Genomic DNA, 112470 nt, shown 5'->3' on the forward strand with positions numbered 1-112470 from the left:
CACGAGTTGGTGCCGCATTTCGACGAGACCGCGATCCTGCTCGACATCGACGGCACGCTGCTCGATCTGATGCCGACGCCACGCGAGGTGTGGGTGCCGCCGGGCCTGTCCGAGACGCTCAACCGGCTGGCGGAGCGTACGTCCGGCGCGCTGGCGCTGGTCAGCGGTCGTTCGCTCAATGACATCGACCTGATCTTCGCGCCCGATGTGTTTCGTGCCGTCGGCGGACACGGCGCGGAAATGCGCCTGGCCATCGACAGTGAAGCGGACGACGTGCACGCGCCGCCGATGGACAAGGAGTTGAAGCGCCGGCTCGCCGCGATCGCAAAGCTCAGTCCGGGCATTCTGCTCGAGGACAAGGGCTATTCACTGGCGCTGCATTATCGCCTGGCGCCGCACGCGGAGAAGGCGATCTTCGAGGCGGTGTCGCTGATCCGCGCCGACCTTCCCAATGCGCCGATCGAGGTGCTGCCGGGCAAGTTCGTTTGCGAGATCAAGCATTCCGGATTCACCAAGGCGAGCGGCGTGCGCGAGCTGATGCAGCACGAGCCTTTCAGGGGGCGCCGTCCGATCTTCATCGGCGACGACGTCACCGATGAAACCGTGTTTGCGATCATGCCCGACATGAACGGGCTCGCCTTCTCGGTTGGCCGCCGCGCCATCGGCGTCAACGGCCATTTCGATGCGCCGAGCGACGTGCGTGCGTTCCTCGCGCGACTGGTCGAGCCAAGGTAAAACAAAGGCGGCGCCACATCGCAGACGCAATGTGGCTCCCGCGGTTCCATTGCGCTGCAATTCATGCTGCGCACAACGCCCGCAAAAACTGTCTTTGCAGCACAATTTCGCGGTTCCGCGAGCGAAACCTGTTCCAACGCGCGCGCCCGATTTTGGTTTCAATTCGTTGAAACGATGATCAGGAACCATATTGATGAACATCAGTTAAACAGGGTGGAATGAACAGGAGGGGACGACCTGTGAATTTAGTCGTCGTTTCAAATCGTGTTGCGCGTGGCAAACCCAACGAGCCCATGACGGGTGGCCTCGCGGCGGCCTTGCTTCCCGTGGTGGAACACTCCGGCGCGATCTGGGTGGGGTCCTCCGGCCGCGTGCGCGATGGCCATCAGAACCATCAGAAAGAGCCTTTTGCCGAAATCGAGGCGCTTGGCGCCGGTGCGATTGCGACGCTGGATCTGCCGGCGGCGCATTATGGCGGTTACTACGAAGGCTTTGCCAATTCGGCGCTGTGGCCGGCATTGCATTCGCGCAGCGATCTGATCCGCGTGTCGCGCGACGACTATGTCAGCTATCGCGAGGTCAACGCCTTCATGGCGCGCGCCCTGCTGCGCTTCCGAAAGGATCGGACCGCGTTCTGGGTGCAGGACTATCACTTCCTCGCCCTCGGCGCGGAGTTGCGCGATCTCGGCGTCGACGACCCGATCGGCTTCTTCCTGCACACGCCATGGCCGGTGGTCTCGGTGATGCTGGGCGTGCCCAATCACCGCGAGCTGATCACGGCGATGCTGGCCTTTGATCTTCTCGGTTTCCAGACCGAGGAGGATCGCCAGAATTTCCTCGGCTACGCCGGCGGCGAGCTTGGCCTCACCATCGAGGACGGTACTGTCATCTCGCAGCATGGCCGCACGCGATGTGAGGTGTTTCCGATTGGCATCGATGCCGAAAGGTTCGCGCAATATGCCGCGAAATCGGTCTCGCATCCCGACGTGTCGCGGCTGCGCCGCAGCCTCAACGGCGAGCGGCTTGCGATCGGCGTCGACCGGCTCGATTACTCCAAGGGCCTCGTCAATCGCATCAGTGCGTTCGACCGGCTCTGGACCGAGCAGCCGCAGTTTTCGCGCAGCATCTCGCTGCTTCAGATCGCCAACCCCTCGCGCGGCGCCATTGAGGCCTATGGCAACCTCCAGAACGAGGTCGCGCGCCTCGTCACCGACGTCAACGGCCGCCATGGCGAGGTCGACTGGACGCCGATCCGCTATCTCAACAAGGGCTTTAGCCAGGCGGTGCTCGCGGGCCTCTACCGCACGGCGCAGGTCGGCGTGGTGACGCCGCTGCATGACGGCATGAATCTCGTCGCCAAGGAATATGTCGCCGCCCAAAACCCGGCTGATCCCGGCGTGCTGGTGCTGTCGAAATTTGCAGGCGCCGCCAACGAGCTGGATACGGCGCTGCTCGTCAATCCGCACGACATCGACGGCATGGCGCGCGCGATTGCGATCGCAGCCGCAATGCCGCTTGTCGAGCGCAGGATGCGCTGGGAGGCGATGATGACCAAGCTGCGTGGCCACACCATCCAGCAATGGTCGGCCGATTTCGTCGCGGAGCTGGAAAAGTGCCGGGTCGAGAAGGTGGCGGCCGCGCCGCTCGCAGCCCAGCCGCCGCAAGCCTTGCGCTGGCTGAAGTCGGCGATCTCAGGCGTGCGGCTGATCTGAGATCCGGTGTCATGGCCGGGCTTGTCCCGGCCATCTACGTCTTACGCTTCTGCCCGATGAACATGGATGCCCGGGACAAGCCCGGGCATGACGGTGTACGGCGCGAGCGCGGCCAGCAGCTTCAATAGCAATACGACACGCTATCGAGTATCGCGCATTGCCGCTTGTTCGGCGCGTTGGGATCATCCATCGGCACCATGCCCTTGCCCTGGCCGACGAACACGCCGGGGCCGACATGCACCGAGCTCTTGTTGCCGATGATCACGCTCTGATGCGGCGTTGAGCTCGAGCGCGTGCCATCCGGCCAGAGGATGGAATCGCCCGACAGCACCCCGCGCCGGCCGTCGTCGCAGCTCACATCGACCCCCTGACGGGTGCAGGCTTGCGCCTTGGCAGGTCCGGCGAGGGCGGCGCCAAGGGCCGAAATCAGGCTCAGCGCGATGATGGTTTTACGGATGGTCATGGCGTCCCCGGGGATGGTTGGCGGTCTTGAGTGAATCGTCGCGCCAAACCGGCTGCGGGTTCAGCCGGAAGCGGGTTCCCAAGGCGCGCCGCGCCGTTGAATATTCATTTGAAAATACAATAACTTACGGAAAATTCAGCCGATTTCCCCGCGATCCCTTGCAAAATCACCGGCGCCCCTTCAAGAGAGGGCGCTCCGGAGAGATGGCCGAGTGGCTTAAGGCGCACGCTTGGAAAGCGTGTGTGCGGGAAACCGTACCGTGGGTTCGAATCCCACTCTCTCCGCCATATCACTCAGAAATTGAAGGTACCGCGTACGGATCCATTGGGTACAGGTCGACCACGCTTGCGTCGTAGATTTGGATATTGGTGCGAGCAGATCGGACAATCCGCGCGATCAGAGTGGTCGCCATTTTGGAAGCGAACTGGCAGAACTCGAGCTTGCGACCGCGGGTCGATTTAGAAGACAGAAATGGAAAGCGTTGGCGCGCCGGTCGTCCGGCGATTGATCGTTGAAGAACAACAAACTCGCTGAAGCTCGGACCGCATGGTGCCCATAACACGAGCCAGGTCACCTTGCGGCTAGCACCTCCACTTCAACCTTGAACTCCGGACGCGTGAAGCCATTGACGATCATCAGGGTCGAGGCCGGCGCCGGCATCGCCACATAACGGTCGCGCACGGCCATATAGGGCGCCATGCATGCGCGCTCCGTGACATAAGCGTTGATGCGGACCAGATCGCGAAAACCCATGCCGGCCTCCGTCAGACACGCGCCGATCGCCTCGAAGCAGAGCACCGACTGTTCTTCAGCGCTCTCCGGGATGCGGTCATCCGCCGAAATGCCGAGTTGGCCCGAGCAGAAAAGCAGCCGCGCGCCGGCCTGGACTTCGACCGCGTGGCTGTACTTGGCGAAAGGTTTGCGGATTGCCGCGGGTATGAAGTGGCTCAGCACCGCTCTTACTCCGACTCGACGTGGCTCTGCGCAATGGCCTCGCGCAGCGCCTCTGAAGCGCGTCGGCAGTAGTCGTTGTAGACCGGCGAGACGCGGAAGTCTTCGCTGCGCGGGTAAGGCGCCGATATCGCGATCTCGGTGCTCACGCGACCGGGGTGTGCGCTCATCACCACGATGCGCGACGACAGGTAAACCGACTCGTAGACGCTGTGGGTGACGAAGATCACCGTTAGGCTCTTCTTCGCAAACAGCTCCAGAAGATCCTTGTTGAGCTTCGTGCGTGTGATCTCGTCGAGGGCGGCGAAGGGTTCGTCCATCAGCAAAATGCGCGGGTTGGTCACCATGGCGCGAGCCACCGAGACACGCATGCGCATGCCGCCCGAGAGCTCGCGCGGATAGGCATCGGCGAAGCGCGTGAGGCCGACCTGCGCCAGCACTTCCATGATACGCTCGCGCACATCGCGGCGGCGCGCGCCGCCGAGCATCAGCGGCAGATAGACATTGTCGAACACCGTCCGCCAGGGCAGCAGCGTCGGCTCCTGGAACACGAAACCGAGCGATCGGTCGGGCTCGCCGAGCGCATCGTAGCTCGAGGCCGGCCAGTCGATGGTGCCGGTGGTGGGCGTACTGAGGCCTGCGATCATTTTCAGAAGGGTGGATTTTCCGCAGCCCGACGGCCCGAGCAAGGTCAGGAACTCGCCGGGCCGGACGGTAAGGTCGACTCCCTCCAGCGCCAATGTCATGTTGGTGAACGTCTTGGAGACGCCCGCAAGCCGCAGCAATGCGCGCGACGGCGCCGGCGCTTCGACCGGCTCGGGGGGCTTCGCCTCGAACGTGGGCAAGACATTCATTGCAGCGCCCCCGGCGAGCGCGGAACGAAGCTGCGCATCTTCCCCGGATTGAGCAAGCCGAGCGGATCCACCTCATGCTTGAAGGCGAGCTGGTCGGCGTCGACGCGCTTGTAGCGGCTGCCGTCCTCCAGCGTGAGCACATGCGGATTTGCGATCATGATCCCGCGCGCCTCATAGGCCGCCATGATCTCGTAGAGGCGCTCCGGCGTCGAAAAGCGGATCACGGGGATTCCACTCGCGGTCATCAGGCCGTTGATGCGGATGAACTCGAGGTGCTGCATCACTTCGCCCTCGAACCGGGCGCCGATCTCGGCGGCCGATTCGACGACGCGATCGTGCGGGTAGAGCACCTGCAAATAGGTGATGTTGCGATCGACCTTGAACGTCTGCAGCGTACAGTGATTCCAGGTATGCTCGTAGAGCGGCACTTTGGTGAGCACGTCCTCGCTCGGCGCCTTGTACGTCAAGGTGCCGCCGAAGGCTTCGAGCAAAGTCTCGAAGCTCTCGATCGACATTGATCCGATCATGCCGAGCAGCACTGCCTTGCCGTCCGGGCAATATTGGCGAAGGCCGGCGAAGTTCTGCGGCAGCGGCCACTCGATCGGCGCCAGCAGCTTCTTGACGACACCGTCGGCCATTGCGATGGCACGACCGAAGCGAATCGACTCCGCGAAATCGTCAAACGCAACGATGACGTCGATCCAGGGTAGCGCTGGCGCCAGCGGCATTTCCAGCGCCGTGATGATGCCGGTCGTGCCATAGGCACGACTGATCTTCTGCGCCGCGTCGCCGCGAAGTTCGATCACGCGCGGTCTCTCCTCCACGGTGACGATGCGCGCGGCGAGGATGTTGCCGGGCTCGCGCATTCCGCCAAAGGTGACGCTGCCGATGCCGCCGGATCCTCCCGCGACAAAACCGCCGATCTGCGCCATGCGCTTGGTGGACGGATGCATGCGCAGCTCCCAGCCGAGCGGCCGGGTCTGCGCGTCGATGTCGAACAGCTTGGCGCCGGCCTGGACGCGGACGATGCCCGGCTGCTGCCATTCGATGCGGTTCATGGCGGCCATGTCGAGCAGGACGCCGCCTTCGAGCGGCACGCATTGGCCGTAGTTTCCGGTCGCACCGCCCCGCACGGTGAGCGGGACGCGATGGCGGTAGCAGGCGGCGGCGACACGGATCACGTCGGCCTCGTCGCGCGGCGTGACGATGACGTCGGCAACCTTGTCCTTCAGCCGGGTGGCGAGGATCGGCGAGTACCAGTAGTAGTCGCGCGACTTCCGCCGCAGATCGGCCGGATCGAGACTCGTCGCGATATCGCCGATGTCCGCAAGCAGGGCCTCGATCGGGTAGCGCGAGGAGGGACGAATATCTGGAGCGGAAAGGGTGGCGTCGGACATGAGCGGTGGCCCGTGATCTCTGGTTTAAGCGGCGCGATAGACCTCCGCCTCGCCGTGGTCTTCGAGGAGCTTCATCAGCCGCTTGCGCATGATCATGCCGGGGCGGTCCGATACCATGTTTGCTTCGGTGCGTCGAGCGACGTCGACGGGTGTGTCGTAGTCGGTGGACTCGATGATGTCCTTGTCCTCGCGTGTGATCTTGTAGTCCCAGTCGTTCAGGAGCTGCGCCGGGCAGTCCTCTTCCGTGTCGTTGCGGTAAAGCCACTGCACCAGCTGGATGTGGCTGTCGTCGATCGGCGTTGCGCAGTTGAAGATGATGTGGCGAAGACCCGACGGATATTCGATATCGAGCCGGCGGCAGAACGGCATGTACCATTTGTTGCGCATGTGACGCGTGGTGGTGGCGGCGTCGGTGCCGGAAATGCGATGCTGGATCGGCGGATTGACGACGGTGATCAGCGTCTCGGCCTCGAAGCCATAGTCGGTTTCCGTGATCTCGTACTTGTCCGGGAGCGGCTGGTCTGCCTGGCCGAACGTACCCTGGTGCACAAAGGCGAAGTGGGCGTTGTCGAAGGAGTTCTCCATCATCCGCAAGGCGGAGGTGTTCCACACTTCGTAGAACTGCGGCACGTAGCGGAAGGACGGGTCGCTGTCTTCGGGCACGTCGAAGATCGGTGCCAGCGGCTCATCGAGCGCCACCCAGGCATAGCCATAGCGCGCCCGGCAGTAATAGGCGGGCGTCGACAGGTTCGGCACTTCCTGCTGCACCGGAAATTGCGGGACGTGCACGAGCTTGCCGGCGGCGTCGTAAGTCCAGCCGTGATAGCCGCACACGATCTGCCCATCCTTGCACCAGCCTCGCGAGAGCTTGGCGGTGCGATGGCAGCAGCGGTCCCTGAGCGCGGCCGGGCTGCCATCGGGGCCCAGGAACAACACGATGTCTTCATCGAGCAGACGGTACGGCTTCGGCCCATCCGCGAGATCGGAGAGCGGCATCACCGCATACCAGAAACGGCGCAGAACCTTCTGCTTGGTGGTCAGCATGCGAACCTCGTCAGGACATATCGTATTGCGGGCAACTCGTGGGACATCAAGATTCTTGTTCGACCTCGCTGTCGTGCCAGCGGCCGAGCGCCAGCCTCGACAGGGCGGCCATGGCCAGAAACAGGGCGATGCCGGTGGCGGTGATCAGGAACAGCGCGGCGAACATGCGGGGGATATCGAGCTGGAAGCCGGACTGCAGGATCTCGTAGGCGAGGCCCGCGCTGCGGCCGCCCGTGCCGGCCACGAATTCGGCCACTACCGCGCCGATCAGCGCGAGGCCGCTGGCGATACGCAGGCCGGCGAAGAAGAACGGCAGGGCGCTCGGGATGCGCAGATAGATGAGGCTCTGCAGGCGCGTGGCACGGTTGATGGCGAAGAGGTTCTGGTGACCGCTCTCGATGCTGCGAAGGCCGATGGTCGTGTTGGCGATGATCGGGAAGACGGCGATGATGGTGGCGCAGATGATCAGCGCGACCTGCGTGTTCTTGACCAGGATGATGATCAGCGGGGCGATGGCCACGATCGGTGTCACCTGCATGATGACGGCGTACGGGAAGAAGCTGCGCTCGATCAGCCTGTTCTGCACGAACAGGAAGGCGAGTGCCGAGCCGATCGCGGTCGCAAGACCGAGCGCGATCAGCGCCACTTTCAAGGTGCTCCAAAGCGCGCGCATCAGCCCCGGCGTGTCGTTGACGATCGCCTGTGCGATCGCGCTTGGCGCCGGAAACAGGTAGGCGGGAATGACAAAGATGCGGCAGGCGGCCTCCCAGGCCGCGACGATGATCACGCCCACCACCAGGGGCGGCAGCACTTCGGTAAGAGCGGAACTGGCCTTGGGTCGTCGCATGGCCGGCACTCGTCTGTCGCATTCGGGTGGGCGTAACGGGCGTGCGCCGCGCTGCGTGTCAGTTCATCGGAATCTTCATGCCATCGATGAACTGCGTTGTGAACGCCTTCTTGTAGTCGACGCTCTTGTCGAGCAGGCCGCCAGCGACCATGAAGTCATAGGTTGCCTTCCAGCGTGCGTCGGTCATCACGCCGATGCCCATGGCCTGCGCGTCGCCGCCATCGACGACCTTCAATTCCTTCATGCGTTTGATGCCGAAGGCGATCTGATCGTCGGTCATCTTCGGGTTGTCCGCCTTGATCAATGCGTTGGCAGCGGCGGGGTCGTCGGTGAGATAGCTCTTCCAGCCTTCCATCGACGCGCGCACGAAACGCTTCAGCACATCGGACTTCTCCGCGACCAGCTTGGTCGTGGTCACCATCGTCGTGCCGTAGGGCGGATAGCCGTCGTCGGCGAACAGGAAGAAGTTGACCGGGACGCCCTTCTGGATCGCTTGGAACGGCTCGGACGAAGGGTACGCCTGCTGGGCAACGTTCGCATCGGCAAAGAATGGCTGAAGGTTGAACGTGTAGGCCTTGGCCTGGGTCTCGGCAAAGCCATATTTGGCTTTCAGCCACGGCCAAAAGGTGGTGTGGCTCGAGCTGGCGATCAGGATGTCTTTGCCGTTGAGGCCCGCGAGGCTCTTGACGTCGTCATGCGTCATCATGCCCTGCAAATCCTTCTGGAACGATGCGCCGATGGTGACCACGGGCAGGCCTTTTGCCACCGATTGCAGCACCTGGATGTCGTAGCCCATGATCACATCGGCTTCGCCGCCGAGCAAAAGCTGCATGCCGTTCACCTGCGGCCCGCCCATCTTGATGGTGACGTCGAGGCCGACCTTGTCGTACAGGCCCGTCGCCTTGGCCTGATAGAAGCCGCCATGCTCGGCCTGTGCGAACCAGCTCGACAGCAGCGTGATCTTGTCCGCGGCAGCCGCAAAGGATGGGGCGAGGGCGGTGCCAAGGAGCATGGCGCCAGCGAAGCCAAGTCGGGAAATCCGTGCGAGCGTGGTCATTTGGGACATCCGTTGGGTGTGATCCGGCTTGTCAAGGATGTCAGCAAATGCGAATGATGAGAAAGCATCAATTTTAGTGCGTTGTGATGCCTTCACGGCATCGGTGATGAGTTCTTGGGCGATCAGCTTCGGCACTAAGCAACGGCCCGCCATCACGAACTCAGCGCACGAAGACTCGCGTGACCGGAGGCTCATCGCCCATGCTCCATGCCCGAATCTTGACCTATCTTGATGAGGTGGCGCGGCTCGGCTCGATCCGCAAAGCCGCGGCGCGGCTGAACGTGGCGTCCTCCGCGATCAATCGGCAGATCCTGGCGCTGGAGACGGAGCTCGGGGCGCCGATTTTCGAGCGCATGCCGCGCCGCCTGCGGCTGACCTCCGCCGGCGAGATCCTGATCATGCATGTCCGGGAGACGCTGAAATCGAGCCAGCGTGTCGCGGCGCAGATCGAGGCACTCAAGGGGCTTCAGCGCGGTGAAGCGACCATCGCGACAATGAACGGCCTCGCCGGCGGTCCTTTGCCGGGGTTCCTTGCCGGAGTGATGGGTGCGCATCCGCGCATGCATATTCGACTGCGCGTGCTGCCGCTCGATCAGATCCCCAACGCGGTGCTCACGGGCGAGGCCGATATTGCACTGGGCTATAATTTCCCCACGGGGCCGGGCTTGCGCGTCGTCGCGAGCCACGATCTCCATCTCGGTGCGGTGGTCGCGCCGGGACATCCCCTGACGCGCCGCAATGCGGCCTGGCTCGTCGACTGTCTCGAATTCCCGCTGGTGCTGTCCGACGCATCCATGACCATCCGGCCGGTCGTCGATCTCGCGTTCACGCGCGCCGGCATCCCCTTGCATCCCACCATCGAGAGCAATTCGATCGAATTCATGATGCGCATCGTGCGCGAGGGCAATGCCGTCACCTTCCTCAACCCGGTGGATATCGGTGTCGATGTCGCGCGCGGGGATCTTGTCTTCATCCCGTTCCAGGATCTCAAGGTCGATCCAATCACCATCAAGCTTGCGGTGCGTGCCCGTGGCACACTTGATGCATTTCCGAGTGTGCTGGTCGAGGAGATGCGCGTTGCCATGCCAGGCTTGCGGCTGACATGAACGATGACGAATAGGCATCGCCGCGGACGCAAAATGATGCTTGCTACGTTCTCCTGACACGATTGTATATACCGCCTATGAAAATTCACTTCGCCGATATCGCGTGGTCCGACGCGCCGCGCTTTTGGCTAGCCAATGCGCGCATTCCGGTTTGCTTGCTGGCAAATCCCGCCATGTCGGCGGACGTCGATCCTGAAGGTGTCTTGCGCGTCGACGTGCTGGTCGAGGACGGCAAGATTGCGCGCATCGTGCCCGCGCTGGATGCTCGCGACGATGCCATCGCGCGCGTCGACCTCGGCGGCCGCCAGGTATGGCCGACGCTGATTGACGTCCATACGCATCTCGACAAGGGCCATTCGATCGAGCGCAATCCGAATATCGACGGAACCTTCAACAACGCGCGGCTTGCCGCAGCGGCCGACCGTCAGAACTGGAAAGCGCCGGATTTGCGCCGGCGCATGGGCTTCGGATTGCGCTGCGCCCACGCACACGGTGTCTCGGCAATCCGCACGCACATCGACACCTATCATGACAACGCCGAGCGAAGCTGGCCGGTGCTGCGCGAGATGCGTGAGGAATGGGCCGGCCGGGTGGATCTGCAGGCGGTCTCGCTTTGCCCGATCGAACTGCTGATGGAGTCCTTCGGTGACCGCGTCGCCGCAATCGTGAAGGAATCCGGAGGGCTGCTTGGCGGCGTCACGCGTCCGGCGATCGGCACACACGGCGCTCCGCAGGCCAACATCGACGAACAGCTCGATCGGCTGTTCGCGCTGGCGATACGCCATGACCTCGATATTGACCTGCATGTCGACGAAACGGACGATCCGGCAGCCGCGACGCTGCCCATCATCGCGCACTCGGCGCTCCGGCACGGCTACAAGGGCCGCGTCGTCTGCGGCCATTGCTGCAGCCTTGCCGTGCAGAGCGAGAGCGAAATCGACCGGACGCTCGACCTGCTGGCTGAAGCGGACATCTCCATCGTGACACTGCCGACGGTCAACATGTATCTCCAGGACCGGCGCAGCGGCCGAACTCCGCGCTGGCGCGGGGTCACCGTGGTGCACGAGATGATCAAGCGTGGAATCCCCGTGGCCGCTGCCGGCGACAATTGCCGCGACAGCTTCTATGCCTACGGCGACCACGACATGGTCGACACGTTCCGGCAGGCCGTCCGCATCCTGCATTTCGATCATCCGCTTTCGGAAGCGCCGTCGCTGGTGGCCAGCGTGCCGTCGCGCATCGCGAAATTCGAGGGCCACGGACTGATCGGGGAGGGTGCGCCGGCGCGGCTCATCGTATTCAACGCGCGCAGCCTCAACGAGATCGTCAGCCGGCCGCAGGCCGACCGTGTCGTCCTCGAGGGCGGCCGGCGGCTTGCCGCGAAGCTGCCGGATTATTCGGAGCTTTGGGCAGACGATGATTTGCCGGGCACAACGGCTGCCGCAGAATAGCTCATGCGAGTCCTCTACATCTACTGCCATCCGTTGCCTGAGAGCTTCCATGCCGGCATCCGCGCCGAGGCACTCGAGGCCCTGGAAGCAGCCGGGCACGAGGTCGATCTGCTCGATCTCTACGCCGAGAGGTTCGATCCCGTGCTGTCGGAAGATGCGCGGCGGCACTATCACGACATGTCGCGCAACCAGGTCGGGCTGGAAAGCTACGTCGCGAGGCTGAAGCGCGCCGAGGTGCTGGTGGTGCAGTTTCCCACCTGGTGCTTTGGCATGCCGGCGATGCTCAAGGGATTTCTCGACCGCATGATCATGCCGGGTGTTGCCTTCGACATCAGCGATCCGGCCAAGGTCAAGCCGACACTCGGCAACATCACGCGCATCGTCGGCATCGTCACCTACGGCCGGCCGCGCCACATGGCGCTGTGGATGGGCGATCCGCCGCGCAGGATCGTCAAGCGCTATTTGCGCTGGTTTACCGGCGGCCATGCGCGCGTGGATTACCATGCGCTCTATCATCTCAACATTGCAACGGAAGCCAGGCGCATCGCCTTCATCGGACGCGTGGCGAAGGCGCTGGAGCGGCTCGGCCGATAGGTGCCGTTTGATGACCGCTGAAACATCATGCTACTGTGGCATCCGCACAGCGGCGATATCGTCGTCGCCGATTGTTGGCCCTTCGCATCATTTTGCGGAGACGCGGCAATCGAGAGCCTCCGTTCCGATTCCATCGGAACGGAAATGGCTCTCGTGGTGAGGACCGCAGGTTCCCATCCGCCTGAATGAAAAACGGCAATTGCGTCAACGGGATTGACTGACACTCTCTCCGTCCGACGCCCATGCCAGCCTGCTGAAGCTGCCACCCCCTCAAATTATTTTTTGTGCCGCGACCCCGGCGGCGGGTTTGCGCCCTCTTGTCTGGGTGAATGCGCCATAGCGGCGCGTCACGAACCGGAGCACAGAACCATGTGGTATAGGAAGAACGTTGGCCGGTGGGAGCGCGCGGCCAGGCTGATCGGCGGGGGCTTGATGCTCATCTGCGGCGTGGTTGCGTTGCACGCTTCGCCGCTCGGGCTACTGCTCAGCGGCGCGGGTGTCGTGACGCTGGTCACCGGCGTGTTCGGCTATTGCCCTGCCTGCGCCATCGGCGGGCGCGAGCCACTGAAGGGGTGACTGCCTTGGCGCGCGTATCAGACGATCTCCTGCTCGCGGCACAGTCGGGTGACCGGCACGCGCTGACACAGCTGTTGGTGGCGCTGCAGCCGGACATTCGACGCTACGCCCGGCGCCTTTGCTACCGCACCTCGGTGATCGAAGACGTGGTGCAGGAAGCCCTCATCGTCGTGTACCGGCGCGTGGGCACGATCCGCAGTCCAGCCGCACTCGCCGGCTGGCTGCTGACCGTCATCGCGCGCCTTTGCATGCTGCCGGCGCTGATGCTGATGCGCGGAGTCGAGGAGCTCGCCAGCCTGGAAGAGTCACGCGCGCTCGCAAAGGTCCCCCCGGACGAGTTACGCATCGACTTGGTCAATGCGATCGAGTCGCTTTCGCCGTCCCATCGCGAAGTGCTGCTGCTGCGAGATCTCGAAGATCTGACGATTGGGGAAATCGCCGGGCGGCTCGGCGTGACGCGCGAAGCGGCCAAAAGCCGCCTGCGCCGCGCCCGCGCATTGGTGCGCGAATACCTGCTTGGCACAAAGGACGGCGGACGAGAGAGCACATGACTTACTTTCGTGGAGTCGGCATATTCGGGAGCGCCTTCCTGGGCGCACACCTGATGCGCGGCGCAGCTGCGGCGGCGCTGCTCGCTTGGGCCATCGTCCACCAGACCGCGCACCCTTGGCTATCCCTGGGTGCGGGCGTCGCCGCCCTCGTCGCGCTGCGCGGATGCCCGATGTGCTGGACAGTGGGCCTGGTCGAGACGCTTTCGCAAGGCCTTCGCGATTCAACGATCAGATAGTTGTTGGCGTGCGTGACAGGACGGGAAGGATGTGCCATGCCGAAAATGATCGCGGTCTTGGGCTCTGCACTCTTCTTTGCGGTCGCGCCCAGCTCGGTGGCGGGGCTCGTTCCATGGTGGATTACGCGTTGGGAGTTTCGGCCGCCCTTCTTCGATCTCGACGCGACGCGCGCCCTCGGGATCCTGTTGATCGTCGCCGGTCTACCCGGGCTTGTCGACTCGTTTGCACGCTTTGCGCTGCAAGGATTGGGCACGCCCGCGCCGATCGCACCGACGCAGAACCTCGTGGTGACGGGTCTCTATCGCTACGTGCGCAATCCTATTTACGTTGCCCTTGTCGCCGTCATTCTGGGCCAAGCGGCCCTGTTCGGCGACCAGCGCCTTCTTGCGTACGGTGTGTTGGTGTGGCTCGCCTTCCACGCGTTCGTCGTGGGGTACGAGGAGCCGGCGCTCGTTCGTACGTTCGGAATGGAATACGAGGATTTCCGGGCCAACGTCCCGCGCTGGATTCCGCGGCTCACGCCCTGGCGAGCCGCACGACGCCGGAATCATTCGTGACGCGGACGCCGCCGCGGGAGGGGCGTGGTATCGTGCCCGTCGTGAAATGGCGCGCCACGGCCGATGAAGATGGGCACCATAGTTTCGCCGTGGCGCTATGAGGCCGCAGCCCGCTACGCGCTCCAATTCGCAATCATGCGACGGCTTTCGATCCGGCACTGCGCCTTCTAGCTAGATCCCCGTACTGCCCTCCTCAGACATTCTTGCTCGCGGCCGCCTGCGATCCCCCTCAAACGTTTCCCGGTCGTGCTAAGAGTAGCAACATAGGCGTTGCGATTTCGGGGGGAGCTGGATGTCGGACACACAATTCGATCAGAACGCCTGGCTGGCGCGCATTGGATATTCGGGACCAGTCACTCCAACTCTCGGCACCCTCAATCGACTGATCTTCGCGCACTCGCATTCAATAGCTTACGAAACGCTGGATATCATGCTCGGGCGTACGCCCAAGCTCGATGTGCCGACACTTCAGCGAAAGATGATCGCTAACAAGCGAGGCGGATATTGCTTCGAACAGAACATGCTGTTTCGAGCCGGACTGCGGTCGCTCGGATTCAGAATCACAAGCCTACAAGGACGCGTTGTACGCGGCCTAGCCATCGACGCGCCACGCCCGGCGATCCACATGCTGTTGAAAGTAGAGTTGCCGGAAGGAACTTATCTCGCCGACGTCGGCTTCGGAAATCTCGCGCCGACCTCCGCGCTCCTACTTGCGCCGCATATCGAACAAGAGACGCCACACGAACTGATGCGGTTTATCGATGTTGATGGCGAACTGACACTCCAGGCGCTGCTCAAAGATGGCTGGCACCACATTTATCGCGTAATCCCCTACCCGCGCTTCGATGGCGAATACGAAATCACCAATTGGTACACCGCAACGCACCCGGAGACTCCATATCAAAGCAATATTATCGCGGCGAAACCGGGACCGAACCGGAGTCGCATCACCATGTACAACGCGCGCGTCACGATGCGCGACGCAGACGGGCATTCGGAGAAGCGCTGGCTGGCAGACGAGCGGGAATTCAAGGATGTGCTGCGTGGCGAATTCGGACTAAACATGTCCGATCAGGAGATCGACAACTGCGTGTCGGTTATGAAGACCAAAGGCACGGGAGATGCTCCGCATCCCTTCTTTGCGTAAAATTTAGGTCCTGCTCTAACGTCACTGCGTGGCCCCCCGCCCAAAACGTGACCAGCCTAAAAATGGCGCGCCACGACCGATGAAGATGGGCACTACTATTTCGCCGTGGCGCTGTGATGCCGCAGCCTGCCACGCGCTCCAATCGGCAAGTCTGCGACGCTCCGCGATCTTGCACTACGCGGGTGTGATACGCTAGGTTTTGTCCCGCAAACGCGCGATGATCCCATGAAGTTGTTTTATGCACCCGGCTCATCGTCTCTGCTTCCGCACATTGTTCTTCGCGAAGCGGAGCTTCCATTCGAGCCCGTCAAAATCGATGAACATACGAAAGCCATTTCGGGTGGCGGTGACTTCAGAAGCGTGAACCCTCTCGGGTACGTGCCGGCTCTTGTGCTTGATGACGGGACCCTGCTCACGGAAGGAGCCGCGATCGTCCAACACATTGCCGATCTCGTTCCAGAAAAGAAGCTTGCACCTCCCAATGGCACGATCGAAAGGGTCAAACTGCAGGCCTGGCTGAATTTCCTCGCCAGCGAGATGCACAAGGGAGGTTTCTCGCCGCTCTTCTACAAAGGCATACCTGAGGAAGGTCGAGCAGTGTTCCGTGCGCGTCTCAGGAGCCGCCTCGCCCATCTCGACAGCCATCTCGCGTCGAACGAGTACCTGATGGGGAGCGAATACTCCGTAGCAGATGTTCGTCTCTACGTCGTGTCGAACTGGGCAAGCTGGGTGGACTTTGACCTGTCGCCCTATCGCGCTGTGCTGGCTTACCGCGGGCGGCTAGGCTCCCGTCCTGCTGTTATTGCTGCGCTCAAGACCGAGGGGCTGGTGCCGTGGCCAACCTCTCAGCCTCATTGACGGCGCACATACGGTTTATCCCATGCATCATCAGATAGTGCACTCAACTCGAAGATTCGGCTGAATTTGGGTATTACGGTGACAGTGCACTAAACTCGACAACTGAACCGGGTTGATCGCAGAGCCGGCCGATTTTGGCGGGCACTCCTCCCTCGCGATTCCCCTATGATGCTGCAGCCCGCGATGCGCTCCAATTGGCAAGTCTGCGATGCTCTGCCATTCAGCACTACGCGTCGTGGATCCCCCGATGTTGCGACCGATGTTGCGGGGTGGACCGCATACCCCCTCAATAGCGGTAATCTCGATCAGCCTCCCAGATAGACGCGAAAGGCCAACAGGCGACATCGCGCCGCTTTATTTTCCGAGCGTGGCGACAAACTGGCGGTGCCGCTCAAGCCACTCCGGCTTTTGCAAACCGATGAGCTGCACACACAGTTCAACGCATTCATTGCAAATCGCACCGGCTGTCTGCTGACCTTTTGCGCTCACGGATACCGCGTTGACTATCAAAACAACTTCTTCCGGCTCCTTTCCACAAAAGGAGCAAATCAAGCCTGAGGTCGTCATCCTCTGATCCTTCCGCCTCACTTGAGGACGTGCGGAAAGTATTTTTCCTCCCACTCGTCAGTCCTCAGGTAAACCTTGCCCCACTCATGCACCCGATCGCCTTCGCGATAGGCCTTGCGGGGCCTAGATGAAAGTGCTCGTTCTCCGAGAGCCTGCCATCATCTCTCAAGCCCGGCTCTCCAGATTTCCATCAGCAGCCTGATTGGGCCGCAACACGTGTACGCCGCCGGCGCGAGCAAGGAATTTCTGACATTGCATCGCATCAATCTCAATCATCGCGCTGGCTTATTGGCCCTGGGGGGCCGGCGATCGCCGCAAAGCGCCCGAGCAGGGTCGCCTCGGCCTTGGGAGTCAGACGGTAGCCTTCCGCCATCTCGACGATGTCTCCGCCGGCGACGCACGCGTCCCACCAGGCATGATGACATCATGCGCCTGTTTTGCCCGACGGGTCAACTCGATTTCGTAAAAATCGAAGATTTGGAAAAGCGCAATGCCGGCGGGCGGTCGGCTACTGTGCATGGGGTTGTTTTCGACTTTTTTCTTGTCGACCCGGCCCCCGATGCGGCGTCGCCAGGCGTCGGCCGACATTCCATGACATGTCGATGTCGCTTCCGCCCGAGCGCGAGGCGCTGTGCAGCTGCACGCTTCGCTGGAGAATATGCTGGCGAAGTGTGGGGGCACTCTGTAAAGAACGATCAGCTTCAGTCTGACGGCGGGGGGCATCCCGATGCAGGTGCTGGAATCGGAACGTGACGACGTCATTGTCGGTCCGAGCAATCGCAGCTTCGGGCTGACGATGGCTGTGGTCTTTGCCTTGATCGGCGGTCTCGGCCTCTACAAGGCCTCATCGCATGCGCCGATCTGGCTTGGCGCCGCGCTCGTGTTCGCGGTACTGGCGCTGCTGTGGCCGCGCTCTCTCGCACTTGCCAACCGCGTCTGGCTGAAGCTCGGCCTGTTGATGTACCGCGTGGTCAACCCGGTCATCATGGCCATCCTGTTCTTCGGCGCGATCCTGCCGATCGGATGGATCATGCGGCTGTCCGGCATGGATTTCCTGCGGCTGTCGCGCGACCGCGCGGCGCCGAGCTATTGGCTGCCTCGTTCCGACCCGAGACCCATCTCCGAATCGATGCGCCAGCAATTTTAGGCGGACCCGATGTCATTCTTGCGTGAGTTGTTTGCGTTCATCCGGTCTCGCCGAAAGTTCTGGCTGATACCGATCTTTGCCGTGATGCTGGTGCTCGGGGGGCTTCTGGTCCTGACCAAGGGCTCGGCGCTGGCGCCGTTCATCTACACGCTGTTCTGAGCAGGCCCGGATGCGCATCCTCGGGATTTCGGCTTTCTACCACGACAGTGCCGCAGCGCTCGTGATCGACGGCAAGATCGTCGCGGCCGCGCAGGAGGAGCGCTTCACGCGCAGGAAGCATGATTCCGGCTTTCCCGCATCCGCCGTCCGCTACTGCCTCGCCGAGGCGGGCATCGACGCCAGCGCGCTCGACCACGTCGTGTTCTACGAAAAGCCGTTCCTCAAATTCGAGCGCCTGCTCGAGACGTATCTGGCCTTTGCGCCGCGCGGCTTCCAGTCGTTCCGCAAGGCGATACCGGTCTGGCTCAAGGAAAAGCTGTTCCAGAAGAGCGTGCTTCGCGACCACCTTCGCGAGATCGATGACGCCGTCGATTGGGAGGCGAAGCTGCTGTTTGCCGATCATCATCAGAGCCACGCAGCCTCGGCGTTCTTTGCCTCGCCCTTCACCGAATCCGCGATCCTAACGCTCGACGGTGTCGGCGAATGGACCACGACGTCGGCCGGCTATGGCCGCGGCAACACGCTCGACATCCGGCGCGAGATCAACTTTCCGCACTCGATCGGGCTGCTCTACTCCGCCTTCACCTATTACACCGGCTTCAAGGTCAATTCCGGCGAGTACAAGGTGATGGGCCTCGCACCCTATGGCGAGCCGAAATATGCCGGGCTGATCTTCGAGCATCTCGTCGATCTCAAGGACGACGGCAGCTTCAAGCTCGATCTCGGCTATTTCGACTATTGCACCGGCCTCACCATGACCAATGGCCGTTTCGACGCCCTGTTCGGCGGCAGGCCGCGCGATCCGTCGGAGCTTCTCGAGCAGCGCCACATGGATCTGGCCGCGTCGGTCCAGCATGTGACCGAGGAGATCGTGCTGCGTCTGACCCGCAGCCTCGCGCGCGAAGGCGTGTCGAAGAATCTGTGCCTGGCCGGCGGCGTCGCGCTCAACTGCGTCGCCAACGGCAAGATCCTGCGCGATGGCAAGTTCGAGAAGATTTTTGTGCAGCCGGCCGCAGGTGATGCCGGCGGCGCGGTCGGCGCCGCGCTCGCGGCCTATCATCAGTTTGCAGGTCAGCCTCGGACGCCCGTCGCGAGCGATGCCATGGCCGGCAGCTATCTCGGGCCGTCCTTCTCGCAATCCGACATCAAGGCACGCCTGCAAGCGGCCGGCGCCGTGTTCACCGAGCGCGGCGACGAGGCGATCATTCGCGGTACGGTCGAGGCGCTGGTGGCGGAGAAGGCGGTCGGCTGGTTCCAGGGACGGATGGAGTTCGGCCCGCGTGCGCTGGGCGCGCGCTCCATTCTCGGCGATCCCCGCTCGCCCTCGATGCAGAGCTCGCTCAATCTGCGCGTCAAGTTCCGCGAGAGCTTTCGCCCGTTCGCGCCGGCCGTGCTGCGCGAGGACGTCGCCGACTGGTTCGAGCTCGACTGCGACAGTCCCTACATGCTGATCGTCGCCGATGTTCTGGCCCGCCGCCGGTTGCCGGCCGATCCCGGAACCGAAAAGTTGTTCGGCATCGAGCGCCTCAACATCCCGCGATCGGAGATTCCGGCGGTGACCCATGTCGATTATTCGGCACGGATCCAGACCGTTCATGCCGACACCAACAAGCGGTTCCACGATCTCTTGACGGCCTTCAAGGAAGCGACGGGATGTCCGGTGCTGGTCAATACCAGCTTCAACGTGCGCGGCGAGCCGATCGTGTGCACGCCGGAAGATGCATTCCGTTGCTTCATGGGCAGCGACATCGAGGTGCTGGTGGTCGGCAATTGCTTCCTCAACAAGGACGACCAGCCGCCTTCGCTGAAGCTCGACTACAAGAACCGGTTCGAGCTCGACTGATGGACAGCACCGGCGACGCCGCTCCCAAAGGCTCGAAGCTTCGCGGCTTGCTGAAACCGCTGGCTGCGATGGCGATCATGACGATCGTGACCCTGGCGGCGCTGGAGCTCGTGCTTCGGCTCGCCGACTTCCGCGAGCTGCGGGAAGGCGTCACCGAGCGTTCGCTGAGCTATGTCTACGACGCCGAGCTTGGCTGGATGCCGGTGCCCGGATCGATCTCGATCGTGACCAATGCGCGAACGATCCACGCCACCCACAACAGCCTTGGCCTGCGCGACGAGGAGGCCGTAGCCGACGGCAAGCCCACCATCATGTTCCTCGGCGATTCCTTTGTCTGGGGTCTCGATGCCGAGGTCGGCGAGCGCTTCAGCGATCTGCTGAAGCCGCGCATTCCAGACCACAAGATCCTGGCGGCAGGCGTGTCGGGCTACGGCACGGACCAGGAATATCTGTTCTTGAAGCGGCTATGGCCGAAAGTGAAGCCTGCGATCGTCGTGCTGATCTTCTGCACCGACAATGATCGCGCCGACAACAGCACCAACATCCGCTACGAGGGCTATCAAAAGCCCTACTTCGCGACGTCGGCGGATGGATCGCTGGTGCTAAGGGGGCAACCGGTACCGACCTCGCGCTTGCAGGCCATCAAGGAGAATTGGTGGGTGCAGCACTCCTGGCTGATCCGGATTGCCAACGCCGTCTACCTCCAGTTCACGCATCCGAAGGTGGACGTGCCGGATCCAACCGAAAAGCTCGTCGACAAGATCAGGGACTTCGTCGAAGCCAATGGTGCAAAATTCCTCGTCGGTCTGGAGACCACCGATGCAGGTCTCGTCCGTCATTTGCAGGAACGGCAGATCCCGTTCGTGACGTTCGACGGTGCCGAGGTCTATCCGGGTGCCGGCGTCGGCGGGCATTGGACGCCGGAGGGGCACAAGCTGGTGGCGGAGAGGATTTATGATCTGCTAGCGTCCCGCAACTAATTTCCACGTCCCGTCGCCTGCGCGCTTCAACGCCGGGTCGCTCGCCCGCACATGCTCCGCGAGGAAATCGATGAAGGCGCGGACGCGCGTGGGCAGCGGCGCGGTATGGCCGACATAGACAGCGTGGATGTCTTCGCGATCGCCGGGATTGTAGCCTTGCAGCACCGGCACGAGGCGGCCGGCTTCGATGTCGGGGCCGATGTGGAACAGCGCGAGGCGGGCGAGCCCGACGCCGCCGAGGCAGAGCCTGCGGGCAGCCTCGCCGTCGCTGGCGCGCGCGGCCGGTGGCGGCATGGCTTCCTCGGAGAGTTCACCGCGCTTGAACGGCCAGCCCCTGATCGAGCGCGGAAAGGTCCAGCCAATTCCGCGGTGCTCGGCGAGATCGGCCGGAATCTTCGGCGTGCCGAAGCGCGCCAGATAGTTCGGCGCGCCGACCACGACCATGCGACTGGTGCCGAGTTTGCGCGCGACAAGACGTGACGCTCGCAGAGGCCCGACACGGATCGCGACATCGGCGCGCTCCTGCATCAGGTCGATCAGCGTGTCGGTTAGCACGAGATCGAGCGTGACATCGGGATGTTGTTCGAGGAAGCGCGGAATCAGCGGCATCACATGCAGCATGCCGAACGGGATGTTGCTGTTGACCGTGAGGCGGCCACGCGGCGCGGCGCCTGATGCCGCTTCGCGCTCGGCCTCCTCCATTTCGGCGAGGATGCTCGCGGCGCGCTGGTAAAACGCCCGGCCTTCTTCCGTCAGCGTGAGCTTGCGCGTCGTGCGGTTGATCAGCCGAGAACCGAGCCGCGCTTCCAGCCGCGAGATCAGCTTGCTCACGCCCGACGGCGTCAGGCGCAACTTTCGCGCAGCTTGGGTGAAGCCGCCGAGATCGACGACGCGGACAAAGACCTCCATCTCGGCGGAGCGGTTGGTGTCGAAACGGGCCATGTTGAATTCATGTCACAAATGATTGGATTGCCGACATCCTAATGGTTTTGCCGCGGTGCAGCTATCTGCGTGGCTCGTCTCATCCATTGGAGCCTCGCATGCCTCCCGCTGTCCTCGCGCTCACCGCCGGTGCCTTCGGCATCGGCACCACCGAATTCATCATCATGGGCCTGCTGCTCCAGGTTGCCGCCGACATGCATGTCTCCGTGCCGGTCGCTGGTTTGCTGATCTCCGGCTATGCGCTTGGCGTGTTCGTCGGCGCGCCGGTGCTGACGCTTCTCACGCGGCGGATGCCCCGAAAGACCATTCTGCTCGCGCTGATGGCAATCTTCACGCTCGGCAATGCGGCCTGCGCGCTGGCGCCGAATTACGAATTGCTGATGGCCGCGCGCGTGCTGACCTCGCTGGCCCACGGCACCTTCTTCGGCGTCGGCTCGGTGGTGGCGACCAGTCTGGTTGCCGAGGACAGGCGTGCCTCTGCGATATCAACCATGTTCATCGGTCTCACGGTCGCCACCCTGCTGGGCGTGCCGTTCGGCGCTTGGTTCGGCCTGATGCTCGGCTGGCGTGCGGCGTTCTGGGCGGTTACCCTGATCGGCGTGATCGCCTTTGCGGTGGTGGCGGCACTGGTGCCCGGCCATGTCGGCAACGGCGACAAAGCGATCTCACTCGCCGAGGAGATCGCGGTGCTCGGCAAGGCGCAGGTGCTGCTCGGCCTCGCCATGACGGTGTTCGGCTTTGCCGGCTTGTTCGTCGTCTTCACCTACATCCAGCCGATCCTGACGCGCTTCACCGGCTTCTCCGAGGCCGCGGTCTCGCCGATCCTGTTGGTGTTCGGAATTGGGCTCGCGATCGGCAATGTCGCTGGCGGCAAGCTCGCCGATCGCGGATTGGCACGCGCGCTGATCGGCACGCTTGCCGGGCTTGCCATAGTGCTGCTCGGTCTTGCCGTCGTGTTGTCGGTCAAGATCGCAGCGATTGCGCTGATCCTGCTGCTCGGCATCGCGTCATTCGCAACAGTAGCGCCGCTCCAGCTTCGTGTGCTGGAAGCGGCCGGCTCCAGCGGACGTACACTCGCCTCGAGCCTCAACATCGCCGCCTTCAATCTCGGCAACGCGCTCGGCGCCTGGGCCGGCGGCGTTACCATCGATCGCGGGCTCGGCCTCTCCGCACTGCCGCTAGTCGCGGCCGGCATCACGGCGCTAGGCCTCGTGCTCGCGCTGTGGAGCCTGCGGCTCGACCGCATACAGGCCGCAGTCGCGGCGTGCCCGGCGGAATAGCGGACAGCGATGATGGAATACCGCAATCTCGGCGCCTCAGGCCTGAAAGTCCCTGCCCTTAGCTTCGGCACCGGTACTTTCGGTGGTCAGGGTCCGTTGTTCTCGGCCTGGGGCCGCAGCAGCGCCGACGACGCGCGCAGGCTGGTCGACATCTGCCTCGAGGCCGGTGTCAATCTGTTCGACAGCGCCGATGTCTATTCGAACGGTGCGTCGGAGAAGATTCTCGGCGCCGCGGTCATGGGCCGCCGTGACAAGGTGCTGATCTCGACCAAGATGAGCCTGCCCATGGGCGATGGTCCGCTCGACGCAGGCTCGTCGCGGCATCGCTTGCTTGCCTCGGTCGAAGCGGCGCTGCGGCGGCTCGGCACCGATTATATCGACCTGCTCCAGCTTCAGCCTTCGATGCGTTCACGCCGATCGAGGAGGTGCTGTCGACGCTGGACACGCTCGTGCGCGCCGGCAAGCTGCGCTACGCCGGCGTCTCCAATTTCTCCGGCTGGCAATTAATGAAGTCGCTCGCCATGGCCGACCGGCACGGTTGGCCACGCTATGCCGCGCACCAGGTCTATTATTCCCTGCTCGGCCGCGACTATGAGTGGGAACTGATGCCGCTGGCGCGGGACCAGGGCATCGGCGCGCTGGTCTGGAGTCCGCTCGGCTGGGGCCGGCTCACCGGAAAGATCCGGCGCGGCCAGCCACTGCCGCCGGAAAGCCGTCTGCATGCCACCGCGCAGTTCGGTCCGCCCGTGGATGGGCAGCGGCTTTATGCCGTCGTCGACGTGCTCGATACGATTGCCACGGAGACCGACCGCACCGTGCCGCAGGTCGCAATCGCCTGGCTGCTGGCGCGCCCGACCGTATCCTCCGTGATTATCGGGGCGCGCGACGAGACGCAGTTGCGCGACAATCTCGGCGCGGTGGGCTGGTCGCTGACTGCGAATCAGATCAAGCGTCTCGACGACGCTAGCGAGGTGATGCCGCCCTATCCCTATTATCCCTATCGCATCCAGGAGGGTTTTGTGCGGTTGAATCCGCCGCCGGTGTGAGAGCGGGCGATCGCTGACAATTCGCCGCATCGTTGCATCGCAGCGGTGCGCCATGCAGAAACGCGGCTGTACAGGTCCGATCGCGCTCCGTAACCTCCCCGCCGCAATTTCAGGAGATGCGACGTGGCGAAGAAGACGGCGACCAAGAAGAAAAGCGTTTCAAAGAAAGCAGCGAAGACCTCGAGCAAGAAGACCACGGCCCGCAAGGGCGCCGTCGCGAAGCCAGCCAAGACAAAGGTCAAGACAACGGCCAACAAGCCCGCGCCGCGTCGTCCCAAGGGGCCGGCATGGCAATGGTCGGCGGTCGACACCGCCGCCGCGATCCGCGCCGGTGCGATCTCCGCGGTCGAAGCCGTGGAAGCGCATCTCGAGCGCATGCGCGCCGTCAATCCCACGCTCAACGCTGTCGTCGTCGACCTCAGCGAGGAGGCGCTGAAGGCCGCGCACGCCGCCGACAAGCAGCGCGCCAGAGGTGGCGAGCTCGGCCTTCTGCACGGCGTGCCGATCACCATCAAGGAGAACGTCGACTACGAAGGCCGGCCCAATTTCAACGGCGTTCCCGCTAACAAGGATCTTGTTGCGCCGTCGGACTCGCCGGTTGTCCGCAACCTGAAGAAGGCCGGCGCGATCGTCATCGGCCTCACCAACACGCCGGAATTCTCGTTCCGCGGCTTCACCGACAATCCGCTGCACGGGCTGACGCTGAACCCCTGGGATCCGAACATCACCTGCGGCGGCTCCTCGGGCGGCGCGGGGGCGGCCGTGGCCGCCGGCATCGGCACGATCGCGCATGGCAACGACATCGGTGGTTCGCTGCGCTGGCCGGCGCATTGCAACGGGGTCGCCACGATCAAGCCGACGCAGGGCCGCATTCCCGCCTTCAATGGCAGCGCGACGGCCGAGCGGCCGATGCTGGCGCATCTGATGTCGGCGCAGGGCCCGCTCGCCCGCCACGTCGCCGACGTCCGTCTTGCGCTGGAGGTGATGAGCCAGCGCGATCCGCGCGATCCCTGGTGGGTGCCGGCGCCGCTCACCGGACCGAAGCCGAAGGGTCCGATCAAGGTCGCGCTGGCAAAGATCCCGGACGACATGGACGTCGATCCACAGGTTGCCGCGGCGCTGCGACAGGCCGCCGATCATCTGGAGCGCTCCGGTTATCGCGTCAGCGAGGTCGAGGTGCCCGACATCAACGGCGTCTGGCAGACTTGGTGCGACATCATCACCAACGAGACGATGGTGATGCAGGAGGCTGGCATGCTGAAGGTGACGTCGGAGGACTTCCACAAGGCGTGGAACGGCATGAAGACCAGGGCCAATGTGCTCGATCTGCCGGCCTGGATGCGCGCCACCGCCGCGCGCAACGGCCATATCCGCGCCTGGCAGTTGTTCTTCGAGGATTATCCGGTGGTGCTGGCACCGACCACGGTGGCTCCGACGCCGGGCCCGCGCGACGACACGATCAGCGCCGAGCGGGTGCAGGAGGTGTTCTGGGGCGGAATGCGCTTCATCTCCGCCATCAACGTGCTGGGTCTGCCCGGCGCCGTGGTGCCGGTCGCCGTGCACGACGGCAAGCCGATCGGCGTGCAGCTCATCTCCGGGCGCTATCGCGAGGACCTCGCGCTCGATGCGGCCGCCGCGATCGAGAAGCGCGCCGGCGTGCTTGTCCATCAACTCTGGAAGACCATGGCCTGAGCCTCCCGATACGGGCCTCGCGTGTCATGCGCGAAGCCCGGGCGGAGGGCTAGTTCGTCAAATGCGAGGCGGCGATCGCCTTCTGGAACAGCGCATTCAGTGCATCGCTGATGCTCGCATCGCTCGAGACCTCGTAATAATAGCCTGACGTCGCGCAAGCCTGCATCTTGGTCCCGATCGTGCTGCGAAACGGCGCGATATAAGTGGTGTACCAGCTGTTGTTGGTGATCGCGAGATAGGTGGTGTAGAGCACCGCGATCTTGACGCCGCGCGCCTTGATGGTGTCGCAGATCGTCGTCGTCAGCGGCTCCTGGCATCGTCCCGACGAGGTGATCACGGTCTGGCTGCAGCTCGAGGGGTAATAATAGTCGGCCACGCCGTCCGAGACGAAGAACAGCCATTTCTGCGGCGAGGATGACGAGCCGTCGCCGGGCGTCGGAATCGTGCTGTTCATCGACGACATTGTGCCGTCGAAATCGGTGCACATGTCGTTGTTGTAGTTGGTGTAAGGGATCGTCATCAGGTCGACGTTGGCGACGGACGTCTTCACTGAGGAGAGGCTTGAGGAGAGCGCCGAGATCGTGCTGAGGCCGATCGAGGCGCAATCGCTGCCCATGGTGTAGACCGCCATCCTGTATTGGTTGCTGACGAGCTGGCTCGCGGTCGCCGTGTCTGTCAGCGACTCCGTCGCGTCTCGCACCAGGTCGATCCGCATCTTGATCCCGAGATTCTTTGCGATCGCATAGTAGCTGTTGGTCTGCTTGGTCTTTTTTGTACTCGACGTGTAGGTGTCATGGCAGGCGAAGGCACAGCTGTCGGAGGTCGCGTTCTGAAGCGCCGTCATGTCGGCCGTGGTTGCGCCCAGCCCCTGCGAGGGCGAGTTGTCGAGCAGCACGTAGAAGTCGATATAGGCCGGCAGCGAGGCCGCGGCGGTCGAGGTCGCCGAGACCCCGATGGTCTTGTAGCCGAGGATCCCCATGAAATACGTCGTCACCGACGACGTCGCCGTTCCCGTGGCGGTGCGGGTGGTGACGCTGTCGGACACGGTGATGGTTACGGAGCTCGAACTCATGCCAAGCGCGGACATCTGTCCGGAGAAGGTGTTCAGTGCATCGCTCTGTGCGGTCGATGCGGTTTTGGTGATTTCACTCTTGGCGGTGGCGACCAGAACCGCGGTGTCGAGCGCGGCGGCCAGCTTGGTTTTGGCCCGCGCGGCGAGGGAATAGTCGACGGCGGCGCCGACGAAGGACAATAGCGGCAGCAGCGCGAGCGCGAAGATGATGGCGATATTGCCACTCCGGTCAGAAGCAAAGCGCGAGAGCAGGCGATGAGCATTCCCGGCGGCAATGGTCAAGCAGGCGCATCCTTGAGCGAAAACCATGTGCCAAACTAGCATCGCGGAACTTACGCAACGGTTGACCGCGATGCGCGTATCGTGTGTCCGCGTGTTGCAGTTTGTGTCGCCGACACATCGAGAAGCCCCATAAAAATAGATGTTTCGCGCAAGAGATCGGTCGCGTCCCGCAGCAATCTGGAAGCGATGCTCATGTGCTTCGGTGCACGTACTCACCGCGCGCGGATGCCGCGCGGTGTGAGTGCTCATCAGCTTGAAGTGCGAGAGGACGATATCGCCGGTAGTATCGTCATCGCGCTCTCGCGCGTCGCTCCGATGATGCGACGGCGTGAGCGCCGAGAGCAGCAAACTTGGATGCTGTCGTCGCCGCGAAGACGCTGCACCTTCTCCGACACAAGAGGAGAAGGAAAGAAGCAGCGAGAATTCGTTAATACAATTTAACTCGAACTTTAGCCGATTCACCAATAACCGTTAGGGTTACTTCATCGATGTCTAGGCGAATTATTGCCGGCTTTACCGCCCGCCTCTAACAGAGGGACGGCGGACAACGCACATGCCTCATACAGGCCAATAAGTGCGGCCCGCCCCACGCGGAGGTGGCACGATGCGCAACGAGACGATCGCTATTCACGCCGGCTACGAGCCCGAAGCCACCACGCACGCGGTTGCCGTGCCGATCTACCAGACCGCCGCCTACGCCTTTGACAGCGCCGATCACGGCGCGGCCCTCTTCAATCTCGAGGCCGAAGGCTTTCGTTACAGCCGCATCGCCAATCCGACCAGCGCGGTGCTGGAGAAGCGTATCGCCCAGCTCGAAGGCGGCGTCGGCGCGCTCGCGGTGGCGACCGGCCAGGCGGCGTTGCATTTCGCCTTCGTCAACGTCGCCGACCATGGCGGCAACATCGTGTCCGTGCCGCAGCTCTACGGCACCACGCACACGCTGCTCTCCCATATCCTGCCGCGCCAGGGCATTACCGGCCGCTTCGCCGAGAGCGACAAGCCGGAGGCGATCGAGAAGCTGATCGACGAGAACACCCGCGCGGTGTTCGCTGAGACAATCGGCAACCCCGCCGGCAATGTTTGCGACATCGAGGCGCTGGCGAAGATCGCGCATGCCCATGGCGTGCCGCTGATCGTCGACAACACCGTCGCAACCCCGATCCTGCTTAAGCCGTTCGACTACGGCGCCGATATCGCCGTGCATTCGCTGACCAAGTTTCTGGGCGGCCACGGCACCACGCTCGGCGGCGCCATCGTCGATTCCGGCAATTTCCCGTGGGCCAAATATGCTGACGGCTTCCCGGCCTACAACAAGCCGGACGCCTCCTATCATGGCCTCGTCTATGCCGAGCGTTTCGGCAGGACCGCCTATATCGAGCGTGCGCGCAGCGTCTATCAGCGCACCATGGGTTCGGTGCTGTCGCCGTTCAACGCCTTCCTGCTGCTCCAGGGCATCGAGACCGTCGCGCTGCGCATGGAGCGTCACGTCGAGAACGCCCGCAAGGTCGCCGAATTCCTGCGCAATGACCCGCGCGTCGCCTGGGTGAACTACACTGGCTTCCCGGACAGCCCCTATTATCCGCTGGTGCAGAAATATCTCGACGGCAATGCCTCCTCGCTATTCACCTTCGGCATCAAGGGCGGCATGGAAGCCGGCAAGACCTTCTACGATGCGCTGAAGCTGGTCACGCGGCTCGTCAATATCGGCGACGCCAAGTCGCTGGCCTGCCATCCGGCCTCGACCACGCACCGCCAGATGTCGCCGGAGCAGCAGCGCGTCGCCGGCGTGCTGCCGGAGACCATCCGGCTCTCGATCGGCATCGAGCATGCCGCCGATATCATCGAAGACATCGACCAGGCGCTGGAAAAGGCCTGCCCGGCCGCGCGTCTCCAGGCCGCGGAGTAGGCGAACGTCCCGATGAGCATCTTGATCGACAGGGATCAAGGTATCTCGAGCCCGGCGCTGGTGCCGGCCGATGGCGATCTCGCGCGCGATCGCGGCAGAGGCGAGCTGACAATCGGGCTGATCAACAACATGCCGGATCCCGCCTTGAAGGCAACGGAGCGGCAGTTCATGAAGCTGCTCCAGGCCGCCGCCGGTCCGCGCCGCATCCGCTTCCACTGCTTCTCGCTGCCCTCGGTGAAGCGCTCGCCGGAAGCGAAATGGCATGTCGAGAGCGAATATTCCGATCTCTCCGACCTCAAGCAGCAAAAATTCGACGGGCTGATCGTGACCGGCGCGGAGCCGGTCGCACCGGAGCTCGATCAGGAGCCGTACTGGCGCGACCTCACCGATCTCATCGACTGGGCCAAGGCCAACACGCGCTCCACGATCTGGTCGTGCCTCGCCGCGCATGCGGCGGTGCTGCATCTCGATCGCATCGAGCGACGGCCGCTTCCGGCCAAATGCCATGGCATCTTCGACTGCGACGCCGTGACCGGCGACTTTCTGACGCGCGCGGCGCCGGCGCCGCTCAAGATCTCGCATTCGCGTCTGAACGAAATCGCGGAGCGCGACCTCATGCAGGCCGGTTACCAGGTGCTGACACGCTCGGCCCAGGCCGGCGTCGACATTTTCGTCCGGCAATATGCCAGCCGCTTCGTGTTCTTCCAGGGCCATCCTGAATATGACGCGCTGTCGCTCCAGCGCGAATATCTGCGCGACATCGGCCGCTATCTCGCGCGCGAGCGGGAGGCCTATCCGCATCTGCCCGTGAGTTATTTTGACGCAGCAACGGAGGAGAAGCTCGCTCGCTTCGAGAAGCGGGCGAGGCACCAGCGCCATCCGGCACTGACCAACGAGCTCCCCGCGCTGACTTTGCGCGCCGATATTGCAGCCGGTAGCGCCGCGGCGGCGCTTTTCCGCAATTGGCTGCAATATCTCGGTACAGACGCTGAAGTTCCGCTGCCTGCGCGTTAGCCTGTTGGTTCCGCGTTAGGATTACCCGAGCGTTAAGCTTGCCTCAGACCGCGCGCAAATGTTTCAGTAGAGAAATATGGAATCACAGGGAATGCACTCGTGCTGTCGGCTCTCAACGGACGCTTGAGCAATCGGCTGGCCCGGCATTTCCGCGCCGCGCCGCACCTTTTGTCGGCGCATGCGCCGATGGTGAGCTTCACCTTCGACGACGCGCCCGACAGTGCGGCTAGTGAGGGCGCTTCGCTGCTGGAAGAGCATGACGGGCGCGGCACGTTCTATCTCGCCGGCAGCCTGATCGATCAGCCCGGGGATCACTGGCACGGCCTGTCGAACGATGCGATCGTGCGGCTGCATCGCGGCGGCCATGAGATTGCCTGTCACACTTTTTCGCATCTTCGCGCGGTCGATCTTGACGAGACCGCCATGGCGCGTGAGATCGAACGCAACCGCAGTTATTTCCGCGGCATCGATTCCTCGATCCGGCTTGAGAATTTCGCCTATCCGTATGGCCTCGCCTCGGTCTGGCGCAAGCCGCAACTCGCCAGAACATTCCGTTCGGCGCGCGGCATCCTTCCCGGTGTCAATCGCGACGTGATCGACCTCCAGTTCCTGCGCGCCTCGCCGCTGGTCGCGTGCGAGATCGATACGGCTGGCGTCGACCGCTATTTCGACGACGCCGTCGCAAGCGGCGGCTGGCTGATCTTCTATAGTCACGACGTCGTCGATGCCCCGAGCCCCTATGGCTGCACGCCGGCCTTGCTCCGCCACGCGCTGAAGGCGGCCGCGACGCGCAACATGCCGATCGTGACGGTTGCGGAAGCCCTGCGACGGATCGGGGCGTAATTTCTTGCCCTCTCCCACAAGGGGGGAGGGGAAGACAGCGCCCTGACGCGCAAACAGCCTTGCCACGCCCGGGCGGCCATGCGACTGGCGTTGTGACGAATCTCGCAGGCCCCCGCTACGCCATGTCCGCACCTTCCACCGCTCCGCTGCCTGCGCCGGCCGATGGCCGCGACGCGCTGTCGGTGCTGCATTCGGTGTTCGGCCTGCCTGGCTTCCGCGGCGCGCAGGGCGAGATCATCCGGCATGTCACCGATGGCGGCAATTGCCTGGTGCTGATGCCGACCGGCGGCGGCAAGTCGCTGTGCTACCAATTGCCGTCGCTGCTGCGCGAAGGTTGCGGCATCGTGGTGTCGCCGTTGATCGCGCTGATGCGCGATCAAGTCGCGGGCCTGATCGAGGCCGGCGTCAATGCCGCCGCGCTGAACTCGTCGCTGTCGTTCCAGGAGGCGTCCGACGTCGAGCGGCGCCTGATCGCGGGCGATCTCGACTTGCTCTATGTCGCGCCGGAACGGCTGGTGACGCCGCGCTGCCTGTCGCTGCTGGCGCAGGCCAAGGTGGCGCTGTTCGCGATCGACGAGGCGCATTGCGTCTCGCAATGGGGGCACGATTTCCGGCCTGAATATGTCGGTCTCTCCGTCATCGCCGAACGCTTTCCCGACGTGCCGCGCATCGCGCTGACGGCGACCGCCGACGAGCTGACGCGCAAGGAGATCGTCGAGCGGCTTCAGCTGACCGGTTCCCCGCAATTCGTCTCGAGCTTCGACCGTCCCAACATCCGCTACGAGATCGTCGACAAGCGCAATGCGGTATCGCAGCTCAAGGACTTCATCCGCGAGCGTCATATGGGCGACGCCGGCGTGGTCTATTGCCTGTCGCGCAACCGGGTCGAGGAGGTTGCTGCTGCGCTCGACGAGGCCGGCATTGCGGCGCTGCCCTATCACGCCGGGCTCGACAGCAGTGTGCGCTCGCGCAACCAGGATCGTTTTCTCAACGAGGACGGCGTCGTCATCGTCGCGACCATCGCCTTCGGCATGGGCATCGACAAGCCCGACGTGCGTTTCGTCGCCCATCTCGATCTGCCAAAGAGCATCGAAGCCTATTACCAGGAGACCGGACGTGCGGGGCGCGACGGCAAGCCGTCGGCGGCCTGGATGGCCTATGGCCTCTCCGACATCGTGCAGCAGCGCCGCATGATCGATGAGTCCAGTGGGTCCGATGATTTCAAGCGGGTTTCGATCCGCAAGCTGGACGCACTGGTCGGCCTCGCCGAGACCGCGCAGTGTCGGCGCAAGCGGCTGCTCGGCTATTTCGGCGAGACCGCGCACGGCGAGACCTGCGGCAATTGCGACAACTGCCTGACGCCACCGCAGATGCGCGACGGCAAGGTGCTGGCGCAGAAGCTGCTGTCGTGCGCCTATCGCACCGGACAACGTTTCGGCGCGATGCACCTGATCGACGTGCTGATCGGGCGCCTCACCGAGAAGGTGACGCAGTTCGGCCACGACAAGCTGTCGGTGTTCGGCATCGGGCGCGAGCTCAACGAGAAGCAATGGCGCACCGTGCTGCGGCAGCTGGTGGCGATGGGACATCTGCAAAGCGACAGCGAGGCCTTTGGCGCGCTGAAGCTGACCGACTCCTCGCGCGGCGTGCTGCGCGGGGAGACCGAGGTGTGGCTGCGCGAGGATACGCCCGGCATCCGCGTGCGCGCGAGCCGCGCCAAATCCCGGCGCGGCGATCTCGCGCCTGCGGCCAATGCACCGCAAGGCGACGTCGATCCTGAATTGCGCGCGCGGCTACGATCCTGGCGCTCGGATGTAGCGCGCGAACGCGGGGTGCCGGCCTATGTGGTGCTGCACGATGCCACCATCGACGGCATCGTCCGGGCCTGGCCGACCACGCTGGACGAATTGCGCAACGTGCCAGGGATCGGCGACAAAAAGCTCGAGCACTACGGCGAGGAGCTGCTGCGGATCGTGCGGACGCGGTAGAGCGCGACGACCGTAGCCCGGATGGAGCGCAGCGAAATCCGGGGCGGTCTTTCCGTATCGTGCGAATCCCGGATTACGCTTCGCTCCATCCGGCTACAGACCTCAACCGTTCCTAAACGCATACCCATAACCGTTCAGCGCCGGCGCGCCGCCGAGATGGGCGTAGAGGATCTTCGCACCCTTCTCGAAATGACCCTTCTGGGTCAGATCGATCAGGCCCTGCATCGATTTGCCTTCATAGACGGGGTCGGTGATCATCGCCTCTAGCCGTGCGGTGAGGCGGATCGCCTCCTTGGTCTCCTCCGACGGCACGCCATAGGCGGGATAGGCGTAATCCTCGATCAGCACGACGTCGTCTGCAACGATGTCCTTGCCGAGCTCGACGAGCTTGGCGGTGTTCTGCGCGATCGAGAGCACCTGCGCCTTGGTCTGTGCCGGCGTGAAGGAGGCGTCGATGCCGATTACCTTTCGCGCACGGCCGTCGGCGGCGAAGCCGACCAGCATGCCGGCATGGGTCGATCCGGTCACGGTGCAGACCACGATGTAGTCGAACTTGAAGCCGAGCTCTTGCTCCTGCTTGCGCACTTCCTCGGCGAAGCCGACATAGCCAAGCCCGCCAAATTTATGCACGGAGGCGCCGGCCGGAATAGCGTAGGGCTTGCCGCCCGCCGCCTTCACTTCCTCGATCGCCTGCTCCCAGCTCTTGCGGATGCCGATATCAAAACCGTCGTCGACGAGGCGCACATCGGCGCCCATGATGCGCGAGAGCATGATGTTGCCGACGCGGTCATAGACGGCGTCCTCGTGCGGCACCCAGGCTTCCTGCACCAGGCGGCACTTCATGCCGATCTTGGCGGCGACGGCGGCGATCATGCGGGTGTGGTTGGATTGGACGCCGCCGATCGAGACCAGCGTGTCGGCGTTCGACGCGATCGCGTCGGGGATGATGTATTCGAGCTTGCGCAGCTTGTTGCCGCCATAGGCGAGGCCGGAATTGCAGTCCTCGCGCTTCGCATAGATCTCGACATTGCCGCCGAGATGCTTCGACAGCCGCTCCAGCTTCTCGATGGGCGTCGGGCCGAAGGTCAGCGGATAGCGCGCGAATTTGTCCAGCTTCATGAGATCATCCGGATGGGTGTTAATGTTGGCTCGTGCCTAGCATCGCATTGGAAAAATGTGCTCTCGAATATTGCGCCCATATTGCGCATTTTCTTGCACTTATGACGCCATTCGCTAATAATCCTTCCGAAATGATAGATTAGTATGGAAGCCTCTTCCATGTCCGCTCGGCTCGATCGCATCGATCTTAAGATATTGAGATTGCTACAAAATAACGGACGGCTCAGCAATGCTGACCTCGCGGTATCAGTCGCCATCAGCCCCGCCACCTGCCATCGCCGCACCCAGCGGCTGTTCGAGGACGGCTTTATCGCCACTGTACGCGCCATCGTCGCCCCGAAGAAGGTGGCGAAGGGCACGCTGGTGATGGTCGGCGTCGTGCTCGACCGCTCGACGCCGGAGAGCTTTGCCACCTTCGAGCAGGCGATCGCAAAACTGAAATTCGTGCTCGACTGCCACCTCGTCGCCGGCGACTTCGACTACTTCCTCAAGATCCGCGTCGGCGACATGGACGATTTCAACCGTATCCATGGCGAGCAGCTGATCGCGCTGCCCGGCGTGCGCCAGACCCGCACCTTCTTCGTGATGAAGGAAGTCGTCGACAACGCGCCGCTGGAGTTTTGAGCGGCGTTGATGATCAAGGACGGCGCCTGCTCTGAGGCAGGCGCGGCCCCCCAAGACGCTTGCAATGGAGCAGAAAGCTGCCGCCTTCCTCGGTCCCCGCGACTTCTTTCCATCCACGCTTCTCTGGATCGCGCTCAAAGTGCTTCGGCTTCGTTTCAATGAATGGGCCTGTCTCTATTTCGATCTTTTCGATCTTCCAATCGTAGACTAGGGCCAATGCACCGGGTTCGTGCGCATGATTTTCAAAGTAAGGGAACGGGTCTATTCCGATGAATACTAGGCCTCCCAACCATGTGCCTGGGCGCGCATTTTCTGGAGGTTCCCCGTCGCAATACATGAGAACGCCAGCGTCCAGCACCCACCAATCATCTAGTGCATGCGCGACCTGGGCAACAATTTCGTAGGAATTTTCGAGGATATGCGTGAACGACGGAGCTCTGTGGTCCCGTCGACCGTACTTCGGAAGCGGGACGACCGGATAGAATTCGAGCGCGAACGACGCGTTCGTCGCTTGCGCGAAATCACCATAGTTGCCGTCCTGAATAATCCAATCATCAAGTCCGACAATTACATCGGCCATTCGAAGCCCCGTCCATAATGGATGACGGGACATAGCATGGTTGTGCCCGCGTCTCCACACCACTTGCAAAATCGCACGGTCGTCACGGCAACTTCACTTGCCTTGCGCGCCCACGCGGGCGACGGTCGCGCCTTCTCAACGAGGAGACCTGCCGTGCGCCTTCCCATTCTCGATCCGAAGGATCTGACCGACGAACAGAAGCCGCTCTATGCGGACATGCAAGCGGGCATCAAGGACCACTTCAAGGGCTTCGTGAACATGCGCGAGGATGGCGCGCTGCTCGGGCCCTGGAACCCGTGGATTCGCGAGCCGCGCTTCGGCAAGCCGGTGTGGGAGCTGGTCAAGGCGATCGCGTCGAACCCGCTGCTGCCGGCACCGGTGCGCGAGGTCGCGATCCTCGTCACTGGTTCGCATTTCCGCTCCGGCTATGAGCTCTACGCTCATGTGCTGGTCGCCGAGCAGCGCGGGCTCTCCGATGAGAAGCTTGCGACCATCGTTGCGGGACAGCGGCCGGTCGATCTCACCAGGCAGGAGGCGGTTGCCTACGACATGGCGTCGGCGCTGGTGAGCGGCGGCGTGCTGCCGGAATTGACCTATCGGGCTGCGGTGAAGGAGTTCGGCGAGCACGGCGCCGCCGAGCTGTCCTACCTCGTCGGCATCTACTGCATGGTCTCGGTCACGCTCAACACGTTCGATGTGCCGGTGCCGGACTAGCCTGCGCGCGGTTATGCCGCCGTGATCGCGATGACACACTCGCCCGCCAGAATGCAGGCCGGACAATGGAGGACGATCGTCATGGACACTTCACGCCGCATCTTGCTGGCCGGAATGGCGGCCATCGCCGTCGCTCCGGCCGCCGCAGCCGTCGCTCAGCCGACGCCTACGATCGGTGCGACGGTTGCCGAAGAACGTTTCGCGCGCATGATCGCGGCGGCGCATGCGCCTGACGTGACCTGCGCGTACCAGGCCGAGCGCTACGCGGATATGCATTGGCAAGAGTATGTCTCGGCGGCGAGGGCCGTGCTCGACGCGCGCGCGTGAAGCCTCTTACTTTTCCACCGCTCGCCGCACCTGCTCACCGATCTGCGACAGCACGAGCTGCGCCTGCGGCAGGATCGCGCCCATGGCGTGGAAATTGTGAACCATGCCGTCATGGCAGACGTGCTCGACCGCGACGCTAGCTGCGAGCAGCTTGCGCGCATAGGCATTGCCTTCGTCGCGCATCGGGTCGAATTCAGCGGTGTGGATGATCGCGGTCGGCAGGCCCGCGAGCCGCGTCGCGCGTAACGGCGAGATGCGGGGATCGGCGGCATCGATGCCGTCGGGCAGATAGTCGGCGAGATCGGCCTCGATGGTGGCTCGATCGATCAGATGGCCTTCGGCGAACGCCTCGCGCGAGGGTGAGGTCTCCTCGAAATCCAGCACCGGGCAGATCAGGCATTGCGCCGCGATCGACAGGCCGGCGCTTTGCGCTGCCTCCTGGCACACGATCGCAGCCAGCGTCGCGCCGGCGGAATCGCCGCCGATCACCAGCCGCTCGGCGTCGATGCCGAGTGATGGCGCCTCGCGCGCGACCCACTCGGTGGCGGCGATCGCGTCGTCGACCGCGGCGGGGAATTTGTGCTCGGGCGCGAGCCGGTAGTCGATCGAGATGAGCCGGCAGCCGGTCGCATGCGCGAGCGCTGCGGCGATGCGGTCGTGCGTCAAGATGCTGCCGGCGACGAGCCCGCCGCCGTGGAAGAACACGAAGCCGGCCGTGCGCTCACTGGCGCTCGCGGGTGTGTAGAGCCGATAGGGAAGCTCGCCGCCGGGGCCGGGGAGGGTGCCGTCGGACGCCGTGACACCCGGCGCATCGGCGCGCGCGAACTGCATCAGCTTCGCCAGCGACTGTCGCCGAGCCTCGACGCTCGGCCGGCCCCGCGCCTGCGTCCCGGCCGCAGCCATCATGGTCAACAAACGCTTTGCGAGCGGATCGAGCGGCATGGACCTTTCCTTCTCCCACAGGGGGAGAAGGTAACTCACTGCTTCCCCGCAGGGAATCATTTAGAAATTGCGACCAATAGTCGTGCCATATTGCGGCATCACGTCCAGGGGAGGCCGGTCATGGCCAACATCGCAAAGCCCATTGAATACTCGCCGAGCTGGACCTTCTTCGAGGGCAAATGGCACGACGGCAACGTGCCGATCATGGGGCCGCGCACGCATGCGGCCTGGCTCGGCTCGGTGGTGTTCGACGGTGCGCGCGCGTTCGAAGGTGTCGCGCCCGATCTCGATCGCCATGTCGCCCGCGCCAATCAGTCGGCGATCAATTTTGGCCTCAAGCCCGTGGTCGATGCCGGCACCTGGCTCACGCTCGCCAACGACGGTATCGCGCGATTTGCGGCCAACGCCGAGCTTTACGTGCGCCCGATGTACTGGGCGCAGAACGGCTCCGGCGGCGGCGTGCTGTTTGACCCTGAAACCACCAATTGGTGCCTGTGCATCTACGAGGCACCGATGCCGAAGCCGGTCGGCAACGCGATCACGCTGTCGCCGTTCCGCAGGCCGACCGCCGAATCCGCCCCGGTCGAGGCCAAGGCGGCCTGCCTCTACCCGAACAATTCGCGCGCGCTGGCCGAGGCCGCCTCGCGTGGCTTCCAGAATGCGCTGATGCTCGACATGCTCGGCAACGTCGCCGAGTTCGGCAATTCCAACGTGTTCATGGCAAGGGACGGCGTGGTGTTCACGCCGGTGCCGAACGGCACCTTCCTCAACGGCATCACGCGCCAGCGTGTCATCAAGCTGCTCCGCGCCGACGGCGTCACCGTGGTCGAGACGACGCTGCGCTACGCCGATTTCCTGGCCGCCGACGAGATTTTCTCCACCGGCAATTTTGCCAAGGTCGCGCCGGTGATTCGCATCGACGCGCGCGAACTGAAGCCGGGCCCGCTCTACAGCAAAGCGCGAAAACTCTATTGGGATTTTGCGCATGCGGTGAAGCTCGCGGCGTAGGCCCAGCTGTCGTCCCGGCGAAGGCCGGGACCCATAACCACGAAACTGGGTTTGACGAAGGCTCGGAGTTACCGGCGTCGCGCGACCACTCCTGCCTGGGAGTATGGGTCCCGGCCTTCGCCGGGACGACGGCGGAGTTGGTGGTGGCAGGCAGCAGGCGTCGACGAAAGCCTACTCGTCCTTCTTCGACATCCGCTCGAGGCGTTCCTGCATGTCCTTCATCTGCTGGCGCAGGTCGTCGATGTTGGTGTCCTTGGCCGGCTCGGCGCTCGCGTCGGGCTCCGGCTCGGGTGTCGCTGCCGGGCGTCCCGTCGGCGGAACGAACGGCTTGAACATCGAGAAGGTCTGCTGGAACAGCTCCATGTTGCGGCGGACCTGTTCTTCCAGCGGAGCAAAGGGAGTGCCGGACAGCGTGTTGGCGATCTGCTTGCGGAACTTCTCCTGCTCCTGGGTCAGCGTCGCGATCGACTGCTCCAGATATTTCGGCACCACCATCTGCATGCTGTCGCCGTAGAAGCGGATCAGCTGGCGCAGGAAGGTGGTCGGCAACAGGTTCTGGCCGGCCTTATTCTCCTGCTCGAAGATGATCTGGGCGAGCACCGAGCGAGTGATGTCGTCGCCGGTCTTGGCGTCGTAGACCAGGAAATCTTCGCCGTCCTTGACCATGGCGGCGAGATCTTCCAGCGTCACATAGGTGCTCGTTCCGGTGTTATAGAGCCGGCGGTTCGCGTATTTCTTGATGGTGGTGGGCTGGTCTGATTTCGCCATGGGCTCTCACTTGCAAAACGCTGAGAACGGGAACCTGCGGCAGTGCCGCAAGGCGCGGAACGAGTACGCAACGCAACAAAATAAGCATTTTCAACGGGCTCACGCTACCGTTTTGTGCGGCACGGTTAATTGCGCAGCAAAAACCTGCTTGCGAAATCGCCAAGAACGCTATTTTGAATGCGCTGCGGCACGAATTCGGTCAGCGGCCGATTGACATGCCTCAACGACGTTAACAGGATGCCGGACGAGACTGACGGGCCATTTCCCAGCGACCGCCCGCCCCTTTCAAGAACCTCAAGCCCCAGGAGATGCCCATGTCAGACGATGTCGTCATCGTCAGCGCCGCCCGCACCCCGGTCGGAAGCTTCAACGGAGCCTTCGCGACCCTTCCCGCCCACGATCTGGGCGCCATCGCCATCAAGGCCGCGCTGGAGCGCGGTGGCATCGAGCCCGGCCGGGTCTCCGAAGTCATCATGGGTCAGATCCTGACCGCCGCTCAGGGCCAGAACCCGGCCCGCCAGGCCTCGATCATGGCCGGCATTCCGGTGGAGAGCCCGGCCTGGGGCGTGAACCAGCTTTGCGGCTCGGGCCTGCGCACGGTTGCGCTCGGCTACCAGGCGCTGCTCAACGGCGATTCGGAGATCGTGGTCGCCGGCGGCCAGGAATCCATGAGCATGGCCCCGCACGCCCAGTACCTGCGCGGCGGCGTCAAGATGGGCGCGGTCGAGTTCATCGACACCATGATCAAGGACGGCCTGTGGGATGCCTTCAACGGCTACCACATGGGTAACACCGCCGAGAACGTCGCGCGGCAGTGGCAGATCACCCGCGCCCAGCAGGACGAGTTCGCGGTCGCCTCGCAGCAAAAGGCCGAGGCCGCGCAGAAGGCCGGGAAGTTCAAGGACGAGATCGTTCCCGTCACCATCAAGACCCGCAAGGGCGACGTCGTCGTCAGCGACGACGAATATCCGCGCCATGGCGCCACGCTCGACGCGATGGCGAAGCTCAAGCCGGCCTTCGAGAAGGAAGGCACGGTCACCGCGGGTTCGGCCTCCGGCATCAATGACGGTGCCGCCGCCGTGGTGCTGATGACGGCCAAGCAGGCTGCCAAGGAAGGCAAGAAGCCGCTCGCGCGGATCGTGTCCTGGGCACAGGCCGGTGTCGATCCGAAGATCATGGGCTCGGGCCCGATCCCGGCCTCGCGCGCCGCGCTGAAGAAGGCCGGCTGGAGCGTCGGCGACCTCGACCTGATCGAGGCCAACGAGGCCTTCGCGGCGCAGGCCTGCGCCGTCAACAAGGATCTCGGCTGGGACACCTCCAAGGTCAACGTCAACGGCGGCGCGATCGCGATCGGTCACCCGGTCGGCGCTTCCGGCGCACGCGTGCTGGTGACATTGCTGCACGAGATGCAGAAGCGCGATTCGAAGAAGGGCCTTGCCACGCTGTGCATCGGCGGCGGCATGGGTATCGCGATGTGCATCGCGCGCGACTGACGTGTGACTTTACGTGTCATTTGCGCGTGCGCTGCACACATGAGTGAGTGCGTTGCACGCGATTAAAAAGGCGGCGGTTGCAAATCAAATATTCTTCGCAACCGCGCAAGCCTCGACTAAAGAGAAACGCCCGGCTCAACGCCGGGCGTTTTGTTCTTGATGTCCGTCAAACCTGCCGCATAATCCACCGCTAAAAAACCATCACGAGAGAAACGTCCGAAGAGTCCAAGGGAAGGAATACGACATGGCACGAGTTGCATTGGTGACGGGTGGTACGCGGGGCATCGGAGCTGCGATCAGCAAGGCGCTGAAGGCAGCCGGCTACAAGGTCGCGGCGAGCTATGCCGGCAACGATGCGGCGGCGGAGAAATTCAAGGCCGAGACCGGCATCGCCGTCTACAAATGGGACGTCAGCAATTTCGATGCCTGCGCCGAGGGCGTGAAGAAGGTCGAGGCCGAAGTCGGCCCGGTCGATGTGCTCGTCAACAATGCCGGCATCACCAAGGACGGCGCCTTCCACAAGATGAGCCTTGAGCAATGGAACGCCGTGATCGGCACCAATCTCGGCTCGCTGTTCAACATGTCGCGCCAGGTGATCGAGGGTATGCGCGGCCGCAAGTTCGGCCGCATCATCAACATCTCCTCAATCAACGGCCAGAAGGGCCAGTTCGGTCAGGTCAACTATTCCGCGGCCAAGGCCGGCGAGATCGGCTTCACCAAGGCCTTGGCGCTGGAGAATGCGAAGGGCGGCGTCACCGTGAACGCGATCTGCCCGGGCTACATCAACACCGAGATGGTGCAGGCGGTGCCGAAGGATGTGCTTGAGAAGGCAATCCTGCCGCTGATCCCGATCGGCCGTCTCGGCGAGCCCGAGGAGATCGCGCGCGCGGTCGTGTTCCTCGCGGCGGACGAAGCCGGCGCCATCACCGGCTCGACGCTGACCGTCAACGGCGGCCAATACATGGTGTGATGCGATCGCATCACGCGGGCCGATATTAGCGACATCGTCATGCCCGGCCTTGCGCCGGGCATTTTGTACTGTCATTCCGGCTTACCGCGATTGCGGCAAACCCGGAATGACGAGGCTTCCACTTCGATGACTCCCCGCACCGCGACGCTGATCGGATTGACCGCGATCCTGATGTGGTCGCTGCTCTCCGTGATGACGGTGGCGACCGGCAAGATCCCGGCGTTCCAGCTCGCGGCGATGACCTTCGCGATCGGCGGTCTCGTCGGCCTGCTCACCTGGATCGGCCGCAGCGAGGCGGCGAAAAGCCTGCGCCAGCCGCTGGTCGTCTGGGCCGTCGGCGTCGGCGGATTGTTCGGCTATCATGCGCTGTATTTTCTGGCGCTGCGCTTCGCGCCGCCGGCCGAAGCCGGCCTGTTGAATTATCTCTGGCCGCTCCTGATCGTGCTGTTCTCGTCGTTCCTGCCGGGTGAGCGGCTGGCCATGCACCACATCATCGGTGCCGTGCTCGGCCTCGTCGGCACCGTGCTCCTGTTCGCTGGTAACACGACCGGCTTTGCGCCAGGCACGATACCGGGGCTGATCGCGGCCTTCATCGCCGCCTTCGTGTGGGCGACCTATTCAGTGCTGTCGCGACGATTGAAGGCGGTGCCGACCGACGCGGTCGCCGGCTTCTGCCTCGCCACCGCACTGCTCGCCGCGCTGATGCATGGCGCGCTCGAAACGACCGTGTGGCCGGAGACCACGCTGCAATGGCTTGCCGTCCTCGCGCTCGGCATCGGTCCTGTCGGCGCGGCCTTCTACGCCTGGGACATCGGTATGAAGCGCGGCGACATCCGCGTGCTCGGCGCCGCTTCCTACGCGACGCCGCTGCTCTCGACCGGCTTCCTCATCGCCGCCGGCTTTGCCAAAGCCAGCGCCAACATCGCCATCGCCGCAATCCTGATTGCCGGCGGCGGCCTGATCGCGGCAAAGGACATGGTGCTGAGGAAACGGTGAGTCTTTGCTCTCTAAGGCTCCCAGCCCTTCGGCGCGAGCTCGAACTTTGCGAACTCGAACGCTGGGGCCACGGTGCAGCCGACCAGCGTCCACTCGCCGGTGGTCTCCGCCATCTGCCAGGCCTCGGCCGGCACGATCGCCTGTGGCCGCTCGCCGCTTACGAGGTCGGTGCCGAGCCGCACCTCGTGCTGTGAGCAACCTTCGTGGGCGATGCGCAGCGTCAGCGGGCTGCCGGCATAGTAATGCCAGGTCTCGACCGCATCGATCCGGTGCCAGTGCGAACGCTCGCCGCGCGCGAGCAGATAGTAGATCGACGTCGAGCGCGATCGTCCGTTGACATCCGTGGTCTGGTCGCGAAACGTCTCGCGGTAGTGCCCGCCTTCGGGATGGGGGCGGAGTTCAAGGCGCGCGATGATCTCGGCTGCAGTCGGCATCGATCCCCGTCAGGACTTGTGCTTCAAGATCTGTTCGTCAGGATTTATTCTTGCGCTCGCGCAGCTCGCCGAACACTGCGGCGGCATCCGCGCCCTTCATGTGTAGCCTGGCTGCGACCGAGGGTTCATCAGCGCGCAGGAACACGTTTGCTCGCTTCTCATCACCAAGCAGTGAGGGGATGGTCGGCTTGTTCTCCGCCCGCAGCCTCGCCACCTCCGCCGCGCGCGCCTGGAGCGCCGCATTGTCGGGATCGACAGTGAGCGCGAATTTGACGTTGGAGGCGGTGTATTCGTGGCCGCAATAGAGCTTGAAGTCGTCAGGGAGCGCCCGCAGCTTCAACAGCGAATCCCACATCATCGGGTAGTCGCCCTCGAACACGCGGCCGCAGCCGATCGAGAATAGCGTGTCGGCGGCGAACAGCGTTTTCTCGGTGTCGAACACATAGGAGATGTGGTCGAGCGTGTGGCCCGGGGTTTCCAGCACGCGTCCCAGCAGCGTGCCGATCTTGATCACGTCGGCATTGGCGACGCGCAGGTCGACATTGGCGATCTTCGTCGTCTTGTCGTGCGGCGCGACGACGCGGCAATTGTATTTCTGCTTGAGTTCGGCGACGCCGCCGACATGATCGCCATGATGATGGGTGATCAGGATGTCGGTGAGCTGCCAGTCCTCGCGCTCCAGCGCCTTCAGGATGGGGCCGGCCTCCGGCGCATCGATCGACGCCGTCGCCTTGGTTTCCACATCGTGGATCAGATAACCGAAATTGTCGTTTAAACAGCTGAAAGTACGAATTTCGGCGGCCATGACATCTCCATCGCGCTCAGCCCCGTCAGACAGATATGGCGTTAACGTTGCGCAGGCAATGCAATATTCAGCGCGCAGCCGCCGCCTTGTGCATGTTACATTGCCGTCATGAGCATGGATGTCGTCGACCTTCGCGAGTTCTATTCCCGCCGCCTCGGCATCGTGGCGCGGCAGATGATCAATCGCGGCATCAAGGAACGCTGGCCGAATGCCGAGGGCCAGCGCGTGCTCGGCATCGGCTATCCCACGCCCTATCTCGGCCTGTTCCGCGAGGACGCGGAGCGCTGCATCGCCTTCATGCCGGCAGCCCAGGGTGTGCTGAAATGGCCGACCGGGCGGCCCGCGCTGGCTGCGCTGGTCGACGAATTCTCGCTGCCGCTGCCCGACGCCGCGGTCGACCGCATCCTGCTGATCCATGCGCTGGAAATGTCGGACGATCCGGCTGCGCTGCTGCGTGAGGTGTGGCGGGTGCTGTCGCCGTCGGGACGCGTCATCGCGGTGATCCCGAACAGGCGGGGGGTATGGACGCGCAGCGACAACACGCCGTTCGGCCATGGCCGGCCCTATTCGCGCTCGCAGATCACGGACCTCTTGCGCCAGACCTGGTTCACGCCGACGGCCTGGGGCGAGGCGCTGTTCATGCCGCCCTACGCCGGCGGCTGGGTGCTGAAATCGGCGCAGATGTGGGAGCGCGCCGGTGCGGCGTTGTCGCTGCCCTTTGCCGGCGTCCACATCGTCGAGGCCACCAAGCAGGTCTATCGCGCCATCCCCGCCAAGCGCGAACGGGCGCGGCTGATTCCGTCGCTGGCGAAACCCGTGCTGGTGCCGTCCTCGACGACGGTGACGCGAGGCTGAAAACAATTCGTCCCGGCGCAAGGCCGGGACGATTGCAGTTCGCAAGATCCGAAAAACGCTGTGGCTTACTCGCTCGGGGCGAGATCGTCGCCGGAGCCGGCCGGAGCCGCCTCGCGCTCAGGGCGCGGGCCGCCATGCGGCCGGCGTCGCCGCCGCGGATAGCGTTCGCCGCCACCACCATTGCCGCCCTCGAAGCCGCCCTGGCCGCCGCTCGCTTGCGGCTGCGCGCCGGTGATGAAGGACGGCAGGCGATCGACATTGCCGGCGTCAGCGACGACAGGTTGCGGCTGATTCGGCGGTTGCGGCTGGTGCTGCTGATATTGCGGTTGCGGACGATGATCGCGTTCGCGCTGCTCGCGCGGCTGCTGCTGCTCGCGCTGATAGGGCTGCTGGCTGTTGTCGCGCTGCTGATAGTCACGCTGCTGATCGCGCTGGCCGTCACGCATATAGGGCTGCTGCTGCGGCTGCGGAACGAAGCCCGGCTCCTGGCCGAAATTCGAGAAATTCTCGCCGTCGTCCTCGCTGTCGTCGCTGCTCACGATCGGCTCGTCGCCGCGCGGCTGCTGCTGGTTCTGACGGAACTGCTCCTGGGCCGCCGCGATCAGGCGGAAATAGTGCTCGGCATGCTGGTAGTAGTTCTCGGCGGCGACCGGGTCGCCCGAGGAGCGCGCATCGCGTGCAAGCTGGAGATATTTTTCGGCGATGTGCGAGGCGGTGCCGCGAATCTTGATGTCGGGGCCGTTCGATTCGTAGACCCGGGTCATCGGGTTCTGGCCGCGCCGGTTATGATTGTTGTTGTTATTATTGTTGTTGCGGTTGCGCATCCGCTGCTTGTTCTGACCGTTTCTCATGTCCTGCCTTTAATTCCAGCCCTAAAGATTGCACGCATTACTGATTGCCGAGAGTGAGCTCGAAAGTGACCCTATGACAGCGGTTCACATGCCTCGCGGGTTCACATGCCTTGCGCGCACCGCGCGCAAGAGCGGATTAGACCCTGCCGATGTTCGTCGACCGTCGCGTTCAACAAAGACGCGTTCCCCACCCGCCAGCATTCATTGCCAGCGAACCCATTCATATCGCCTGCCGAAACAAGCCCTGCTTTGTTGCGTAAGTCTTCAAGCGCAATATCAGGCTTTCGTTCACGTTGCGGTCGGAAAGCAGCGCGGCTCACTGGCCATCGCGCTTCACAGGACCTGCGGCTTGGAACCTGTAATCAGTAAAGCTCTCGCCCGAGAGCCCGGCTTTCGCCCGTAGGTCTACGGGGCCGGCACCGATGTGTTGATCCGGAACGTAGTCGTTCCCAAGGGATATTCCAAGAGGTTTTTTCGAGCCCAATCGGGCTTTTATGGGGGCATTTTTCGGGCCGAAACGGCCCGCGGGATCCCCGCCAGGTCAGCTCTCGGCGGCCTGTCCGCTGATAATCCTGCGGTCGTCATCAGGGCTTCAATATTGCTCGCCTGACCCTGTCCGGCCTCGACGATCAGGGCGCCGCCGGGCGCGAGGCGCGCGGCCGCCTGGGGGATCAGCGCGCGGTAGGCGTCGTAGCCATCGTTGCCGCCATCGAGCGCCAGATGCGGGTCGTGCTCGCGCACCTCGGTACTCAATTTCGGAATTTCGGCGGAAGGAATATACGGCGGATTCGACACGATGAGATCGAACGGGCCCGAAAGCGCCGACGCATAGGAGCAGGCGACGAAGGCGGCGCGGCCGGCAAGGCCGAGAGCTGCGGCATTGCGTTTTGCGGTGCCGAGCGCATTGAGGCTGAGATCGGTGCCGACGCCGAAGGCGTCGGGAATTTCATGCAGCAGTGCGAGGAGGATCGCGCCGGAGCCGGTGCCGATGTCGGCGATACGCGGACGATCGGATGTAGGGCGTTCGCGGAAAAGTTCGAGCGCGCGCTCGACCACCGTCTCGGTGTCGGGACGCGGCACCAGCGTCGCCTCCGACAGGCGAAACGGCAGGCCCCAGAATTCACGCGTGCCGAGAATGCGCGCCACCGGCTCGCCGGCGATGCGCCGCTGCGCGTAGCCCGCGAGCCGCGATGCCTCGGCTGCGGTGAGCGTGCGGGCGGCCTGCGCGACCAGGCCGGTCAGATCGAGATCGAGCGCCGCGCCAAGCAGGATGCGGGCGTCGAGCTCGGCTTCGTCGAGCCCCGCCGATCTCATCTGCGCGGCGAGCGCGCGCCGCGCGCGCTCGATGGGCTGTCCGGAGAAGGGATTGCTCACGCTGCCGTCACGCCGCCGCGCCCTGCGCGGCGAGCTGGGCGGCCTGGTGCTCGGTGGTCAGCGCATCCGTCAATTCGCCAAGCGCTTCGCCGGCGATCACCTGCGGCAGTTTGTAGAGCGTCAGATTGATGCGGTGGTCGGTGACGCGTCCCTGCGGAAAATTATAGGTGCGGATGCGCTCGCTGCGATCGCCGGAGCCGACCTTCTCCTTGCGCTCGGCCGAGCGCGCGGCGTCGACGCGCTGCCGCTCGGCGTCGTAGATGCGCGAGCGCAGGATGTTCATGGCGGAGGCGCGGTTCTTATGCTGCGAGCGGCTGTCCTGCATCATCACCACGATGCCGGTCGGGATATGGGTGATGCGGATCGCCGATTCGGTCTTGTTGACGTGCTGGCCGCCCGCGCCTTGCGCGCGCATGGTCTCGATGCGCAGATCGTCGTTCTTGATGTCGACATCGACATCCTCGACCTCGGGCAGCACGGCCACCGTCGCAGCCGACGTATGGATGCGTCCCTGCGTCTCGGTGTCGGGGACGCGCTGCACCCGGTGCACGCCGGACTCGAATTTCAGCTTGGAGAACGCGCCGCGGCCCTGCACCTCGGCGATGATTTCCTTGTAGCCGCCGACAGTGCCTTCGCTCGCCGAGATCACCTCGACCTTCCAGCCCTGCAAGCTCGCGAAGCGCTCATACATCCGGAACAGGTCGCCGGCGAACAGCGAGGCCTCGTCGCCGCCGGTGCCGGCGCGTATTTCCAGCACCACGTTGCGGTCGTCCATGGCATCCTTCGGCAACAGCGCGATGCGGATCTTCTGGACCAACTCCTCGATCTTTGGCGACAGCTCGTCGCGTTCGGCTTCCGCCATGCTGCGCATCTCGGTGTCAGTTCCGGGATCGGCGATCAGCGCCTCGGTGTCGGCGAGCTCTTTGACCGCGGAACGATAAGCCTTCACGGCCTCGATCAGCGGGGTGATCTCGGCGAGCTCGCGCGTGACCTGCACGTAGCGCTCGGAGGAGAGCTGTCCCAGCGATTCGGCCTCGAGCGAGGCATGATGCGCGAGCAGGACGTCCAGTTTGGCTTCGGGGAGTGACGACATCGGTTCAGTCTCAAAATAGCGGAAGGAGGCGAGGCGGCGGGTAGCGGCGGCAGGCCCGCTACAACGCCAAGCCTTCGGCTTCGGCAAATTCCGTCAGCTTCTGCCGGATTGAGACGCTGCCGGTCGGCGCATCCAGCAGCGGGCCGAGCATCGCTTCGGCCTTTTTCGCGTCGAGGTCGATCACCATCGCCTTGACCGGACCGAGCGCGGTCGCCGACAGCGACAGCGATCGGTAGCCCATCGCGATCAGCGCCAGCGCGCCGATCGGCTTCGAGGCCATCTCGCCGCACAGCGATAGCGATTTCTTCGCGGCCAGCGACTTTTGTGCGATGTCGCGCAGCGCCCGCAGGATCGGCGTCGACATGGTGTCGAAACGTTCCGAGACCTTGGCATTACCGCGATCGACCGCGAACAGAAACTGGAACAGATCGTTGGAGCCGACCGAGATGAAGTCGACCTTCTTCAGGAGCTCGTCCATCTGATAGAGCAGCGCCGGCACCTCGACCATGGTGCCGATGTCGATCCGCTCCGGCAGCGTGTGGCCGTGCTGGCGCAGATATGTCAGCTCCCGCTCGACCAGCGCCTTCGCCGAATCGAACTCGGCGACCTCCGAGATCATCGGGAACATGATGCGCAGCGCGCGGCCGCCGCCGGCGCGTAAGAGCGCGCGAATCTGGCCGCGCAGCAGGCCCGGACGATCCAGCCCGAGCCGGATCGCGCGCCAGCCGAGTGCGGGATTTTCCTCGATCACCGTCTCCATATAGGGCAGCGCCTTGTCGCCGCCGATGTCGAGGGTGCGGAAGGTGACCGGCTTGTGGCCTGCGGCATCCAGCACGGCGCGGTAGAGCGCGAGCTGATCGCTGGTGCGCGGCAGGCTCTGGCCGACCATGAATTGCAGCTCGGTGCGGAACAGGCCGATGCCCGCGCTGCCGGTGTCCTCGATATGCGGCAGGTCGATGGCTAACCCTGCGTTGATCAGCAGCTCGACCTTCTGGCCGTCCTTGGTGATGCAGGGACGGTCGCGCAGCGCCAGATATTGTGCCTGGCGGCGGGCGCGGAAGCGCACGCGCTCGGCATAGGCCGCCTCGATTTCCTGCGACGGCCGCACATAGATCGCGCCCGAGGTGCCGTCGACGATGATGGCGTCGCCTGGGTCGGCAATGCCCGGCGCGTTCGGCACCTCGCCGACCGCGGGAATGCCGAGCGCGCGCGCCACGATCGAGACGTGGGAATTGGCGGTACCTTCCTCCAGCACGATGCCGCGCAGACGCTTGCGGTCGTAGTCGAGCAGCGCCGCCGGTCCCATCGCGCGCGCGATGACGATGGCATTGTCGGGCATCTGCTCGCGCGACGGCGCATGGTCCTGGCCGACCAGCTGCCGCATCAGGCGATAGCCGAGATCCTCGAGATCGTGCAGCCGGTCGCGCAAATAGGGATCGGTGACGCGCAGCATGCGGGCGCGGGTGTCGGATTGGACGCGCTCGACGGCGGCTTCGGCGGTGAGGCCGGTGGCGACCGCCTCGTGCAGCTTGTGCGACCAGCCCTGGTCGTTGGCGAACATGCGGTAGGCTTCGAGCACGTCGCGATGCTCGCCGCCTTCGGCGACGTCGCCGCGTTCCAGCATGCGGTCGAGATCGGAGCGCAGCTTGGCAAGCGCCGTGTCGAGCCGCTTGATTTCCTTCGGCAGGTCCTCGGCGATGTAGTCCTTGATGACGACGCGCGGCTCGTGCAGCACGACATGGCCGAGCGCGATGCCTTCCGAGAGGATCGCACCGGCCTTCTGGGTCGAATGGCGCGCGGCCGGCTCGGCGCCGGGCTGGGCGAGCGCGGACAATTCGCCGGAGGCGATCAGCTCCGCCAGCACCATGGCGGTGGTTTGCAGCGCCTCGAGCTCCTCCTCGACATAGGTGCGCTTGGCGCGGTTCTGCACCACCAGCACGCCGAGCGTGTTGCCGGCGCGCAGGATCGGCACGCCCAGGAAGGAGTAATAGATTTCCTCGCCGGTCTCCGGGCGGAACGAGAAGGCCGGATGGCTCTGTGCGTCGTTCAGATTGAGTGGCGTCGCCTCGCTCGCGACGAGGCCGACCAGGCCTTCATGGGCGCTGAGCACGGTGTGGTGTACAGCCTCGCGGTTGAGGCCTTCGGTGGCGTAGAGCTCGAGCGTATTGTCGATGCGCAGCACGTAGACCGAGCACACCTCGGCCACCATGTTGGCGGCGATCAGCACCACGATCTTGTCCAGCCGCTCCTGGGCCGAGACCTGCTCCGCCATGGTTTCGCGGAGCCGTCTCAACAAGACGCGGGGACCTCCCGACGCGCTCCGCATGTACCGTCAATCTCCTCCGTCTGCCGGGGCCGAAAGGGCCCGCGGCGGCTCGCCCAGAAATCCAGAAAAACAACAAACTTGCTCGTCCGGCGCCGGCCCCAAGCCCAAATCTTCTCGAGATCTGGCGCCTGAGCCGAATCAGCACCGCCTCAACTGGGGCACAGTTTGTGGCAGCCCACCCTGTTCGCCGTATAGCGAATTGGGGCTTGTTTTGCCAAGCAAAACGCCTGCCAAACGCGAAAGTGTGGACACCTTCGCGTTTGCTGCGACCGCTAAGAGAAAATTAGACTATGCCTGATCGAGACCGTAGAGCGTGTGCAGCGTGCGCACCGCAAGCTCGGTATAGGCAGTGTCGATCAAAACTGAGAATTTGATCTCGGAGGTTGTGATCGCCCGGATGTTGATATTCCGTCCGGCGAGGGCCGAGAACGCCTGGGCGGCGACGCCGGCATGGCTGCGCATGCCGCTGCCGATCACTGAGATCTTGGCAACGTCGGTGGCGGTGTCGAGCCGGGCATAACCGATCGTGGCCTTGGCGGCGGTGATTGTCTCCTTGGCGCGTGTATAGTCCGCGGCCGGCACCGTGAAGGTGAGGTCGGTGGTCTTGCCGTCCTCGGAGACGTTCTGCACGATCATGTCGACATTGATGTTGGCGTCCGCGAGTGGGCCGAAGATCGATGCGGCAACGCCGGGCTTGTCCTCGATCTGGCGCACCGAGATCTGGGCCTCGTCCTTCGAAAAGGCGATGCCGGTGACGACGTGATTTTCCATGATCTCCTCCTCGCTGCAGATCAGCGTGCCCGGCGGCTGGTTGGCATGCGGGTCGATATCCTCGGGCTTGTCGAAGCTCGAGCGGACGAAGATCGGCATGTTGTGGACCATGCCGAGTTCCACCGAGCGCACCTGGAGCACCTTCGCGCCCTGGGAGGCCAGTTCCAGCATGTCTTCGAACGCGATCTTGTCGAGCCGCTTGGCCTTCGGCACGATTCGCGGATCGGTGGTGTAGACGCCGTCGACGTCGGTGTAGATGTCGCAGCGGTCAGCCTTGACGGCGGCGGCGATCGCGACCGCCGAGGTGTCGGAGCCGCCGCGGCCGAGCGTGGTGATGCGGTTGGTCTCGGGATTGATGCCCTGGAAGCCGGCGATGACGGCGACCTCCTTCCGCTCCTTGAAGCGGTTGATGATCTCGCTGCCGTCGATGTCCACGATCCGGGCCGAGGCGTGGGCGTCGCTGGTCTTGATCGGGATCTGCCAGCCCTGCCAGGAGCGGGCCTGGATGCCCATGTTCTGCAGCACGATGGCGAGCAGGCCCGAGGTGACCTGTTCGCCGGAGGCGACGACGGCGTCGTATTCGCGCGCATCGTGCATCGGCGAGGCCTCGGTGCACCAGGCCACCAGCTCGTTGGTCTTGCCCGACATCGCCGAGACGACCACGGCCACCTCGTGGCCGGCGTCAACCTCACGCTTCACATGGCGTGCGACGTTGCGGATACGGTCGATGTTGGCGACGGACGTGCCGCCGAATTTCATCACGAGACGGCTCATGACGACGCGTGCATTCCCTCTTAAGGATCAGTATGGTGGCCGCGCTGGACGGGTAGCGCCCTGCGGATACCGACCGCGCGTATACAGAGGGGCGGCGCCGGGGGCAAGCGGGTTCCTGCGGGGGCAGGGTGCGGGGGTAATGGGTTAACCGAGATCATGGCGCGTTATATCGACGAGATCCTGCAACCGGGCGAGCGGGTGCTGTATTCGACCAATGCGCACTGGATCTTCTATTTTCCGGCGATTGTGGCCTGGATCGTGGCACTGGCGCTGTTCGTCGTGTCCCGGCAGGTCGATATCTACAGCGCGATGGTCGCGTGCCTGTTCGGCTCCGGCCTGGTGGCGCTAGCCGCCCTATACTGGACCGTGAAGGGCTGGTTCCATCGCCTCTCGACCGAGACTGACGTCACCAATCTGCGGGTCGTGCACAAGACCGGTTTCATCAAGCGCCGGACTTTCGAGATGGCGCTGGACAAGGTCGAGAGCGTCGACGTCAACCAGACCATCCTTGGACGTATTCTCAACTATGGCGACGTGACCATCAACGGCGTCGGCGAGGGCCGCGAAACCATCGCGACCATCGCCTCGCCGCTCGCCTTCCGTAGTTCGATCACCACGCGGTAGGACCGCGCTATCCGATGAGCATGCAGCAAAATACTTCCGCAACCGCCACCGCCCAGCCCGGCTCGACCGTCGATGCCGCGGAGATCGCAAAGTTCTCGAAATTGTCGGCGGAGTGGTGGGACCCCAAGGGCAAGATGGCGCCGCTGCACCGGATCAACCCGTTGCGCCTCGGTTACATCCGCGACGCCGCCTGCCGCAAGTTCGAGCGCAATGTGCGCAGCCTCAATTGCCTCGGCGACTTGCGCGTGCTCGACATCGGCTGCGGCGCCGGCCTCTTGTGCGAGCCGCTGTCGCGGCTCGGGGCGCAGGTGATCGGCGTCGATCCGTCGCAGAGCAACATTGCGGCTGCAAAACTGCACGCCGACAAGGGGCATCTGTCGATCGACTATCGCTGCACCACGGTCGAGGAGATCGACCCGCGCGAGCGCTTCGACATCGTGCTGGCGATGGAGGTGGTCGAGCACGTCACCGATGTCGGCATGTTCTTGAAGCGCTGCGCATCGATGCTGAAGCCGAACGGCCTGATGGTGGTCTCGACGCTGAACCGGAACTGGAAGAGCTTTGCGCTCGCCATCGTCGGCGCCGAATATGTCCTGCGCTGGCTGCCGCGCGGCACCCACGAATGGAACAAGTTCGTCACCCCCGACGAGCTGACCAAATATCTCCTCGACAACCGCCTCGTCATCACCGAGCAGACCGGCGTGGTCTACTCACCCTTCGCCGACAAATGGATGCTGTCCTCCGACATGGACGTAAACTACATGGTGGTGGCGGAAGGGATGGTGTGAGGGGGCGCTGCGATAGGGCCGGCTGTATCCACTCCTGTGTCGTCCCGGCGAAGGCCGGGACCCACACCCCCAGGCAGAAGTTGCGACGCGAGACTGGTCACCACGAGTCTTCGCCCAACCAAATTTTGTGGCTATGGGTCCCGCCTTCGCCGGGACGACACGGAGTTTGTAGCGAGGGCATCGCTCCTATGATGTGGGCGTGATTGACCTGCATTGCCGCCGGCGGCAATTTGGCCGCAAACTCACCTCCCGCCATCGTCACCCATGTTCACCGTCACCAGCCTCTGGATTCCCTTCACCGTCATTGCCGCGCTCGGCCAGGTCGCGCGCAATGCGATGCAGCGGTCGCTCACGAAGCCGCTGGGGACCTGGGGCGCGACCAATATCCGCTTCCTGTTCGGTTTCCCGTTCTCGCTGCTGTTCTTAGGGCTGGTGCTGGCCGCGACCGGCGACCATCTCGGCATGCCGCCGGCCGTGTTCTGGCCGTGGCTGTTGTTGGGTGCGCTCAGCCAGATCGTCGCCACCGGCCTGATGCTGCTCGCGATGAACGACCGCTCCTTCGTGGTGACGACGGCGTACCTGAAGACCGAGGCGATCCAGACCGCGATCTTCGGCTTCGTCTTTCTCGGCGATCACCTGACCTGGCTAAAAGTGCTGGCGATCGTGATCGCGACGATCGGCGTCGTCATCACCGCGCTGCGGCCCGGCGGCGAGAAGAGTTTTGCGGAATTGAGGCCGACCATCACGGGTCTCGTCGCGGCGGCGGCCTTCGCACTCTCTGCGGTCGGTTTTCGCGGCGCGATCATCAACGTGCAGGGCGTGTCGTTCGTGACAGCGGCCTCATTCACGCTGGTGCTCGGCCTGTTCGTGCAGACGCTGATCCTGACGATCTACCTGCTCTGGCGCGCGCCAAATGTGTTGCGGGGAATCCTCGGAATGTGGCGGCCCTCGATGCTCGCGGGCTTCACGGGCGCCTTCGCCTCACAGTTCTGGTTCCTGGCCTTCGCGCTGACGGCGGCCGCCAATGTCCGTACACTCGCTTTGATCGAGGTGCTGTTCGCGCAAGCCGTGGCGTATTACTCGTTCAAGCAGCCAATCGCGCCGCGCGAGCTTGCAGGCATCGCGCTGATCATCATCGGCGTCGCGGTGCTGGTGGGAGTCTAGTTCCGATCTTCCGGCAACGTCGGCAGCGGCGAGACCTCGATACCCTCGTCGATCAGCGATTTCGCCTCATCAGGCGAGGCCTCGCCGTAGATCGGGCGATGTTCCTTGTCGCCGTAATGCATCGCGCGCGCTTCGTTGGCAAAGTGCTCGCCGACATTGTCGGCGTTCTTGACGATGTGGTCGCGCAATTCCTTCAGCTTGGTGCGCAGCTCTTTCTCCTGCGCCATCATCAACGAGGTCGGTCCGGACGGCGCGGCCTCAGGCGTGGTGGTTGCAGTGGCCGGCTCCGGCGGCGGAGCCGCAGGGCCGCGGCCCTTCTTGCCGACGATGCGCGGGGCCATGATCGCCTTGTCGACCTTGGCCGAGCCGCAGATCGGGCAGGTCACGAGCTTGCGCTTCACCTGCGAATCATAGGCCGACGAGCTCTGGAACCAGCTCTCGAATGCGTGGTCGCGGTCGCAGTGGAGCGCGTAGCGGATCATGCCGATCCCCGCACCAGGTGCAGATGATCCGGCCCGGCCTTGGGATCGGAGACGCCGAAGCGGCGGCCGTGCTGGAGCGACGGGATCGCGCGGCGCGCGGTCTCGACCTTGGCCGGATCGATCTTGGCCATGATGATGCCGGGCTCGACATCGCCCTCGGCGAGGATCTCGCCCCAGGGATCGATGATCAGCGAGTGACCATAGGTCTCGCGCTTGTTCTCGTGGGTGCCGGCCTGGGCCGCGGCGAAGATGAAGCAGCCGGTCTCGATCGCGCGTGCGCGCAACAGCACGTGCCAATGCGCTTCGCCGGTCTTGCGGGTGAAGGCGGAGGGAACGGTGATGAAGTAGGCGCCGCTCTCGGCGAGCGCACGGTACAGCGCGGGAAAGCGCACGTCGTAGCAGATCGTCAGCCCGACCCGGCCCCAGGGCAGGTCGGAGATCACGGCGGTCTCGCCCGGCTGGTAATTGGCGGATTCGCGATAGCTCTCGCCATCGGGCAGCTCGATGTCGAACATGTGGATCTTGTCGTAGCTCGCGAGCACGTTGCCCTCGGGCCCGATCAGGAAGGAGCGGTTCACGGCCTTCTCAGGCGAAAAGCGCAGCGCCAGCGAGCCGACATGGATGTGGATCTTCAACTCGGCGGCGAGCGCGCGATACGCCTTCAGCGAGGTGTCGTCCTCCTCGCTCTGGAGATGCTCGAACAGCGCCTTGCGGTTTACCTGCATCATGTTGCTGACTTCGGGCGTCTGCACGTAGTCGGCGCCGTTCGCGGCCGCCTGCCGGATCAGCTTGGTGGCCTGCGCGAGGCTCGGCCCGGGCATCAGGCCGGTGCGCATCTGCACCATGGCCGCGGTAAAGGTGCGATCTTCACTCATGACACCGCCTTCACGCTTTCGAGCAGGCCGTCGAGCTTGCCTTCGCGATCGAGCGCGTAGAGGTCGTCGCAGCCGCCGATATGGGTCCCGCCGATCCAGATCTGCGGGAAGGTCGAGTCTTCGCCGGCGCGGTGGTACATCTCGTCGCGCCAGGATGGGTTCTTGGCGACGTCGAATTCCGTGAAGGTCGCCTTCTTGCGGGTCAAAAGCGACCTCGCGGCGGAACAATAGCCGCAGCCCGGCCTGGTGTAGATCTCGACAGCAGCGGTCATGGTATCAAGCGCTCTCATGTCATGAATTTGTTGAATTATATGGGGCTTTACCGGCTCTCGACAACCCGGGCGAAGACCAGCACGTCAACCTGGGCCGCCTTGGCGCGCAGCAGGGCGCGTGCGCAGGCATCCAGCGTCGCGCCGGAGGTGAGAACGTCGTCGATCAGGATGATACGGCGGCCCTGGACCTCGGTTTGACGGTCAGGGGATACCTGGAATGCGCCCTGCACATTGGTGGCGCGCTGGGCCCGTGACAGGCCGATCTGCTGCTCGGTGGCACGCGCCCGCCGCAGCGCTTCACTCCGTACCTTGACCCCGCTCTGCCGTTCGATGATTCGCGCCAGCACGCCGGATTGGTTGTAGCGGCGGCGCCAGGCCCGCCGCCAATGCAGGGGAACGGGCACCAGCATGTCGGCGCCGGCCAGCAGCTCGCCGCCCGCGCGCGCCATCCAGCGGCCCATCGCGGGCGCGAGATCAGTGCGGTCCTGGTATTTCAGCGCGTGCACCAGCGTACGCGCGACGTCGTCATAACGCACCGCAGCGCGTGCCCGCTGGTAGGCCGGCGGGCTTGCGATCGCCTCCATCGACAGCATGTCGGGGCCGGGGTCATAGACGAAGGGAATGCCAAGCCGCGGGCAATAGGGCCGTTCAATGAACGACAGCTTTGCCCAGCACACAGCGCAAACGCCCTCGCCATCGACCGGCTCGCGGCAGGACACGCACAGCGTCGGCAGCGCGATGTCGAGCGCAAGCCGCGGAAGATGCGCAAGCACGTCGCGGCAGGCGCCGAGCGCGCCGCGCAGATGGCTTGCAATGGAACGTGATGCCTCGGCGTCCATTGGGTGAGGCTAGCGCCGTCCTGCGCCGCGCTCAAGTCGATGGGCTGGTGTTGTCTCGGCTTACGGTTCGTTCGGGAGCACGGGTCGGAAGAACGATCGCTCGTAACGGCGGAAGCAGCGTGTTTCCCGTGCAAAGGCGATCGCCCTCTGGACGTCCGGATCCTCGGCACTGTCTTTCCGATATTGCTCGTAGGCCGCGAAGCTCGGGAAACTGAACATCGCCAGCGCGACGTCGCTCTCCCCCTCCGACGGCAGGAAGTACCCGTGGTGGATGCCGCCGAATCTCGGCACCAATTCCAGCCACATCCTGCCGTAGGCCTCGAATTCGGCGAGTTTGTCATGATTGACTTGGTATCGCAGGTAGCACGTGATCATCGTCTGATGCTCCGGCGCGCCACGAACCTGGCGCTCATTGTTCGCTTGGATCGCAAGTCGGCGTCAGCTTCCATTGGGGAAGGCTAGCGCTCTATCACGGCATCCTCAAGCCGCGCGCGTTCGTCTCGTGCTTCGAACGAGGTGATTGCAATAACCGTGATGATCGGCGTAACCAGCGGCATGGCTCAGAACCCGCAAACCCCGCCCGCTCTGTTCGATCGCACCTTGCTATATGCACGGCAGCGTCGCGCGCGGGCGCGGGGCGAGGTCACGTTCCTGCTCGACCGGGTCGCCGAGGACATGTCCGACCGGCTGGCCGCGGTGATGCGGGAGTTTCACGCCCCAGCCGATCTCTGGACGCCAGGTGAGGGGTTTGCCGGACTACGTACGCGGCTCCCTTCCATCGAGCGGATCGAGCTCGATGCGGCCGGTGCCGAGAAACTGCCCTTCGCACCCGAAAGCCTCGATCTCGTCGTTTCGGCGCTGGCGCTGCAATTCGTCAACGATCTTCCCGGCGTGCTTGCGCAGGTTCGCCGCGCGCTGAAGCCGGACGGGCTGCTGCTCGCGGCGATGGTCGGCGGCGACAGCCTGACCGAGCTGCGCCAGGCGTTTGCCGCGGCGGAAGCCGAATGCGAGGGCGGCGTGTCGCCGCGCGTGGCTCCATTCGCGGATCTGCGCGATATCGGCGCGCTGTTGCAGCGGGCGGGATTTGCGCTGCCGGTCACCGATGTCGACCGCGTCGTGGTGCGCTATCCCAATGCGTTTGCGCTGATGCAGGATCTTCGCCGCATGGGCGCGGCCAACGTGCTGGTCGAGCGGCGCCGCACACCGACGCGTCGCGCGACGCTGCTGCGCATGGCCGAAATCTACGCCCAGCGTTTTGCCGATGCAGACGGCCGCATCCGCGCGACCTTCGACATCATCTGGCTCTCCGGCTGGGCACCGCATGCGAGCCAGCAGCAACCGCTCAAGCCGGGCTCGGCCAAGGCGAGCCTCGCGGAGGCGGTGAAGAAGGCGGGGAAGGAGTAATCCTCATGGTGAGGTGGCGCGTCAGCGCCGCCTCGAACCATGCAGGCCCGGCCCCAGTAGCCATCCTTCGAGACGACCGCTTTGCGGTCTCCTCAGGATGAGGTCTGGGCTCACATGAGCAAATCGATCAAATGCGGGATCAGCGGAATGTCCGCGGGCGGCATCGGGTAGTCGCGCAGCTTGTTGGCGCGGACCCAGGCGAGCGTCTGGCCTTCGCGCGGCGTGACCACGCCTTCCCACCGCCGGCAGATGTAGAGCGGCATCAGGAGATGAAAGGTGTCGTAACCGTAGCTCGCGAAGGTCAGTGGCGCCAGGCACGGCTCGGCGACGGTGATGCCGAGCTCCTCGTGGAGCTCGCGGATCAGGCTCTGCTCGGGGCGTTCGCCGGGCTCGAGTTTCCCGCCGGGAAATTCCCAGAGACCGGCCAGCGTCTTGCCCTCGGGGCGCTGCGCGATCAGGACGCGCTTGTCGGCGTCGACCAGCGCGCAGGCCACGACAAGGGTCAGCTTGAGGTCGGTCATGTCTAGGACCGGTAATCCCCGTTGATCGCGACATATTCCTTGGTGAGGTCGCAGGTCAGCACGCGGTCGCGGCCCTTGCCGAGGCCGAGCTGCACCTTGATCGCGATCTCCGGCGCCTTCATCGCTTCCGACACCTGCCCCTCGTCATAGTCGGGATCGCGCGCGCCGCTCTTGGCGACGCGGATGCCGTTGAAGGAGATCGACAGCTTGTCGCGATCGGCGGGCTCGCCGGCCTTGCCGACCGCCATCACCACGCGGCCCCAATTGGCGTCTTCACCCGCGATTGCGGTCTTCACCAGCGGCGAGTTGGCGATCGACATCGCGATCTTGCGGGCGGAGGCCTTGGTCTTGGCGCCCTCGACGGTGATCTCGACCAGCTTGCGGGCGCCTTCGCCGTCGCGGGCGACTTGTTCGGAGAGATTAGCGAGGATCTGGTTGAAGGCTTTGACGAAGGCCTTCAGGCGCGGATCGCTGGCGCGGCTGATCTTCGGCGCGCCATGCTCGGCGGCAGCACCTGTCGCGAATGCCAGCAGCGTGTCCGAGGTCGAGGTGTCACCGTCGATCGTCACGGCGTTAAAGGTGCCGTCGACGCCGGCCTTGAGCAGGGCCTGCAGCGCCGCAGGCGCGATCGGCGCATCGGTGAAGATGAAGGACAGCATCGTCGCCATGTCGGGCGCAATCATGCCGGCGCCCTTGGCCATGCCGTTGATGGTGACCTTGGCCTTGCCGAGCTTGACGGTCGCGGTCGCGACCTTCGGGAAGGTGTCCGTGGTCATGATCGCCTTGGCGGCGGCGAGATAGTCGCCGGCTTCCGCAGTCTCGGCGAGACGGCCGAGCACGCCGTCGAACTTGGTCGCATCGAGCGGCTCGCCGATCACGCCGGTCGAGGCCAGAAAAATCTCGCTCTCGCTGCAACCGACGGCCTTGGCTGCGATCTTCGCGGTCAGCGCGGTCGAGCTGCGGCCGGTCTTGCCGGTGAAGGCATTGGCGTTGCCGGAATTGACGACGAGGGCGCGGGCCTTGCCGCCCTTCAGCTTTGCACGGCACCATTCGACCGGTGCGGACGGGCATTTCGACTTGGTGAAGACGCCGGCGACTGCGGTGCCCTTGTCCATCACCGCGAGCAGCACGTCGGTGCGGTTCTTGTAGCGGATGCCGGCCTCGGCCGTCGCAAGACGGACGCCCGCGATCACGGGCATGTCGGGAGCGTTTTTCGGGGCGAGCGGGGAGACGGAGGAGGACATCGGGGGGCGCCTTGGTGGATCTGGATAAGCAGATGCCCGGCCCCTCTTTGCGAAGACACGCTTCGCGCTTGGGGCCGGGCATCACAAAGGCTTAGATACCCTTCGCGTCACCGAAGTGACAGCGAATTCTTACTTCTTGGCGGGCGGCGCCATCTTGCTGTCGGCGGGCTTCGCTGCGTCGGCCGGCTTGGCGTCCGCCGCCGCCTGGTCCATCCGCTCGACCTTGGCTTCGGTGCGGAGCTTCGCGACATAGTCGGCTTGGGCCTTGCGGGTGACGTACTGCTCGATCTGGGCCTTGACCTGGTCGAAGTCCGGCGCCTTGCGGTTGCGCTTTTCCTCGACCTTGATGATGTGCCAGCCGAACTGCGACTTCACGGGGTCGGAGATCTTGCCCGGCTCGAGCGCGAAGGCGACCGCCGAGAATTCCGGAACCATCTGCTCCTTGGTGAAGAAGCCGAGGTCGCCGCCGTCTGCGGAGCCCGGATCCTTGGACTTCTTCTTGGCGAGCTCGGCGAAATCGGCGCCCTTGTCGAGCTCGGCCTTCACCGCCTTGGCCTCGTCCTCGGTCTCGACCAGGATGTGGCGCGCGCGCACCTCCTGCTCGCCGGTGATCTGCTTGGAGGCCTCCTCATAGACCTTCTTCATGGCGTCGTCGGAGGTAGCCGCCTTGCCCTCCTGGGCGAGCAGGCTGTCCATCAGCAGGCGGTTGCGGGCGAACGCCAGGCGCTTCTTGAACTCGTCGCCGTCAGCGACTTTCTTGTCCTCGGCGGCCTTGGCCACGATCTTCATGTCGATCAGGAACGACAGCACGTTCTCGTCCTTGGTCGCCGGGTCCATCTGGGCGAGGCTCGGCCCGAGTTCCTCCTCGGCCATGGTGACGTCGCTCTTCTTGATCTCCGCACCATTGACCTTCGCCAGCACCGGATCGTCGGCGGCCCGGAGCGGGCCCGCGAACGCCAGGGACAGCGCCAAAGCGAGGCAGCCAGCCAGGGCGGACGCATGGCGGAAACGCTGGCCGGTGATTACCGGGAACGAGGTGGTCATGGAAAATCCTTTTGTTGAAGCAGGGGGCTGCTCGAGCGGGGCGGACACTCGCCCAATTCAGGGGGGCTTGGCAACGCGAAAAGTCTGTCAAAATGATGAATTGGCGGCAAGATTGGCCGCCGTTGACAAGGGTCGGACCCGGCCATATCTCTGCCCGGTCGCGTCCATGGCGATGGCGTTTATTTTGCTGCGTTTTTGGCCGTTGAACCCTGACTTGCTCAATTCCCACCCATATGGCGGATGACCCCCGCAGTCCGGGCTCTGACGCCAACGGGCGTCACGGTGAGTTGATAGGCAGGCGGGTGACAACCTTTCGGCTGCAACGCGGTTAAATCGCGAACACAGGAACTAGTCATGATCGGCGCGCTCGCCCGCAAATTTTTCGGCTCCTCCAATGACCGGCGGGTGAAGGGATATCAGTCCCGCGTCAGCGCGATCAACGCGCTGGAGCCCGAGGTTTCCAAACTCTCCGACGAGGCGCTGAAGGCCCGCACCGGCGAATTCAAGAAGCAGCTCGCCGAAGGCAAGACGCTCGACGACCTGCTGGTGCCGGCCTTCGCCACCGTGCGCGAGGCCGCCAAGCGCACGCTCGGCCAGCGCCATTTCGACGTCCAGCTGATCGGCGGCATGGTGCTGCACGAGGGCGACATCGCCGAGATGAAGACCGGTGAAGGCAAGACGCTGGTGGCGACGCTTGCGGTCTATCTCAACGCGCTCGCCGGCAAAGGCGTCCACGTCGTCACCGTCAACGACTACCTCGCCCGCCGCGACTCCGGCTGGATGGGCCAGATCTACGGCTTCCTCGGCCTGACCACCGGCGTGATCGTCCATGGCCTGGACGATGCCGAGCGCAAGGCGGCCTACGCCTGCGACATCACCTACGGCACCAACAACGAATACGGCTTCGACTATCTGCGCGACAACATGAAGTACCGGCTCGAGGACATGGTCCAGCGGCCGCACTTCTACGCCATCGTCGACGAAGTCGACTCCATCCTGATCGACGAAGCCCGCACGCCGCTGATCATCTCCGGTCCGCTCGACGACCGCTCCGACTTCTACAACACCATCGACGGCTTCCTGCCCAAGCTCGACAAGACCGATTTCGAGGTCGACGAGAAGCAGCGCACGGTGACGCTGACCGAAGCCGGCATGGAGAAGATCGAAACACTGCTGCGCGATGCCGGCCAGCTCAAGGGCGAGTCGCTCTATGACGTCGAGAACGTCTCCGTCGTGCACCACATCAACCAGGCGCTGCGCGCCCACACGCTGTTCACCCGCGACAAGGACTACATCGTCCGCGACGACGAGGTCGTGATCATCGACGAGTTCACCGGCCGCATGATGCAGGGCCGCCGCTATTCTGAAGGCCTGCACCAGGCGCTGGAAGCCAAGGAGCACGTCCAGGTCCAGCCGGAGAACCAGACGCTGGCCTCGATCACCTTCCAGAACTATTTCCGGATGTACGAGAAGCTCGCCGGCATGACCGGCACGGCGCTGACCGAAGCCGACGAACTGTTCGACATCTACAAGCTCGAGGTCGTCGAGATCCCGACCAATCTGGCGGTCGCCCGTCTCGACGAGGACGACGAGGTCTATCGCACCCAGAACGAGAAATACGCCGCCATCCTGGCCGAGATCGAACGCGCCAATGCGCGGCTTCAGCCGGTGCTGGTCGGCACGGCCTCGATCGAAAAATCGGAGGTCATCGCCGAATACCTCAAGAAGCACGGCTACCGGCAGATCGATTTCGGCAACGAAAATTCGATGCAGAAGCTGTACGCCGCGGCGCGCGCCGGTAAGCCGGCAAAACTGTTCGCGGTGTTGAACGCGCGCTTCCACGAGCAGGAAGCTTATATCGTCGCCGAGGCCGGCGTCCCCGGCGCGATCACGATCGCGACCAACATGGCGGGACGCGGTACCGACATCAAGCTCGGCGGCTCGCTCGACATGCGTCTCCAGCAGGAGACGGCGGGGATCACCGACGAGGCCGAGAAGGCCAGGAAGATCGAGCAGATCAAGGCCGACATCGAGCACTTCCGCGACATCGTGCTGAAGGCTGAAGAAACCGTCGAGATCGAGCCGGCCAAGGGCTCGAAGCCCGCCAAGACCGTGAACAAGCCCGGCGGCCTCTACATCATCGGCTCCGAGCGCCACGAATCCCGCCGCATCGACAACCAGCTCCGCGGCCGTTCCGGCCGTCAGGGCGACCCCGGCCGCTCAAAGTTCTTCCTGTCGCTGGAAGACGATCTGATGCGCATCTTCGGCTCGGATCGCCTCGACAGCATGCTGCAGCGTCTCGGCCTGAAGGAGGGCGAGGCGATCATCCATCCCTGGATCAATAAGGCGCTGGAAAAGGCGCAGCAGAAGGTCGAGGCGCGCAACTTCGACATCCGCAAGAATCTGCTCAAGTTCGACAACGTCCAGAACGACCAGCGCAAGGTGATCTTCGACCAGCGCGTCGATTTGATGAAGGACGAGAGCGTCGCCGAAACCGTCTCCGACATGCGCCACGCCTTCGTCGAGGACCTCGTCACCAAGCACGTGCCCGAGCATGCCTATGCCGAGCAATGGGATGTCGCGGGATTGAAGGAAGAGCTGAAGCGCGTGCTCGATCTCGACCTGCCGGTCGACGACTGGGCCAAGGAAGAGGGCATCGCCGACGAGGAGCTGCTCACCCGCATCGAGACCAAGGCTGACGAGCACATGGCGGCCAAGGTGGCGCAATGGGGTCCCGATGTGATGCGTTACGTCGAGAAGACCATCCTGCTTCAGACGCTCGACCATCTCTGGCGCGAGCACCTGGTCATGCTCGACCATCTGCGTCAGGTCATTGGCCTGCGCGGTTACGGTCAGCGCGATCCGTTGCAGGAGTACAAGACCGAAGCCTTCAACCTCTTCCAGGAGATGAGCGCGCACTTACGCGAAGCCGTCACCGCGCAGCTGATGCGGGTCGAGATCATCCCGCCGGAGCAGGAAGCCCCGATGCTGCCCGCGATGGAAGCGCACAAGCTCAATCCGGACACTGGCGAAGACGAGATGGCGCTCGCCAGCGTCACGCTCGCCCCGCAGGCAACCGATGCGGCGCTGCGCGATCCGAAGAACCCGGCAAGCTGGGGCAAGATCGGCCGCAACGAGGATTGCCCGTGCGGTAGCGGCAAGAAGTACAAGCACTGCCACGGGCGGTACGGTTAGAAGCTAGCTCTCTGTCATGCCCCGGAAAGGCGGGGCATCCAGTACGCCGCGGGCGCAAGTTGAGTACGACGGCGCTGCGGCACATTCCGCTGTCGTCCCGGCGAAAGCCGGGACCCATACCGCGGAATCTATCGATAGTTCGCGGGTCAGCGTACCGCGCAAGAAAGTGAAACCAGCAGCTTTCGCAAAATTCAATTCGGTGGCCATGGGTCCCGGCCTTCGCCGGGACGACTCTGAGAGAGTTCGGCGAAACCGCCCCTCAATTCGAGCTGTCGATCAAGCTCTCCAGCAGCCGCTTCAATTCGCTCGTCGACTTGTCGCCGTAGCTCTCCAGGATGTGCTCTTCCTGATCGACCGCGAGCGAGTTGAGCTTCCTGCACAGCACCTTGCCGCGGTCCGAGATGAACATCAGAACCTTGCGGCGGTCGTTGGGATCCTGCACGCGATAGACCAGCGTGTCGGAGACCATGCGGTCGATCATCTTGGTCAGCGTCGGATGGTTGAGCAGGACCGCGTCGGCAAGCTCGCCCATCGAATGGCCGTTGCCATCGGAGAGAACTTTCAGGATGCGCCACTGCTCGACCGGTACGCCTTCCTTGCTCAAGCGCAGTTCCAGCTGCCGGTTGATCTCCCGGTTGGCTTGCGCGAGCAGATAAGCGAGATGTTCGGTGATCGGGGTGTTTTCTTTCGACGGTTTTGCCACGGCTAAGACTTCGTCTTGACCCAAATGAGTGAATGTCTTGCAATCAATGCTGCATCTATATGCACTTCAATTCTTGAATATTCAATATTTTCAAAATAAGATGTTTGCCCAACAAAAGGGCGGAAGCCGCGGCCGCCTGCTCAAGAGGCTTTCAGGTCTGGCACCAGACAGGAGTTGGCGTGCGCGCGACGGTAAACTTCCCGGCTCCCGGCGGTCCCGCGCTTCCGCCGTCCATGCTGCTGCGGAATCTGTCGTCAACGGCGGCTGACGGCGCCTTGTCGCCGAGCGATCACGCCTTCTTCAAGCGGCGCGGTGCGAACAAGCTGCGGATCGGCGGCTTCATCTGCTGCACCGGCTCGCCCGGCGTATGGGGGCCGTGCGGAACAAACAGTGCGCAACTCGCAGTCGCCGAGATCAACAAGCGCGGCGGCATTCTCGGGCGCGAGATCGAGCTTTCGATCTACGATGCGGGTGGCCCGCTCGATGAGGTGCTGGATCGTGCCGAGCAGGCGATCGCTTTCGATGACGTTGATCTGATCGTCGGCATGCACACCAGCGCAGTCCGCGTGGGTCTTCGGAAGGTCACCACACGCCACCGCATCCCTTACATTTACACGCCGGTCTATGAAGGCGGCGAGCGCACGCCGGGCGTGATGGCGATCGGCGAGACGCCGCGCTGGCAGAGCCGGCCGTCGATCCACTGGCTTGCCGACGTCAAGAAGGCGCAGCGCTGGTACCTGATCGGCAGCGACTATGTCTGGCCCTGGCAGTCGCATCGTGCGGTGAAGAACTACATCAAGGAAACCGGCGGCCATGTCGTCGGCGAAGAGTTCGTTCCGCTCGGTGAGGACAATCACGAGCCGCATCTGGCGCGCATCCGCGCCGCGCGGCCCGACGTCGTGCTGATCTCGCTGATCGGCACCGACAGCATTACGTTCAATCGTGCCTTCGGCGAATGCGGCCTTGGCGCCACGACGCTGCGGCTCGCCGGCGCGATGGACGAAACCGTGCTGCTCGGGATCGGCGCCGACAACAGCGAGAACCTGTTCTGCGCCTCCGGCTATTTCTCCGGGATCGGCTCGCGGGCCAATGACGACTTCCAGATCAGCTATCGCGCGATGTTCGGACCGAACGCGCCGCCGATCGGCTCGCTCGGTCAGTCGAGCTATGAAGGTCTGCGGTTCCTCGAGGCCGTGGCGAACAAGGCCGGTTCGCTGGCGATGACGCCGATGCTCGCGGCCGGCCGCAACATCGTCTATGGCGGCGCGCGCGGCCCGGTCACCGTGCGCAATGGTCACACCCGGATGCAGATGTATCTCGCCGAGGCCGACGGTCTCGACTTCAAGCTGATCAAGCCGGTCTGATGCCCGCGCGGCGTTCTGCTCCCGCACAATCGCAAAATAATACTTGAAAAGGAAAATATTTCCGTTTTGAATGTTTCAGCCGGCCCGGTGCGCGCATCGCGCAAATCGCGGTCGCGCGCCAGGGATCGTTCCAAGGGATCGTTCCGAGGGATCGTTCCAAGAGATCGTTCAAGAAACTACAGGAGAGCGCCGTGACAGTTGTCCTTCCCACGCCCGCCCAACTTCGCAGCGTCGCCGAGCAGTGCGGCCTCGCCCTCACCGACGACGACGTCGCCTCGTTCCGCGGCCTGATGCAGGGCTCGATCGAAGCCTACAATCTGGTCGGCGCGATGCCGGACGAAGTTCCTGAGGTGAAATATCCGCGCACGCCGGGCTATCGGCCCTCGCCGGAGGAGAATCCGCGCAACGCCTGGTATCGCAAGTCGGTCGTGAAGGGCGCGGCTGGCGGCAAGCTCAAGGGCAAGACCGTTGCGCTGAAAGACAACATCATGCTCGCCGGCGTTCCCATGATGAACGGCTCGACGACGCTGGAGGGCTACGTCCCGGATTTCGACGCCACCATCGTCACGCGCATGCTCGATGCCGGCGCCGAGATCATGGGCAAGGTGCATTGCGAATCCTTCTGCATGTCCGGCGGCAGCCACACCGGCGCGGTCGGCGCGGTGCATAATCCCTACAAGATGGGCTATTCGGCCGGCGGCTCGTCCTCCGGCTCAGGCGTCGTCGTCGCGCTCGGCGAGGTCGACATGGCGATCGGCGGCGACCAGGGCGGCTCGATCCGCATGCCGTCCTCGTTCTGCGGCACCTACGGCATGAAGCCGACCTGGGGCCTCGTGCCTTACACCGGCATCATGCCGATCGAGATTTTTGTCGATCACACCGGCCCGATGACGGCGACGGTGGCCGACAACGCGCTGTTGCTCGAAGTGCTCGCCGGCGATGACGGCTATGATCCCCGCATCAAGGCGCCGAAGGTCGAGGAATACACCAAGGCGCTCGGGCAGGGCGTCAAGGGCATGAAGATCGGCATCTTGAAGGAAGGCTTTGAGCAGCCGACCGCGGAAGCCGCGGTCAACGAAAGCGTGCGCGAGGCCGCAAAACGGTTCAAGGATCTCGGCGCCACGGTCGAGACTGTCTCGATCCCGATGCATCTCGTCGGCCCCGCGATCTGGACCCCCATCGGTACCGAGGGCATGACCCAGACCATGATGTATGGCGACGGTTATGGGCTCAGCCGTTCCGACCTCTATTCGACGTCGCTGATGGATTTCCATCGCGGCTGGCGGCGGCAGGCAGACTCGCTGTCCGAGACCACAAAACTGTTCCTGCTGCTCGGCACCTACATCAACAACACCTTCGGCCCCCGCTACTACGGCAAGGCGCTGAATATCTCCCGCCGCCTTACCGCCGCCTACGACAAGGCCTTCGGAGATTACGACCTGCTGCTGCTGCCGACGACGCCGATGAAGGCGACCAAGCTGCCGGAGCCGAACGCCAGCCGCGAAGACTACGTCGCCCGCGCGCTGGAGATGATTGCCAACACGGCGCCGTTCGACATCACCCATCATCCCGCGATGTCGCTGCCCTGCGGCATGGTCGACGGCCTGCCCGTCGGCCTGATGCTGGTCGGCCGCATGTTCGAGGAATCCACCATCTATCGCGCCGCCCATGCCTTCGAGCAGGCCGGCGACTGGAAGAAGATGTGAAGGGCGCGTTGGTACAGGTGGGGTGGATCGCAACGTATGGCTAACGCATTCGTCGCGGCGTTCGAGATCCTGAGCTTCGGCGCGATCATCGTCCTGATCGTGCTGGGGCTCGGCATCATCGCCAGCATGATGGGCATCTTCAATTTCGCGCAGGGCGAGTTCGTCCTGCTCGGGGCCTACGTCACCTATCTCGCCTACGCCAAGGGCCTGCCGATCTGGACCGGCATGGTCGCCGCGCCCTTCCTGGTCGGCGCGCTCGGCTTCGTGCTGGAGGCGCTGATCATCCGGCGCTTCTATGCCGCGCCGATCGTCGCCATGCTCGGCACCTACGCCTTGGGGCTGATCATCCGCGAAACCGTGCGCGGCTTGATCGGCGGTTTCTATCTCACCGTGCCCGAGCCGATGGGCGGCTCGATCGATATCGGCGCGATGCACATTTCGGCCTGGCGCTTCACCATCATCATCATCACGCTCCTGGTGATGGCGGGCTGCTATCTGCTCTTGTCGCGCACCAGCTTTGGCTTGCGCGTGCGTGCCACGCTGGAGAACCCGTCGCTGGCGCGCGCCTCCGGCATTTCAACGCCGCTGATCTATGGCGCCACGTTTGCCTTTGGCGCTGCGCTCGCCGGGCTTGCCGGCGCGCTGATCGTGCCTGTCTTCAGCCTGTTCGCCGATCTCGGCCTGCGCTTCCTGATCCAGGGCTTTGTCGCGGTCATGGTCGGCGGCGTCGGCTCCTTCATCGGGCCGGTCGCGGGCGCCGGCGTGATCGGCACGCTCAGCGCTGCGCTGCCATGGGTGATGGCGCCTGTCGTCGCCGACGTCCTCGTCTTCGTTCTCGCCATTGTCTTCATCAAATTCCGGCCACAGGGCCTCATCGCTGGAAAAGGGGTTTAGTCACATGTTTGATCGTCCTCAGCTTTCACGTCGCCGCTTCCTCTCCAATTTCGCCTTTGCCTCGGGCGCGGTCGCAACCGGCGTCGGCAGCTGGGTGATCCCGGCGCCCTGGGCCAATGCCGCGGAAGCCCCGATCAAGGTCGGCATCGCCACCGACCTCACCGGCCCGATCGCCTACGCCGGCAATGCCGATGCCAACGTCGCCAAGATGGTGATCAAGGAGATCAACGCGGCCGGCGGCCTGCTCGGCCGTCCCCTCGAGCTTTATATCGAGGACACCGCGTCGAACGAATCGGTCGCCGTCGGCAACGTCCGCAAGCTGATCCAGCGCGACAAGGTCGACATGGTGCTGGGCGGCATCACCTCGTCGATGCGCAACGCGATCAAGGACCCGATCGTGGCGCGCGGCAAGACACTCTACATCTATCCGCAGCTCTACGAGGGCAAGGAGTGCACGCCCTACCTGTTCTGCACTGGACCGACGCCGGCGCAGCAATGCGACGAGTTCATCCCCTGGCTGATCAAGAACGGCGGCAAGAAGTTCGCGCTGCCGAGCGCCAACTATGTCTGGCCGCACACGCTCAACGTCTATGCCCGCAAGGTGATCGAATCCAACGGCGGCGAGGTCGTGTTCGAGGAATATTACCCGCTCGACCAGGTCGATTTCTCCTCGACCGTCAACCGCATCGTCTCCAACAAGGTCGACGTCGTCTTCAACACCGTCATCCCACCCGGTGTCGGCCCGTTCTTCAAGCAGCTCTATGAAGCAGGCTTTCTCAAGAACGGCGGGCGTCTGGCCTGCGTCTACTATGACGAGAACACCCTCAACATCAACCAGGCCAACGAGATCGAGGGCCTCGCCAGCTGCCTCGACTATTTCAAGGTGTTGACCAAGGAGAATCCGTTCGACGCGAAAATCCAGGCGGCCTATGAGAAGGATTTTCCGGGCAACTTCCTGTTCGCTGCCGGCAGTGCGGCCACCGGCACCTATCGCGGCCTGAAGCTGTGGGAGGCCGCAGTGAAGGAAGCCGGCAAGATCGACCGCGAGTCGGTCGCAGCCACCCTCGACCATGCCAAGATCGCCGAAGGTCCGGGCGGACCGGCCGAGATGGTGCCCGGCAAGCGCCACTGCAAGATGAAGATGTACACCGCGGTCGCCAAGGGCGGGAATTACGAGATCGTCGGACGCAGCGACGGGCTGGTCGATCCCAAGGAATGCTAAGGCGGAATGCTAAGGTGGAATGCTGAAGCCGATGAGTGTGGTAAGAGAGGCCATCGTCGTCGACGCTGACGATGAAGCGGACGGTGGGATGGCTGAAGGTGCAGTGGCCGGACAGGCGACGGCAGGACGAAAGGTCCTGCCGATCGTCGAAGGCGTGGTGCTCGCAGCCGCGCTCATCGCGCCGCTGGTGCTGCAGGATTATCTCACGGTGTTCGCGACGCGCGTGATCATCCTCGCGCTGTTCGCGCTGTCGTTCGACCTGGTCTGGGGCTATGCCGGCATCATGAGCTTCGGCCAGGCCCTGTTCTTCGGCTCGGCCGGCTATGGCGTCGCGCTGCTCGCGCGCGACCTCGACATCACCAACATCTTCCTGGTGCTGCCGGCGGGCACGCTGATCGGCCTCACCTTCGCGCTGCTGCTCGGCGGCTTCCTGCTGCTCGGCCGGCATCCCTCCAGCGTCATTTTCGTCTCGCTCGGCACGCTCACCGGCTCCTACGCCGCCGATCGGCTGGCGCGCGGCTGGTATTATCTCGGCGGTCAGAACGGCATTCCCTCGATCGCGCCGATGACGCTCGGCGGCTACGAATTCTCGGAAGGCCCGGCGTTCTATTATCTCGTGCTCGGCATCCTCGTCGTGGTCTATCTGCTCTGCCGCTTCCTGGTGCGCTCGCAATTCGGGCTCGCGCTCGCAGGCCTGCGCGAGAACGAGCAGCGCATCGCCTTCTTCGGCTACAAGGCGCAGCATCTCAAAGCCATCATCTTCACCATCGGCGGCGCCGTCGCCGGCCTCGCCGGCAGCCTCTATGCCTTCCACGAGGGTTTCGTCTGGCCCAACATGGTCGGCGTCGTCGTCTCGACCCAGGTCGTGCTGTACGTTCTGTTCGGCGGCTCCGGCACGCTGATCGGCGCCGTGATCGGCGCTGTCATCGTCGAAGGCGTCAGCTTCTGGCTCTCGGACAATTACCGCGACATCTGGCCGATCATTCTGGGGTTGCTGCTGCTGCTCGTGATCCTGTTCCGGCCGCTCGGCCTGATCAGCTTTGTGCTCGGCGAGCGCGAGCGAGTTGGCAGTTTTGGGGCCAAGCCCAAGGAAAACTCAAGGGAGAAGCGCAATGCCGCTCCTTGAGGCCGCCGGCATCAAGAAAATCTTCGGCAAGCTCACCGCGCTCGATGGCGCGGCGCTGACCGTCGGCGAGAACGAGTTTCACGGCCTGATCGGCCCGAATGGTTCGGGCAAGAGCACGCTCATGAAGTGCATCGCCGGCGCCGAGGTGCCGACGCAGGGCAAGGTGAGCTTTATCAACACCGACATCACCGCGTTCACGCCGACCGAGCGTGCGCGGGCCGGGATGAGCCTGAAATTCCAGATCACGAGCGTGCTGCCGTCGCTGACGCTCTACGACAACATCCTGCTCGCGCTCCAGGCGCAGTCCTCGCTGCTCGATCTCGTGTTCTCGCGCACGCGCGTTGCGCTGCACGATCAGGTCATGACCATGCTGACCCAGTTCCGCCTTGCCGATCGCGCATTTGATGCGGCAGCTGCGCTGTCGCACGGCCAGCAGCAATGGCTCGAGATCGCGATGGCGCTCGCCGGCAAACCAAAGCTCCTGCTGCTCGACGAGCCGACCGGCGGCATGAGCCTGGAGGAGCGCCGCGTCACCGGTGAGTTGCTCCAGCCGATCAAGAAACATTGCTCGCTCGTCATCGTCGAGCACGATCTCGATTTCATCCGCGACATCTGCGATCGCCTCACCGTGCTTGACCAGGGCAAGGTGCTGGCCTCGGGCACGGTGTCCGAGATCCAGGCCAATCCGTCCGTCCAGGAGATCTATCTGCGCCGTGCCTGAATTTTTGGACATCAAGCATCTCGACGCCGGCTATGGCCGCAGCCAGGTTCTGTTCGACGTCAATCTCGGCATTCCCTGGCGTGGCGGCGTCGCCGTGCTGGGCAGGAACGGCGCCGGCAAGACCACGCTGATGAAGACCATCGTCGGCGAGCTGCCCGCGTGGAAGGGCGAGGTCGGCTTCGACGGCCGCGACATCAGTCGCAGCGCGACCCAGGAGCGCGTGCGCGCCGGCATCGGCTATGTGCCGCAGGAGCATTCGGTGTTCGCACGGCTGTCGGTGCGCGACAATCTCGCCGTCGGCTCGCTCGCGAGCAGGAAGGCCGATGCGGTCGATCGCGTGCTGACCATCTTCCCAAAGCTCGGCCAGCGCCTCGACCAGCCCGCCGGCACGCTCTCCGGCGGCGAGCGCAAGATGCTCGCCATCGGCCGCGCCATGCTGGGCGATCCAAAACTATTGCTGCTCGATGAGCCCACCGAGGGCGTCTGGATCGGCGTCATCGAGGAGATCACCGAGCGCCTGATCGAGCTTGCGAAAGAGATCGCCGTGATCATCGTCGAGCAGCACCTCGACCTGGCGCTGCGCGTCGCCGGTTACGCCTACGTGCTGGATCGCGGAAGGGTCGCGCTGCAAGGCGCAGCCGGCGAGGTGAGGGGCAATCCGGAGCTGATGCGGTATCTGGCGCCGTAGGTCTTCGCGAGTAGAACGCCCGCCCTACTTCACCGCGCCAAACCGGCTGTCGAACGAGTTCGACTGCACTACAGGTGCTGCGCCCGCGAGCTGGGTGTCGCCACTGCCCGCACCATCCGACACCGACGGTTTCAGCGCCGGGCGCGTTGCGGCGAGGCGCGTATCCGGCTGCGGCTTCGCCGGTTCGGCCGGCTTGGCGGCTGCGGTCGCCTTCGGTGCATCCTTGGCCGTCTCGCGGCCCGGCACGAACCGGGTGACCGCGGCCTTCAGCCTCGACGCTGCGGTCGGCGGCGTTGCGGCCGGAGCGACAGACGCAGTCGCCTGCGGCGGCGTTGTGGTCGCAGTCGTATCCGCCGTACCCAGGCCCATCTTGCGGCCGAGATTGGAGAAGAAGCCACCGCCTTCGGATTTTTCAGCCGGCGCGGCCGAGGCGACGCGGGTGTTGGCGGCGGGCGCGGCGACGGCGACGACCGGCTCCTCCTGCGGATAGGCCGAGGTCGGCGCAAAGTTCGGCTTCGGCGGATTGACGGTGCCGGGGATGGTGCCCGGCGCCTTCGACATCGCCAGCAATTGCAGCGTCGAGCCTTCGGCTTCCTCCGACAGGCCGGTCGAGCCCTCCGGAATCTTCGCGGCAAAGATCTTGTTCATGCCGCCGTCGATGCCGGTGTTCATGCGCGCGACCGGCGTGCCCTTGGCGACGAGCTTGTTGTACTCGGCGTCGTCGCGCTGCTCTTTCTCGCGCACGGCGCTGGCGATGTCCTCGGGGATCACATAGGCCGGGCACTTGGCGGAGGCGTCGAACACGGGATCGCGCTTGGCGTCGGGCGCCTTGGCGGCGTCGAACACGTATTTCTTCTCGCAGAAGTCGACCTTCGGCTCCTGCCGCGTCACCTCGAAATGATCATAGCCCTCCTTGATCATCTTCCAGAAGGCCATGTTCGGATTGTTGCGGTGCTTGGCCATGTTCACCGGCGTCATCCTGAAAGGATACGCCTGGAACTGGAACGCCTTCTGGCCGCCGAAGAAGGATTCGCGCCCGAGCGAATAGATCTCCGCGATCTGCTCGTCCGTCATCGCGTAACAGCCGCGCGAAGAGCAATCGCCGTGCACCATTAGCTGCGAGCCGGTGCGGCCGAGCGCCTTGTCGAACGCGTTGGGGAAGCCGGTGTTGAACGAGAGGTAATAGGCCGATTGCGGATTCATCTGGCTCGGGTTGATCGAGTAGAATCCCTCCGGCGCCTGGCGGTCGCCCTCGCGCACCTTCGGGCCGAGATCGCCCGACCAGCGGCAGATCGGATAGGTCTTGAGCAGCGCGAACTGGCCGTTGCGGGCCTGCTTCCAGATCTCGAGCTCGGCCTCCTGCTTGAACAGGCGGACCAGGATCGGCGATTGCAGGTCCATGTCCTTCTCGACCATTGCGGCGAGAAGCTTTGGTGGCACCGGCTGATTGGCCTTGGCGTTGGTCGCCAGCGACACCTGATCGGTGTCGCAGCCGGCGAGCAGAACGCTGGCGGCAAGCGCAACCGAAGCCAAGAGCGCGCGAGCAAGCGAGCTAGAGATCAAGACGAACCCCACAACGTGCCGGGCAAGGCTCACAAACCCCACGTCGAAGCTTGGCCAAATCGTCGATCCGACATGCGTCTCGACGGTCGTTCGGTGACCAAGCTCCAAGCCTTATGCCCTGAAGCCATTGATTAAAATTCTAACCTCTGGGTGTTGGCGTCGCAACCCGACCGGGGATCACGAGGCCGTTGGCCCAAAGGCGTGGTCAACAGAGACTTAAACTTGGACTTAACTGGGCCTTTCGGCCGAATTGGGACAGAGATCGCTGATTTGGGCAAAAAAAGGGTTAACGCGGGGTTACCGGGGCGGCTTTGTAGGGTGGGTTAGCGGAGCGTAACCCACCTCTTTGGCTTCCGCGGGGACAGACAGCGGTGGGTTACGCCTTTCGGCTAACCCACCCTACAGCACCGCAAATCCGGGCAAATCAGCCCAGTTTCCGGCCAATATCGAGGAATTTCTGCCGCCGCTGCTTGCGAATGGCGTCGGCGTCGAGGCCCTTGAGCTCGTCAAAAGCCTTGGCGATGGCCTCGCCCGTGGTGGCGATCATGGCGGCGGGGTCGCGATGGGCGCCGCCGACCGGCTCTTTCAGGATGGTGTCGATCACGCCGAAGCGGAGCATGTCCTGGGCGGTGATCTTCATGTTGTTGGCGGCTTCCTGCGCCTTGGTGCCGTCGCGCCAGAGGATCGAGGACGCCGCCTCCGGCGAGATCACGCTGTAGATCGCGTGCTCCAGCATCAACACCTTGTTGGCGGTGGTGATCGCAATGGCGCCGCCCGACATGCCTTCGCCGGTGATGATCGCGACGTTCGGCACGCCCAGCGACAGGCACGCATCGGTCGAGCGCGCGATGGCCTCGGCCTGGCCGCGTTCTTCCGCGCCGATGCCGGGGTAGGCGCCGGCGGAATCGGCGAGCGACAGTACCGGCAAGCCGAACCGCTCGGCCATCTCCATCAGCCGCACGCATTTGCGATAGCCCTCGGGCCGCGCCATGCCAAAATTGTGCTTGATGCGGCTCTCGGTGGAATCGCCCTTTTCCTGGCCCATCACGCAGATCGGCTCGCCGCGGAAGCGGCCGAAGCCTGCGACCAGCGCCTCGTCCTCGCCGAACTTGCGGTCGCCGGCGAGCGGGGTGAATTCGGTGATCAGGCCCTTGATGAAGTCGTTGAAATGCGGCCGCTGCGGATGCCGCGCGACCAGCGTCTTCTGCCACGGCGTCAGGTTCAGATAGAGGTCGGCCAGCGCCTGCGCCGCCTTGTCCTCGATCCGCCCGATCTCATCGGAGATGTCGGTGCCGGAGGCCGCAAGCGTGCGCAGCTCGTCGACCTTGGAGTCGAGCTCGGCGACGGGCTTTTCGAAGTCGAGATAGCTGCGCATCTGATCTTGCATCAACTCAATATAAGGGGACGGGACTACGAGGCGAAGCGGGCTTGGCTTCTGGATAAGAAGTGTAGCGTCTTCAAGGGCTTGACCTGTGCGCTCGCGTGAGCGCGGCAAATCATGCGAAAGGCCACGGCTCTTTCTGCGGAGATGTGGCCGAAGTCAAGGCGGTTCTAGGTGTCGTCCCGGCGAAGGCCGGGACCCATACCGCGAGGTCTGTCGATAGCGGCAAGTATCATTACCGAACGACTATCTTCGCCAAACTGCTCCCTGTGGTTATGGGTCCCGGCCTTCGCCGGGACGACGTCGGGGGAGAAAGCCGGTCCTACTTCTCCGCCAGCGGATGCAGGTCGCGCACCAGGCTCTTCAGCCGCTCCTCGACCACATGGGTGTAGATCTGGGTCGTCGAGATGTCGGTGTGGCCGAGCAGCGTCTGCACGATGCGCAGATCCGCGCCGTTGTGCAGCAGGTGGCTGGCAAAGGCATGGCGCAGCACGTGCGGGGAGACCAGCCGGGCCTGCAGGCCCGAGGCGACCGCGAGCTCCTTGAGGTCGCGGGCAAAATGCTGCCGCGTCAGGTGCCCGCTCTCGCCGAAGGAGGGAAACAGCCATTTCGATGCGGCGAGGCTGTCCTTTTTCTTCTCCGTCTTCGCCGCCTCCGTGGCCGCAAGATAGTCCGCCATCGCCTGCCGCGAGGCCTCGTTCAGCGGCACCAGCCGCTCCTTGTTGCCCTTGCCGCGCACCACGATCATGCGGGCGTCGCGTTTGGCGGCGGTGCGCGGCAGCGCCACCAGCTCGGAGACGCGCAGGCCCGTGGCGTAGAGCACCTCCAGCAGGCAATAGAGCCGCAAGTTTCGCAGCCGCTGCGCCGGCGAAGCGTCCATCGCCTCACTCATCTCCTTGGCGCGGCGGAGCATGCGGTCGACATCCGCAATCGACAGCACCTTTGGCAGGCCGCGGCCGCGCTTCGGCCCGGACAGGATCGCGGCGGGATCCTCGGTGCGAATGCGCTCGTTCAGGAGAAAGCGGAACAGATGCCGCATCGCCGACAGCCGGCGCGCGACGCTGGAGGATTTGAAGCCGCGGGTGTCGAGATCGGCGAGGTAATCGCGCAGCGACTGCGTCTCTGCATCGACAAATGTATGGCCGGCACGGCCCAGAAATTCCGAGAAATCGGTGAGGTCGCGCCGGTAGGCGTCGAGCGTGTTGGGGCCGGCGCCTTGTTCCGCCGCGAGCATGTCGAGGAACAGGCCGGTGAGTTTTGTGTCTGAGGGCTTTGCACGCATGCCCCGGAGGCTAGCTCCTATTTCTTGAGAAACTTATCCGGCGGGATCGTCACCGTCATTTCCCGCGGCTTCGGGTTGACGAAGTTGGCCAGCGCGAACACCACACCATAGACGATGCCGGCAATCACGGCGACGGCCGTCAGGAAGCGGAACAGGCTGGGCATCGGGCAAGGTCTCGGCGAGGGTCTTGAACAGGCAAATTAACCAATGAAATCATCCAACATGTTCGCCGTTTCGTGGCAAGAGTCCTCTGGCGAGGGCCCCAAGGGGGTCGTATAGGTGGCCGAGATGCCGCATTTGACGGCAGATCGAGCGAGGGACATGTCCGACGCCGCGTTGCCAGCACCAGCGACCCCCGAGGCCGACATTCTGTCGGCGCTCGGAACGCGTTCGATCGTGCTGGTCGGCATGATGGGGGTCGGCAAGTCGACCATCGGCCGCCGTATGGCGGCGCGGCTCAAGCTGCCCTTTATCGATGCTGACACCGAGATCGAGGCCGCGGCCGGCATGACCATACCGGAGATTTTCGAGCGCCATGGCGAGCCGCATTTCCGCGACGGCGAGGCGCGGGTGATCGCGCGCCTGCTCGATGGCGGGCCGGTCGTTCTGGCGACCGGCGGCGGCGCCTTCATGCGCGAGGAGACGCGGGCCCGCATCGCCGCCAAGGCAATCTCGATCTGGCTCAAGGCCGATCACGACGTCATCATGCGCCGCGTGCGCCGCCGCGCCGATCGTCCGCTGCTCCAGACCGCCGATCCCGAAGGCACCGTGACGCGGCTGCTCACCGAGCGCGAGCCGGTCTACGGCAATGCCGACCTCACCATCGCCTCGCGCGACGTGCCGCACGACAGGATCGTCGACGAGACCATCGAGACGCTGCACGGCCATCTCTGCGGCCAGCCGGCCGCATCCGAACCACCAGCCGACGTCGCGAGTGCGTTAAGATGACTGCGCCGTTGAAGCATTCCGACCCCGTGAACGTCGATGTCGCGCTCGGCGATCGCGCCTATGACATCATCATCGGCCGGAACGTGCTGGCTTCGCTCGGCGAACGCGTCGCGCGTTTGCGCCCCGGCGTGCGCACCGCCATCGTCACCGACCGCACTGTCGCGAAATACTGGCTCGAGCCGACCGAAGCCTCGCTCGCGGCCGCCGGCATCCCGACCTCGCGGATCGTCGTCGAGGAAGGCGAGATTTCCAAAACCTATGCGGGCCTCGAGAAGGTCAGCGAAGCCCTGATTGCCGCAAAAATCGAGCGCAACGATCTCGTCATCGCGCTCGGCGGCGGCGTGGTCGGCGATCTCGCCGGCTTTGCCGCTGCGATCCTGCGCCGCGGCGTCGATTTCGTGCAGGTGCCGACCTCGCTCCTGGCGCAGGTTGATTCCTCCGTCGGCGGCAAGACCGGCATCAACTCGCCGCAGGGCAAGAATCTGCTCGGCGCCTTCCACCAGCCGGTGCTTGTCATCGCCGACACCGCCGTGCTCGACACGCTCTCGCCGCGGCAATTCCGCGCCGGCTATGCCGAGGTCGCCAAATACGGCGTGCTCGGCGACGAGGCCTTCTTCACCTGGCTGGAGAAGAACCACGCCGACATCTTCAAGGGCGGCTCGGCCCGCGAGCACGCCATCGCGACCTCCTGCCGCGCCAAGGCCGGCGTGGTCTCGCGCGACGAGCGCGAGACCGGCGAGCGCGCGCTGCTCAATCTCGGCCACACCTTTGGTCACGCGCTGGAAGCCGCGACCGGCTTCTCCGACCGGCTGTTCCACGGCGAGGGCGTCGCGATCGGCATGACGCTGGCGGCGCAGTTCTCCGCAAAGCTCGGCATGATCGGCGAGGCCGATGCCGCGCGCGTCGAGCGGCATCTCGTCGAGGCCGGCCTGCCGACCCGGTTGCAGGATATCGCCGGCTTCGCGCAGGAAGGGCTTGCCGATGCCGACGCGCTGATGGCGCTGATGGCGCAGGACAAGAAGGTCAAGCGCGGCAAGCTCACCTTCATCCTGCTGGAGGCGGTCGGGCGCGCCGTCATCGCCAAGGATGTCGAGCCGGCCCCGGTGCGCGATTTCCTGAAAGACAAGCTCGCGCAAAAGATCTGATGCGCTGCTAAAATTCTGTCGAGTGCTGCATGGACTGGCTTGGATTCTCCATCGTCGTGTTCTGCCTCTTGGTCTCGGGGTTCTTCGCCGCGAGCGAGACGGCGCTGACCGGCGCTTCGCGCGCCAGCATGTTGCGGCTGTCCAAGCAGGGCAATCGCGATGCCGACGTCGTCTCCGGCCTGCTCGACATGCGCGAGCGCCTGATCGGCGCGCTGCTGCTCGGCAACAACATTGCCAATATCGGCGCCTCCGCGCTCGCCACCAGCATCTTCACGTCGTGGTTCGGCGATGTCGGCGTGCTCTACGCAACCGGCGTGATGACCGTGCTGGTCGTGATCTTCGCGGAAGTTCTGCCGAAGACCATCGCCATCAACGCGCCCGACCGCATGGCGCTCGCGGTGGCGCGCCCGATGCGGCTCACGATGTATGTGCTCGGACCGCTGCTCCAGGTCGTCGAGGTCATCGTGCGCGTGCTGATGCGGCTGTTTGGCCTCGCCGGCGAGCATCAGGCGATCCTGTCGCCGACCGAGCGCCTGCGCGGCGCGGTCGATCTGCTGCACCACGAGGGCAAGGTCGAAAAGCAGGACCGCGACATGCTCGGCGGCCTCCTGGATCTGCGCGAGCTCCAGGTCTCCGACGTCATGATCCATCGCACCGAGATGATGATGATCAACGCCGACCTGCCGCCGGAGGAATTGGTGCGCGAGGTGCTGGCGACCGAATATACCCGCATTCCGCTCTGGCGCGAGAAGCCGGAAAACATCATCGGCGTGCTCCACGCCAAGGATCTGTTGCGCGCGATCCGGGCGTCGGAGGGCGACACCTCGCGCATCGACGCCTCCACCATCGCGCTGCCGCCCTGGTTCGTGCCGGAGATGCGGCCGCTCGCCGAGCAGCTCAAGGCGTTCCGGCGCCGCAAGACTCACTTCGCGCTGGTCGTCGACGAGTATGGCGAAGTTGAAGGTCTTGTGACGCTGGAAGACATTCTGGAAGAGATTGTCGGTGATATCTCCGACGAGCACGACGTCGTGGTCGCCGGCGTGCGCGCCCAGCCGGACGGCTCGGTCGTGGTCGACGGCTCGGTGCCGATCCGCGATCTCAACCGCGCCATGGAGTGGCGCCTGCCCGATGAGGAGGCAACCACGGTCGCGGGCCTCGTCATTCACGAGGCGCGCTCGATCCCCGACCGCGGCCAGAGCTTTACCTTCCACGGTTTCCGCTTCCGCGTCCTCCGCCGCGAACGCAACCGCATCACCGCGCTCCGTATTTCACCGGTGCCGCGCGAAGCCGAAGCCGAGGAAGCCAAGCCGCGGCGGGCCGGGACGTCGTTTTGATTTTCTTACCCTCCAGGGGAGGGTGAAGAGCATCACTCTTCCCCCGGCGCCTGCGCGTGGATGGCCAGCGCGTGCACGCCGCCGGAAAGTTCCGCGGCCAGCGCCGCATTTATCATGCGGTGGCGATCGACCCGGCTCTTCCCTTTGAAGGCTCCAGACACGATATAGACACGGAAGTGCGTCTCGCCGCTCGGCCGATGGCCGGCGTGGCCCTCATGCAAATGTGACTCGTCGACAACCCGCAGGCTTTCCGGCGTGAAAGCTTCCTGCAACTTGTTGCTGATAGTGTCTTTCATAACCATGAGTGCCATTAAAGTCCGCGATCGCACTCCGTCAACACCCGGGGTTTGTTCTAATTGCAATGTCAAGACTTGAAGGTTTTGCCATTGCGTAGTCAAAGTCAGCCATGCCGATCGATTCATCAAAGTTCTTCGACTCCATCCGCGTGAAGCCGCGGGGCAAGCAGCCCGAGGTGAAGCCGCGCGACACCGTGATGGCCTGCGAATGGGTGGGGTGTCAGAACAAGGGCGCGCACCGTGCGCCGAAGGGGCGCGAGAACCAGCGCGAGTACTGGCACTTCTGCCTCGACCATGTGCGCGAGTACAACCAGAACTACAATTTCTTTTCCGGCATGAATGCCGACGCGGTTGCGCGCTACCAGAAGGATGCGCTGACCGGCCACCGCCCGACCTGGAAGATGGGCGCCAATGGCGGCGTCAAGAAGGGCGCGGAAGCCGAGATCGACGGTGCCTTCGATCCCTTCAGCATGTTCTCCGAGATCAACGGCCGCGCCAGCTGGCGGAAGGGCCCGGAGGCCCAGCCCAAGGCCGAGACGCGCAAGATCATGAATGCCGAGCGCAAGGCGCTCCAGGTCATGGGCCTCGGCCCCGACGCCACGCTCGCTGACGTCAAGGCCAAGTACAAGGCCCTGGCCAAGCAGCACCATCCCGACACCAACGGCGGCGACCGCTCCACCGAGGACCGCCTGATCGAGATCATCAAGGCGTATAATTATCTGAAGACGGTGGTGCGCGAGGCGTAGGGCCTCGCTGCTTGTCTACGTTGCGATAATCGCCGCCAAAATCTCCTATGTCGTCCCGGCGAAGGCCGGGACCCATAACCCCAGGGAGAAGTTTGGCGAAGACTGGTCGTGAAGAAGTCTTCCCGCGGTACTCCCACCTCCCACTATCGATAAATCACGCGGTATGGGTCCCGGCCTTCGCCGGGACGACAGCGGAGGTTTTGGCTCCGCTGTCGTGCGCCACCCACGCTACACCATCACGCAACGAACGGTTTCGGCATCGCCCCCACATAAGACGAGCTCGGCCGGATCAACCGCCCCGTCCGCTGCTGCTCGCGCGCATGCGCGGTCCACCCCGCCGCGCGTGCCACCGCGAAGATCGGCGTGAACGCCTGCCTCGGGATCGCCAGCGCATCGAGCAGGATCGCGGTGAAGAACTCCACATTCGTCTCCAGCGGCCGATCCGGATTCTTCTTGCGTAGCGCGGCGCGGATATAGGCCTCGACCTCGCCGGCAAAGGGCAGGTCTGCGCCATTGGAGGCGAGCGCCTCGATCGCGGTCTTGAGCACATCGGCGCGCGGGTCGCGCACGCGATAGACGCGGTGACCGAAGCCCATCATCCGCTCGCCGCGGGCGAGCGCCGCATCGACCCAGGGCTGGATCCGCTCGCGCGAGCCGATCGCATCGAGCATTTCCAGCACCGGCTCCGGCGCGCCGCCATGCAAGGGACCGGTGAGCGCGCAATAGCCCGCGGTGACGGCCGCGAACAGATCGGCCTGCGTCGAGGCCACCACGCGCGTGGTGAAGGTCGAGGCGTTCATGCCGTGATCGCAGACCGTGACGAGATAGGCATCGAGAGCGGTGATCTCGCGCGCGGCCGGCGCGCGCCCATGCAGCATGCGCAGCGTATCGGCGGCGTGACTGACGCTCGGATCGGGCGCGATCGGGTCGAGCCCCTTCGCCCGTCGCACCAGCGCGCCCGCGATCACCGGAAAGGCGCCGACGATCGTCGCCTCGTGTTCGAGCCCGTGCTCGGCGCGAAGGCCTGCGACCGCTGCGCGAAATCCGTCGACGATGCCCATCCCCTGCGTCGCCGGCAGCAACTCGGCGAGCCGCGCGAAGGCGCGCTCGCGTGCGGCTCCCAGGCTCGCCCGGATATTGGCTTCGCTGAGCGTGCTTTGGCTGGCGCCGTTCCAGAGCCGGGCGGTGACGCCCTCGAAGCTCGATTGGCGGACGAGGGTGCTGACATGCTCGCCGGCGATGATCAGCTCGCCGCGCTCGCCATCGACATGGCTCAGCACGGTTTCCGCCGCGGGAACGCCGTCCAGCCCGATCTGGCTTTTGGTGAGGTGGATGTTCATGGCCCAAATCTCCTTGTTCACGCAGAGAAAGTCGGGCCTCTCGACAGATTGATCAATCTTGATTACATAAATCAATATGAATAATTCGGATGGCCTCTACCTCTCCGCCGGCGAAGCCGCCGCCGAGCTCGCGATCTCGCCGGCGACCCTTTACGCCTATGTCAGCCGCGGCCTGATCCGCTCCGAGCCGACGCCGGATTCGCGCAAAAACCGCTACCGCGCCGAGGACGTCCGCGCCCTGAAGGAGCGCCGGGTGCCATCGCCGGAGCCGCGCGGCTTGCGCAGCTTCGATGCCGATTTGCCGGTGATGGATACGGAGATCTCGACCATCACCGAGGACGGTCCGATCTATCGCGGCGTCAATTGCGTCGATCTCGCCGAGCGCGACACGCTGGAGCACACCGCGACACTGCTCTGGGATGTCTCCGGCGTCGATCCGTTCGCGCCGGACAACTGCCCTGCGGTCTCCGACGAGATGCGCGCGATCGCAGACGCAGCGCGGCGGGCCGCGCCGATCGACCGCGCCATTGCGGTGCTGGCGCTCGCGACCAGCGCGGATTCGCGTGCCTTCACCCGCGCGCCCGATGGACGCGCGCTGGTCGGCGCGCGCATCGTCCGGCTCATGGTCGCGACCATGCTCAATGCCGAACCTTCACCCGAGCCGCTGCATCAGCAGATCGCGCGTGCCTGGGCGTCGGACAACAAGCACGCGCCCGATCTCATCCGCCGCGCGCTGGTGCTGCTCGCCGATCACGAGCTGAACGCTTCGACCTTCACCGCGCGCTGCGCGGCCTCGACCGGCCTCAACCTCTATGATTCCGTCATCGCCGGCCTCGCCGCGTTGAAGGGCCCAAAACATGGCGGCGCCGGCGTGCTGGCCTCGCAGCTGGTCAAGATGCTCGTCGACCGCGACGTCGAACCGATGGTGCGCGAGCGCGTTGCGCTCGGCGAGCGTTTTCCGGGCTTCGGCCACGGCGTTTACAAGCGCGGCGATCCCCGTGCGCAGTCGCTGCTGAATGCGCTGGCCCGTGCCGGCGCGCCGCGCAAATTCACCCGCGAAGTCCCGGACCGGATCGCGGAAGCGACCGGCGAATTCGTCAACATCGACTATGTGCTCGCCGTGCTCGTCCACGTGCTGCGCCTGCCGCCCGGCAGCGAGCTCGCCTTGTTCGCGATGGCCCGCAGCGTCGGCTGGATCGCGCATGCGAGCGAGCAATTGCAGTTCGGCAAGCTGATCAGGCCGCGGGCACGGTATGTGGGGCCGGCGCCTGGGCGGCGGGCGGGGGCTGCTTCTTAACTTCTCCCGCTTGCAGGAGAGGTCGCGCCGAAGGCGCGGGTGAGGGCTCTCTCCACACTGGGGTCCTCGCCTGCGGAGATACCCTCACCCCAACCCTCTCCCGCAAGCGGGAGAGGGAGCGCACCCCCGTCGCGGTACGCAGTCAGGGCCAATCAACCCCGCGGCTTCGCCGCCGCGACGCCGCCGCCGCTCCGCCGGCGATAGATCCACACCGTCACGGCCACCACGATCGCGACGCCAACCACGGTCAAGATCCACATGTGCTTGTAGGGATGCCCGTGGTGCGGTAGCCCGGCATATTCGTGCAGGGCCGACACCGCCAGCACGCCCGGCAGCACATGCGCTGGCGCCCACAGCAAGATCGCCGGGATGTTCACCGCATAGAACCGCGCAGGTGCCATTCCCAGCGCACCGGCCGTCACGGGCACGAAGGCGCGGATCGGCGGCACGAAGCGAGCGAAGAACACCGCCCAGGTGCCAAAGCGATGGAAGAAGCTTTCGCTCTCCTCGACCACGCGCGGGTAGTTGGCCAGCGGCCAGCTGTTGAGGATTTCGCGCTTCTGCCGGTGCCCGATCCAATAGGCCGAGCCGTCGCCCAGCACCGCGCCGAGCACGGCCGCCAGCAGCACCCAGGGCAGCTTCAGGTCTCCGCCCGGAACCAGGGCGCTCAGCGCCAGGATGATGGTCGAGCCCGGGATCACCGATCCCACCACCGGCACGGCTTCCAGCAGCGCCGCCAGGAACAGGGTCAGATAGGCCAGCCACGCATGGACTGAGACGAAGGATATGAGGGGATCAAGGAAGGACGTCACGTCGTCTCTGTGTCGGCGGCGGGAATTGGGGTTCAGACCCTACATAAGTAAGCAGTGGCCGTAAAAGTGCCATCCGCGGGCGCAGCCCGCCTGTCCCTGGTTCGAAATTCGGGCGCGATTCGCAGGGCAGCCTTCCCAAAATCGCGTTCCTTGCCTATCTGAATGAAAAGACAACGGAACTTTGATTGGCGCATGGGCTTCTGCCGGCCACTTGTCTCTGATACGTTCGCAGACGCACCCAGCCGCAGCCAACGTGCAAATAACTGGTCTCGGGATCGCCCGGGGCCTCGGAGGATTGATGACGACCGCCGCGATGTCCAAAGTTGAGGAAGTTTCCGGTTTGCCCGACATGAAGGTGTCGGTGCGCCAGGTGTTCGGGATCGACAGCGATCTCGAAGTGCCGGCCTATTCCGAAGTCGATCCTCACGTGCCCGAAGTCGACAGCGACTACCGCTTCGACCGCGCCACCACGCTTGCCATTCTCGCCGGCTTCGCCCGCAACCGCCGCGTGATGGTGACCGGCTATCACGGCACCGGCAAATCCACCCATATCGAGCAGGTCGCCGCCCGCCTGAACTGGCCCTGCGTGCGTGTCAACCTCGACAGCCACATCAGCCGTATCGACCTCGTCGGCAAGGACTCGATCGTGGTCCGCGACGGCAAGCAGGTCACCGAATTCCGCGACGGCATCCTGCCCTGGGCGCTCCAGCACAACATCGCGCTGGTGTTCGACGAATACGACGCCGGCCGGCCCGACGTGATGTTCGTGATCCAGCGCGTGCTGGAGGTCTCCGGCCGTCTGACGCTGCTGGACCAGAACAAGGTGATCAAGCCGCATCCGGCGTTCCGGCTGTTCTCGACCGCCAACACGGTCGGCCTCGGCGACACCTCGGGCCTCTATCACGGCACCCAGCAGATCAACCAGGGCCAGATGGACCGCTGGTCGATCGTCACCACGCTGAACTATCTCAGCCATGACGAGGAAGTGGAGATCGTGCTGGCGAAGGCCAAGCACTATCGCACCCAGGAAGGCCGCGACATCGTCAACAAGATGGTGCGCCTTGCCGATCTGACCCGCAACGCCTTCGCCAACGGCGATCTGTCGACGGTGATGAGCCCGCGCACGGTGATCACCTGGGCGGAAAACGCCGATATCTTCGGCGATATCGGCTTTGCCTTCCGCGTCACCTTCCTCAACAAGTGCGACGAGCTCGAGCGTCCCCTGGTCGCCGAGTTCTACCAGCGCTGCTTCAACGCGGAGCTGCCGGAATCGGCGGTCAACGTGGCGCTGAGCTGATATCTCCCGGTGTGTCGTCCCGGCGAAGGCCGGGACCGATACCGCGTGATATCTCGATCAAGCGACGCGGGTAATTTCTCCTGACGTAATGATCGCCGGTGGTTATGGGTCCCGGCCTTCGCCGGGACGACGGGTAAGGGCGAGATGACGACGTCGAACTCCAAATTCCGTAACAGCAAGGAAGCGCCGACCGAGCCGTTCAAGCGCTCGGTGGCATCCTGTCTGAAGGCGATCGCGAAATCGCCCGAGCTCGAAGTGAGCTTCGCCGCCGAGCGGCCGGGCCTTGCGCCGGGCAAGGCACGGCTGCCCGAGCCGGCGCGCAAGATGACGAAGCGCGATGCCGCGATCGTGCGCGGCCACGCCGATTCCATCGCGCTGAAGATCGCCTGTCACGATGCCAAGCTGCATCGCAAGCTGATGCCGGGCAATCCGCAGGCGCGCGGCGTGTTCGAGGCGGTCGAGCAGGCCCGCGTCGAGGCGATCGGCGCGCGCCGCATGGCCGGCGTCGCCAAGAATCTCACCGCGATGCTCGACGATCACTTCCATCGCGGCAAGTTCGACGAGATCACTGACCGCGCCGATGCGCCGCTGGCGGATGCGCTCGCGATGCTGGTGCGCGAACGCCTCACCGGCATGGCGCCGCCGACGGCCGCAAAGAAGATGGTCGATCTCTGGCGGCCGATTCTCGAAGACAAGATCGGCAAGCGGCTCGACCGGCTCGACGGGCTGGTCGAGGACCAGACCCGGTTCGGCGATGCCGTGCACGATCTGCTCTCGGCGCTCGAGCTCGGTGACGAGCGCAACGCCGACAGCGAAGACAATGACGACAACGACGAGAACCGCGACGGCGACAACGACCAGTCCGGCGCCGAAGGCTCGCCGGACTCCGACGCCGCCCAGGAGATGAGCGCCGACCAGGCGCAGGCGACGTCAGAGGACATGAGCGAGAGCGCGATGGAAAGCGCGCAGGCCTCGACGTCTGATACGTTCGACGACGGCGAGCTCGGCGACGACGAGACGCCGGGCGAGGCGACGCGTCCGAATTCGCACGGCAAGAACGAGCCGCGCGGGCCGGAATACCACGCCTTCGCGCCGAAATTCGACGAGGTCATCGCCGCCGAAGACCTCTGCGACCATGACGAGCTGGAGCGGTTGCGCGCCTATCTCGACAAGCAGCTCGCGCATCTGCAGGGCATCGTCGCCCGTCTCGCCAACCGGCTGCAACGCCGCCTGATGGCACAGCAGAATCGCGCCTGGGAGTTCGACCTCGAAGAGGGCATCCTCGACCCCGCGCGCCTGTCGCGCGTCGTCACCGATCCCTATCATCCGCTGTCCTTCATGCACGAGAAGGAGGCGACGTTCCGCGACACCGTGGTGACGCTGCTGCTCGACAATTCCGGCTCGATGCGGGGACGCCCGATCACGGTGGCCGCAACCTGCGCCGACATTCTCGCCCGCACGCTGGAGCGTTGCGGCGTCAAGGTCGAGATCCTCGGCTTCACCACCCGCGCCTGGAAGGGCGGGCAATCGCGCGAAGCGTGGCTGGCCGCCGGCAAGCCGGCCAATCCCGGCCGTCTCAACGATCTCCGCCACATCATCTACAAATCCGCGGACGCCCCCTGGCGCCGCGCGCGGAAGAACCTCGGCCTGATGATGCGCGAGGGTCTCCTCAAGGAGAACATCGACGGCGAGGCGCTGGACTGGGCGCACAAGCGCCTGCTCGCGAGGGCCGAGCAGCGCAAGATCCTGATGATGATCTCGGACGGCGCGCCGGTCGACGATTCCACGCTGTCGGTCAATCCCGGCAATTATCTCGAGCGGCATCTGCGCCACATCATCGAGGAGATCGAGACCCGCTCGCCGGTCGAGCTGATCGCGATCGGCATCGGCCATGACGTGACGCGCTATTATCGCCGCGCGGTGACGATCGTGGACGCCGAAGAGCTCGGCGGCGCCATCACCGAAAAGCTCGCCGAGCTGTTCAGCGAAACCAACACCGCGCCCACGCAACCGGCCAGTCGCCCGCGTCGCAAACTGCATTCGTGAGCACGCAATCGTCCCGCCGCAGCTTTCTCGGCCACGCGGCGGCGGGATTGTCCACTCTCGCTCTCTCGCGTCACGCGCAGGCGCAGACGTCGCAGATCGAGCACGCCGTCACCGAGCCCGCGGCCATCGAGGTCAACGCCCGGCCGATTCCCCATTTCGAGCCGCGCGACCGCTCGCGCACGCGCTTCGGCGCGCTGGAGTATCGCAGCGGGCTCGTTCTGACCTCGCCCTATCGCGGTTTTGGCGGCCTGTCCGGCCTGCGCTTCCTCGACACCAGCGGCGAGCGCTTCCTCGCGCTCTCCGACCAGGGCGCCTGGTTCACGGGCCGCATCCGCTATGCCGGCAACAAGATGGTCGGGCTCGACGACGTCGAGGCCGCCCCAATCCTCAATGCGGAAGGCCGGCCGATCACCGAGAAGCGCTTCTGGTACGACACCGAGTCGCTCGCGCGCGACGGCTCTTACGTCTATGTCGGGCTCGAACGCGTCAACCAGATCATGCGGTTCGATTTCGCCAAGGGCGGCACAAGGGCCCGCGGCGAGGTGATCCCGACGCCGGCGGCGGTGCGCAAGCTGCCGATCAACAAGGGACTGGAGGCGCTGGTGTTCGTGCCGAAAGGCAAAGACGTGAGCATGCCGCTCGCGGGCACGCTGATCGCATTCTCCGAACGCGGGCTGGATGCGAGCGGCAATCTCGTCGCCTTCCTGATCGGCGGCCCGTCGCCCGGCCAGTTCAGCGTGCGCCGCACCGAAAAGTTCGACATCAGCGATGCCGTGCTCTTGCCCTCGGGCGAGCTTTTGATCCTGGAGCGCAAATTCTCCTGGTTCACCGGCGTCAACATCCGCATCCGCGCGATCCCCTTGAAGTCGATCGCGCCGGGTGCGCTGGTCGACGGCGCCGAGCTGTTCTCAGCCGATCTCGGCCACGAGATCGACAACATGGAAGGCATCGACGCCCACGTCTCGGCGGAGGGCGAGACCGTGCTGACCATGATCTCGGACGACAATTTCTCGCTGCTCCAGCGCACGCTGCTGTTGCAGTTCACGCTGGTGGAGTAGGCTGTCGTCCCGGCGAAGGCCGGGACCCATACCGCGAGGTCTATCGATTGTAGGCGGTAGCAGTACCAACATAGAGTCTTCGTCAAACTCCTCCCTGGGGTTATGGGTCCGGGCCTTCGCCGGGACGACACCGGAGTTGAACATTCCCGCCTGCCGCCACGACACATTCTCATGCCCCATCTCCGCGCCATCCTCGCCCTGATCCTTACGCTCGCTGCCTCGTCACCGGCCTTCGCCACCGCCGAGCACAAATACGGCAAGGGCGAATACGCCATCATCACCGGCGGCCGCGCGCCGAACGGGAAATATTCCGTCGCGGCGCATGGCGAGGGCGACGCGGGAAGCGAGAATTTCCGCCTCTCGCTGATGGCGGAGCCCGGCCATCGCAAGCTCGCGACGCTCGACAATGTCAACGACGACAACATCCTGGACTCGGCGCCGGATGCCTTCCACGCGACCTGGTCGAGCGACTCGCGCTATGTCGCGGTGTCGTTCCGCAGCGAGCGCCACATCGTCACCTTGAACCTCTATGCCATCGACGGCAAAAGCGCGAAGCTGGTCGACGGGCCGGACCTGTTCCGCGACGCGACCAGCCGCATTGTCGATCGCGCCAATGACGGCGATATGCGCACCTCCGTGCCGGCGCTGACATGGCTGGCGCCGCGCCGCTTCCACCTCACCGATGACCGCGTCTTCGTCGAGGACGATGCCACGCTCGCCGACAAGCTCGGGGCGCTCGGCAAGGCTGCCAAGATGGACGACGGCCGTGTCTCCATCCAGTTCTCCGCCGAGGCCGATTGCGACATCGGCAACGCCAACGCCATCAGCATCGGCAAATTGCAGCCGGGCAAGTTTCCGTTTCAGGAGTGAGACGGCTCCCCATCTTGTGATCACATGACGCCCGCAATGCATGGCCCCGCGGGCCGCCATGCCGCCCGCGCAACTGGCATTTCGCGATTCCCCCACTAATCTTCATGCAATCGCTTCCATTCCTCCCATCCCCGGATCCCCCCGCATGAGCGCCCTGTTTTCCCCGATCAAGCTGCGCGGCCTGACCTTGAAGAACCGTGTCGTGGTGTCGCCGATGTGCCAGTATTCGGCCGATGACGGCGTCGCCAATGACTGGCACTTCACCCACATCAACAATCTGGCGCTGTCGGGCGCGTCGATGTTCTGCATCGAGGCCACCCATGTCGAGGCGATCGGCCGCATCACGCCGGGCTGTCTCGGGCTCTACAGCGATGCCTGCGAAGCCGCGCTGAAGCAGATCCTCGCTTCCGTGCGCAAACATTCGCACACGGCGATCGCGATGCAGCTCGCGCACGCCGGCCGCAAGGCCTCCAGCGCGCGGCCCTGGGACGGCGGCCAGCTCATTCCGGAAGCGCAAGGCGGTTGGCAGACGGTGGCGCCGTCGGCCGTGCCGCACAAGGAGGGCGAGGCCGCACCCGTCGCACTCGATGCGGCTGGCCTGAAGCGCATCCGCGAGGCCTTCGTCGATGCGGCAAAGCGCGCGATGCGCATCGGCATCGACGCGATCGAGCTGCACGGCGCGCACGGCTATCTCATGCATCAGTTCCTGTCGCCGATCTCCAACAAGCGCACCGACGAATATGGCGGCAGCTTGCACAACCGCATGCGCTTCCCGCTCGAGATCTACGACGCGGTGCGCGAGGTGGTGCCGGCCGACAAGCCGGTCGGCATGCGGGTGTCGTCGACCGACTGGGTCGAGGGCGGCTGGGATCTGGCGCAGACCATTGAATTCGCCAAGGCGTTGAAGGCGCGCGGCGTCGACTGGATCGATGCCTCCTCCGGCGGCGTCTCGCCGCAGCAAAAGATCACGCTCGGCCCCGGCTATCAGGTGCAGTTCGCGGATGCTATCCGCCGCGAGACCGGCCTGCCGACCATCGCCGTCGGCCTGATCACGGAGCCGAAACAGGCCGAGGAGATCGTGGCGTCCGGCAAGGCCGACATGGTCGCGCTCGCCCGCGGCATGCTCTACGACCCCCGCTGGGGCTGGCACGCGGCGGCCGAGACCGGCGGCGTGGTCGAAGCCCCGCCGCAATACTGGCGCTCGCAGCCCTCGACGCAGAAGGAGCTGTTCGGCAAGACCAGCTTCGGGGCGCGGTGATTTCTTCACCTCCCCGCTTGCCGGGGAGGGCGAGCTCCCACCTCACGCATCCGTAACCCTCCTTAGCTTCCACCCGCCGCAAAACAGGCCTAACCTCCGCGACACTCAACGCCCCCGAGGCCCGCCATGCGTTTCCGTGTCCGCAAAGCAGCCCATGTGCTGGAGCGTGTTGGCCTTGCGATGGCGGGCGCGGCCTGCGGCCTGTTTGTGGGCGCCTATGTCGGCTCGGCGATCCCGCCACTCACCACGCAGGGCTTTCTGGTGCTGATGATGCTGCTCGGCGTGGTCGGCTTCTATCTCGGCATCGACACGCCGCAGCTCCCCTTCGACGAAGCCCATAGCCAGATCGACGCCGCGGAATTCCTGAGCTCCGCCGGCACGCTATGCGCCACCTTCGCAGCACTTGCATCGGTTGCCGTCATCGTGCTGCGGCTGGAGGCCGACGGCGCGCTGAGCTGGCTGGTGCTGGTGGCCTGGATCGCGGGCGTGGCGATGCAGATCGTCGCGGGGACAAAGGCGCGGATGCGAAAGTAGCTTTCTTCCTTCTCCCCTTGTGGGAGAAGGTGGCGCGAAGCGCCGGATGAGGGGTTGCATCTGCGAGCGATGCTGCGCGAGGTTCACGTGGGGAGAGAAACCCCTCACCCGTCTCGCCGCTGCGCGGCGAGCCACCCTCTCCCACAAGGGGAGAGGGGAAGTAAGCCGATGCGGTCCGCCTAAAACACCACGCCCACCTTGGTCCCGCGCTTCCACGCCACGCGGCAGCGTTTCTTGGTGTTGACATGCAGCAGCTCGAATCGATCGGGGATCTTCACCTGCCCGCCGAGATCGACGCAGGCGCCGCCGGGCGAATAGTCGACCAGCGTGCACACGATGACCGGCGCGCGCGGGTCGGTGATGATCTTGGCCTGGCGGGAGACCAGGCCGGCGGGCTTCACGCGGGCAAACTTCCGGGGATGCTGTGACACGTGTCCTCCATCTCCGCTGTTCTTGCGGAGGTCTTGGACGCCATGATGCAGGTGAGGTGATGCGATCACGCTAAGGTCGGGGCGAGAATTTTAATGAAAAGTAGCGGCAGGTGCGGAAAGTGGCGGTAGCGGGGTGGGGTCTTCCCCTCTCCCACAAGGGGAGAAGGAACGATGCGGCGCGACGCGGCCACCATCACCCCGCCACGCTCTCCTCCGCCGCCACCGGCCCCACCGGCATCGGCACCGTCACGTAGCTCTTCGGCAAATTCACCGGCCGGTAGTCCGGCTCCGCCGCCATCCGCTTCAGCACGCTCTCATGCACATGCGCGCCCTCGCCGATCACGCGCGGCTCGCAATCGGGGATGTAGAAGCCGAGCACCACTGTCCGCTCCGGCCATTCCTTGTAGGTCGCGCTCTTCGGAAAATACTCCAGCACGCGCCAGAGCGCCGTCATCGAATTGTGCAGCGTGCCGGTCTTGCCGGTATAGGCGGGCGCGACGTATTGGAACGGCGAGCTCTTGCGCTGGATGCCCCAGGCGAGCTGATTCACGGTGCTTTGGCTGAAGTTCAGCCCCGCCTTCGCCGCCTCGTCGATCATCCAGATCAGCGGATATTTCGATTCCGCGCTCTCGGCCTCCGGATAGCCACCGCCGACGTCGCAATGCACGCCGGCGAACCACACCTGAAGAATGTCCTGCGGCTCCTTCGTCTCGTCCCGCACATAGCGGTTGCGCCAGAACTCCTGCGGCTCTTCGTACGCCTTCAGGCGGAACATGCAGCGCCGCTCGTCGATCGCGATCGCCTGGCGGAAGATGTGGACGCTCGGATTGCGCAGCGTGAAGGCGAGCTCCTCCAGGCTCGGCCAGTACAGCCGGTCGGCGCGCGGCACGATCACGCTCGCCACCGTGTCCCACACCCCGATGAAATGCACGGTCGGCCAGCGCGTCGAGGTGATGCGCGCGAATTGCGCGGCGAGGTCGAATCGGTCCTTCGGCAGCGGCCCCTGGTCGTCGACCGCGATGTCCTTGAGGTCCTCGATGTCGTTGCCGCGCCCGGTACCGGAATATTGCTTGTAGGCGATCAGGCCCGAACCTGCGAGGTTGGCCTGCTCCGGCGAGATCAGCCCGACCTTGTGGATCAGCCCCGCCAGCACGCGAACCGTGTAAGCACCGCGCGAAAAACCGAACATGTAGATGCGGTCGCCCGGCGCGTAGTGCGCGACCAGGAAGCAATAGGCCGCGAGCACATTGTCGTCGAGCCCGTAGCCGGTGGCGAGGCCCAGCACCAGCTTGATGTTGGACTTCCAGCGACCCCACGTCGACGGCTCCGTCATGGTGCCGACGCCGGGATCGTAAAACACCATCTGCCGCGGCACGGTCTTGTCCGTCTTGCACAGGCAGCGATAGAGCTTCAGGACGTTGGAGATGTTTTCCGAGATCTCGTTGCCGGTGCCGTCACAGCAGATGACGAGGTTTTTCGGTTTGGTCTCGTGCTCGCGCTGGCCGTCGTGCTCCACGGTCCGCCTCTCCCGGTGATGCGATCGGGGCGAGCATAGCGGAAAAGCGCGACGGCGAGGAGACGAGGGTGGAGGCGGGCCATTTTGGCTGTCGTGCTCGCGGTGTCCGGCCGCGAGTGCGATGGCTCTTGATGGGATCGATTTGGCCGCGGGCTCCTCAACCTCTCCCGCAAGCGGGGGAGGTCGGCGCGTAGCGCCGGGTAGGGGCTCGCTCCTCATAAGGAGTGTCCATTGCGGAAGCACCCCACACCCCAGCCCTCCCCCGCAAGCGGAAGAGGGAGCGCAGCTTCTACACGCCGCTCGCCTTCCCCCTTACTTCTTCTTCGCCGGCCCGAAATCCGGCTGCCACGCCGCTTCCTTGCGGCTCGGGGCCGCGGCGATCGCCTTGGCCTTGTCCTTCTTCGGCTTCTTGGCTTCGCGATTGCTGCGTTGCTGTCCCTTGGCCATGGCGTCGGTCTCCTCTTGAGAGTTGTCTTGAGATCTGTCTTGGGGTCTGAGCTCGTCCAGCTCGTCCGATTGCAGCACGCGTCCGCGCGGTGTGCAGACGCGCACGTCCATGTAGCCGTCGCGCAGCAGCTTTCGCGCCAGCCGGAGCGCGACCGTCGCGTTGCTGCGGCCGTGATTGGCGCTGCCGTATTCGCCGGTCGCCCAGATGAGATATGGCACGCGGATCGGTCTTGCCATCGCGTGCTCCTGCGCGAGCACGACGACGTCATGCTCCAGCGACTGGTTTCTCGGCGGGAGCGCTCGTGACCCTCAGTCACCGGTCGATGCCGTCACGAAAGATGCGGTGATGCAGGCGAGCCTACGCCCGCAGCGCTGCAATAGCGAGGACTAAAACGGCGTGTGCGCTGCGGCCTCGGCGCGACGACGATAGTACTGGCTATTGCCGTGCGGGAAGCGCATGCTCGCGATCGCCGGTGTCGGTTGGGGCCGCTCTCGCGAGGTAAGGCAGGCACGCATGACCATCCGTTCGCGGCGCGAAACCGTCACCTTCCGTCATCCGTTCCACGTCCACGGCATCGATCGATTGCTGCCTGCGGGCGCCTATCAGGTGATCGCCGACGAGGAGACGGTGGAGGGCTATACGTTCTCGGCCTGGCGGCGGGTCGGCACGTCGCTCGTCGTCCCCGTGGAAGGCCTGCCCGGTTCGGTCGAGATGCTGTCGATCCTCGCGCGCGACCTGGCGGACGCCCAGCGGATCGACGCGAGTGCCGCCAATGACTGACCATACCGTCGATCTGGACAAGCACCGCGGCATGGCCGCGCAGAAGGCGACCGATTTGCGCCGCGCGCTGGCCGAGGTCGAGACCAATCTCAAGGAGCTGCGCGAGCGCGAGACCGCGCTGGAGAACCAGCTGCTCACGGTGCCCGCGTCGTCCTGGCCGGACGCGGCGGCGAAGGCGCGCTATCTGCTCAACCTCTACGCCGCGAGCCTGCCCGCCGAGGACACGAGGCACCGCGCGCTGGTGGCCGCCCTGTTCGACGATTTCGCCAGGCTCAGCGGCGACAGCTGAGGGGGCACCTCTCCCGCTCGCGGGAGAGGTCGCCGCGCTTGAAGAGCGTGGCGGGTGAGGGCTCTCTCCTTTTGGGGAGTGTCGATTGCGGAGACACCCCCCACCCCGACCCTCCCCCGCAAGCGGGAGAGGGAGCGCACCGATCGTATGGAAGGAAGTACACCCATGACCCTCACCAGCGGCCGCTTTGTCGGCCACGAACAGGACCGGGGGATCGTCCAGTTCTCGATGCAGGACGGCAGCAGGGAGATCGCCTGTGCGATCTCGACCTCCGCCATGGACGATCTCGAACGCGGCCCGCGCGCGCGGCCGAACGAGCGCGAAGAGCAGTTCATGCGCCTGCGCGACCGCATCGAAGCGCGCGCGGCAAGCAAGTATCACGCGACGGAGTTCGAGGGCACCCCGCCGGGGATCGTGCTGCGGAGCATTGATTTTCGGGGGTAGGGGGATGAAGCTTCCGGCGCGTGATCCCACGCCTCACGCGGCCCGGTCGAGCTCCTTCTCGTAGGCCTTCAGGCTTCCCTTCATGGCAGCGGATCGGGCTCGACGTGGTCGATGTGGGCGCCGGCGGCCCGCACGTCCCGCGCCGCGGTCGCGATAGCCTCGCTGACGGATTCCGCCTCGCGGCTGAAGTCGACGATGATGTGTCCCTTCTGGAAAGCGATCGCCGCGTCGTCGCATCCGGCATCATAGAAGCGCTGCTCGAAATCCTCCGCCTGCGGATCGAGGCCGGAGGCGATGATGCTGAATTCGAACGTCTTCATTTGAAGTCCTCCGATCCGGGCGGGCAGCGCGTGGCCTTGGCGAAATGCTGTCAACATCCATAGATTGAATGTACTATATACACTCTATCATGGATCGCAGAGGGGCATATGGTCATCAACCTGGACGGCAACTGGAAATCGGGCAAGGCCTACGATCTTCATACCGTATCAAGCACCCACCTCGGGACCGATGAGTTCGGTCACGATCGTTTCGACAATGCGCGCAGCGAGATGGGCGAGCTCGTGTATCAGCTCAAATACAAGGGCGATACATCCAAGGTTCAGCCGATCGTTGCCCTGCTCGACGACATCAAGGGAATCGAAGGGTTTGATTTCATCATTCCCATTCCACCAACAAAGAAGAACCGTCCGGTCCAGCCGGTTGAGCTGATCGCGGAGGCGCTCGGCGCGAGGCGCAAGGTCGCGGTCGCGACAGGCGCGCTCACCAATAGCGGCGACGAGGAACTAAAGGGTGTCACCGACCCGATCGCGCGCAAGGAACTCCTCGATGAAGCCCTCAAATTGGACCCCTCTCAAGGCAAGTTCAAAGGCAAGAAAGTATTGTTGGTCGACGATCTCTACCGTTCAGGTTCGACGCTACGCGTCGCGACCGATTTGCTATATAAGGAAGGTGAAGCAGCGCAGGTCTCCGTCTTGACAATGACCAGAACGAGAAGCAATCGATGACCACCGTTTTCCTGTCAGGCTCTCGAAAGATCAGCCGTATTGGAAATGAGGTTCGCAGCCGGCTGGAAAACATGGTCCAGAAAGGGCTGACGATCGTCACTGGCGATGCCAATGGTGCAGACAGGGCCATGCAGTCCTATCTGCACGAGTTGGGTTATTCCGATGTCACAGTGTATTTCGTTGGAGATGCGCCGCGGAACAACGTCGGAAACTGGCCGATCCGAAACGTCATTGTCGATGCGAAGCTGCAAGGGCGGGACTTCTACGCCCAAAAAGACCGGGAGATGGCGAGGGTTGCCGATCTCGGGTTTGTCTTGTGGGACGGCAAGAGCTCCGGCTCGGTCCAGAACATGCTGTGGCTCGTCGCGCAGAAGAAGACGGTCGTCGTCTACTACGCTCCCGAGAAGCAGTTTTACAACTTCAGGAACGAGAACGAGCTGATCGGTCTTCTCAGCAATTGCGATGACGAAATCCTGGACGATCTCGGTCGAAAAGTCGCGCTGCCCGATCGTTTGAAGAAAGCGAATCGAACCCAGCAGGCATTCAATCTCTAGATGGTGATGTTTTCCGAGATCTCGTTGCCGGTGCCGTCGCGGCAGATGACGAGGTTTTTGGTGTGCTGTTGTGCTCGTGCTGGCCGTCGTGCTCCACGGTCCGCCCCTCCGGGTGATGCTACCGGGGCGAGTGTAGCGGAAAATGACGACGAACGTAGAAGCCGGGTGAGGTCTGTCGGCCGATTTGAGCAGTCCAAAGCATCGGGACACGAAGTTATGTAATCCGGCCCATCTTCTTTTTTGTCGAGCGTGCGGTTTTCATTTTACGTAAGACCACAATGATTTCGCTGTCCATTGTCACTGTGCGTGCTCTACGTTCGAGCCGTCTTCGCTCGCTACGGCCGTATCGATTAATAGATCTTGGGACCCGCTTATTTTGAAGCCTCCTCTGTTCGACGGCTACCAGCCTAAAGCCCCGGGCCTTGAAGCAGTCGATCGTAAATTGATCGAGCAGCAGGCGAAAGCCGCCTGTTGACCGTCTACCCACGACAAATACGGCCTCCCCGCCAACCTTCAAGCTGTTGGCTAGATGTCGGCAAACTATTGCGTAGTCTGAAAGAAACCGGGTAACCATTCTGCCGAGCTTGCTATCAGCGTTTCCCGCCCAATAATTCCTTAGCGGCAGCTCAGTCTTGCTCGCGTCGACGCCTCCCAGGCATCTGCCGTCGATGTCCCCTCCTCGAACAGCCAGTCTAGAAAGCCCCTTGAGACGGCTGACGATGGCCAAACACAGCGAGGATGCCGCCCCGTACTGTACCGTTGTGCGAGAATCTCCGTATGGTGGTGACGTGAGGACGACATCAAACCTTGCGTGCTCTGACGATAGCAAAGCTTTTGCATTACCGCACGTAATCGTGGCCTTTGGTAGACTAATCTCGTCTGCTAGTTGCTTCGCGCAGTATTTCAGGCGCTTGTCGAAGATGCTCCAAGCACAAGGTCGAAATTCTGCTCGCTCTTCCGCGCTCATCCGATGCAGCTTCCAGCCGCTAGTTCTTGCGTATGAGACTTGCCGCGCAGTAGCACTGAGGGCTGCGGCGACCACGAGAAGTTCGGGTCTTGCGAGCCGCTTTCGGTTGATCCAGCTAATTATTCTCCCCAGTTCCCTCAAAGTCTGGTTGGAGAACCATTGGACCTTGCGCTCAAGCGAAAATTGTACCTGCCCATAGCTCTCGGTAGAACGCGCTTTGTTTAGTCCCTCTCGAATGCGCTGAATCTTCTCACTACTGGCGAGAGAGAACTTCGCTTCTGACAGAAGGCAAGCAAGAGGATTTGCGTCTAAGCCAACGCACAGATCTGCGTTTTTTGCGGCAGCTAGGAGCCGTCCTGTGCCACAGAACGGATCCAGTACTCTTGAGTTCGGAGGTACGAACCGCCTGGCTAGGGACGTTGCCAATTCGTCCGCCACCATCGCAGGATAAGGGTGCAGCTTGCTCAGGAAGGTCGCAGCTGCTCCTGTATGAGGTTTGTGAGACGTTCTACGCAACTCTGCACCGTCAGATATGACGTGTCGACCGTGACCGCTGGGGCTAGCGGTAAATGGCCACCGTAAAAAGCATTGCAGAAGGATTCATCTCCTTGGTCAAGACCAAGAAGGTCGTCAATCCCGATATTCACATCTCGTAGACGCGCCAGCCGAACTTCAGGGGACGCGGTTAATCTGACTAGATAGATGGGCTGGGTGAGGCCAGAGAGCACATAATTTAGAAAACGACCCTCTACCAAGCGAACCTCCCCTGGTGAGGACGTCGCCCAGTGAATCGTCTGTTGGTCGATGTCTCTGTGAATCTCTTCTGGCACCTCGCCACTTATTCCTCTCTTGGCAAGAGTGCTTTTGAGTTCATCACCGCACGATCTGATTGGAAAGCCAGAAGCAATAGACAGAGCGGCTGCTGAGGACGTTTTTCCAACTTTCGATTTACCGAAAATAGCGATGATCATAACTTCTGAAAGACCGCTATATGCTCGATTGGTTCCGCCGCCAGCCGATCTGATACCCGGCGACGGGTGGGCGTGCGTGGCAGAGGCCCCCAAACGAGCGGCATGAGTTCTGAGAAAAGTTCAAATATCTGAGTCGCTGTCCCTGGATATTTTTGGGATTCTCCAAGCACAATCGCGCAAAGACCTTGTTTTCGGAGAACGCGGTACATTTCGTCGCGGCACGTTTCCATATCCTTCGTGTATTCCGCTAAAAGGTTTCGACGACTGCGCCGATACCTGGCTCCGATTTCATCCTTTCGCTCATCGACAAGAGGCCAGTTCATCCACAAGTAAAGTAGCCGATTGGCGTGGGTGTAGTCGATCATTCCGATGTAGGGCGGAGACGTCACGATCAAATCGACTGCATTATTTGTGATTGCAAGGGATCGAGCGTCCTGTTGCACGACCAGTGCGTGATGTAGATTGAATTGCTCAAACGAACTTTGCCGAGGGAGAGCTTCGACACGTTCCCGAAAGAGCTCAATGACATTGTGATTCACGAGGGTTCTAGGGTGTACGTTGTCGGCGACCCAACCCCAGTGGTGACGTCGTTTCTTGCCTGTGCGAGTCTTTGATCCTGGTGTCGAAGCGCATTGAAATAGAATGTCCGAGAAGATCGCTCGCAAAACTAAACCCTCCTTGGGAGGGGCATTCTCAACTTCCTTCCAAAGGAATTTGAGCTGACTGAGCGTGTCGTCGGAGTACCAGTTGGACAGGTCGGGATTGCCTCCTTCCCCGCGACAGCCAATCGTTGACGTGCGACACTGCTGTTCGAAGACGAGCTTGTTTCGGAGGCGAGTCAAAAAGTCGTTGTTCAGACCATTCGTAAGGAGCGCAAGTTTTGCATTTGCAATGAGCCGAAACGCTGACAGCCGATCAGACGCAATAACTTTGCGTTTCAATTTCAGCGCTTCGATTGCGGTTGTCGCGCTCCCTGCAAATGGGTCGAGGACTAAGTCACCAGGATTGGAAAGAACTTGGATTAATGCGGATGGGATTTGGCCGATGAAATTGCCGGGAAACCAATGGATTGACTGAACAGATCCTCGGAGGGTGGTCGCCCTTGGGAAATTCCAGTCGATCCGTTCAAGTCGAGTTAGATCTAAAGGAGCCACGCTTGGCCGTTTGAGCTGGTTGCAGTCTGGTCGTGGATTACTTCGGTTCCGAGACGTGATGTAACGTTTTCGATCAAAAGCTTCAGTTCACGGTGGGTAAATGGGCGTTTAAGAGGTGATCCGACTCCAAGCAGCCATTGGTTCGACCCTTTTCCGAAGGTTTCTGCTTCACCGCTGTCAAAGTGCGCTGCGACTGCTCGCTCCCGCTTGTCTTGTATTCCGTAAGCGAAACAAGTTCTGTCGAGTGTCGATGACAAATGTAGAGAAAGTTCAAGTAGCTTTGGATAGGCCGGTCTCTTGCCTTTGAACCAGATCAAAGGTGTCGAGGTCCAAAGTTCGCCAACCATCCAACGCTCGGCCGCTTCTCTTACCTCCTTTGTCGAACTGTCCAGCAATCTAGCAATGAACTGCTGATCGAACATCCGCCAGTCGTCGACCCGAATTTCACCTGCTTCAAAGGCTCTGACGGTCGCATAGAGCAACATCAGCTTCCCAACGAAGTCTCTCTCGGCCAGCATTAGATTTTCATAGACGCTTCTTCGCGCCTCCTGCCAAGAGATGATGAATTGGCGTGCTTCTTTACGGAATATTGGCTGCCGGCTTGAGTCCGTGACGCCGACCAAGGATCGCGCGAGTCGTTCCGGAACAGCGAAATCGACGCGAAGACCCATGTGATAAGCCATGCGATAGACGTTATCGATATTGTCAATATCGATGTCGCCAGAGATGATGCGCCCGAGAGGGCCACCTCCTTGAATCGTGTCCATTATAGCCCGCAACGTACTTTCGACGTTGCGGCCGGAATAGACACTCGCCCACTCTCGGAGGCCGGGCCCGCGACCCAAAATGATCTGAAGATCCGCTCCTAGGAGCTCCTCGTCGGAATTTAGCAGTATTTCCCGCAGGCGCTCCTCGTGGGAGAACTTCGTTCCCACATATTGAAGCGCTTCTTCGGTGAGGTGACCGAACGAGGTTATTGCCCAATCGTGCAGAAGCGCAGACGCATCGAGCAGCAGCCGTTCGTCGTGATTCAGTGCTGGTCTGAGCGCTAGCAAAGTCGATAAATGAGCGACGCCAAGCACATGTTCAAAGCGAGACAGGTTTGCGATCGACGGCATATCTATCGAATCAACGTTCGACAGCCGGACATGGCGCAGCCGCTGAACGATCGGTCTTTGCGCCAGATTGTTTAGGTGTTCGTTGAGGTCGATCGATCCGTATAATGGGTCAATATACTGCCGATGTGGATGAGAGCTCATCTCCCTGCCTCCATTGTCGTTTCTGGATTGGAGAGAAAGTTTACGTCTCCAGCGATGTCAACGTACGTTTTGAGCAGCCGCCATTCATTATCTCCCAGTCCGGATTCGACGAAAACGGTGAGCATGCCGCCCCACAATTTCTCGGAGGGGATTACATGACGTAGGAAGATGCGAAACTGCTCAACTGATTCCAAGTCTGTGAGAGCTCCAGTGAATTCGTAGATGACCAGGGCCGGTTTTCTGCTTTCGCTGTTCGCATTCGTTTTGAATAGCTTAAAGGCGGCCGACGAAGCGCTGTGGATGCCCGCGTAAGTCCGCTTTGATTGGATCAATCGCGCGCCGGTCCCTGCAAAATCACGATCCTTCTTCGCATAGATCGAATCGATGAAGGCGAAATGGCTCGAATAGGCATCGATGGCAATTACATTTCCAGCGCGAGCTTGCCAGTCTTGACCCATCTCTTTTTGAAGATTGGCGATGAAGTCTATGGGATGGTTCGCGGCGGTCACGTATTGAACAAAATTTTCATGACGCAAGAATGCGGCGCTTAGGGCGACGAGAAGCTTTCTTGAGGCGTCAAGCCTCTCGACTTGAACTCCAATGGAAGACAACGATTGGTTGGCAGGCGAGTTCTTAGATAGATCGAGGCCGAAGTCAGATAGGACAGATAGAATCTTTCTCAGAAGGTCGGCATCTATCGGCAGCGCGTTGTTTGAATAGTTAGGCTTTGGATTTACGAGCGACCAAAACCGCTTCAACGGCCGAACGAGAGGTAAGTGGAAGAGATTGATCTTGTCGACGAAATAAATGAACCTGATGGTGGTTCTGTAGACGACAACGAGCGAAACGACCAACGCTGTTAGGAAGATTGCGGCCGCAACTTGCAAAGCATAACTTGTCCAAGCCGCCGGCATGAAGAAGGCGGCAGTGGTTGTGATCGCGACTAGTAGGCAAAGCAAGAATACTGGGAAGATATCGTTTATAACAAAAGGGGCTTTCCGCTCCCTTCCCACTAGAGTGTATAGCCCAATATGAAATGCTACCAAGCCTGCGGTGGCTGTAAGTATCGGCCACGGATTTTCGATCGTAAGAGTTGTCATCGCTAGACATTCTCGATCATAGTGTCTTCGAGAACTTCCACTTCGATCTCGCTTAGCTTGGAAATTGACGCATCGATGGCGCTTCCCCAGAGGTCGACCTGCTGACGAAGTATATCGTCAGAGAGGGAGACGTTCGATACCTGCTGAAGACACTTTTGTTCCAATGATTCGCTGCTCAATCCCAGCTTCTGTAATGTTTTCTCGGCTTCTTCCCGCGAAATGAGATCGTAAGCGGGCAATACTAATTTGATGCCATGGCGAGCAAGGATGCTGCTAAGTCGGGTGATCGCAATAGGTGATTGCTCCGGCCAGGAGCTTTGATAGCTCGCATAGCCGAAGGCAAGATTTGGAATCTTCAATCGAGCAGCTAGGACAGAAGACGCCACAACATAAGAATGATGGCAGGGCAGGCAGGTTTTCTCGTAAAACGAAGTATCGGTTTTGAGCGCCATCGGCTGCTTGACATGTAGCCAGCGGGTTGACGGCGGAAGTATTGCATTCATCTCCCGAATCCGTTGGCGAACTCTCTGGATCCCGACAAGGTGACCGGAGGAAATCGTTATTAGAAATGTGGTGGTGCCAGCTTGGCTAAGCCGAGCGGCGGCAATAGTCGAATCGCGCCCGCCGGAAAACATCACGGCGCAGCCGGCCTCTAGCCTCATTGCTGGTAGGACAGACCAGTCCATCATCCCGGCTCCAAATGCTGCCGCAGCAAGAATAACGCAATTCTGGATCGTATCAGCGTTGCTAGTGATTCTAAACCTGTGGTTCCGCCATGGGATCTGCTCCCCACAGCTTGAAATGCTTCGATGCGGAGCGGCTCTTCCGAAATTAAACAAAAACGGCCGGATCTTTCGATCCGGCCGCAACGCAAAACGCTACTGGCTAAGCCTACGCCACGCGACGCAACCTAGCCCCCGCCCAACTCTAGAATTCTTAGCTGGCCTTCTTGACCGGTGCGGTCTCGCCGACCTTCTTCTGGATGGCGCGCTTCAGCTCGAGGGCGCGCGGCGACAGGTCGTCGGCCTTGGCCTTGAGCAGGAAGGTGTCGAGGCCGCCATTGTGGTCGACGCTCTTGACCGCGTTGGTCGAGACGCGCAGGCGCACGTTGCGCTCCAGGGCTTCCGAGATGAACGTCACGTTGACGAGGTTCGGCAGGAAGCGGCGCTTGGTCTTGATGTTCGAGTGGCTGACCTTGTGGCCGACGAGGGGGCCCTTGGCCGTCAGTTCGCAGCGGCGAGACATGTCATAAATCCTTATCCTGACCCCCAACGAGTTGCGGCCGCCATTCGGGGCGCCACGGGGGCAAATTCTCTGTCCTTGCAGGGAGCGGCGGACGTATAGGGGGGATGACGGCTGGCGTCAAGTTTTTGGCCGGGGAATCATGCCACCCGGAAGGTGCGCTCCCTCCCCCGCCCGCGGGGGAGGGTTGGGGAGAGGGTGCCTCCGCGGAGGGGCAGCCGCGCGAAGTGTCCCCCAGAGGAGAGAGCCCTCACCCGCGCTACGCATAGCCGAGGCTCCGCCTCGGCGTTCTCTGGAGGACGGCCGCCGAAGGCGGCCTATGCTCTCCCGCAAGCGGGAGAGGTATCGGCGCCCGTGGCCTACCCGATCACCAAAACGGCAATGTTTAAAACCCCTTACCATCACATAAAGGGCGCATTCGCACCCGAAGAGTCCGGCCAGGTTCCGTCGTTTTGGCATCTCGGACATCCTTGCACATTGTGTCCCGCCATTTTTGGCTTAACTAACAAGGCCTGACGTCCCCATTGGATGGTTTTGTGGACATTCTGACCCCTCATCTGCCCCGGCTGCACAGCATCGGCCGGCTGGCTCTGGCGGCCCTTTGCGGGCTCGCGATGGCGTGGGAAGCCCGGCCGGCGGCGGCGCAAGGCAAGCTCGAGGCGCAGTATGAGGCGACGCTGTCCGGCATTCCGGTCGGCCGCGGCGCCTGGAATATCGACATCCAGGACGACGTGTTTTCGGCGGCGGCCTCTGGCGGCACCACGGGGATTTTGAAGTCGTTCGCGGGCGGCTCCGGCACCGGCGCCTCGCAGGGACGCGTGGTCAATGGCGCGCTGGTCGCAAGCGCCTACCAGGCTTCCACCACCACCTCGAAGAAGACCGAAGAGATCCACATCACCCTCGACAAGGGCAATGTGAAGGAGTTCGGCATCATTCCGGAGCCGCCGGTCGATCCCGATCGCATCGTCGTCACCGACGCGCATCGCCGCGGCGTGTTCGATCCGATGACGGCCTCGCTGGTGCGCGTGCCTGGAAACGGCGATCCGCTGTCGCCGGAGGCCTGTCACGGCAGCGCGCCCGTGTTCGACGGCCGCATGCGCTACGAGCTCAAGCTCGATTTCAAGCGCATGGAGACCGTGAAGGCCGAGAAGGGCTATCACGGCCCGGTCGTGGTCTGCTCGCTCTATTTCGTGCCTGTGGCCGGCTACATCCCCGACCGCCCCGTGATCAAATACCTCGCCGCCCAGCGCAACATCGAGATCGCGTTCGCGCCGGTGGCCGGCACGCGGATCCTGGTCCCGTTCTGGCTGAAGGTCCCGACGCCGCTGGGCCCGGCGATGCTGGAAGCGACCAGCTTCATCACCACCGCCCAGCCGCCGCGGGTTGCGAAGACGCAGTAGGCCCACACGCCGTAGCCCGGATGGAGCGCAGCGCAATCCGGGATTCTTCGCCTTTGGCTCCCCGCATTCCGCTCCGCGCCATGCGGGCTACGATATCTCCATCCCCTCAACACCTTAGCCGCCGACACCCCGCCATTCCCGCGCCGCCCGTTTCTACTGTGCATGGGGTTGTTTTCGACAAATCAAGTTGGGTGCCTTCGCGGCCAGCGAATCCATTTGACTCTGCCCCGATTCTGATTCGACTCCGCGCCGTCCCCAACATTAAGGAACGCGTCATCAAATCGTCGCTTGTACGCCGGGCCAAAACTCCATCTAGTGCAGGAAACAATGAGTCCCGCGACATGTTGCGTGAACGTAACAGGACTCCGAGGGGAGTCAGCGATTCGGCCGCGATTCGTTCTAGAGTCGTTCCGAAGCTTAAAGCCAACGGGAAAAGCGTCGCAAAGTGAGACAGTTGCGCGGGATTCGGGGAGATGCTCCCAAACACTCCGCTGTCATGCCCCGGCTTGACCGGGGCATCCAGCACGCCGCGGCCTTTCGGTCCAACCACCGCCGCCCCAAACAGCACTGACATTCGCCCCAATCGCCACTACCTAATCATCCAGACATGGCCTTCTCTTCCTCCCCCTTCGCTTCCGAGCGCGCGCTTGCCGATCGAGTTCCAGGCAGTGGCGTCACTGCGGTGCTCGGGCCGACCAACACCGGCAAGACCCATCTCGCCATCGAGCGGATGCTGGCGCATTCGTCCGGCCTGATCGGGCTGCCGCTGCGGCTGCTCGCGCGCGAGGTCTACAACAAGATCGTCGCCCGCGTCGGCCCTGAGGCCGTCGCGCTTGTGACCGGCGAGGAGAAGATCAAGCCGAAGAACCCGCGTTTTTGGGTCTCCACCGTCGAGGCGATGCCGCGCGACCTCGACGTCTCCTTCCTCGCCGTCGACGAGATCCAGATCGCCTCTGATCTGGAGCGCGGCCACGTCTTCACCGACCGCATCCTCAACCGCCGCGGCCGCGACGAGACGCTGCTGTTAGGGGCTGCCACCATGCGCCCGATCATCGAGCGTCTGTTGCCCGGCGTCTCCATGATCACCCGGCCCAGGCTGTCGCAGCTCGAATTCGCCGGCGACCGCAAGATTACGCGCCAGCCGCGCCGCACCGCCATCGTCGCGTTCTCGGCCGACGAGGTCTACGCCATCGCCGAGCTGATCCGCCGCCAGCACGGCGGCGCCGCCGTGGTGCTGGGATCGCTGTCGCCGCGGACCCGCAACGCACAAGTCGAGATGTTCCAGAACGGCGACGTCGATTACCTCGTCGCCACCGACGCCGTCGGCATGGGCCTCAATCTCGACGTCGATCACGTCGCCTTTGCCTCCGACCGCAAGTTCGACGGCTACCAGTTCCGTAGGCTGACGCCGTCCGAATTCGCGCAGATCGCCGGCCGTGCGGGGCGCGCCACACGCAACGGCACCTTCGGCACCACCGGCCGTTGCGGCCCGTTCGAGCCCGAGCTCGTCAACGCGCTCCAGAACCACACCTTCGACAGCGTGAAGATGCTGCAATGGCGCAACTCGAAGCTCGATTTCTCCTCCCTCGGCGCGCTCCAGGTGTCCCTGAACCAGTCGCCCGGCCATGAGGTCTTGACGCGCGCGCCGATCGCCGAGGACATGCGCGTGCTCGACCACGCCGCCCGCGACGTCGAGGTGCGCGATATCGCGCATGGCAGGCTTGCTGTGGAACGTCTCTGGGAGGCCTGCCAGGTCCCGGACTACCGAAAACTGTCGCCGGCAGCCCATGCCGAGCTGGTGACGACGCTGTACGGCTTCCTGATGCAAAAGGGCCGCATTCCCGACGCCTGGTTCGCGGCCCAGATCGACCAGGCCAACCGCGTCGACGGCGACATCGACACGCTGTCGGGCCGGATCGCGCAGGTCCGCACCTGGACCTTCGTCGCTAACCGGCCGGATTGGCTCGCCGACCCCGAGCACTGGCAGGGGACCGCGCGGGAGATCGAAAATAAATTATCTGATGCGCTCCATGAACGCTTGACTGAGCGTTTCGTTGATCGCCGGACCAGTGTATTGATGCGCCGCCTGCGGGAGAACACGAGCTTGAATACGGAAATCGGCAAGACCGGCGAAGTCATCGTCGAAGGCCATGTCATCGGCCGCCTCGATGGCTTCACCTTTGCACCGGATGCGGCGGAAGCCGGCTCCGATGCGAAAGCCTTGCAGGCTGCCGCGCAAGCGGTGCTCGCCGGCGAGATCAACGCGCGCGCCGAAAAACTGGGCAGCGCGCCGGACGAGCAGTTCGTGCTGACCTCCGACGGCACCATCCGCTGGACCGGCGATGCGGTGGCGCGACTCACTGCCGCAGAGGAGGCGCTGCATCCGCGCATCCGCATCATCTCCGACGAGCGCCTCACGGGCGCTCCCCGCGAGAAGGTGCAGGCGCGGCTCGATCTCTGGCTCAAGACGCATATCGAAAAGCTGCTCGGGCCGATGTTCGAGCTGTCGAAGGCCGAGGACGTCACCGGCATTGCCCGCGGTATCGCCTATCAGCTGGTCGAGGCGCTCGGCGTCTTGGAGCGGCCGAAGATCGCCAACGAGCTGAAGGATCTCGACCAGCCCTCGCGCGCGGTGCTGCGCAAATACGGCGTCCGCTTCGGCGCCTATCACATCTATTTCCCCGGCATCCTGAAGCCCGCCGCGCGTGCGCTCGCAGCACTGCTGTGGGCGTTGAAGCAGGACAATGTCGATCTGTCCTCGCTCTCGGGCGCGCAGCATCTGGCATCGTCGGGCCGCACCTCGTTCCCGGTCGACAAGGCGTTGCCGCGCGATGCCTATCGCGTGCTCGGCTACAAGCAGGCCGGCGAGCGCGCCGTCCGCGTCGACATCCTGGAGCGCCTCGCCGACCTGATCCGCCCGGCGCTGGCCTGGCGCGAGAATTCGCCGGGCGAAAAGCCCGCCGGCGCGTTCGACGGCCGCAGCTTTGTGGTGACGCAGGCGATGACCTCGCTCACCGGTTCCGCCGGCGAGGACTTCGCCTCCGTGCTGCGTGCGCTCGGCTATCGCATGGAGAAGCGCCCGCCGCTGCCGCCGAAGCCTGTGGCAGCTGAAGCGCCTGCTGTGGAGACGCCGGTGGCCGAGGCGGTTGCCACCGAGGAAGCTGCCGCGCCCGCGGAGACCCCGATCGAAGCCACCGCCGAGCCGGTCACCGTCGAAGACGCGCCCGGCATGGAGCAGCACGACGAGCCGGCGCAGGAAGAGCCCGCGCTCGAAGCCTCATCTGAAACGCCCGTCACGCCCGAAGACGCCCCCGGCATCGCGCCGCCGGCCGAAGAGCCCGCTGCACCTGTTGAGGCAACCGCTGAAGTCGCGCCCGCCGAGACCGCCGCAACGGAAGCGGCCGCATCGCCCGATGCTGCCGCGCCTGAATCCGCTGCCGCGCCCGCCGAGCCCGAGCTCGTCGAGGTCTGGCGTCCCGGCGGCCGTCACGAGGATCGCAAGCCGCGCCACGAGCGCCATCGGCATCAGCGTCATCACAACCAGCCGCGTTCGCAGCAGACGAGCGCAGAGGCAGGTGCTGCTGCGCCGGCCGAAGGTGAAGCGGCGCAAACTGCCGATGGCGAGAAGCGTAACGAGCGTCATCGTCACGGTGGTCATCGCAGGGATGGGGCTAAGGATTTCCGCAAGCCGCGTGAAGGTGGTGCCGAGGGTGGCGAGCGCCGCGAGCAGCGCAACGACAACAACCGCCGCTTCGAGGGCAAGGACCGCGATCGCAACAAGGGCAAGCCCGGCGATCGCGACGGCGGCCGCGAGCATCGCGGCGGCCGCGACCGCGACAAGGGCCGCGATCGCCAGGGCGGGCCGTCGCTGCGTCCCTACGCATCGACTGCGAATCCGCGCGAGCGCGATCGGCCCGTCGATCCCAACTCACCCTTTGCAAAGCTCGCCGCGCTGAAAGAGCAGCTCGCCGGTCGCAAGGAGTGATCCCACGACCGAGCGGCAGCGTCTCGACAAATGGCTGTGGCACGCGCGGGTGGTGAAGGCGCGCACCTCCGCGGCTGAGCTCGTCGAGTCCGGCCACGTCCGCGTCAACGGTGCCCGCGAAAAATCGCCGGGCCATGCGATCAAGCTCGGCGACGTGCTCACCATCGCGCTCGATCGCACCGTGCGCGTGCTGAAGGTGATGGCGTTCAACGACAAGCGCGGCGACGCTTCCTCCGCGCGCGTGCTCTACGAGGAGCTCAGTGATGCAAAGCGCAATTAATTGCGCTTTCAGTTCATTTCTTGGCCGATCACACGCATAAAGCCGTCATGATCGGGGCTTCCCGACCTTGCGGCGCCGGGCCATCCGCGCTACGCAAGCCGCGACTTTTAAAAGAGCTTTTCGGAGCGTTGGATGACTTACGTCGTCACTGAAGCCTGCATCAAGTGCAAGTACACCGACTGCGTCGAGGTCTGCCCGGTCGACTGTTTCTACGAGGGCGAGAACATGCTCGTCATCCATCCTGACGAGTGCATCGATTGCGGCGTGTGCGAGCCGGAATGCCCCGCCGACGCCATCAAGCCGGACACGGAACCGGGCCTTGAAAAGTGGCTCCAGGTCAACGCCGACTACGCCAAGAGCTGGCCGAACATCACCCAGAAGAAAGAATCACCCGACGACGCCAAGGAGTTCGACGGGATGGAAGGGAAGTTCGAGAAATATTTTTCTCCGAATCCGGGCTCCGGAGACTAAATTCCGGCGCAAACTTAACCCTAATACCTTCGTCGGCGTTGAAAACCAGTCACAATAGCCCCTAAATCATTGATTTTTGCGGGAAATGTGCTATATTGGGCACATTAAGCCGAACCCCGTCAGCCCCGTTGGCCCCTCTGGGTTCCCGTGAAACCAAATGTCGAAACAGGGGCGTGGCAGTTTCCGCGCGCAGGCTGTGTCACAGAAAACGCGTAAAAAGAGTACTTCAGCGAGGGCTTCCCATAAGGAGGCCAAAAAAGTCGCCGCGGCCAGCCGTAGCGCATCCAAGGGTCGGGCCGCTGCCAAGGCGCCGCCGGCTGCAAAGTCCTCGAAGAACAAAAGAAGCGCAATGCCTCACAAGACTGCCAAACCGGCCGCGAAAGCGACCGTTGCCAAGCCTGCTGCCAAGGCTCCCGCTGCTAAGGCTCCCGCTGCCAAGCCCGTTGCTCCGAAGGCCCCTGTTGCTGCCGCCCCTGCCAAAGCCCCCGTTGCTGCTGTCAAGCCGGCCGTGAAGGCCGCTGCACCCGCGCCGAAGGTCGAGGAAAAGAAGGTTGTGACCCAGCGCCAGGGCTTCAAGGCCAACGAATTCGTCGTCTATCCCGCTCACGGCGTCGGCCAGATCCTGGCCATCGAGGAGCAGGAAATCGCGGGTGCGAAGCTCGAGCTGTTCGTCATCAACTTCATCAAGGACAAGATGACGCTGCGCGTTCCGACCGCCAAGGTCGCCAACGTCGGCATGCGCAAGCTGTCCGAGCCCGCGCTGGTCAAGAAGGCGCTGGAGACATTGAAGGGCCGCGCCCGTGTCAAGCGCACGATGTGGTCGCGTCGCGCCCAGGAATACGAAGCGAAGATCAATTCGGGCGACATCGTCGCGATCGCGGAAGTCGTGCGCGATCTCTATCGCTCCGAGTCGCAGCCCGAGCAGTCCTACAGCGAACGCCAGCTCTATGAAGCGGCGCTCGATCGCCTCTCCCGCGAGATCGCGGTGGTACAGCACTCGACCGAGACCGAAGCGGTCAAGGAGATCGAGGCCCAGCTCGCCAAGAGCCCGCGCCGCACCGGTGCCAAGGCGGAAGCCGCCGAAGGCGAGACGGATGCCGAGGGCGATACCGACGATACCGATGGCGACGACACCACGGTCGCCGACGAGGCTGCGTAAGCGCTTCGCGATCGTCGATCGCAACAGATCAAAAGCCCGGCCGAGAGGTCGGGCTTTTTGTTTGATGCATGCGACGATGATCCTCTCACTTGCCGCGAGATCTCTCCATGCCGCGCTACTTGACGCGAGCAAGCCTCGCCGCTCTTTGATCGAGGATCTCCAGAAAACTCTGCTGCGCAGGCGTAAACGGCTGATTCTTGCGATAGGTCAAACCGATCGCACGTGAATTGGCGGGGAGCTCGATCGAGAGAGCCTTCAGTCCTCTCGCAATGGTTTTCAGCTTTGTGGGCGAGTAGGTCAGCAGTGCGATGACGTCACTGTTCATGACCATCTGCTCGGCAAGCGCAAAGGTGACGATCTCGCAGGTCTGTGATGGCGGCACCAAACCCTGTCCGATCAGCAGTTCCTCGAAATAGCGCCGCGTCGGCGTGCCGTGCGGTGCAACGACCCAGTTTTCGCCGACGAGATCTTTCAGCTTGCGGCGGCCCTTGGCCAGACGATGATCCGCGCGCGCGATTATGGCGAAGAACTCATCGTAGAGATGCCGCTCCTCGAGGACGTCATAAGGCGGCGGCTGGCGCAGCGGGCCGATGACGAAGTCCAGCTCGCCCTGACGCAATCCGTCGATCAAGGCGGCATAGCTGCCGGTGACGGCCTGAAGGCGGACATGCCGATGCCGGCTCAGCATCTTGCCGAACACCTTGACCACCATGTCCTGCTCGGAGAACGGCAACAGGCCGACGGCAACGCGTCCTGTCACCTTGCCGGACAACGCCTCGAGCTGTTCCGGCAGCGTCATCACATCCATCAGCAGCTTCGTGTGCAGGTCGGCCAGGATGACGGCGTCGCCCGTTGTCTTCATGCCGGACCGCGTGCGCTCGAATGGCGGCCTGCCTGTTGCTGCCGCGATCCGGCCGAGCGCGCGGCTGATGTCCGGTTGTGATCGTTCCAGATATTCGGCCGCGGCCGACACGTTGCCGGTCTTCCTGACCGCGCTGACTGCGTTGAGCAGCTCCCAGGCAAGGTGATGGCCGAGATCGGCAATACGCGCGCCTGTGGCCCTCAGCGCCTCCTGCGCGCTCTCAATGTTCGACATCATGTGGCGGCAGCGCGCGATGACAATCTCGCCCTGCGACGTCGGCTCCATCCCGGTCCAGCCACGCGCGAACAGTTGCTGGCGCAGGCCGCCTTCGACCTCGGCGATGGCG

General features: G+C 63.7%; 110 protein-coding genes, 1 tRNA gene and 1 pseudogene (2 of these 112 cut by a window edge). 64 read left to right on the top strand and 48 right to left on the bottom strand.

Annotated features, from left to right (window positions below; genetic code table 11):
• Together otsB and IC761_RS02640 are read left to right on the top strand one after the other, a co-directional pair.
• Nucleotides 1-735, top strand: partial view of a trehalose-phosphatase gene (otsB, locus tag IC761_RS02635; protein WP_195801760.1) — the 3' portion only. Its footprint begins 75 nt before the window's first position; 735 of the gene's 810 nt are visible here — the last part of the coding sequence; its start codon lies beyond the left edge, outside the window; the stop codon is at nt 733-735.
• A gap of 239 nt (nt 736-974) precedes the next feature.
• The gene (locus IC761_RS02640; protein ID WP_195801761.1) at nt 975-2447 is read left to right on the top strand and encodes a trehalose-6-phosphate synthase; all 1473 of its coding nucleotides are present in this window, start codon (nt 975-977) and stop codon (nt 2445-2447) included.
• Between the two features lie 121 nt (nt 2448-2568).
• On the opposite strand, the gene IC761_RS02645 is transcribed toward IC761_RS02640, so the two are convergent.
• Nucleotides 2569-2910, bottom strand: a complete 342-nt coding sequence (locus IC761_RS02645) for a hypothetical protein (RefSeq protein WP_195801762.1) — start codon at nt 2908-2910, stop codon at nt 2569-2571.
• A gap of 197 nt (nt 2911-3107) precedes the next feature.
• On the opposite strand from IC761_RS02645, the gene IC761_RS02650 reads away from it, so the two are divergent.
• Nucleotides 3108-3197, top strand: a tRNA-Ser gene (locus tag IC761_RS02650).
• 283 nt (nt 3198-3480) lie between these two features.
• Here IC761_RS02650 and IC761_RS02655 read toward each other — a convergent pair.
• Genes IC761_RS02655 through IC761_RS02680 form a run of 6 tightly spaced genes read right to left on the bottom strand, consistent with a single transcriptional unit; the run spans nt 3481 to nt 9255 of the window.
• The gene (locus IC761_RS02655; RefSeq protein WP_195801763.1) at nt 3481-3864 is read right to left on the bottom strand and encodes a RidA family protein; all 384 of its coding nucleotides are present in this window, start codon (nt 3862-3864) and stop codon (nt 3481-3483) included.
• Between the two features lie 5 nt (nt 3865-3869).
• On the bottom strand, nt 3870-4715 hold the full coding sequence (locus IC761_RS02660) for an ABC transporter ATP-binding protein (RefSeq protein WP_195801764.1): 846 nt from the start codon (nt 4713-4715) through the stop codon (nt 3870-3872).
• A complete protein-coding gene (locus IC761_RS02665) occupies nt 4712-6112 on the bottom strand; it encodes an FAD-binding oxidoreductase (protein ID WP_195801765.1) in 1401 nt (466 codons plus the stop codon). Before IC761_RS02665 ends, IC761_RS02660 begins: the two co-directional genes overlap by 4 nt.
• A 24-nt stretch (nt 6113-6136) precedes the next feature.
• A complete protein-coding gene (locus IC761_RS02670) occupies nt 6137-7156 on the bottom strand; it encodes an aromatic ring-hydroxylating dioxygenase subunit alpha (RefSeq protein ID WP_195801766.1) in 1020 nt (339 codons plus the stop codon).
• Nucleotides 7157-7202: 46 nt separating this feature from the next.
• A complete protein-coding gene (locus IC761_RS02675; protein ID WP_195801767.1) occupies nt 7203-8003 on the bottom strand; it encodes an ABC transporter permease in 801 nt (266 codons plus the stop codon).
• Between the two features lie 58 nt (nt 8004-8061).
• Nucleotides 8062-9255, bottom strand: a complete 1194-nt coding sequence (locus IC761_RS02680; RefSeq protein WP_246791426.1) for an ABC transporter substrate-binding protein — start codon at nt 9253-9255, stop codon at nt 8062-8064.
• 5 nt (nt 9256-9260) lie between these two features.
• Between IC761_RS02680 and IC761_RS02685 the strand changes: the two genes are divergently transcribed.
• The 9 genes from IC761_RS02685 to gstA all read left to right on the top strand — a co-directional run bounded on the left by IC761_RS02685 (nt 9261) and on the right by gstA (nt 16137).
• Nucleotides 9261-10166 (top strand): LysR family transcriptional regulator, encoded by a 906-nt coding sequence (locus IC761_RS02685; protein WP_195801768.1) that lies wholly within the window; start codon nt 9261-9263, stop codon nt 10164-10166.
• Between the two features lie 77 nt (nt 10167-10243).
• Nucleotides 10244-11617 carry a cytosine deaminase gene (locus IC761_RS02690; RefSeq protein WP_195801769.1) on the top strand — a complete coding sequence of 458 codons (1374 nt, stop codon included), beginning with the start codon at nt 10244-10246 and terminating at the stop codon, nt 11615-11617.
• 3 nt (nt 11618-11620) lie between these two features.
• Nucleotides 11621-12211, top strand: coding sequence for an NAD(P)H-dependent oxidoreductase (locus IC761_RS02695; RefSeq protein WP_195801770.1), 591 nt, complete (start codon nt 11621-11623; stop codon nt 12209-12211).
• A 369-nt stretch (nt 12212-12580) separates the two neighbouring features.
• Nucleotides 12581-12787 (top strand): YgaP family membrane protein, encoded by a 207-nt coding sequence (locus IC761_RS02700; RefSeq protein ID WP_195801771.1) that lies wholly within the window; start codon nt 12581-12583, stop codon nt 12785-12787.
• Between the two features lie 5 nt (nt 12788-12792).
• Nucleotides 12793-13338: an RNA polymerase sigma factor gene (locus IC761_RS02705; RefSeq protein WP_195801772.1), complete on the top strand. Its 546-nt coding sequence runs from the start codon at nt 12793-12795 to the stop codon at nt 13336-13338.
• The gene (locus IC761_RS02710; protein WP_195801773.1) at nt 13335-13574 is read left to right on the top strand and encodes a hypothetical protein; all 240 of its coding nucleotides are present in this window, start codon (nt 13335-13337) and stop codon (nt 13572-13574) included. Before IC761_RS02705 ends, IC761_RS02710 begins: the two co-directional genes overlap by 4 nt.
• A 36-nt stretch (nt 13575-13610) precedes the next feature.
• A complete protein-coding gene (locus IC761_RS02715) occupies nt 13611-14132 on the top strand; it encodes a methyltransferase family protein (RefSeq protein ID WP_195801774.1) in 522 nt (173 codons plus the stop codon).
• 292 nt (nt 14133-14424) lie between these two features.
• Nucleotides 14425-15279, top strand: a complete 855-nt coding sequence (locus IC761_RS02720; protein WP_195801775.1) for an arylamine N-acetyltransferase family protein — start codon at nt 14425-14427, stop codon at nt 15277-15279.
• 225 nt (nt 15280-15504) lie between these two features.
• Nucleotides 15505-16137 carry a glutathione transferase GstA gene (gstA, locus tag IC761_RS02725; RefSeq protein ID WP_195801776.1) on the top strand — a complete coding sequence of 211 codons (633 nt, stop codon included), beginning with the start codon at nt 15505-15507 and terminating at the stop codon, nt 16135-16137.
• Nucleotides 16138-16491: 354 nt separating this feature from the next.
• On the opposite strand, the gene IC761_RS02730 is transcribed toward gstA, so the two are convergent.
• Together IC761_RS02730 and IC761_RS02735 are read right to left on the bottom strand one after the other, a co-directional pair.
• Nucleotides 16492-16704 (bottom strand): ClpX C4-type zinc finger protein, encoded by a 213-nt coding sequence (locus IC761_RS02730; protein WP_195801777.1) that lies wholly within the window; start codon nt 16702-16704, stop codon nt 16492-16494.
• Nucleotides 16705-17055: 351 nt separating this feature from the next.
• Complete coding sequence (locus IC761_RS02735) at nt 17056-17292, bottom strand: hypothetical protein (RefSeq protein ID WP_195801778.1); 237 nt, start codon at nt 17290-17292, stop codon at nt 17056-17058.
• A 139-nt stretch (nt 17293-17431) separates the two neighbouring features.
• Between IC761_RS02735 and IC761_RS02740 the strand changes: the two genes are divergently transcribed.
• From IC761_RS02740 to IC761_RS02755, 4 genes are read left to right on the top strand one after another with little or no spacing between them, the layout of a single operon-like run.
• On the top strand, nt 17432-17851 hold the full coding sequence (locus IC761_RS02740) for a hypothetical protein (RefSeq protein ID WP_195801779.1): 420 nt from the start codon (nt 17432-17434) through the stop codon (nt 17849-17851).
• A 9-nt stretch (nt 17852-17860) separates the two neighbouring features.
• The gene (locus tag IC761_RS02745) at nt 17861-18010 is read left to right on the top strand and encodes a DUF5989 family protein (protein ID WP_195801780.1); all 150 of its coding nucleotides are present in this window, start codon (nt 17861-17863) and stop codon (nt 18008-18010) included.
• 10 nt (nt 18011-18020) lie between these two features.
• Nucleotides 18021-19853, top strand: coding sequence for a carbamoyltransferase family protein (locus IC761_RS02750; RefSeq protein WP_195801781.1), 1833 nt, complete (start codon nt 18021-18023; stop codon nt 19851-19853).
• Nucleotides 19853-20833 carry an SGNH/GDSL hydrolase family protein gene (locus IC761_RS02755; RefSeq protein ID WP_195801782.1) on the top strand — a complete coding sequence of 327 codons (981 nt, stop codon included), beginning with the start codon at nt 19853-19855 and terminating at the stop codon, nt 20831-20833. The genes IC761_RS02750 and IC761_RS02755 overlap by 1 nt, the downstream gene beginning before the upstream one ends.
• On the opposite strand, the gene IC761_RS02760 is transcribed toward IC761_RS02755, so the two are convergent.
• Nucleotides 20816-21775: a LysR family transcriptional regulator gene (locus tag IC761_RS02760; protein WP_195801783.1), complete on the bottom strand. Its 960-nt coding sequence runs from the start codon at nt 21773-21775 to the stop codon at nt 20816-20818. The genes IC761_RS02755 and IC761_RS02760 overlap by 18 nt on opposite strands.
• Nucleotides 21776-21873: 98 nt before the next feature.
• On the opposite strand from IC761_RS02760, the gene IC761_RS02765 reads away from it, so the two are divergent.
• From IC761_RS02765 to IC761_RS02775, 3 genes and pseudogenes are all read left to right on the top strand, one after another.
• Nucleotides 21874-23055, top strand: coding sequence for an MFS transporter (locus IC761_RS02765; protein WP_195801784.1), 1182 nt, complete (start codon nt 21874-21876; stop codon nt 23053-23055).
• 12 nt (nt 23056-23067) lie between these two features.
• Nucleotides 23068-24101, top strand: a pseudogene (locus tag IC761_RS02770) (aldo/keto reductase).
• Nucleotides 24102-24224: 123 nt separating this feature from the next.
• A complete protein-coding gene (locus IC761_RS02775; RefSeq protein WP_195801785.1) occupies nt 24225-25793 on the top strand; it encodes an amidase family protein in 1569 nt (522 codons plus the stop codon).
• Nucleotides 25794-25842: 49 nt separating this feature from the next.
• Here the strand turns inward: IC761_RS02775 and IC761_RS02780 are convergent, their stop codons facing one another.
• Nucleotides 25843-27147 carry a TadE/TadG family type IV pilus assembly protein gene (locus IC761_RS02780; protein ID WP_438265077.1) on the bottom strand — a complete coding sequence of 435 codons (1305 nt, stop codon included), beginning with the start codon at nt 27145-27147 and terminating at the stop codon, nt 25843-25845.
• A 604-nt stretch (nt 27148-27751) separates the two neighbouring features.
• Between IC761_RS02780 and IC761_RS02785 the strand changes: the two genes are divergently transcribed.
• The 4 genes from IC761_RS02785 to recQ all read left to right on the top strand — a co-directional run bounded on the left by IC761_RS02785 (nt 27752) and on the right by recQ (nt 32898).
• Nucleotides 27752-29053 (top strand): O-acetylhomoserine aminocarboxypropyltransferase/cysteine synthase family protein, encoded by a 1302-nt coding sequence (locus tag IC761_RS02785; protein WP_195801787.1) that lies wholly within the window; start codon nt 27752-27754, stop codon nt 29051-29053.
• A 12-nt stretch (nt 29054-29065) separates the two neighbouring features.
• Nucleotides 29066-30067 carry a homoserine O-succinyltransferase MetA gene (gene metA, locus IC761_RS02790; RefSeq protein WP_195801788.1) on the top strand — a complete coding sequence of 334 codons (1002 nt, stop codon included), beginning with the start codon at nt 29066-29068 and terminating at the stop codon, nt 30065-30067.
• A 99-nt stretch (nt 30068-30166) separates the two neighbouring features.
• Nucleotides 30167-30910 carry a polysaccharide deacetylase family protein gene (locus tag IC761_RS02795; protein WP_195801789.1) on the top strand — a complete coding sequence of 248 codons (744 nt, stop codon included), beginning with the start codon at nt 30167-30169 and terminating at the stop codon, nt 30908-30910.
• A 122-nt stretch (nt 30911-31032) separates the two neighbouring features.
• Complete coding sequence (recQ, locus tag IC761_RS02800) at nt 31033-32898, top strand: DNA helicase RecQ (protein WP_195801790.1); 1866 nt, start codon at nt 31033-31035, stop codon at nt 32896-32898.
• 102 nt (nt 32899-33000) lie between these two features.
• Here the strand turns inward: recQ and IC761_RS02805 are convergent, their stop codons facing one another.
• Complete coding sequence (locus tag IC761_RS02805) at nt 33001-34017, bottom strand: 1-aminocyclopropane-1-carboxylate deaminase (protein ID WP_195801791.1); 1017 nt, start codon at nt 34015-34017, stop codon at nt 33001-33003.
• Between the two features lie 159 nt (nt 34018-34176).
• Between IC761_RS02805 and IC761_RS02810 the strand changes: the two genes are divergently transcribed.
• The gene (locus IC761_RS02810) at nt 34177-34641 is read left to right on the top strand and encodes an Lrp/AsnC family transcriptional regulator (RefSeq protein WP_195801792.1); all 465 of its coding nucleotides are present in this window, start codon (nt 34177-34179) and stop codon (nt 34639-34641) included.
• Between the two features lie 13 nt (nt 34642-34654).
• Here the strand turns inward: IC761_RS02810 and IC761_RS02815 are convergent, their stop codons facing one another.
• Nucleotides 34655-35221 (bottom strand): hypothetical protein, encoded by a 567-nt coding sequence (locus IC761_RS02815; RefSeq protein WP_195801793.1) that lies wholly within the window; start codon nt 35219-35221, stop codon nt 34655-34657.
• 153 nt (nt 35222-35374) lie between these two features.
• On the opposite strand from IC761_RS02815, the gene IC761_RS02820 reads away from it, so the two are divergent.
• Both IC761_RS02820 and IC761_RS02825 read left to right on the top strand, forming a co-directional pair.
• Entirely contained in the window at nt 35375-35935 is a 561-nt protein-coding gene (locus IC761_RS02820) for a carboxymuconolactone decarboxylase family protein (RefSeq protein WP_195801794.1), read from the top strand.
• An 81-nt stretch (nt 35936-36016) separates the two neighbouring features.
• On the top strand, nt 36017-36262 hold the full coding sequence (locus IC761_RS02825) for a hypothetical protein (protein WP_195801795.1): 246 nt from the start codon (nt 36017-36019) through the stop codon (nt 36260-36262).
• A gap of 6 nt (nt 36263-36268) precedes the next feature.
• Here IC761_RS02825 and IC761_RS02830 read toward each other — a convergent pair whose 3' ends face one another.
• A complete protein-coding gene (locus tag IC761_RS02830; protein WP_195801796.1) occupies nt 36269-37204 on the bottom strand; it encodes an alpha/beta hydrolase in 936 nt (311 codons plus the stop codon).
• Between the two features lie 120 nt (nt 37205-37324).
• On the opposite strand from IC761_RS02830, the gene IC761_RS02835 reads away from it, so the two are divergent.
• Nucleotides 37325-38212: a branched-chain amino acid aminotransferase gene (locus IC761_RS02835; protein WP_195801797.1), complete on the top strand. Its 888-nt coding sequence runs from the start codon at nt 37325-37327 to the stop codon at nt 38210-38212.
• A gap of 171 nt (nt 38213-38383) precedes the next feature.
• Here the strand turns inward: IC761_RS02835 and phaR are convergent, their stop codons facing one another.
• Nucleotides 38384-38980, bottom strand: a complete 597-nt coding sequence (phaR, locus tag IC761_RS02840) for a polyhydroxyalkanoate synthesis repressor PhaR (RefSeq protein WP_195801798.1) — start codon at nt 38978-38980, stop codon at nt 38384-38386.
• Nucleotides 38981-39294: 314 nt separating this feature from the next.
• On the opposite strand from phaR, the gene IC761_RS02845 reads away from it, so the two are divergent.
• The 3 genes from IC761_RS02845 (at nt 39295) to yddG (ending at nt 42439) form a co-directional block, all read left to right on the top strand.
• Complete coding sequence (locus IC761_RS02845; RefSeq protein WP_195801799.1) at nt 39295-40473, top strand: acetyl-CoA C-acetyltransferase; 1179 nt, start codon at nt 39295-39297, stop codon at nt 40471-40473.
• Nucleotides 40474-40717: 244 nt separating this feature from the next.
• Nucleotides 40718-41443 carry an acetoacetyl-CoA reductase gene (phbB, locus tag IC761_RS02850; protein ID WP_195801800.1) on the top strand — a complete coding sequence of 242 codons (726 nt, stop codon included), beginning with the start codon at nt 40718-40720 and terminating at the stop codon, nt 41441-41443.
• Nucleotides 41444-41569: 126 nt separating this feature from the next.
• Nucleotides 41570-42439, top strand: a complete 870-nt coding sequence (gene yddG, locus IC761_RS02855; protein ID WP_195801801.1) for an aromatic amino acid exporter YddG — start codon at nt 41570-41572, stop codon at nt 42437-42439.
• A gap of 11 nt (nt 42440-42450) precedes the next feature.
• Here the strand turns inward: yddG and IC761_RS02860 are convergent, their stop codons facing one another.
• A complete protein-coding gene (locus IC761_RS02860; protein ID WP_195801802.1) occupies nt 42451-42873 on the bottom strand; it encodes a cupin domain-containing protein in 423 nt (140 codons plus the stop codon).
• Nucleotides 42874-42910: 37 nt separating this feature from the next.
• Entirely contained in the window at nt 42911-43678 is a 768-nt protein-coding gene (gloB, locus tag IC761_RS02865) for a hydroxyacylglutathione hydrolase (protein ID WP_195801803.1), read from the bottom strand.
• Nucleotides 43679-43786: 108 nt separating this feature from the next.
• Here gloB and IC761_RS02870 point away from each other — a divergent pair, with 108 nt between their 5' ends.
• Nucleotides 43787-44533, top strand: a complete 747-nt coding sequence (locus tag IC761_RS02870) for a methyltransferase domain-containing protein (RefSeq protein WP_195801804.1) — start codon at nt 43787-43789, stop codon at nt 44531-44533.
• A 65-nt stretch (nt 44534-44598) separates the two neighbouring features.
• Here IC761_RS02870 and IC761_RS02875 read toward each other — a convergent pair whose 3' ends face one another.
• The 5 genes from IC761_RS02875 to IC761_RS02895 all read right to left on the bottom strand — a co-directional run bounded on the left by IC761_RS02875 (nt 44599) and on the right by IC761_RS02895 (nt 51722).
• Nucleotides 44599-45384, bottom strand: coding sequence for a DUF4167 domain-containing protein (locus tag IC761_RS02875; RefSeq protein ID WP_195801805.1), 786 nt, complete (start codon nt 45382-45384; stop codon nt 44599-44601).
• Nucleotides 45385-45876: 492 nt separating this feature from the next.
• Entirely contained in the window at nt 45877-46698 is an 822-nt protein-coding gene (gene prmC / locus IC761_RS02880; RefSeq protein WP_438265158.1) for a peptide chain release factor N(5)-glutamine methyltransferase, read from the bottom strand.
• Nucleotides 46699-46765: 67 nt separating this feature from the next.
• Complete coding sequence (prfA, locus tag IC761_RS02885) at nt 46766-47851, bottom strand: peptide chain release factor 1 (RefSeq protein ID WP_195801807.1); 1086 nt, start codon at nt 47849-47851, stop codon at nt 46766-46768.
• Between the two features lie 58 nt (nt 47852-47909).
• Nucleotides 47910-50177 (bottom strand): phosphoenolpyruvate--protein phosphotransferase, encoded by a 2268-nt coding sequence (gene ptsP, locus IC761_RS02890; RefSeq protein ID WP_195801808.1) that lies wholly within the window; start codon nt 50175-50177, stop codon nt 47910-47912.
• 288 nt (nt 50178-50465) lie between these two features.
• Nucleotides 50466-51722: an aspartate kinase gene (locus IC761_RS02895; protein ID WP_195801809.1), complete on the bottom strand. Its 1257-nt coding sequence runs from the start codon at nt 51720-51722 to the stop codon at nt 50466-50468.
• 156 nt (nt 51723-51878) lie between these two features.
• Here IC761_RS02895 and IC761_RS02900 point away from each other — a divergent pair, with 156 nt between their 5' ends.
• The 3 genes from IC761_RS02900 to IC761_RS02910 all read left to right on the top strand — a co-directional run bounded on the left by IC761_RS02900 (nt 51879) and on the right by IC761_RS02910 (nt 54298).
• Complete coding sequence (locus IC761_RS02900) at nt 51879-52346, top strand: PH domain-containing protein (protein WP_195801810.1); 468 nt, start codon at nt 51879-51881, stop codon at nt 52344-52346.
• 14 nt (nt 52347-52360) lie between these two features.
• Complete coding sequence (ubiG, locus tag IC761_RS02905; protein WP_195801811.1) at nt 52361-53134, top strand: bifunctional 2-polyprenyl-6-hydroxyphenol methylase/3-demethylubiquinol 3-O-methyltransferase UbiG; 774 nt, start codon at nt 52361-52363, stop codon at nt 53132-53134.
• A 264-nt stretch (nt 53135-53398) separates the two neighbouring features.
• Nucleotides 53399-54298, top strand: coding sequence for an EamA family transporter (locus tag IC761_RS02910; RefSeq protein WP_195801812.1), 900 nt, complete (start codon nt 53399-53401; stop codon nt 54296-54298).
• Here IC761_RS02910 and IC761_RS02915 read toward each other — a convergent pair.
• From IC761_RS02915 to IC761_RS02935, 5 genes are read right to left on the bottom strand one after another with little or no spacing between them, the layout of a single operon-like run.
• Nucleotides 54295-54780, bottom strand: coding sequence for a DUF1178 family protein (locus tag IC761_RS02915; protein WP_195801813.1), 486 nt, complete (start codon nt 54778-54780; stop codon nt 54295-54297). The two genes, IC761_RS02910 and IC761_RS02915, sit on opposite strands and share 4 nt — an antisense overlap.
• The gene (locus IC761_RS02920) at nt 54777-55655 is read right to left on the bottom strand and encodes a carbon-nitrogen hydrolase family protein (protein WP_195801814.1); all 879 of its coding nucleotides are present in this window, start codon (nt 55653-55655) and stop codon (nt 54777-54779) included. The genes IC761_RS02915 and IC761_RS02920 overlap by 4 nt, the downstream gene beginning before the upstream one ends.
• Nucleotides 55652-55927 carry a glutaredoxin 3 gene (gene grxC / locus IC761_RS02925; protein ID WP_195801815.1) on the bottom strand — a complete coding sequence of 92 codons (276 nt, stop codon included), beginning with the start codon at nt 55925-55927 and terminating at the stop codon, nt 55652-55654. Before grxC ends, IC761_RS02920 begins: the two co-directional genes overlap by 4 nt.
• 47 nt (nt 55928-55974) lie before the next feature.
• Nucleotides 55975-56766 (bottom strand): ComF family protein, encoded by a 792-nt coding sequence (locus tag IC761_RS02930; RefSeq protein ID WP_195801816.1) that lies wholly within the window; start codon nt 56764-56766, stop codon nt 55975-55977.
• Between the two features lie 60 nt (nt 56767-56826).
• Nucleotides 56827-57141 (bottom strand): NIPSNAP family protein, encoded by a 315-nt coding sequence (locus IC761_RS02935; RefSeq protein WP_195801817.1) that lies wholly within the window; start codon nt 57139-57141, stop codon nt 56827-56829.
• A 159-nt stretch (nt 57142-57300) separates the two neighbouring features.
• On the opposite strand from IC761_RS02935, the gene IC761_RS02940 reads away from it, so the two are divergent.
• On the top strand, nt 57301-58170 hold the full coding sequence (locus IC761_RS02940; protein ID WP_195804528.1) for a methyltransferase domain-containing protein: 870 nt from the start codon (nt 57301-57303) through the stop codon (nt 58168-58170).
• Nucleotides 58171-58280: 110 nt separating this feature from the next.
• On the opposite strand, the gene IC761_RS02945 is transcribed toward IC761_RS02940, so the two are convergent.
• The 3 genes from IC761_RS02945 to IC761_RS02955 form a co-directional block, all read right to left on the bottom strand.
• Nucleotides 58281-58691 carry a (deoxy)nucleoside triphosphate pyrophosphohydrolase gene (locus IC761_RS02945; RefSeq protein ID WP_195801818.1) on the bottom strand — a complete coding sequence of 137 codons (411 nt, stop codon included), beginning with the start codon at nt 58689-58691 and terminating at the stop codon, nt 58281-58283.
• A gap of 2 nt (nt 58692-58693) precedes the next feature.
• Nucleotides 58694-59935 (bottom strand): bifunctional glutamate N-acetyltransferase/amino-acid acetyltransferase ArgJ, encoded by a 1242-nt coding sequence (argJ, locus tag IC761_RS02950; protein WP_195801819.1) that lies wholly within the window; start codon nt 59933-59935, stop codon nt 58694-58696.
• 129 nt (nt 59936-60064) lie between these two features.
• Nucleotides 60065-60979, bottom strand: a complete 915-nt coding sequence (locus IC761_RS02955; RefSeq protein ID WP_195801820.1) for a peptidylprolyl isomerase — start codon at nt 60977-60979, stop codon at nt 60065-60067.
• Between the two features lie 354 nt (nt 60980-61333).
• Between IC761_RS02955 and secA the strand changes: the two genes are divergently transcribed.
• Nucleotides 61334-64174, top strand: a complete 2841-nt coding sequence (gene secA / locus IC761_RS02960; protein ID WP_195801821.1) for a preprotein translocase subunit SecA — start codon at nt 61334-61336, stop codon at nt 64172-64174.
• A gap of 259 nt (nt 64175-64433) precedes the next feature.
• Here the strand turns inward: secA and IC761_RS02965 are convergent, their stop codons facing one another.
• Complete coding sequence (locus tag IC761_RS02965) at nt 64434-64877, bottom strand: MarR family winged helix-turn-helix transcriptional regulator (RefSeq protein WP_024339270.1); 444 nt, start codon at nt 64875-64877, stop codon at nt 64434-64436.
• A gap of 179 nt (nt 64878-65056) precedes the next feature.
• On the opposite strand from IC761_RS02965, the gene IC761_RS02970 reads away from it, so the two are divergent.
• From IC761_RS02970 to IC761_RS03000, 7 genes are all read left to right on the top strand, one after another.
• Complete coding sequence (locus IC761_RS02970; RefSeq protein WP_195801822.1) at nt 65057-66241, top strand: substrate-binding domain-containing protein; 1185 nt, start codon at nt 65057-65059, stop codon at nt 66239-66241.
• A 191-nt stretch (nt 66242-66432) separates the two neighbouring features.
• Entirely contained in the window at nt 66433-67947 is a 1515-nt protein-coding gene (locus tag IC761_RS02975; protein ID WP_195801823.1) for an amidase, read from the top strand.
• A 36-nt stretch (nt 67948-67983) separates the two neighbouring features.
• Nucleotides 67984-68841 (top strand): branched-chain amino acid ABC transporter permease, encoded by an 858-nt coding sequence (locus IC761_RS02980; RefSeq protein ID WP_195801824.1) that lies wholly within the window; start codon nt 67984-67986, stop codon nt 68839-68841.
• 4 nt (nt 68842-68845) lie between these two features.
• Nucleotides 68846-70063: a substrate-binding protein gene (locus IC761_RS02985; RefSeq protein ID WP_195801825.1), complete on the top strand. Its 1218-nt coding sequence runs from the start codon at nt 68846-68848 to the stop codon at nt 70061-70063.
• A 19-nt stretch (nt 70064-70082) separates the two neighbouring features.
• A complete protein-coding gene (locus IC761_RS02990; RefSeq protein ID WP_195801826.1) occupies nt 70083-71189 on the top strand; it encodes a branched-chain amino acid ABC transporter permease in 1107 nt (368 codons plus the stop codon).
• Nucleotides 71176-71910, top strand: coding sequence for an ABC transporter ATP-binding protein (locus IC761_RS02995; protein ID WP_195801827.1), 735 nt, complete (start codon nt 71176-71178; stop codon nt 71908-71910). The genes IC761_RS02990 and IC761_RS02995 overlap by 14 nt, the downstream gene beginning before the upstream one ends.
• Nucleotides 71903-72598 carry a branched-chain amino acid ABC transporter ATP-binding protein gene (locus tag IC761_RS03000; protein WP_195801828.1) on the top strand — a complete coding sequence of 232 codons (696 nt, stop codon included), beginning with the start codon at nt 71903-71905 and terminating at the stop codon, nt 72596-72598. Before IC761_RS02995 ends, IC761_RS03000 begins: the two co-directional genes overlap by 8 nt.
• A 24-nt stretch (nt 72599-72622) precedes the next feature.
• Here IC761_RS03000 and IC761_RS03005 read toward each other — a convergent pair whose 3' ends face one another.
• The 4 genes from IC761_RS03005 to IC761_RS03020 form a co-directional block, all read right to left on the bottom strand.
• Entirely contained in the window at nt 72623-74161 is a 1539-nt protein-coding gene (locus IC761_RS03005; RefSeq protein ID WP_246791427.1) for a L,D-transpeptidase family protein, read from the bottom strand.
• Between the two features lie 424 nt (nt 74162-74585).
• The gene (locus IC761_RS03010) at nt 74586-75548 is read right to left on the bottom strand and encodes an acetyl-CoA carboxylase carboxyltransferase subunit alpha (protein ID WP_195801829.1); all 963 of its coding nucleotides are present in this window, start codon (nt 75546-75548) and stop codon (nt 74586-74588) included.
• A gap of 316 nt (nt 75549-75864) precedes the next feature.
• Nucleotides 75865-76824, bottom strand: a complete 960-nt coding sequence (gene xerD / locus IC761_RS03015) for a site-specific tyrosine recombinase XerD (protein ID WP_195801830.1) — start codon at nt 76822-76824, stop codon at nt 75865-75867.
• A 17-nt stretch (nt 76825-76841) separates the two neighbouring features.
• The gene (locus IC761_RS03020; RefSeq protein WP_063198124.1) at nt 76842-76988 is read right to left on the bottom strand and encodes a hypothetical protein; all 147 of its coding nucleotides are present in this window, start codon (nt 76986-76988) and stop codon (nt 76842-76844) included.
• Between the two features lie 157 nt (nt 76989-77145).
• On the opposite strand from IC761_RS03020, the gene IC761_RS03025 reads away from it, so the two are divergent.
• From IC761_RS03025 to IC761_RS03035, 3 genes are read left to right on the top strand one after another with little or no spacing between them, the layout of a single operon-like run.
• Nucleotides 77146-77772: a shikimate kinase gene (locus IC761_RS03025; protein ID WP_195801831.1), complete on the top strand. Its 627-nt coding sequence runs from the start codon at nt 77146-77148 to the stop codon at nt 77770-77772.
• Nucleotides 77769-78917, top strand: coding sequence for a 3-dehydroquinate synthase (aroB, locus tag IC761_RS03030; protein ID WP_195801832.1), 1149 nt, complete (start codon nt 77769-77771; stop codon nt 78915-78917). The genes IC761_RS03025 and aroB overlap by 4 nt, the downstream gene beginning before the upstream one ends.
• Before the next feature lie 29 nt (nt 78918-78946).
• A complete protein-coding gene (locus IC761_RS03035) occupies nt 78947-80251 on the top strand; it encodes an HlyC/CorC family transporter (protein WP_195801833.1) in 1305 nt (434 codons plus the stop codon).
• A gap of 32 nt (nt 80252-80283) precedes the next feature.
• Here IC761_RS03035 and IC761_RS03040 read toward each other — a convergent pair whose 3' ends face one another.
• Nucleotides 80284-80553, bottom strand: coding sequence for a BolA family protein (locus IC761_RS03040; RefSeq protein WP_438265159.1), 270 nt, complete (start codon nt 80551-80553; stop codon nt 80284-80286).
• 104 nt (nt 80554-80657) lie between these two features.
• Between IC761_RS03040 and IC761_RS03045 the strand changes: the two genes are divergently transcribed.
• Complete coding sequence (locus IC761_RS03045; protein WP_195801834.1) at nt 80658-81293, top strand: J domain-containing protein; 636 nt, start codon at nt 80658-80660, stop codon at nt 81291-81293.
• A gap of 236 nt (nt 81294-81529) precedes the next feature.
• Here the strand turns inward: IC761_RS03045 and IC761_RS03050 are convergent, their stop codons facing one another.
• The gene (locus IC761_RS03050; RefSeq protein WP_195801835.1) at nt 81530-82633 is read right to left on the bottom strand and encodes a citrate synthase/methylcitrate synthase; all 1104 of its coding nucleotides are present in this window, start codon (nt 82631-82633) and stop codon (nt 81530-81532) included.
• 76 nt (nt 82634-82709) lie between these two features.
• On the opposite strand from IC761_RS03050, the gene IC761_RS03055 reads away from it, so the two are divergent.
• Nucleotides 82710-83930, top strand: coding sequence for a citrate/2-methylcitrate synthase (locus IC761_RS03055; RefSeq protein WP_195801836.1), 1221 nt, complete (start codon nt 82710-82712; stop codon nt 83928-83930).
• A gap of 152 nt (nt 83931-84082) precedes the next feature.
• Here IC761_RS03055 and IC761_RS03060 read toward each other — a convergent pair whose 3' ends face one another.
• Nucleotides 84083-84742: a DedA family protein gene (locus IC761_RS03060; protein ID WP_195801837.1), complete on the bottom strand. Its 660-nt coding sequence runs from the start codon at nt 84740-84742 to the stop codon at nt 84083-84085.
• A 313-nt stretch (nt 84743-85055) separates the two neighbouring features.
• Here IC761_RS03060 and cobS point away from each other — a divergent pair, with 313 nt between their 5' ends.
• From cobS to IC761_RS03090, 6 genes are all read left to right on the top strand, one after another.
• Nucleotides 85056-86039 carry a cobaltochelatase subunit CobS gene (cobS, locus tag IC761_RS03065; RefSeq protein ID WP_438265078.1) on the top strand — a complete coding sequence of 328 codons (984 nt, stop codon included), beginning with the start codon at nt 85056-85058 and terminating at the stop codon, nt 86037-86039.
• A 144-nt stretch (nt 86040-86183) separates the two neighbouring features.
• Nucleotides 86184-88085, top strand: coding sequence for a cobaltochelatase subunit CobT (gene cobT, locus IC761_RS03070; protein WP_195801839.1), 1902 nt, complete (start codon nt 86184-86186; stop codon nt 88083-88085).
• The gene (locus IC761_RS03075) at nt 88082-89143 is read left to right on the top strand and encodes an esterase-like activity of phytase family protein (RefSeq protein ID WP_195801840.1); all 1062 of its coding nucleotides are present in this window, start codon (nt 88082-88084) and stop codon (nt 89141-89143) included. Before cobT ends, IC761_RS03075 begins: the two co-directional genes overlap by 4 nt.
• A 171-nt stretch (nt 89144-89314) precedes the next feature.
• Nucleotides 89315-90013 carry a hypothetical protein gene (locus IC761_RS03080; protein WP_195801841.1) on the top strand — a complete coding sequence of 233 codons (699 nt, stop codon included), beginning with the start codon at nt 89315-89317 and terminating at the stop codon, nt 90011-90013.
• A gap of 145 nt (nt 90014-90158) precedes the next feature.
• Complete coding sequence (locus tag IC761_RS03085) at nt 90159-91271, top strand: NADH:flavin oxidoreductase/NADH oxidase (protein ID WP_195801842.1); 1113 nt, start codon at nt 90159-90161, stop codon at nt 91269-91271.
• 126 nt (nt 91272-91397) lie between these two features.
• Nucleotides 91398-91805: a hypothetical protein gene (locus tag IC761_RS03090; protein WP_195801843.1), complete on the top strand. Its 408-nt coding sequence runs from the start codon at nt 91398-91400 to the stop codon at nt 91803-91805.
• Nucleotides 91806-91984: 179 nt separating this feature from the next.
• Here the strand turns inward: IC761_RS03090 and IC761_RS03095 are convergent, their stop codons facing one another.
• The 3 genes from IC761_RS03095 to IC761_RS03105 form a co-directional block, all read right to left on the bottom strand.
• Complete coding sequence (locus IC761_RS03095; RefSeq protein WP_195801844.1) at nt 91985-92236, bottom strand: PilZ domain-containing protein; 252 nt, start codon at nt 92234-92236, stop codon at nt 91985-91987.
• Nucleotides 92237-92429: 193 nt separating this feature from the next.
• Entirely contained in the window at nt 92430-93752 is a 1323-nt protein-coding gene (locus IC761_RS03100) for a T6SS phospholipase effector Tle1-like catalytic domain-containing protein (RefSeq protein WP_195801845.1), read from the bottom strand.
• 312 nt (nt 93753-94064) lie between these two features.
• Complete coding sequence (locus IC761_RS03105; RefSeq protein WP_195804897.1) at nt 94065-94436, bottom strand: hypothetical protein; 372 nt, start codon at nt 94434-94436, stop codon at nt 94065-94067.
• Between the two features lie 277 nt (nt 94437-94713).
• Here IC761_RS03105 and IC761_RS03110 point away from each other — a divergent pair, with 277 nt between their 5' ends.
• From IC761_RS03110 to IC761_RS03120, 3 genes are all read left to right on the top strand, one after another.
• Nucleotides 94714-94980 (top strand): hypothetical protein, encoded by a 267-nt coding sequence (locus tag IC761_RS03110; RefSeq protein ID WP_195804531.1) that lies wholly within the window; start codon nt 94714-94716, stop codon nt 94978-94980.
• Nucleotides 94973-95269: a hypothetical protein gene (locus IC761_RS03115; protein WP_195801846.1), complete on the top strand. Its 297-nt coding sequence runs from the start codon at nt 94973-94975 to the stop codon at nt 95267-95269. Before IC761_RS03110 ends, IC761_RS03115 begins: the two co-directional genes overlap by 8 nt.
• Nucleotides 95270-95434: 165 nt before the next feature.
• The gene (locus IC761_RS03120; RefSeq protein ID WP_195801847.1) at nt 95435-95713 is read left to right on the top strand and encodes a DUF1488 family protein; all 279 of its coding nucleotides are present in this window, start codon (nt 95435-95437) and stop codon (nt 95711-95713) included.
• An 80-nt stretch (nt 95714-95793) separates the two neighbouring features.
• On the opposite strand, the gene IC761_RS03125 is transcribed toward IC761_RS03120, so the two are convergent.
• Entirely contained in the window at nt 95794-96033 is a 240-nt protein-coding gene (locus IC761_RS03125) for a hypothetical protein (RefSeq protein ID WP_195801848.1), read from the bottom strand.
• Between the two features lie 108 nt (nt 96034-96141).
• Between IC761_RS03125 and IC761_RS03130 the strand changes: the two genes are divergently transcribed.
• Nucleotides 96142-96720: a ComF family protein gene (locus tag IC761_RS03130; protein WP_195801849.1), complete on the top strand. Its 579-nt coding sequence runs from the start codon at nt 96142-96144 to the stop codon at nt 96718-96720.
• Complete coding sequence (locus IC761_RS03135; RefSeq protein WP_195801850.1) at nt 96717-97274, top strand: hypothetical protein; 558 nt, start codon at nt 96717-96719, stop codon at nt 97272-97274. Before IC761_RS03130 ends, IC761_RS03135 begins: the two co-directional genes overlap by 4 nt.
• 1934 nt (nt 97275-99208) lie before the next feature.
• Here the strand turns inward: IC761_RS03135 and IC761_RS03140 are convergent.
• The 5 genes from IC761_RS03140 to rpmB form a co-directional block, all read right to left on the bottom strand.
• Entirely contained in the window at nt 99209-100366 is a 1158-nt protein-coding gene (locus IC761_RS03140) for a DNA methyltransferase (RefSeq protein ID WP_195801851.1), read from the bottom strand.
• Nucleotides 100354-101625, bottom strand: coding sequence for an HD domain-containing protein (locus tag IC761_RS03145; protein ID WP_195801852.1), 1272 nt, complete (start codon nt 101623-101625; stop codon nt 100354-100356). Before IC761_RS03145 ends, IC761_RS03140 begins: the two co-directional genes overlap by 13 nt.
• On the bottom strand, nt 101622-102725 hold the full coding sequence (locus IC761_RS03150) for a hypothetical protein (RefSeq protein WP_195801853.1): 1104 nt from the start codon (nt 102723-102725) through the stop codon (nt 101622-101624). Before IC761_RS03150 ends, IC761_RS03145 begins: the two co-directional genes overlap by 4 nt.
• Before the next feature lie 2 nt (nt 102726-102727).
• On the bottom strand, nt 102728-103414 hold the full coding sequence (locus IC761_RS03155; protein ID WP_195801854.1) for a hypothetical protein: 687 nt from the start codon (nt 103412-103414) through the stop codon (nt 102728-102730).
• Nucleotides 103415-103661: 247 nt separating this feature from the next.
• Nucleotides 103662-103970, bottom strand: coding sequence for a 50S ribosomal protein L28 (gene rpmB, locus IC761_RS03160; RefSeq protein WP_195801855.1), 309 nt, complete (start codon nt 103968-103970; stop codon nt 103662-103664).
• 587 nt (nt 103971-104557) lie between these two features.
• Between rpmB and IC761_RS03165 the strand changes: the two genes are divergently transcribed.
• The 5 genes from IC761_RS03165 to IC761_RS03185 all read left to right on the top strand — a co-directional run bounded on the left by IC761_RS03165 (nt 104558) and on the right by IC761_RS03185 (nt 111262).
• Entirely contained in the window at nt 104558-105367 is an 810-nt protein-coding gene (locus IC761_RS03165) for a DUF3108 domain-containing protein (protein WP_195804532.1), read from the top strand.
• 607 nt (nt 105368-105974) lie between these two features.
• Nucleotides 105975-109352 carry a helicase-related protein gene (locus tag IC761_RS03170; protein ID WP_195801856.1) on the top strand — a complete coding sequence of 1126 codons (3378 nt, stop codon included), beginning with the start codon at nt 105975-105977 and terminating at the stop codon, nt 109350-109352.
• A 49-nt stretch (nt 109353-109401) separates the two neighbouring features.
• A complete protein-coding gene (locus IC761_RS03175) occupies nt 109402-109632 on the top strand; it encodes a S4 domain-containing protein (RefSeq protein ID WP_246791428.1) in 231 nt (76 codons plus the stop codon).
• Between the two features lie 132 nt (nt 109633-109764).
• On the top strand, nt 109765-110103 hold the full coding sequence (gene fdxA, locus IC761_RS03180) for a ferredoxin FdxA (protein WP_148751923.1): 339 nt from the start codon (nt 109765-109767) through the stop codon (nt 110101-110103).
• Between the two features lie 349 nt (nt 110104-110452).
• Entirely contained in the window at nt 110453-111262 is an 810-nt protein-coding gene (locus IC761_RS03185) for a CarD family transcriptional regulator (protein ID WP_195801857.1), read from the top strand.
• 115 nt (nt 111263-111377) lie between these two features.
• On the opposite strand, the gene IC761_RS03190 is transcribed toward IC761_RS03185, so the two are convergent.
• On the bottom strand, nt 111378-112470 hold the 3' portion of the coding sequence (locus tag IC761_RS03190; protein ID WP_195801858.1) for a LysR family transcriptional regulator. Its footprint extends 119 nt past the window's final position; 1093 of the gene's 1212 nt are visible here — the last part of the coding sequence; its start codon lies beyond the right edge, outside the window; it ends in the stop codon at nt 111378-111380.

It is taken from the genome of Bradyrhizobium commune (genome assembly GCF_015624505.1).
Taxonomy (GTDB): domain Bacteria; phylum Pseudomonadota; class Alphaproteobacteria; order Rhizobiales; family Xanthobacteraceae; genus Bradyrhizobium; species Bradyrhizobium commune.

Bases quoted from the DNA above. Each gene is read 5' to 3' on its own strand.
- IC761_RS02645 (WP_195801762.1), bottom strand. From the start codon at position 2,910: ATGACCATCCGTAAAACCATCATCGCGCTGAGCCTGATTTCGGCCCTT.
- IC761_RS02660 (WP_195801764.1), bottom strand. From the start codon at position 4,715: ATGAATGTCTTGCCCACGTTCGAGGCGAAGCCCCCCGAGCCGGTCGAA.
- IC761_RS02665 (WP_195801765.1), bottom strand. From the start codon at position 6,112: ATGTCCGACGCCACCCTTTCCGCTCCAGATATTCGTCCCTCCTCGCGC.
- IC761_RS02670 (WP_195801766.1), bottom strand. From the start codon at position 7,156: ATGCTGACCACCAAGCAGAAGGTTCTGCGCCGTTTCTGGTATGCGGTG.
- IC761_RS02675 (WP_195801767.1), bottom strand. From the start codon at position 8,003: ATGCGACGACCCAAGGCCAGTTCCGCTCTTACCGAAGTGCTGCCGCCC.
- IC761_RS02680 (WP_246791426.1), bottom strand. From the start codon at position 9,255: ATGAGCCTCCGGTCACGCGAGTCTTCGTGCGCTGAGTTCGTGATGGCG.
- IC761_RS02685 (WP_195801768.1), top strand. From the start codon at position 9,261: ATGCTCCATGCCCGAATCTTGACCTATCTTGATGAGGTGGCGCGGCTC.
- IC761_RS02690 (WP_195801769.1), top strand. From the start codon at position 10,244: ATGAAAATTCACTTCGCCGATATCGCGTGGTCCGACGCGCCGCGCTTT.
- IC761_RS02695 (WP_195801770.1), top strand. From the start codon at position 11,621: ATGCGAGTCCTCTACATCTACTGCCATCCGTTGCCTGAGAGCTTCCAT.
- IC761_RS02700 (WP_195801771.1), top strand. From the start codon at position 12,581: ATGTGGTATAGGAAGAACGTTGGCCGGTGGGAGCGCGCGGCCAGGCTG.
- IC761_RS02710 (WP_195801773.1), top strand. From the start codon at position 13,335: ATGACTTACTTTCGTGGAGTCGGCATATTCGGGAGCGCCTTCCTGGGC.
- IC761_RS02715 (WP_195801774.1), top strand. From the start codon at position 13,611: ATGCCGAAAATGATCGCGGTCTTGGGCTCTGCACTCTTCTTTGCGGTC.
- IC761_RS02720 (WP_195801775.1), top strand. From the start codon at position 14,425: ATGTCGGACACACAATTCGATCAGAACGCCTGGCTGGCGCGCATTGGA.
- gstA (WP_195801776.1), top strand. From the start codon at position 15,505: ATGAAGTTGTTTTATGCACCCGGCTCATCGTCTCTGCTTCCGCACATT.
- IC761_RS02730 (WP_195801777.1), bottom strand. From the start codon at position 16,704: ATGACGACCTCAGGCTTGATTTGCTCCTTTTGTGGAAAGGAGCCGGAA.
- IC761_RS02735 (WP_195801778.1), bottom strand. From the start codon at position 17,292: ATGTCGGCCGACGCCTGGCGACGCCGCATCGGGGGCCGGGTCGACAAG.
- IC761_RS02740 (WP_195801779.1), top strand. From the start codon at position 17,432: ATGCAGGTGCTGGAATCGGAACGTGACGACGTCATTGTCGGTCCGAGC.
- IC761_RS02745 (WP_195801780.1), top strand. From the start codon at position 17,861: ATGTCATTCTTGCGTGAGTTGTTTGCGTTCATCCGGTCTCGCCGAAAG.
- IC761_RS02750 (WP_195801781.1), top strand. From the start codon at position 18,021: ATGCGCATCCTCGGGATTTCGGCTTTCTACCACGACAGTGCCGCAGCG.
- IC761_RS02755 (WP_195801782.1), top strand. From the start codon at position 19,853: ATGGACAGCACCGGCGACGCCGCTCCCAAAGGCTCGAAGCTTCGCGGC.
- IC761_RS02760 (WP_195801783.1), bottom strand. From the start codon at position 21,775: ATGGCCCGTTTCGACACCAACCGCTCCGCCGAGATGGAGGTCTTTGTC.
- IC761_RS02765 (WP_195801784.1), top strand. From the start codon at position 21,874: ATGCCTCCCGCTGTCCTCGCGCTCACCGCCGGTGCCTTCGGCATCGGC.
- IC761_RS02785 (WP_195801787.1), top strand. From the start codon at position 27,752: ATGCGCAACGAGACGATCGCTATTCACGCCGGCTACGAGCCCGAAGCC.
- metA (WP_195801788.1), top strand. From the start codon at position 29,066: ATGAGCATCTTGATCGACAGGGATCAAGGTATCTCGAGCCCGGCGCTG.
- recQ (WP_195801790.1), top strand. From the start codon at position 31,033: ATGTCCGCACCTTCCACCGCTCCGCTGCCTGCGCCGGCCGATGGCCGC.
- IC761_RS02805 (WP_195801791.1), bottom strand. From the start codon at position 34,017: ATGAAGCTGGACAAATTCGCGCGCTATCCGCTGACCTTCGGCCCGACG.
- IC761_RS02810 (WP_195801792.1), top strand. From the start codon at position 34,177: ATGTCCGCTCGGCTCGATCGCATCGATCTTAAGATATTGAGATTGCTA.
- IC761_RS02815 (WP_195801793.1), bottom strand. From the start codon at position 35,221: ATGGCCGATGTAATTGTCGGACTTGATGATTGGATTATTCAGGACGGC.
- IC761_RS02825 (WP_195801795.1), top strand. From the start codon at position 36,017: ATGGACACTTCACGCCGCATCTTGCTGGCCGGAATGGCGGCCATCGCC.
- IC761_RS02830 (WP_195801796.1), bottom strand. From the start codon at position 37,204: ATGCCGCTCGATCCGCTCGCAAAGCGTTTGTTGACCATGATGGCTGCG.
- IC761_RS02835 (WP_195801797.1), top strand. From the start codon at position 37,325: ATGGCCAACATCGCAAAGCCCATTGAATACTCGCCGAGCTGGACCTTC.
- phaR (WP_195801798.1), bottom strand. From the start codon at position 38,980: ATGGCGAAATCAGACCAGCCCACCACCATCAAGAAATACGCGAACCGC.
- IC761_RS02845 (WP_195801799.1), top strand. From the start codon at position 39,295: ATGTCAGACGATGTCGTCATCGTCAGCGCCGCCCGCACCCCGGTCGGA.
- phbB (WP_195801800.1), top strand. From the start codon at position 40,718: ATGGCACGAGTTGCATTGGTGACGGGTGGTACGCGGGGCATCGGAGCT.
- yddG (WP_195801801.1), top strand. From the start codon at position 41,570: ATGACTCCCCGCACCGCGACGCTGATCGGATTGACCGCGATCCTGATG.
- IC761_RS02860 (WP_195801802.1), bottom strand. From the start codon at position 42,873: ATGCCGACTGCAGCCGAGATCATCGCGCGCCTTGAACTCCGCCCCCAT.
- gloB (WP_195801803.1), bottom strand. From the start codon at position 43,678: ATGGCCGCCGAAATTCGTACTTTCAGCTGTTTAAACGACAATTTCGGT.
- IC761_RS02870 (WP_195801804.1), top strand. From the start codon at position 43,787: ATGAGCATGGATGTCGTCGACCTTCGCGAGTTCTATTCCCGCCGCCTC.
- IC761_RS02875 (WP_195801805.1), bottom strand. From the start codon at position 45,384: ATGAGAAACGGTCAGAACAAGCAGCGGATGCGCAACCGCAACAACAAT.
- prmC (WP_438265158.1), bottom strand. From the start codon at position 46,698: ATGAGATCGGCGGGGCTCGACGAAGCCGAGCTCGACGCCCGCATCCTG.
- prfA (WP_195801807.1), bottom strand. From the start codon at position 47,851: ATGTCGTCACTCCCCGAAGCCAAACTGGACGTCCTGCTCGCGCATCAT.
- ptsP (WP_195801808.1), bottom strand. From the start codon at position 50,177: ATGCGGAGCGCGTCGGGAGGTCCCCGCGTCTTGTTGAGACGGCTCCGC.
- IC761_RS02895 (WP_195801809.1), bottom strand. From the start codon at position 51,722: ATGAGCCGTCTCGTGATGAAATTCGGCGGCACGTCCGTCGCCAACATC.
- IC761_RS02900 (WP_195801810.1), top strand. From the start codon at position 51,879: ATGGCGCGTTATATCGACGAGATCCTGCAACCGGGCGAGCGGGTGCTG.
- ubiG (WP_195801811.1), top strand. From the start codon at position 52,361: ATGAGCATGCAGCAAAATACTTCCGCAACCGCCACCGCCCAGCCCGGC.
- IC761_RS02910 (WP_195801812.1), top strand. From the start codon at position 53,399: ATGTTCACCGTCACCAGCCTCTGGATTCCCTTCACCGTCATTGCCGCG.
- IC761_RS02915 (WP_195801813.1), bottom strand. From the start codon at position 54,780: ATGATCCGCTACGCGCTCCACTGCGACCGCGACCACGCATTCGAGAGC.
- IC761_RS02920 (WP_195801814.1), bottom strand. From the start codon at position 55,655: ATGAGTGAAGATCGCACCTTTACCGCGGCCATGGTGCAGATGCGCACC.
- grxC (WP_195801815.1), bottom strand. From the start codon at position 55,927: ATGACCGCTGCTGTCGAGATCTACACCAGGCCGGGCTGCGGCTATTGT.
- IC761_RS02930 (WP_195801816.1), bottom strand. From the start codon at position 56,766: ATGGACGCCGAGGCATCACGTTCCATTGCAAGCCATCTGCGCGGCGCG.
- IC761_RS02935 (WP_195801817.1), bottom strand. From the start codon at position 57,141: ATGATCACGTGCTACCTGCGATACCAAGTCAATCATGACAAACTCGCC.
- IC761_RS02940 (WP_195804528.1), top strand. From the start codon at position 57,301: ATGATCGGCGTAACCAGCGGCATGGCTCAGAACCCGCAAACCCCGCCC.
- IC761_RS02945 (WP_195801818.1), bottom strand. From the start codon at position 58,691: ATGACCGACCTCAAGCTGACCCTTGTCGTGGCCTGCGCGCTGGTCGAC.
- argJ (WP_195801819.1), bottom strand. From the start codon at position 59,935: ATGTCCTCCTCCGTCTCCCCGCTCGCCCCGAAAAACGCTCCCGACATG.
- IC761_RS02955 (WP_195801820.1), bottom strand. From the start codon at position 60,979: ATGACCACCTCGTTCCCGGTAATCACCGGCCAGCGTTTCCGCCATGCG.
- secA (WP_195801821.1), top strand. From the start codon at position 61,334: ATGATCGGCGCGCTCGCCCGCAAATTTTTCGGCTCCTCCAATGACCGG.
- IC761_RS02980 (WP_195801824.1), top strand. From the start codon at position 67,984: ATGGCTAACGCATTCGTCGCGGCGTTCGAGATCCTGAGCTTCGGCGCG.
- IC761_RS02985 (WP_195801825.1), top strand. From the start codon at position 68,846: ATGTTTGATCGTCCTCAGCTTTCACGTCGCCGCTTCCTCTCCAATTTC.
- IC761_RS02990 (WP_195801826.1), top strand. From the start codon at position 70,083: ATGCTGAAGCCGATGAGTGTGGTAAGAGAGGCCATCGTCGTCGACGCT.
- IC761_RS02995 (WP_195801827.1), top strand. From the start codon at position 71,176: ATGCCGCTCCTTGAGGCCGCCGGCATCAAGAAAATCTTCGGCAAGCTC.
- IC761_RS03010 (WP_195801829.1), bottom strand. From the start codon at position 75,548: ATGCAAGATCAGATGCGCAGCTATCTCGACTTCGAAAAGCCCGTCGCC.
- xerD (WP_195801830.1), bottom strand. From the start codon at position 76,824: ATGCGTGCAAAGCCCTCAGACACAAAACTCACCGGCCTGTTCCTCGAC.
- IC761_RS03020 (WP_063198124.1), bottom strand. From the start codon at position 76,988: ATGCCCAGCCTGTTCCGCTTCCTGACGGCCGTCGCCGTGATTGCCGGC.
- IC761_RS03025 (WP_195801831.1), top strand. From the start codon at position 77,146: ATGTCCGACGCCGCGTTGCCAGCACCAGCGACCCCCGAGGCCGACATT.
- aroB (WP_195801832.1), top strand. From the start codon at position 77,769: ATGACTGCGCCGTTGAAGCATTCCGACCCCGTGAACGTCGATGTCGCG.
- IC761_RS03035 (WP_195801833.1), top strand. From the start codon at position 78,947: ATGGACTGGCTTGGATTCTCCATCGTCGTGTTCTGCCTCTTGGTCTCG.
- IC761_RS03040 (WP_438265159.1), bottom strand. From the start codon at position 80,553: ATGGTTATGAAAGACACTATCAGCAACAAGTTGCAGGAAGCTTTCACG.
- IC761_RS03045 (WP_195801834.1), top strand. From the start codon at position 80,658: ATGCCGATCGATTCATCAAAGTTCTTCGACTCCATCCGCGTGAAGCCG.
- IC761_RS03050 (WP_195801835.1), bottom strand. From the start codon at position 82,633: ATGAACATCCACCTCACCAAAAGCCAGATCGGGCTGGACGGCGTTCCC.
- IC761_RS03055 (WP_195801836.1), top strand. From the start codon at position 82,710: ATGAATAATTCGGATGGCCTCTACCTCTCCGCCGGCGAAGCCGCCGCC.
- cobS (WP_438265078.1), top strand. From the start codon at position 85,056: ATGTCCAAAGTTGAGGAAGTTTCCGGTTTGCCCGACATGAAGGTGTCG.
- cobT (WP_195801839.1), top strand. From the start codon at position 86,184: ATGACGACGTCGAACTCCAAATTCCGTAACAGCAAGGAAGCGCCGACC.
- IC761_RS03080 (WP_195801841.1), top strand. From the start codon at position 89,315: ATGCCCCATCTCCGCGCCATCCTCGCCCTGATCCTTACGCTCGCTGCC.
- IC761_RS03085 (WP_195801842.1), top strand. From the start codon at position 90,159: ATGAGCGCCCTGTTTTCCCCGATCAAGCTGCGCGGCCTGACCTTGAAG.
- IC761_RS03090 (WP_195801843.1), top strand. From the start codon at position 91,398: ATGCGTTTCCGTGTCCGCAAAGCAGCCCATGTGCTGGAGCGTGTTGGC.
- IC761_RS03105 (WP_195804897.1), bottom strand. From the start codon at position 94,436: ATGGCAAGACCGATCCGCGTGCCATATCTCATCTGGGCGACCGGCGAA.
- IC761_RS03110 (WP_195804531.1), top strand. From the start codon at position 94,714: ATGACCATCCGTTCGCGGCGCGAAACCGTCACCTTCCGTCATCCGTTC.
- IC761_RS03115 (WP_195801846.1), top strand. From the start codon at position 94,973: ATGACTGACCATACCGTCGATCTGGACAAGCACCGCGGCATGGCCGCG.
- IC761_RS03120 (WP_195801847.1), top strand. From the start codon at position 95,435: ATGACCCTCACCAGCGGCCGCTTTGTCGGCCACGAACAGGACCGGGGG.
- IC761_RS03125 (WP_195801848.1), bottom strand. From the start codon at position 96,033: ATGAAGACGTTCGAATTCAGCATCATCGCCTCCGGCCTCGATCCGCAG.
- IC761_RS03130 (WP_195801849.1), top strand. From the start codon at position 96,142: ATGGTCATCAACCTGGACGGCAACTGGAAATCGGGCAAGGCCTACGAT.
- IC761_RS03135 (WP_195801850.1), top strand. From the start codon at position 96,717: ATGACCACCGTTTTCCTGTCAGGCTCTCGAAAGATCAGCCGTATTGGA.
- IC761_RS03145 (WP_195801852.1), bottom strand. From the start codon at position 101,625: ATGAGCTCTCATCCACATCGGCAGTATATTGACCCATTATACGGATCG.
- IC761_RS03150 (WP_195801853.1), bottom strand. From the start codon at position 102,725: ATGACAACTCTTACGATCGAAAATCCGTGGCCGATACTTACAGCCACC.
- IC761_RS03155 (WP_195801854.1), bottom strand. From the start codon at position 103,414: ATGATGGACTGGTCTGTCCTACCAGCAATGAGGCTAGAGGCCGGCTGC.
- rpmB (WP_195801855.1), bottom strand. From the start codon at position 103,970: ATGTCTCGCCGCTGCGAACTGACGGCCAAGGGCCCCCTCGTCGGCCAC.
- IC761_RS03170 (WP_195801856.1), top strand. From the start codon at position 105,975: ATGGCCTTCTCTTCCTCCCCCTTCGCTTCCGAGCGCGCGCTTGCCGAT.
- fdxA (WP_148751923.1), top strand. From the start codon at position 109,765: ATGACTTACGTCGTCACTGAAGCCTGCATCAAGTGCAAGTACACCGAC.
- IC761_RS03185 (WP_195801857.1), top strand. From the start codon at position 110,453: ATGCCTCACAAGACTGCCAAACCGGCCGCGAAAGCGACCGTTGCCAAG.